89 protein-coding genes and 3 pseudogenes (2 of these 92 running past the window's edge) are annotated in these 115,343 nt (G+C 43.7%); 76 read left to right on the top strand and 16 right to left on the bottom strand.

Annotated features, from left to right (window positions below):
- The 5 genes from FS628_RS24065 to FS628_RS24045 all read left to right on the top strand — a co-directional run.
- Positions 1-160, top strand: the 3' portion of a protein-coding gene (locus tag FS628_RS24065; protein ID WP_145325499.1) for a HesB/YadR/YfhF family protein. The gene continues 128 nt to the left of window position 1, outside the view; only the last 160 of its 288 coding nucleotides appear in the window; its start codon lies beyond the left edge, outside the window; its stop codon occupies positions 158-160.
- Between the two features lie 196 nt (positions 161-356).
- Positions 357-1,721, top strand: coding sequence for an MFS transporter (locus tag FS628_RS24060; RefSeq protein WP_145325498.1), 1,365 nt, complete (start codon positions 357-359; stop codon positions 1,719-1,721).
- 70 nt (positions 1,722-1,791) lie between these two features.
- Positions 1,792-3,000, top strand: a complete 1,209-nt coding sequence (locus FS628_RS24055; RefSeq protein WP_145325497.1) for a macrolide family glycosyltransferase — start codon at positions 1,792-1,794, stop codon at positions 2,998-3,000.
- Between the two features lie 348 nt (positions 3,001-3,348).
- Positions 3,349-5,025 carry a carbohydrate-binding protein gene (locus tag FS628_RS24050; protein ID WP_145325537.1) on the top strand — a complete coding sequence of 559 codons (1,677 nt, stop codon included), beginning with the start codon at positions 3,349-3,351 and terminating at the stop codon, positions 5,023-5,025.
- A gap of 254 nt (positions 5,026-5,279) precedes the next feature.
- Complete coding sequence (locus FS628_RS24045) at positions 5,280-6,506, top strand: multidrug effflux MFS transporter (RefSeq protein WP_145325496.1); 1,227 nt, start codon at positions 5,280-5,282, stop codon at positions 6,504-6,506.
- Between the two features lie 156 nt (positions 6,507-6,662).
- Here the strand turns inward: FS628_RS24045 and FS628_RS24040 are convergent, their stop codons facing one another.
- Complete coding sequence (locus tag FS628_RS24040; RefSeq protein WP_145325536.1) at positions 6,663-7,109, bottom strand: spore coat protein; 447 nt, start codon at positions 7,107-7,109, stop codon at positions 6,663-6,665.
- Between the two features lie 242 nt (positions 7,110-7,351).
- Between FS628_RS24040 and FS628_RS24035 the strand changes: the two genes are divergently transcribed.
- Entirely contained in the window at positions 7,352-7,978 is a 627-nt protein-coding gene (locus tag FS628_RS24035) for a spore coat protein (RefSeq protein WP_145325495.1), read from the top strand.
- Between the two features lie 87 nt (positions 7,979-8,065).
- Here FS628_RS24035 and FS628_RS24030 read toward each other — a convergent pair whose 3' ends face one another.
- On the bottom strand, positions 8,066-8,245 hold the full coding sequence (locus FS628_RS24030) for an H-type small acid-soluble spore protein (RefSeq protein ID WP_145325494.1): 180 nt from the start codon (positions 8,243-8,245) through the stop codon (positions 8,066-8,068).
- A 582-nt stretch (positions 8,246-8,827) separates the two neighbouring features.
- On the opposite strand from FS628_RS24030, the gene FS628_RS24025 reads away from it, so the two are divergent.
- From FS628_RS24025 to FS628_RS24005, 5 genes are all read left to right on the top strand, one after another.
- A complete protein-coding gene (locus tag FS628_RS24025) occupies positions 8,828-11,068 on the top strand; it encodes a stalk domain-containing protein (RefSeq protein WP_145325493.1) in 2,241 nt (746 codons plus the stop codon).
- Positions 11,069-11,321: 253 nt separating this feature from the next.
- Positions 11,322-12,158 (top strand): alpha/beta fold hydrolase, encoded by an 837-nt coding sequence (locus tag FS628_RS24020; protein ID WP_145325492.1) that lies wholly within the window; start codon positions 11,322-11,324, stop codon positions 12,156-12,158.
- A gap of 228 nt (positions 12,159-12,386) precedes the next feature.
- The gene (locus FS628_RS24015; RefSeq protein WP_145325491.1) at positions 12,387-14,201 is read left to right on the top strand and encodes a family 43 glycosylhydrolase; all 1,815 of its coding nucleotides are present in this window, start codon (positions 12,387-12,389) and stop codon (positions 14,199-14,201) included.
- Positions 14,202-14,416: 215 nt separating this feature from the next.
- A complete protein-coding gene (locus tag FS628_RS24010) occupies positions 14,417-15,235 on the top strand; it encodes a MerR family transcriptional regulator (RefSeq protein ID WP_145325490.1) in 819 nt (272 codons plus the stop codon).
- Positions 15,236-15,259: 24 nt separating this feature from the next.
- Complete coding sequence (locus tag FS628_RS24005; RefSeq protein ID WP_145325489.1) at positions 15,260-16,438, top strand: MFS transporter; 1,179 nt, start codon at positions 15,260-15,262, stop codon at positions 16,436-16,438.
- Positions 16,439-16,563: 125 nt separating this feature from the next.
- On the opposite strand, the gene FS628_RS24000 is transcribed toward FS628_RS24005, so the two are convergent.
- Positions 16,564-17,448: an SDR family oxidoreductase gene (locus FS628_RS24000; protein ID WP_145325488.1), complete on the bottom strand. Its 885-nt coding sequence runs from the start codon at positions 17,446-17,448 to the stop codon at positions 16,564-16,566.
- A 143-nt stretch (positions 17,449-17,591) separates the two neighbouring features.
- On the opposite strand from FS628_RS24000, the gene FS628_RS23995 reads away from it, so the two are divergent.
- From FS628_RS23995 to FS628_RS23985, 3 genes are all read left to right on the top strand, one after another.
- Positions 17,592-17,915, top strand: a complete 324-nt coding sequence (locus tag FS628_RS23995; RefSeq protein WP_145325487.1) for a winged helix-turn-helix transcriptional regulator — start codon at positions 17,592-17,594, stop codon at positions 17,913-17,915.
- 205 nt (positions 17,916-18,120) lie between these two features.
- Positions 18,121-18,486, top strand: a complete 366-nt coding sequence (locus tag FS628_RS23990; protein WP_145325486.1) for an ArsR/SmtB family transcription factor — start codon at positions 18,121-18,123, stop codon at positions 18,484-18,486.
- Between the two features lie 29 nt (positions 18,487-18,515).
- Complete coding sequence (locus tag FS628_RS23985) at positions 18,516-19,376, top strand: aldo/keto reductase (protein ID WP_145325485.1); 861 nt, start codon at positions 18,516-18,518, stop codon at positions 19,374-19,376.
- A 30-nt stretch (positions 19,377-19,406) separates the two neighbouring features.
- On the opposite strand, the gene FS628_RS23980 is transcribed toward FS628_RS23985, so the two are convergent.
- Positions 19,407-19,883, bottom strand: coding sequence for a hypothetical protein (locus FS628_RS23980; RefSeq protein ID WP_145325484.1), 477 nt, complete (start codon positions 19,881-19,883; stop codon positions 19,407-19,409).
- 163 nt (positions 19,884-20,046) lie between these two features.
- On the opposite strand from FS628_RS23980, the gene FS628_RS23975 reads away from it, so the two are divergent.
- Both FS628_RS23975 and FS628_RS23970 read left to right on the top strand, forming a co-directional pair.
- The gene (locus tag FS628_RS23975; RefSeq protein ID WP_145325483.1) at positions 20,047-21,141 is read left to right on the top strand and encodes a stalk domain-containing protein; all 1,095 of its coding nucleotides are present in this window, start codon (positions 20,047-20,049) and stop codon (positions 21,139-21,141) included.
- Between the two features lie 87 nt (positions 21,142-21,228).
- Entirely contained in the window at positions 21,229-21,684 is a 456-nt protein-coding gene (locus tag FS628_RS23970; protein ID WP_145325482.1) for a DinB family protein, read from the top strand.
- Positions 21,685-21,877: 193 nt separating this feature from the next.
- On the opposite strand, the gene FS628_RS23965 is transcribed toward FS628_RS23970, so the two are convergent.
- Positions 21,878-22,801, bottom strand: coding sequence for an AraC family transcriptional regulator (locus FS628_RS23965; RefSeq protein WP_145325481.1), 924 nt, complete (start codon positions 22,799-22,801; stop codon positions 21,878-21,880).
- A gap of 170 nt (positions 22,802-22,971) precedes the next feature.
- On the opposite strand from FS628_RS23965, the gene FS628_RS23960 reads away from it, so the two are divergent.
- From FS628_RS23960 to FS628_RS23945, 4 genes are all read left to right on the top strand, one after another.
- A complete protein-coding gene (locus tag FS628_RS23960; RefSeq protein ID WP_145325480.1) occupies positions 22,972-23,847 on the top strand; it encodes a fumarylacetoacetate hydrolase family protein in 876 nt (291 codons plus the stop codon).
- Between the two features lie 21 nt (positions 23,848-23,868).
- Entirely contained in the window at positions 23,869-25,335 is a 1,467-nt protein-coding gene (gene gucD / locus FS628_RS23955) for an alpha-ketoglutaric semialdehyde dehydrogenase GucD (RefSeq protein ID WP_145325479.1), read from the top strand.
- 15 nt (positions 25,336-25,350) lie between these two features.
- Positions 25,351-27,327 (top strand): YjhG/YagF family D-xylonate dehydratase, encoded by a 1,977-nt coding sequence (locus FS628_RS23950; RefSeq protein WP_145325478.1) that lies wholly within the window; start codon positions 25,351-25,353, stop codon positions 27,325-27,327.
- 62 nt (positions 27,328-27,389) lie between these two features.
- Positions 27,390-28,988 carry a glycoside hydrolase family 43 protein gene (locus tag FS628_RS23945; protein WP_145325477.1) on the top strand — a complete coding sequence of 533 codons (1,599 nt, stop codon included), beginning with the start codon at positions 27,390-27,392 and terminating at the stop codon, positions 28,986-28,988.
- A 125-nt stretch (positions 28,989-29,113) separates the two neighbouring features.
- Here FS628_RS23945 and FS628_RS23940 read toward each other — a convergent pair whose 3' ends face one another.
- Positions 29,114-29,728, bottom strand: coding sequence for a TetR/AcrR family transcriptional regulator (locus FS628_RS23940; RefSeq protein ID WP_145325476.1), 615 nt, complete (start codon positions 29,726-29,728; stop codon positions 29,114-29,116).
- Between the two features lie 176 nt (positions 29,729-29,904).
- On the opposite strand from FS628_RS23940, the gene FS628_RS23935 reads away from it, so the two are divergent.
- Entirely contained in the window at positions 29,905-30,642 is a 738-nt protein-coding gene (locus tag FS628_RS23935; protein ID WP_145325475.1) for an SDR family NAD(P)-dependent oxidoreductase, read from the top strand.
- A 122-nt stretch (positions 30,643-30,764) separates the two neighbouring features.
- Here FS628_RS23935 and FS628_RS23930 read toward each other — a convergent pair whose 3' ends face one another.
- Positions 30,765-31,637, bottom strand: a complete 873-nt coding sequence (locus FS628_RS23930; RefSeq protein WP_145325474.1) for a helix-turn-helix transcriptional regulator — start codon at positions 31,635-31,637, stop codon at positions 30,765-30,767.
- A 207-nt stretch (positions 31,638-31,844) separates the two neighbouring features.
- Here FS628_RS23930 and FS628_RS23925 point away from each other — a divergent pair, with 207 nt between their 5' ends.
- The 8 genes from FS628_RS23925 to FS628_RS23890 all read left to right on the top strand — a co-directional run bounded on the left by FS628_RS23925 (position 31,845) and on the right by FS628_RS23890 (position 49,164).
- Positions 31,845-38,228 carry a rhamnogalacturonan lyase family protein gene (locus FS628_RS23925; protein ID WP_145325473.1) on the top strand — a complete coding sequence of 2,128 codons (6,384 nt, stop codon included), beginning with the start codon at positions 31,845-31,847 and terminating at the stop codon, positions 38,226-38,228.
- A 274-nt stretch (positions 38,229-38,502) separates the two neighbouring features.
- Positions 38,503-40,215, top strand: a complete 1,713-nt coding sequence (locus FS628_RS23920; protein WP_145325472.1) for a sensor histidine kinase — start codon at positions 38,503-38,505, stop codon at positions 40,213-40,215.
- Positions 40,212-41,618 (top strand): response regulator transcription factor, encoded by a 1,407-nt coding sequence (locus tag FS628_RS23915; RefSeq protein ID WP_145325471.1) that lies wholly within the window; start codon positions 40,212-40,214, stop codon positions 41,616-41,618. Before FS628_RS23920 ends, FS628_RS23915 begins: the two co-directional genes overlap by 4 nt.
- Positions 41,619-41,986: 368 nt before the next feature.
- Positions 41,987-43,723: a sugar ABC transporter substrate-binding protein gene (locus FS628_RS23910; protein ID WP_145325470.1), complete on the top strand. Its 1,737-nt coding sequence runs from the start codon at positions 41,987-41,989 to the stop codon at positions 43,721-43,723.
- Positions 43,724-43,783: 60 nt separating this feature from the next.
- On the top strand, positions 43,784-44,698 hold the full coding sequence (locus FS628_RS23905; RefSeq protein WP_145325469.1) for an ABC transporter permease: 915 nt from the start codon (positions 43,784-43,786) through the stop codon (positions 44,696-44,698).
- Positions 44,699-44,711: 13 nt separating this feature from the next.
- Positions 44,712-45,605: a carbohydrate ABC transporter permease gene (locus tag FS628_RS23900; protein ID WP_145325468.1), complete on the top strand. Its 894-nt coding sequence runs from the start codon at positions 44,712-44,714 to the stop codon at positions 45,603-45,605.
- 22 nt (positions 45,606-45,627) lie between these two features.
- Positions 45,628-47,256, top strand: coding sequence for a glycoside hydrolase family 13 protein (locus FS628_RS23895; RefSeq protein WP_145325467.1), 1,629 nt, complete (start codon positions 45,628-45,630; stop codon positions 47,254-47,256).
- A gap of 240 nt (positions 47,257-47,496) precedes the next feature.
- Positions 47,497-49,164 carry a glycoside hydrolase family 13 protein gene (locus tag FS628_RS23890; protein ID WP_145325466.1) on the top strand — a complete coding sequence of 556 codons (1,668 nt, stop codon included), beginning with the start codon at positions 47,497-47,499 and terminating at the stop codon, positions 49,162-49,164.
- A gap of 111 nt (positions 49,165-49,275) precedes the next feature.
- On the opposite strand, the gene FS628_RS23885 is transcribed toward FS628_RS23890, so the two are convergent.
- Entirely contained in the window at positions 49,276-49,557 is a 282-nt protein-coding gene (locus tag FS628_RS23885) for a GNAT family N-acetyltransferase (RefSeq protein WP_145325465.1), read from the bottom strand.
- Positions 49,550-49,801 carry a (4Fe-4S)-binding protein gene (locus FS628_RS23880; protein WP_145325464.1) on the bottom strand — a complete coding sequence of 84 codons (252 nt, stop codon included), beginning with the start codon at positions 49,799-49,801 and terminating at the stop codon, positions 49,550-49,552. The genes FS628_RS23885 and FS628_RS23880 overlap by 8 nt, the downstream gene beginning before the upstream one ends.
- Positions 49,802-50,275: 474 nt before the next feature.
- Here FS628_RS23880 and FS628_RS23870 point away from each other — a divergent pair, with 474 nt between their 5' ends.
- The 7 genes from FS628_RS23870 (at position 50,276) to FS628_RS23840 (ending at position 57,139) form a co-directional block, all read left to right on the top strand.
- Complete coding sequence (locus FS628_RS23870; protein WP_186327943.1) at positions 50,276-50,938, top strand: GntR family transcriptional regulator; 663 nt, start codon at positions 50,276-50,278, stop codon at positions 50,936-50,938.
- A gap of 74 nt (positions 50,939-51,012) precedes the next feature.
- Positions 51,013-52,350: an ABC transporter substrate-binding protein gene (locus tag FS628_RS23865; RefSeq protein ID WP_186327942.1), complete on the top strand. Its 1,338-nt coding sequence runs from the start codon at positions 51,013-51,015 to the stop codon at positions 52,348-52,350.
- Between the two features lie 23 nt (positions 52,351-52,373).
- Positions 52,374-53,270: a carbohydrate ABC transporter permease gene (locus FS628_RS23860; protein ID WP_145325461.1), complete on the top strand. Its 897-nt coding sequence runs from the start codon at positions 52,374-52,376 to the stop codon at positions 53,268-53,270.
- A gap of 83 nt (positions 53,271-53,353) precedes the next feature.
- Positions 53,354-54,139 carry a carbohydrate ABC transporter permease gene (locus tag FS628_RS23855; protein WP_222125280.1) on the top strand — a complete coding sequence of 262 codons (786 nt, stop codon included), beginning with the start codon at positions 53,354-53,356 and terminating at the stop codon, positions 54,137-54,139.
- Between the two features lie 40 nt (positions 54,140-54,179).
- Positions 54,180-55,235: a DUF6282 family protein gene (locus tag FS628_RS23850; RefSeq protein ID WP_145325459.1), complete on the top strand. Its 1,056-nt coding sequence runs from the start codon at positions 54,180-54,182 to the stop codon at positions 55,233-55,235.
- Between the two features lie 52 nt (positions 55,236-55,287).
- Positions 55,288-56,688: an allantoinase AllB gene (gene allB / locus FS628_RS23845; RefSeq protein WP_145325458.1), complete on the top strand. Its 1,401-nt coding sequence runs from the start codon at positions 55,288-55,290 to the stop codon at positions 56,686-56,688.
- Between the two features lie 46 nt (positions 56,689-56,734).
- Complete coding sequence (locus tag FS628_RS23840; RefSeq protein ID WP_145325457.1) at positions 56,735-57,139, top strand: PucR family transcriptional regulator; 405 nt, start codon at positions 56,735-56,737, stop codon at positions 57,137-57,139.
- Between the two features lie 152 nt (positions 57,140-57,291).
- On the opposite strand, the gene FS628_RS23835 is transcribed toward FS628_RS23840, so the two are convergent.
- Positions 57,292-59,031: a methyl-accepting chemotaxis protein gene (locus FS628_RS23835; protein WP_260871165.1), complete on the bottom strand. Its 1,740-nt coding sequence runs from the start codon at positions 59,029-59,031 to the stop codon at positions 57,292-57,294.
- A gap of 470 nt (positions 59,032-59,501) precedes the next feature.
- Here FS628_RS23835 and FS628_RS23830 point away from each other — a divergent pair.
- The 11 genes and pseudogenes from FS628_RS23830 to FS628_RS23785 all read left to right on the top strand — a co-directional run.
- Positions 59,502-59,734 (top strand): annotated as a pseudogene (locus FS628_RS23830) (GntR family transcriptional regulator); the annotation flags it as partial.
- Between the two features lie 723 nt (positions 59,735-60,457).
- The gene (locus FS628_RS23825; protein WP_145325455.1) at positions 60,458-61,630 is read left to right on the top strand and encodes a sensor histidine kinase; all 1,173 of its coding nucleotides are present in this window, start codon (positions 60,458-60,460) and stop codon (positions 61,628-61,630) included.
- Positions 61,617-62,261, top strand: coding sequence for a response regulator transcription factor (locus FS628_RS23820; protein WP_145325454.1), 645 nt, complete (start codon positions 61,617-61,619; stop codon positions 62,259-62,261). Before FS628_RS23825 ends, FS628_RS23820 begins: the two co-directional genes overlap by 14 nt.
- Before the next feature lie 181 nt (positions 62,262-62,442).
- Positions 62,443-63,474 carry an alpha/beta fold hydrolase gene (locus FS628_RS23815; protein ID WP_145325453.1) on the top strand — a complete coding sequence of 344 codons (1,032 nt, stop codon included), beginning with the start codon at positions 62,443-62,445 and terminating at the stop codon, positions 63,472-63,474.
- Positions 63,475-63,726: 252 nt separating this feature from the next.
- Positions 63,727-64,065 carry a hypothetical protein gene (locus tag FS628_RS23810; RefSeq protein WP_145325452.1) on the top strand — a complete coding sequence of 113 codons (339 nt, stop codon included), beginning with the start codon at positions 63,727-63,729 and terminating at the stop codon, positions 64,063-64,065.
- A 38-nt stretch (positions 64,066-64,103) separates the two neighbouring features.
- Positions 64,104-64,673 (top strand): erythromycin esterase family protein, encoded by a 570-nt coding sequence (locus tag FS628_RS23805; protein ID WP_145325451.1) that lies wholly within the window; start codon positions 64,104-64,106, stop codon positions 64,671-64,673.
- A gap of 143 nt (positions 64,674-64,816) precedes the next feature.
- On the top strand, positions 64,817-66,556 hold the full coding sequence (locus FS628_RS23800) for an ABC-F family ATP-binding cassette domain-containing protein (protein ID WP_145325450.1): 1,740 nt from the start codon (positions 64,817-64,819) through the stop codon (positions 66,554-66,556).
- 225 nt (positions 66,557-66,781) lie between these two features.
- Positions 66,782-68,365 (top strand): alkaline phosphatase family protein, encoded by a 1,584-nt coding sequence (locus FS628_RS23795; RefSeq protein ID WP_260871164.1) that lies wholly within the window; start codon positions 66,782-66,784, stop codon positions 68,363-68,365.
- A 114-nt stretch (positions 68,366-68,479) separates the two neighbouring features.
- Positions 68,480-68,710, top strand: coding sequence for an XRE family transcriptional regulator (locus tag FS628_RS23790; RefSeq protein WP_145325448.1), 231 nt, complete (start codon positions 68,480-68,482; stop codon positions 68,708-68,710).
- A gap of 72 nt (positions 68,711-68,782) precedes the next feature.
- Positions 68,783-68,977, top strand: a pseudogene (locus tag FS628_RS33485) (Crp/Fnr family transcriptional regulator); the annotation flags it as partial.
- Between the two features lie 6 nt (positions 68,978-68,983).
- Positions 68,984-69,112 carry a CPBP family glutamic-type intramembrane protease gene (locus tag FS628_RS23785; RefSeq protein ID WP_440131309.1) on the top strand — a complete coding sequence of 43 codons (129 nt, stop codon included), beginning with the start codon at positions 68,984-68,986 and terminating at the stop codon, positions 69,110-69,112.
- A gap of 382 nt (positions 69,113-69,494) precedes the next feature.
- Here FS628_RS23785 and FS628_RS23775 read toward each other — a convergent pair whose 3' ends face one another.
- Complete coding sequence (locus FS628_RS23775) at positions 69,495-70,253, bottom strand: MBL fold metallo-hydrolase (RefSeq protein WP_145325445.1); 759 nt, start codon at positions 70,251-70,253, stop codon at positions 69,495-69,497.
- A 335-nt stretch (positions 70,254-70,588) separates the two neighbouring features.
- Between FS628_RS23775 and FS628_RS23770 the strand changes: the two genes are divergently transcribed.
- Complete coding sequence (locus tag FS628_RS23770; protein ID WP_145325444.1) at positions 70,589-71,596, top strand: LLM class flavin-dependent oxidoreductase; 1,008 nt, start codon at positions 70,589-70,591, stop codon at positions 71,594-71,596.
- Between the two features lie 117 nt (positions 71,597-71,713).
- Here the strand turns inward: FS628_RS23770 and FS628_RS23765 are convergent, their stop codons facing one another.
- The gene (locus FS628_RS23765; RefSeq protein WP_145325443.1) at positions 71,714-72,133 is read right to left on the bottom strand and encodes an Lrp/AsnC family transcriptional regulator; all 420 of its coding nucleotides are present in this window, start codon (positions 72,131-72,133) and stop codon (positions 71,714-71,716) included.
- Positions 72,134-72,274: 141 nt separating this feature from the next.
- Here FS628_RS23765 and FS628_RS23760 point away from each other — a divergent pair, with 141 nt between their 5' ends.
- Positions 72,275-73,456 carry an MFS transporter gene (locus tag FS628_RS23760; RefSeq protein ID WP_145325442.1) on the top strand — a complete coding sequence of 394 codons (1,182 nt, stop codon included), beginning with the start codon at positions 72,275-72,277 and terminating at the stop codon, positions 73,454-73,456.
- Positions 73,457-73,579: 123 nt separating this feature from the next.
- Here FS628_RS23760 and FS628_RS23755 read toward each other — a convergent pair whose 3' ends face one another.
- Positions 73,580-73,897, bottom strand: a complete 318-nt coding sequence (locus FS628_RS23755; RefSeq protein WP_260871163.1) for a substrate-binding domain-containing protein — start codon at positions 73,895-73,897, stop codon at positions 73,580-73,582.
- Positions 73,898-73,947: 50 nt separating this feature from the next.
- Here FS628_RS23755 and FS628_RS23750 point away from each other — a divergent pair.
- A pseudogene (locus tag FS628_RS23750) lies at positions 73,948-74,601 on the top strand (6-phospho-beta-glucosidase); the annotation flags it as partial.
- A gap of 162 nt (positions 74,602-74,763) precedes the next feature.
- On the opposite strand, the gene FS628_RS23745 reads toward FS628_RS23750, so the two are convergent.
- Complete coding sequence (locus FS628_RS23745; RefSeq protein WP_145325440.1) at positions 74,764-75,438, bottom strand: GntR family transcriptional regulator; 675 nt, start codon at positions 75,436-75,438, stop codon at positions 74,764-74,766.
- A 225-nt stretch (positions 75,439-75,663) separates the two neighbouring features.
- On the opposite strand from FS628_RS23745, the gene ytxJ reads away from it, so the two are divergent.
- From ytxJ to FS628_RS23705, 8 genes are all read left to right on the top strand, one after another.
- The gene (gene ytxJ / locus FS628_RS23740; RefSeq protein WP_145325439.1) at positions 75,664-76,002 is read left to right on the top strand and encodes a bacillithiol system redox-active protein YtxJ; all 339 of its coding nucleotides are present in this window, start codon (positions 75,664-75,666) and stop codon (positions 76,000-76,002) included.
- Between the two features lie 41 nt (positions 76,003-76,043).
- Positions 76,044-76,508, top strand: a complete 465-nt coding sequence (locus tag FS628_RS23735; protein WP_145325438.1) for a DinB family protein — start codon at positions 76,044-76,046, stop codon at positions 76,506-76,508.
- A gap of 36 nt (positions 76,509-76,544) precedes the next feature.
- On the top strand, positions 76,545-77,036 hold the full coding sequence (locus FS628_RS23730) for an OsmC family protein (RefSeq protein WP_105598995.1): 492 nt from the start codon (positions 76,545-76,547) through the stop codon (positions 77,034-77,036).
- A gap of 40 nt (positions 77,037-77,076) precedes the next feature.
- On the top strand, positions 77,077-77,418 hold the full coding sequence (locus FS628_RS23725) for a thioredoxin family protein (RefSeq protein ID WP_145325437.1): 342 nt from the start codon (positions 77,077-77,079) through the stop codon (positions 77,416-77,418).
- A 189-nt stretch (positions 77,419-77,607) separates the two neighbouring features.
- Positions 77,608-78,006, top strand: a complete 399-nt coding sequence (locus tag FS628_RS23720) for a rhodanese-like domain-containing protein (RefSeq protein WP_145325436.1) — start codon at positions 77,608-77,610, stop codon at positions 78,004-78,006.
- 233 nt (positions 78,007-78,239) lie between these two features.
- Positions 78,240-79,082, top strand: a complete 843-nt coding sequence (gene licT, locus FS628_RS23715; RefSeq protein ID WP_145325435.1) for a BglG family transcription antiterminator LicT — start codon at positions 78,240-78,242, stop codon at positions 79,080-79,082.
- A 107-nt stretch (positions 79,083-79,189) separates the two neighbouring features.
- The gene (locus FS628_RS23710) at positions 79,190-81,121 is read left to right on the top strand and encodes a beta-glucoside-specific PTS transporter subunit IIABC (protein WP_145325434.1); all 1,932 of its coding nucleotides are present in this window, start codon (positions 79,190-79,192) and stop codon (positions 81,119-81,121) included.
- 43 nt (positions 81,122-81,164) lie between these two features.
- A complete protein-coding gene (locus tag FS628_RS23705) occupies positions 81,165-82,595 on the top strand; it encodes a 6-phospho-beta-glucosidase (RefSeq protein WP_145325433.1) in 1,431 nt (476 codons plus the stop codon).
- A 177-nt stretch (positions 82,596-82,772) separates the two neighbouring features.
- Here the strand turns inward: FS628_RS23705 and FS628_RS23700 are convergent, their stop codons facing one another.
- A complete protein-coding gene (locus FS628_RS23700) occupies positions 82,773-83,321 on the bottom strand; it encodes a cysteine hydrolase family protein (RefSeq protein WP_145325432.1) in 549 nt (182 codons plus the stop codon).
- A 378-nt stretch (positions 83,322-83,699) separates the two neighbouring features.
- On the opposite strand from FS628_RS23700, the gene FS628_RS23695 reads away from it, so the two are divergent.
- From FS628_RS23695 to asnA, 3 genes are all read left to right on the top strand, one after another.
- The gene (locus FS628_RS23695) at positions 83,700-84,899 is read left to right on the top strand and encodes an MFS transporter (RefSeq protein WP_145325431.1); all 1,200 of its coding nucleotides are present in this window, start codon (positions 83,700-83,702) and stop codon (positions 84,897-84,899) included.
- 314 nt (positions 84,900-85,213) lie between these two features.
- Complete coding sequence (locus FS628_RS23690; RefSeq protein ID WP_145325430.1) at positions 85,214-85,849, top strand: LysE family transporter; 636 nt, start codon at positions 85,214-85,216, stop codon at positions 85,847-85,849.
- Between the two features lie 134 nt (positions 85,850-85,983).
- A complete protein-coding gene (asnA, locus tag FS628_RS23685; RefSeq protein WP_145325429.1) occupies positions 85,984-86,997 on the top strand; it encodes an aspartate--ammonia ligase in 1,014 nt (337 codons plus the stop codon).
- Between the two features lie 52 nt (positions 86,998-87,049).
- On the opposite strand, the gene FS628_RS23680 is transcribed toward asnA, so the two are convergent.
- Positions 87,050-88,420, bottom strand: coding sequence for an amino acid permease (locus tag FS628_RS23680; RefSeq protein WP_260871162.1), 1,371 nt, complete (start codon positions 88,418-88,420; stop codon positions 87,050-87,052).
- A 267-nt stretch (positions 88,421-88,687) separates the two neighbouring features.
- Here FS628_RS23680 and FS628_RS23675 point away from each other — a divergent pair, with 267 nt between their 5' ends.
- The 15 genes from FS628_RS23675 to FS628_RS23605 form a co-directional block, all read left to right on the top strand.
- Complete coding sequence (locus tag FS628_RS23675; protein WP_145325427.1) at positions 88,688-89,635, top strand: ABC transporter permease; 948 nt, start codon at positions 88,688-88,690, stop codon at positions 89,633-89,635.
- Between the two features lie 13 nt (positions 89,636-89,648).
- The gene (locus FS628_RS23670) at positions 89,649-90,518 is read left to right on the top strand and encodes a carbohydrate ABC transporter permease (RefSeq protein ID WP_145325426.1); all 870 of its coding nucleotides are present in this window, start codon (positions 89,649-89,651) and stop codon (positions 90,516-90,518) included.
- 69 nt (positions 90,519-90,587) lie between these two features.
- Positions 90,588-92,174, top strand: a complete 1,587-nt coding sequence (locus FS628_RS23665) for an extracellular solute-binding protein (RefSeq protein ID WP_145325425.1) — start codon at positions 90,588-90,590, stop codon at positions 92,172-92,174.
- Positions 92,175-92,311: 137 nt separating this feature from the next.
- Positions 92,312-94,009 carry a sensor histidine kinase gene (locus FS628_RS23660; protein WP_260871161.1) on the top strand — a complete coding sequence of 566 codons (1,698 nt, stop codon included), beginning with the start codon at positions 92,312-92,314 and terminating at the stop codon, positions 94,007-94,009.
- Positions 94,009-95,631, top strand: a complete 1,623-nt coding sequence (locus FS628_RS23655; protein WP_145325423.1) for a response regulator transcription factor — start codon at positions 94,009-94,011, stop codon at positions 95,629-95,631. Before FS628_RS23660 ends, FS628_RS23655 begins: the two co-directional genes overlap by 1 nt.
- A gap of 99 nt (positions 95,632-95,730) precedes the next feature.
- Positions 95,731-97,947, top strand: a complete 2,217-nt coding sequence (locus tag FS628_RS23650) for an FAD-dependent oxidoreductase (RefSeq protein ID WP_260871160.1) — start codon at positions 95,731-95,733, stop codon at positions 97,945-97,947.
- Positions 97,948-97,964: 17 nt separating this feature from the next.
- The gene (locus tag FS628_RS23645) at positions 97,965-99,173 is read left to right on the top strand and encodes an SGNH/GDSL hydrolase family protein (protein ID WP_145325421.1); all 1,209 of its coding nucleotides are present in this window, start codon (positions 97,965-97,967) and stop codon (positions 99,171-99,173) included.
- A gap of 272 nt (positions 99,174-99,445) precedes the next feature.
- Positions 99,446-104,512 (top strand): golvesin C-terminal-like domain-containing protein, encoded by a 5,067-nt coding sequence (locus FS628_RS23640; protein ID WP_145325420.1) that lies wholly within the window; start codon positions 99,446-99,448, stop codon positions 104,510-104,512.
- A 256-nt stretch (positions 104,513-104,768) separates the two neighbouring features.
- Positions 104,769-105,071 (top strand): ArsR/SmtB family transcription factor, encoded by a 303-nt coding sequence (locus FS628_RS23635; protein ID WP_145325419.1) that lies wholly within the window; start codon positions 104,769-104,771, stop codon positions 105,069-105,071.
- 294 nt (positions 105,072-105,365) lie between these two features.
- The gene (locus FS628_RS23630) at positions 105,366-106,379 is read left to right on the top strand and encodes a zinc-dependent alcohol dehydrogenase family protein (protein WP_145325535.1); all 1,014 of its coding nucleotides are present in this window, start codon (positions 105,366-105,368) and stop codon (positions 106,377-106,379) included.
- Between the two features lie 587 nt (positions 106,380-106,966).
- Entirely contained in the window at positions 106,967-108,121 is a 1,155-nt protein-coding gene (locus tag FS628_RS23625) for a cation:proton antiporter (protein WP_145325418.1), read from the top strand.
- 39 nt (positions 108,122-108,160) lie between these two features.
- Positions 108,161-108,439, top strand: a complete 279-nt coding sequence (locus tag FS628_RS23620; protein ID WP_145325417.1) for a hypothetical protein — start codon at positions 108,161-108,163, stop codon at positions 108,437-108,439.
- Between the two features lie 466 nt (positions 108,440-108,905).
- Positions 108,906-110,492: a glycoside hydrolase family 32 protein gene (locus FS628_RS23615; RefSeq protein WP_186327941.1), complete on the top strand. Its 1,587-nt coding sequence runs from the start codon at positions 108,906-108,908 to the stop codon at positions 110,490-110,492.
- Positions 110,493-110,646: 154 nt separating this feature from the next.
- Positions 110,647-114,390, top strand: coding sequence for a GH32 C-terminal domain-containing protein (locus FS628_RS23610; RefSeq protein ID WP_145325416.1), 3,744 nt, complete (start codon positions 110,647-110,649; stop codon positions 114,388-114,390).
- Between the two features lie 344 nt (positions 114,391-114,734).
- Positions 114,735-115,343 carry the start of a beta-glucoside-specific PTS transporter subunit IIABC gene (locus tag FS628_RS23605; RefSeq protein ID WP_145325415.1) on the top strand. Its footprint extends 1,350 nt past the window's final position, so 609 of the gene's 1,959 nt are visible here — the first part of the coding sequence; it begins with the start codon at positions 114,735-114,737; its stop codon lies off the right edge, out of view.

Here is a 115,343-nt window from a genome sequence, read left to right as displayed (position 1 = left end):
CATTAATGCGAGTGCTACACCGGTCGATCCCGCATTAGTTCAATCCATCGGAGGATTTCATTTCTTTGTTGAAAAAACAGATGCCTGGATCCTGGAGGATGAACTTCTCCAAATTGACTGTAATGAAAATGGCATTTTTTCAAGCAAAATCTCCTATTGAACATGGGAATTATATTCTAGACTACGACTCCACTTTTTAAACATTTAACTTTACAAAGTAGAACACTTCATGTATATTCAGGAAGTGAAAAGGTTTATTTTACCATAATAACCATCAAATTACGGAGGTGTAGACGACAAATAACAATCAGATTGGAATATTTGATGCTCAGTACAGGGCGCCTACAATTGGGATTATGCTGGTTCTGGCAACCGTAGCTTTCGAAGGACTGGCTATCACGACGATTGCCGCGAAAATGGCACAAAGTTTAGAGGGCATTCATTTATACGGTTGGATCTTCAGCTCATTTTTGTTATCTCAGCTTATTGGAACCTTGGTTATGGGTCAGCAGATTGACAAGCGCGGCGTTTTTACATCCATGCTGATATCTTTTAGTGTTTTTGTGTTAGGAACTGTGGTCTCCGCTATCTCTTTCGATATGCATATGCTTATTGCAGGAAGAGCCTTACAAGGTTTTGGAGCGGGGGCCCTGATCACATGCATTTATACCTGTGTGACGTTACATTATCCAGATACACTTCGTACTCAAATCCTGGCCGCATTCTCCATGGCATTTGTCCTGCCGACCTTAATCGGACCTTATGCAGCAGGCCTTATTGCTTCATACATCTCGTGGCGATATGTTTTCTGGATCGTTTTACCCTTGATTGGAATAGCTTTGAGTCTCACATTCCGTTCTTTCCGTAATTTGCAGCTTCAGCAAGATCTGACAGGTCCAGCGCGAGCAACCGACTCAAAGATTATGTATGCGATTCTGCTTGCCGTTGGAACGGGTTTGTTACTCACAGGACTTGGTATGATTACCGATTGGAAAGGCATAGTACTCACTTTGGGTGGATTAGTCGTCATGATTCCACCAATGCGTAAATTGCTGCCTGTGGGCACTTTTTCGGTAAAGAAAGGATTGCCTGCTACTTTGGTTTCGAGAGGGCTATATGTTGCTTGTTATTTTACAACGGAAAGTTTTGTGATCTTGGCACTAACCGAAGTGAAGGGGTTATCAGCTGACCTTGCTGGCCTCATTGTAGCAGCAGGTTCTCTGAGCTGGTCCGCCGCAGCGTGGTTGCAAGCCAAGCTTGATGCACGAGATCAAGGTCGTGCCCGAAAGGGTAGGGTCATGACGGGCATTGGGATTATGATCGTTGGAACTGTACTTGTGATCCTGGCTCTTATTTTGACGGACGGTGGGATTATACTCATCCTTCTCTCACAAATGATTACAGGGTTCGGTGTTGGATTGGCCAACCCTACAACGGCAGCCATTGCTTTACAACATGCCTTGCCCAGGAAAGAGGGAGAAATGTCCGCGAATCTGCAATTTGTGGATTCCTTCTATATGGGAGTAAGCATTGGAGTTGGTGGCGCTCTGATTGCTTTGTCCGAAACATTACAGTGGGGCATATCGACAGGTATTTTGATCGTGTTAACACTGCAATTACTATGGGTCTTGTTAAGTTTCTTGGCATCACTACGAATTACCAAACTCGTTCATCAAGAACATCATCCAATCAGCCAAGTGAAGGATAACATCTCCATGTAACGGATGACGACCGCGTCGTTAAATACATCATGAAGAACGGGGGGACTAATTGCATTGGGAGGTGGATAAGATGGCACGTGTATTAGTAGTCATTACTCCAGCTGAAGGACATGTGAATCCGTCGTTAGGATTAGTTACTCAGTTGATAGACAATGGTGAGGAAGTCATCTATGTGTGCACGGAGGATTACCGTTCCCGCATTGAACAAACCGGTGCCCAGATACTTACCTATCCGTTTCCACAAGATGCCTTCTCTCATGATCCGGTGTTGAAACCTCAGGAGTACACTCATTCTTATCAGTTCATTTATATGATGGTAAGCGGTATTATTCGGAGGATCATCCCCAATGTGCTGCAAGTAGTAGAGGATCAAAAGTTCGATTATATGATCTTTGATTCCCTGATGGGATGGGGAGGGACTATTCTTGGAGAAAAATTGGGAATTCCTGCGGTGTGTTCGATTGCCTCCTTTGCTTTTGTAGAGCCTCTGGGGTCTGGATCAGATCTGAATAAGACGGTGACAGCGGAGCTTTATGAGGCTACGATGAAGATAACAACGGAGTTAGCCGAGGAGCTTCAAGTGAGTATTCCAGCCATGGAAGAGATTCCGGCACATGCAGGTCAGTTAAAGCTCGTGTACACCAGCCGTTATTTTCAGCCAAAGGCAGACAAGCTGGATGATCGTTTTATTTTCACGGGTCCTTCGATCATACCGCGCCAAGATGCTCCAACCTTCTCGTTCGAGTTGCTTCGTGAACGTCATCCGCATACGGTGTACATTGCCATGGGAACCATCTTGAATAAAAATTTGGATTTCTACCAGCTGTGCTTTGAAGCACTGGGAGATCTGCCATTAAACGTTGTTCTATCTTCAGGTAAATACACGGATATGGAACCGCTGGCGGATCAAATTCCTTCTAATTTCATCGTGAGGCCATACATTGCACAGTTAGATATGCTACAACATACAGATGTTTTTATTACTCATGCCGGAATGAACAGCACGAGTGAGGCTCTCTATTATAACGTTCCGCTGGTAATGATTCCATTAACATCGGATCAGCCTCTTGTCGCCGATCGGGTACAGGAATTGGGCGCGGGTATTACTTTGAATAAACATGACCTCAGTGCAACTGATTTGAGAGAGGCGGTAATACAAGTACTACACAATTCGCTTTATAAAAGGCGGGCTTACCTCATTGGTGAATCTTTAAGGCAGGCTGGCGGTTACAAGCGGGCCGCCGATATCATTATGAGTCACATGGCTCCAGCGAAATGAGGAATCAATCTTTTCCGAATGTGGCTTACCAATAGAAATGCGCATAACAATAAGAAAAGAATAACGGACAAGAACATCGTCTCATTCAAAGTCGCTTAAATGCGGCTTTTTTTGAGTACCCGTATCTCTTAAAAAAAGATAAATATCAACAATAACCTATAATATATCAGGTTTTATTCCCCAACATAATATAGTAACATTTACAAATATATACTTTATTTATCACCTGATGCACTTTGAGAGGACGTGATATGTTAACTTTTATCCACTGTTGAAGTAGTTGAGAATGTTGAATACGCTTTCATTCGTGAAATCCATTTGAGGAGGATGAAGATATTGAAATTCAAAATGACACTTAAAAAATCAGTCCATGTTTTACTGGCATGTTTAACGGCTCTACCTCTGATGTTAACCCCGACACATGTGTCGGCTGCTAGTGACGCGAACATTAATTTATCCTCCGAAAAACAGCTCATCAAGGGTTTTGGGGGCATTAACCACCCAGCCTGGATCGGTGACTTGACGGCAGCTCAGCGTGAAACTGCCTTTGGTAACGGACAGAATCAGCTGGGCTTTTCCATTCTGAGAATCTATGTCGATGAGAATAGAAACAACTGGTACAGAGAGGTCGCTACTGCGAAAAGAGCGATTGAGCAAGGTGCACTTGTATTCGCTTCACCCTGGAATCCTCCCAGTGACATGGTCGAAACGTTTAATCATAACGGACAGACGAATGCCAAACGCCTGAAATACGATAAATATGCCGCGTACGCGCAGCATCTGAATGATTTCGTCACTTACATGAAGAACAATGGTGTAGACCTGTATGCGATCTCTGTACAAAATGAACCCGATTATGCCCATGACTGGACCTGGTGGACACCACAGGAGATCCTTCGCTTCATGAAAGAGAATGCTGGCTCCATTCAGAATACAAAGGTTATGGCACCTGAATCGTTCCAATATTTAAAAAACATATCTGACCCGATCCTGAATGATCCTCAGGCACTCGCCAACATGGACATTCTGGGAGCACATACGTATGGAACCCAGTTCAAAGATTTTGCATACCCGCTCTTTAAGCAAAAAGGGGCCGGCAAAGAACTGTGGATGACCGAAGTGTATTACCCGAACAGTGATAACAACTCAGCGGATCGCTGGCCAGAGGCGCTGGATGTGTCCTATCACATGCACAACGCTATGGTTGAAGGTGATTTCCAGGCATATGTATGGTGGTACATTCGCAGACAGTACGGTCCAATGAGAGAAGATGGTACCATTAGTAAACGTGGATATAACATGGCTCATTTCTCCAAATTTGTACGTCCAGGCTATCTCAGAGTGGATGCAACCAAAAATCCGGATACCAACACATTTGTTTCGGCCTACAAAGGGGATAACAAAGTGGTCATTGTGGCGATTAATCGCGGCACATCGGCTACAAGCCAAAGATTCGTTCTGCAGAACGGCAACGCTTCTACCGTATCCTCCTGGGTCACGGATAGTAGTCGAAACCTGGCAAGTGGAACACCGATTAACGTGTCAGGTGGAGCATTTACGGCACAGCTCCCAGCTCAAAGCGTAACCACGTTTGTAGCCAATGTAACCGGTAGCAGTGGTGGAAATCCAGGAAATGGAACCACATATGAGGCAGAGAATGGTACCACACTTACCGATGCGGGCATTGAAACAATCTATCCAGGATACACAGGCTCCGGATACGTTAACTTTAACGCTATGACCGGTTCGGCCATTCAATGGAATGCCATCAACAACGCTACAACAGGTACCAAAAACGTAAAGTTTCGTTACGCCCAGGAAAGTGGAACACGTAACCTCGACATATTTGTCAACGGAACCAAAATCATCAGTAACGAGCCCTTCCCGGCAACTGGAAGCTGGTCAACATGGAGTGAAAAGACCATTCAGGTTCCCATGAACACAGGAACCAATACGATTAAAGTGGTCACAACCGGTACAGAAGGACCAAATGTAGATAACATAACGGTTACTGCAGCACAATAAGCGCGCTGTTCTCATTTAGTTAAGCAATATATGAATAACCCCCGTTTCAGATACGCTTGTCGGTATCTGAAGCGGGGGTTATTCATTTTGACTTGACTTATAGTTAACTCTACCTCTTATACTCAGAATAGAGGTAGAATGAGAACCATTACGTAAAAGTTCATAACAGGGAGAAGGGAGAAGGAATGTGCTGATTCCATACAGCAAGATTTACGATATGACATTATATAAAAGGAATTGGAGATTTATTTAACATGACGAAGAGCACGAATTGGAATGTCTTTGGATTGGCCATACTACTGGGTTTATTTTCGACATTAGGTCCATTTACGATTGATATGTATTTACCGGCTTTTCCTGAGATTGCAAAAAATCTGAATACAACTGCATCACTTGTACAATTTAGTCTTACTGCTTGTTTGCTAGGACTCGGTGTAGGTCAACTCGTTATGGGTCCTTTGAGTGATGCTTATGGTAGACGTAAACCATTGTTGATCTGCATGGCAGCCTATATTATTTGTTCCTTGGCATGTGCCTTTGCTCCGAATATCGGACTATTGATTTTGTTTCGGTTCACTCAAGGATTTGCAGCATCAGCTGGGATTGTCATTTCTCGTGCGATAGCTAGAGATCTATACAGTGGACATGAACTTACTAAATTCTTCTCGCTGCTCTTGCTCGTGGGAAATTTGGGACCTTTGGCTGCACCCATCGCGGGAAGTGGAATTCTTTCATTCACGACATGGATTGGCGTGTTTGTCTCCCTTTCATTTCTGGGGATTTTCTTATTAATCATGACAAAGTGGGGGTTAAAAGAGACTCACCCCGTCGAAAGACGTATGGTTCCCGACTTCAAACAGCAGTTGGGGAATTACAGAATGCTTCTGCGTGACCGCACATTTGTTGGCTATATGCTGGCACAAGGAATCATGACGGCTGGGGTCTTTGCTTATGTAGCAGGTACACCTTTTATTTACCAAAATATATATGGAGTCACACCGACTGTATTTGCCATATTGTTTGCTTCGAACGGAATCAGTTTGATCATCGGTTCTCAAATCGTGGGTCGTTTGGCCAAACGCATACCTGAGCAGACCCTTCTATTATCTGGACTATGGCTTGCTTTAATAGCAAGCGTTGCTGCTTTGCTCGTAACTCTGGCTCATGGCCCACTTTTTGCTTTAGTCATTCCATTGTTCTTCTTTGTTTGCTCGATCGGCATTACATCAACAGCGGCATTCCCGCTTGCCATGGAGAGTCAAGCGAAGATGGCTGGAAGTGCAGCGGCACTCCTTGGAGTCGTTCCATTTCTTCTGGGTGCACTGGTTGCTCCTCTGGTCGGTATCGCAGGTGAGGATACTGCCGTCCCATTAGGACTCACTTTATTAATGACCAGTGTCATCGCGATTGTTACTTATTTTCTGTTTGTTAAAAAAAACTCACATCAACCAAAACATGCCCAGACTGATCTTAACTTTTAGATTAAAAGTAGCAAAAGGTCGATTCCAGATTGGAATCGGCTTTTTTGGCATTATGAAGTATACCAAATGTGTTTTTGTAGGGACACAGGGTGTGACATGAGCTAGTTAAATATAAAACAACAGGCCTTCGATGAATCGAAGCCTGTTGTTTTTGAATTACAGAGATATCGCTTTATTCGCCATAGCAACGTCGTTGGCGAGGAGTTTAGGAAGATCATAGGAGGGATACAGCCCCCGCTCTAGCATAAAATAAAACACTTTACCATGTAGTTGGATAGCACCATTTAGTTGTTTCTGCAATGTTTCACGTAGTTGAGGAGTGGCGGTTTCTGTAATGGCGATAGCATAGTTGCGAACTGATGTTTTGGCAAAACCCAGCAGCTGTCCAGCGTAAAATGCAGTCATATCCATTTCATTCCCACTGTTTCTGGTTCCTTCCGGCGCCAGTGGATAATATTGAAGAAGCTCCTTCAAATTTTGTTCAATACCATTAATGGCTTCCATATAGAGTGTGTGGAGGTCCTGGTTCTTTACGTCATTCAATACTAATTTAAAATGTGTTAACTGATTGCTCTGAAAGGCTGTCAATTCGTGAAGTTCCATCGTTTCGTGCCAAGCGAGATGATGGTTTTGTCGATTTGGTTCGTAAGTATACACATGAATCCCTCCTAAAGTTATGTGTTAGCCTATGCATGGCGCCTATAAAAGGTACTGTGAAAGAGACGTATTCAAAAAAATAAAAATTACTCTGAATATATTGGGTCCATGAAATTCATAATAACCACAGACTGCGGATAGAGAAAGCCACCATTTGCAGGAAACAATTAATAGGAGGAAATACAAAAATGCAACTGCAAAACCATCAAAACATTGAAACAGGTACTGTTCCACCTCAACTGAACCATGGCGGGCATGAAATGTTTGATGTCCATGAAGTATTGGCAGGAGCGATCAATACCATGAATACGTATACCATGATGAGTGAACACGTAAAAGATCCGGAGCTTCGGGATATTTTACAACGTCAGAAGCAATTTATGACGGATGAATATAACATTACATTGGAATGTTTTAAAACCGGTCAGGATCCTTCCAAACCGACTCAAAGTTATAAAATGAATCAGGGTAACGATTTTACTTATGGCATGAAACCAAGCCAACCGAAAAAGCCAATGCAAACTGCAGGTGAGATATGCGACCAAAGCATCTCCCTTAGTATGTTAAATGCAGTAAAATCGGGGGCTGTAATGAAAACAACAGCAGCATTGGAAACAACGAATCCTGTTGTACGCCGTGTGCTTGCGGATTCCTTGCCAAACTGTATTGAAATGGCCTATGAGATCTCCATTTATCAAAATAAGAATGGCTTCTACCAAGTACCACAGCTTGCCCAGCAAGATATGCAGCAAATGCAAAATGGATATGCTCCTGCACCGCTTCAGCCGCAAATCCCTGGTAACCTTCCCCACTAAAAATGAAGCGCCGTATCTCATTTCGAGATACGGCGTTTTATTTATTACCATTTTGAAACAGGTCTGCAATGAAAGCTGTCATCTATACTAAGGATGTTCAGTCAAACTGGACAAAGGAACTGTCATTTCCTGCTCCGAGTCTCCGACCGGATAGATTCGGGCCGTTTCATCCTCATTGACATGCTGGATAAAGATAGGGGTATCCTGATAAGTTACTTTTTTCATAATGGTCGATTCAGATATTTCGATCGCTCTTTGTTTGTTCATAACGTTCTCCTTATTCCGAATGGTCATTTGATTGATCAACAAGACGGTGAGGGGCTTTTTTTGTTTCTCGGTCGAGTTTGAATGTTTTTGCGATACGTTGTTAAAAACCTCTGCATCACTACAATGCACCAAACCGTGCAAGTTTATGCATAGTTTGAAGACAAAGGTTAGTGGAGTAAGCATTTCCCGACAGTACATGTTATTATTCTTGTTGAAAAGAATATAGCATTTACATCATTCAAAGATTACGAGGCGGTTTACTTCTAGGGAGTTTAATATATTTGTAGTTGACGGGAGTTTGATCAATTCAACCCATTGTATAAGGAACAATATGTTTATGCCTCAATTAATAAACCAGCCAAGAAGGTTACCATTATGGGTTTTGTTAGAATATTTGTATCCGAAGTCGCCCCTTTAGCGACTTTTTACTGTACGTAACTTTAGTTTATATCATTCGAAATAGCTGCACCAAATCCATAATTTACAATTCAATTAGAAACTTTTTCCTAAATCTAGCGTCTAATCATATGAGTTTTGAGGGGATAAAAATGACTAGAGAGCAGAAGGAGCCAAAGACAAAGCATGAATATGAAGAAGAAATTATCCATTTTTACCGCTTTAGCTGTTTTTCAAGCATTTGCAGTCGGTTCCGTGAGTGCGCAGACAGCACCGCAAAGTGACACAGCGTCTGTAAACACCGCTAACGTAGAATCGGTTGAGGTGCTAAAAGAAGAGCAGCCGATTGCAGAACGTGAAGTGAAAAAGGAGAGCACTGAGTCAACACCTAAAACAGATATTGAGAAACCTGCGAATGATGGGGAAGAGACCACTGCAAACGAAACGGGTACAAAACCTGTGGTCCAAGAGGGAGCCTCTGAGGAGGTTGAAACACCAGCTACGCCTGCTCAAGTAGAGCAACCATCCATTGATGGGAAGTCTGCCGCAGGTTCAGGCGGAAACCTGACGTTGTACATGAATAGCAACAAAATGGAGCAGGATGGGAACACATATCTAGCCGGCCAGCCAATGACTGTAAAAAACGGCGTATCCTATGTTGCGATCCGTGCACTGGTAGACCGTGTGGGATATGGGGTCAAATACGATAACAAAACCAAAGAAACCATCATCATCAGTGGAGATCAAGAGCTTCGATTCACAACCAACAGCACAGTCTATACCGTAAATGGAGAGACCAGAACGATGAAAGGCCCTGCGTATCAGCAAAAAAATACGTTCATGGTGCCGTTAACATCCATTACTCAAGCTCTGAACATTACTTATAAAGTGAATCAGCCAGCTAAGACGGTTGTGCTGAATCTAAATACGAAACCTGTTGCAAGCTTTACCATTTCCCAAAAGGAAATTTTTGCGGGCGATAAGGTGGACTATGTGACTTCTTACAGTTCTCCTAATGGACTGGATATCCTGGACGAACGCTGGACAGGTCGTCAGGAATCATTTGATCAAGCGGGTACATATACGATTTCATATCAGGTACAGGATTCCAACGGCCAATGGAGCGATCCCTATTCCATTACGATTGAAGTTATGAGTCCTAATCTTCCTCCTGTAGCCATGTTCGCCACGGATAAAGAACAATATCAAATGGGTGAAAAAATAACATACACAGACCAAAGTACAGATGATGAAGATAATATCGTTAAAGCGGTATGGGAGAACAATTCACTTGCGTTCTTTGAATCGGGTCCAAAAACGGTGACACTTACAGTTACTGACAATCACGGCGCTACAAACACGTACTCCAAAGTCATCACCATAACCAATGAGTCATTATATTCATTTACTGACTTCAATTTACTCTTCACGCCGGTAGGACAGAAATTTACTTTTAACGGCGGCGAAGTGACTACGATGGAAAAAGTGCCTTATACGTACATGGATGAGCCAAGTCTGTTGATCCGCAGCAACAGTCCGGAAACGGTGAATACGGAAGGTATCGTATATAAAGAATCATCATCCGGGCAGACCCGTTTCATGATTCACCACGTGAACAATACAGGCAAAAGAGTGAAAATGTATGTGATTGCAACCAATAACAACCCGAATCCGGCCGTATTCGAACAACAGAATATGGGCTTTGCGGGACCTACACCATATGCTACCGTAGCTGGTAAATTGTCTATCGATAAATGGTTCAAGTCGATTCAGACCGGAGCGGACCAAAAGAAAGAGTATCTTCAACCCGGAGAAAGCAAACTGATTTTGACCGAACTCAATAAAACTCCGATGAAAGAAGGACAAGTCATCTCGCTCTATTCGGATGCTTATAGTGATTATTCCCTGGACTATAACGTTATCCTGGTGGAAGAAAATAAAGATCCGTTCGAGTCTTTACCATTGCTGCCTGTGCTTGATCGTGACGGAGTGCACAACCGTGGTACGTATCCAAATGCAACACGTAACATAACGTATGATCAGCAAGTGGGAACGAAACCAGCCCGTCTGCCGCTTGGTGATAATGCCAGCGATCCCAATCTGGTTGGAACGGATCCTATGGCTTACATAGACGCATCCAATGCGGGTAATTTCGGTGTATTGTACAAAATCACGCTGACCAATGTCGCTCCGCGTACGCTTATCTCATTTAACCCTCGTGGAGGGAAGTACTCCGGAGTAGCTCTGGTGAACAATCAGTTGGTATCGATTGCTGAAGGCAACGTTGCGGTTACCAATTCAAGTGAACAAAGCGTTCTATATCGCACAGGATCATTTGGAGAGAGTGTGACGATTCTTTTCTCTGCCGCGCCAGGAAGTAACCTGCCTGTCAATCTGCTCTTTACACCACTCCCATCGGAGAAGTAGTGTAGTTGTTTCTTATCAGATGGAGCGGGGAATAAATGATTAGGAAGCATGTTAATCATCGAAAGAAGGGACTCCTTATGGAGTCCCTTTTTGTTTATACATTGTAGATTGTGTTTTAATTATTATAATTGATAGTTCCAGTCAGATTGCAGTTCTCTATTTATTTCATGGATATGATTGACAATAATAGATTGTATATGTAGCATTTGATTGGTAACTAGTAAAAAAACATAACTAAACGGAGGGATTTTCCATGGCTAAAGTAAACGTAGGCGAAGAGAATGCACAACCAATTCAACTGTATTACGAAGATCATGGCGAGGGGCAACCGATCATCCTGATTCATGGTTGGCCATTGAGTGGACGATCCTGGGAGAAGCAAGTACCTGCCCTGATAGAAGCTGGATACCGGGTTATTACGTATGATCGTCGTGGTTTTGGTCAGTCTTCCCAGCCTTGGGATGGTTACGACTATGATACATTTGCTTCAGATTTACATAAATTGATTTTACACCTCGATTTACGTGATGCTACACTTGTCGGTTTCTCCATGGGAGGCGGTGAAGTGGCCCGCTATATCGGAACTTATGGAACGGAAAGAGTCTCCAAAGCTGTATTTGCCGGAGCTGTGCCTCCATACCTTTATATATCCGAAGATAATCCACAGGGAGGATTGGACGATGCAACCATTGAAGAATTCCAAAATGGGGTTAAGGGAGATCGTCTAGCGTTCCTGGATGGATTTACGAATAACTTTTTCGCCGCAGGAGATCGTACAGATCTGGTAAGCGAACCGTTCCGTCTATATAACCGGGATATTGCTGCTCTGGCATCCCCTAAAGGTACCCTGGATTGCATTGCTGCCTTTGCTCTTACGGATTTCCGTCAGGATCTGGAGAAGTTCAATATTCCAACGTTGGTTATTCATGGCGATTCTGACGCCATTGTGCCGCTTGAAGTCAGTGGGCAACGTACACATGAATCCATCCCTGGCAGCCAACTTGTGGTCGTAGAAGGCGGACCACATGGCTTTAATGCCACACACCCCGAAGAATTTAATGCAGCATTAATCGATTTTTTGAAGAACTAAGCTTCGAATAAAGAAGAATATCGAAAAGGTCGCTATCCAATCCAGGATAAGCGACCTTTTTATTATATACTCAGATCTTGAGCCGCAGTACTTGGTGCCACAGCTTCATTGTTTGTACAAAAATATACTCATTCCGCAGTTTTTGAAGTATGATACAACATAAGTATAACGCTTTCATTTTGATATCATGGCTACATAGTCAATTTCATTTTCAGGAGGCTCTTAAAATTGTTCAAAACAAATACAAATTATGATGGGTATCTCTTTGTACATTTTATTGGCGAACAGCCGGACGGTGAGCAAGTTTACTTCTCCTATAGTGAGGATGGCCTTCACTGGAAGGACCTCAATAAAGGTATGCCTGTACTGATTTCGAACCTTGGGGAAAAGGGAGTAAGGGACCCGTTTCTGATACGTTCGGTCAAGGAAGATAAATTTTATCTGATCGCTACGGATCTCCGCATTGCAAGCGGCAAAGGATGGACTCATGCCGTTGAAGCGGGGAGCCGTGATGTGATTGTGTGGGAGTCCAGTGATCTTGTAAACTGGTCTTCTCCTTGGAACGTTACTCTCGGAGTTGAGGGTGCAGGTTGTGTCTGGGCACCCGAAGCAGTGTATGACGAAGCAACAGACGAATTTCTCGTATTCTGGGCTTCTGCGACTCAGGAGCCTCAAGAACCTGAACGAAAGCAAAAAATATATAGCGCTCGTACAAAAGATTTTCGTACGTTTTCCGCATCTCAAAAGTATATTGAGCGGGATAACCATATTATCGACACAACGATTCTTTCAGCTGACGGCAATTACTATCGATACTCCAAGGATGAAACAACCAAAAACATCCGGGTCGAAAAGGGAGCTTCACTCGACAAAGATGCGTTCGTTCCACTTCACTCTCCAGCGCTCGAGGCTGTGGCAGGTGTTGAGGGACCTCAAATATTTAAATTTAATGATCGCGAGCAATGGTGCCTGATTGTCGATCGTTTTGCAGAGGGGAAAGGTTACCTTCCTCTGGTGACTACAGATCTGGACAGTGGAGAATTCCATATTGTACCTGATGGGGAAATTGATATGGGAACGACCCAAAAGAGGCATGGTAGCGTCCTGCCAATCACGGCCGAGGAATGCAATCGGTTGCTGGCGGCTTTCGGAGACAGTCATCAGGTGCTTCCTGGACAATATGCCGATCCTGATGTCGCAAAGTTTGAAGACCGTTACTACATGTATCCGACAACAGATGGATTCGAGGGGTGGTCAGGAACCCAATTCAACGTATTTTCTTCTGTGGACCTGAAGCATTGGCATGACGAAGGCGTCATACTTGATCTGGGGACAGACGATGTGGTATGGGCAAGCGGTAATGCCTGGGCACCGGCGATAGCCAGCCGAAACGGGAAATTCTATTTTTATTTCTGCGGCAAAATGCTGAATGGGGAGAGCGCAATCGGCGTTGCTGTAGCGACTACACCGATCGGTCCATTCCTTGCCGAACCGCAACCATTAATCACGATGGAGCAGTTGAAACGTCTGGACATCACCATGGGACAGGGTATTGATCCTTCCATCTATGTCGAAGATGACGGGAGAACATACCTGTTATTTGGCAACGGACATGCAGCAATTGTTGAGCTTGAAGATGATATGACAAGTGTAGTAGAGGAAACGATGAGCAATCTGGCAGGCTTGCATGACTTCCGCGAGGCCGTAACCGTTCTAAAGCATGGTGGACGATATCACTTTACGTGGTCCTGTGATGATACGGGCAGTGAGGATTATCATGTAAATTATGGTACGTCAGATCAGCTATATGGTCCTATCACCTATCAATATCCGATCCTGAGTAAAAATGTCGAGAAGCGTATGCTGGGCACAGGTCATCACTGTATTTTTCTTGAACATGAAACCGGTCAATACCGGATTGCCTATCACCGGTTTGTAACACCATTGTCCAGATTTTCCTCTGGAAAGGGCTATCACCGCGAAATATGTATAGATCCGCTATATTTCGGAACGGATGGGCTGTTGCAGCCGGTAATTCTATAACTTCAAGGATGCCACGATAAGTGGCATTTTTTTGTTCAAAAAAATGAACGTTTCATTCAGAAACGCTTCTTTGACTTACCTATAACATCAACATAGAGTGATGACAAGGAAGGTAGTTGATTTAGCTATACGAATGAGAAGCATGCACGCCCTTGACTCTCCCCTGCACGGGAAACTGTATACTCGAATTATGTTAATAGATTGGAGATGAGCTTTTGTTCAAAATCAGTGCGTTTTCCAGGCTAAGTAGGGTCTCATTAAAAACACTGCGTTATTATGACCAGATCGGCATACTTAAGCCGAAAATGGTGGATTCCGATACGAACTACCGTTACTATTCAGCAGATCAGCTTCTGGAGCTCAACCGAATTTTTATTTATAAAGAGTTGGGGTTTACATTGCCACAGATCACACAGCTTCTACAGGAAGATATTACATTAGAGAATATTCAAGGCATGTTTAAGCTGAAAAGAAGCGAAATCCAGCAGATTATCGATACGGAACAAGCCAAACTTATCCGGATTGAGAAGCGCATACAGCTTATAGAGGAAGAGGGGCAAGTCGAAACAGGGCAAGAGATCCGAATCAAATCGGAAGGTGCTCAGCAGTTTCTTTTTCAGGTGGGCTGTGGGAAAGAGGAAGATATCCCGTATTTATTTCGTCAGTTTGATCAGTCATTAACAAAGGAAATTCGCCAATTGATTCAAGGTCCACAGGTTGTTTTGTGGAAAGAAATTGCCGGTCAAGAGGAGGAGTTCGAGTTTGAAATTGGTTACTTCTTAACCTGTGAGCTACGATCACCTCCCGAACCATTTCAACTGCGGACTCTTCCTGCTGAGCCCATGATGGCCACCATAGCTTACCGTTCCAATGCTACCTTTGCCTGCAAATCCTGTGTTCATCTAGCGACATGGATTGAGAAAAATAATTATCAGATCAAGGAGAACGAAGCTGGCAGGGAATTATATCTACCCTTAACTCAAGAACAAGATGCACAATTCATAGAAATACAAATCCCAATACTAAATAGATAACTGAAGAAGACGGAGTGGAGTAAATTGAAAAATAAATGGATCATCTATGTCCTCGCATTGGCTGTTTTTCTGATTGGAACCATTGAATACATTATTACAGGTGTCATTGAAATGATCGCCGCAGACTTGAGCGTATCTACTTCAGATGTTGGTTTACTAGTGACTGTATTCGCTCTGGCGGCAGCCATTATCGCTCCAATTCTCATTGCATTTACAATAAATATGGATCGCAAGAAATTACTGTTGTCCACCCTCAGTGTGTTTATTGCCAGCAACGGACTTATGCTTTTAGACCTTTCTTACGAAACATTACTATGGGTGCGAATTATTCAAGGAGCTAGCGGAGGCATGGCTACCGTAGTAGCGATGGCCGTATCGACAAGACTCGTTAAAAAAGAAAGAAGGGGCAATGCCATTGGCATCATCTTGATGGGACTAAGCAGTTCGCTAGTGCTTGGTGTCCCATTGGGCACATTTTTAAGTGAGATGTTTGGATGGAGAGTTCTATTTGTATTCATCGGATTGATAAGTATTCTTCCATTACTTATCATCTACAAAAAGGTTCCGGCAATCAAAGAGGAAGAAAAGGTCACCCTCAGAATGCAGCTCTCCATTTTAAAAAATCCAGCTATTCTGACGGCCTTGCTTATTACTTTATTGTATATCGGCGGCTATTCTACACTGTTCACTTACATTACGCCTTTCTTGCAAGCTACATCCTCTCTTACCATGACCGAGATCAGCGGTGTTCTGTTTCTCGCGGGAATTTGCAGCTTCGTCGGATCAAAAGTTGGCGGACAATTGGCAGATGCTAAGGGATCCAAGTTTACTATTTGTCTCGGACTTCTGTTACAAGGGGCAACTCTTCTTTTGTTCGCTCTAGCTGGAGTTAATCTCATGGTTTTAATCCTGGTTTTAATGATTTTTATGTTAGCAACGTGGAGCATATCCCCGGCCCAGCAACTATATCTGGTTACTCTGGCACCTCGTAATCCGGACATTGCCCTTAGTGTAAACACGTCGTTCATCCAATTTGGTTTTGCACTGGGTTCTGGATTAGGCGGGCTTGTCATCAGTCGTACATCTGTCTTGTATTTAAATTGGTTAGGTTTTGGAGCTGTAAGCATCGCTTTGCTTCTTGCCCTACTTCTATTCAGAAGGATGAGCAGTAGGACTGAAAACCCTATGGTTACTGTTGAATAGGTAGGTGGACTGGTTAAGTTACACAGGACATCTATCTGGCGTTCAAGTCCTAATTAGAAAGAGGGAATGTACGAGTCGTACATTCCCTGAAAAATAAAGCATTATTATCACTAGTGTGATGTTGCTTAAGAACCAAACATTGTTTTTATATGCGGTTGTTGCAACCAATCTTTCAGCGAAGTCAATTGGAGATCTGGAACAATGACACGATCATTCACATCATAATAGTTCAAGGAATCAATATTGGCTCCGATCCAACGATAGAAGCCCGCAATTCCAGCTGCTTGATTTGCTCCCATTACTGGCGTAAGCGCTGCTTCAAAATCATCATAGTTCAGGGTATGAAAATTCACATTTTGTCCCAATGCTTGTGTAAAACGTTCACCCAGCTCTACACCGGTGAGTGCTTCAGGCCCCGGAGCCAGTATCACTTGTCCTGCCAGCTCAGGATGGTTTAACGCATAAACATGATATTGTGCTGCATCCTCGGAGCTGATCCATGGGATCGGTTTATCCGCTGGCACTGGGTAGAAAAGCATCCCATTATGGATGAGACCCGGAATCAAGAAGTTTTCCATATAGAGTGTGGGTTTCACCAGTATATTTGGAACACCGCTATGTCGTACATACTCGATCATTTCGCGTTTAACATCCAATGTTTGAGTGTCGGTTGGCTGTTCTGGTAAAAAGCCGTTCGAGTTCACAACGATCAATTTCACGTTCGCTTGTCGGGCAGCTTCCACAGCATTCGTAATCTGTTGCTTCAATAATACTGTGTCATACTCGATTGGCATGTTCAAGAAGACCTTATCGACACCGCTGTTAACATCATTGAGCGTTTCTAGTACAGACAGATCACCAACAAATGCCTCTATACCTTGTTCTTTCAAGGCCGTTACGTTTTTCTCATGACGTGTAATGGTGCGAACCGCTACTCCTTTGGAAGTTAACAATCTTGCTACCGCTCCGCCTTGTACTCCTGACGCTCCATATACTAATATCGTTTCCATATGTACAAAACTCCTTATAGTTAATTTCATTTGTTCAGTATTGAACTAAATGTTATATTTATATTAACTAACTCACAAACTTTATGTAAGTACGCACATTCGAGATACCAGGTATCTCCCGTGATACTTTTGGAGGCAAACTTATGAAGCTCGAACCACTGGAAAATTGTAGTCCTTGTCCGGTCGAATATGCAGTTAATGCGATCGGCGGGAAGTGGAAAATTCTGATTTTGTACCACTTATTGAATAAAAATACTGTGCGCTTCAATGAATTGCAAAAATTGCTCTCCACAGTGACGCATCGTACACTAACACGTCAATTGCGTGAGCTTGAGGAAGGCGGGTTAGTACACCGCGTTGCTTATGCTGAGATGCCACCTCGTGTTGAATACTCGTTAACGGATAAAGGAAATAGTCTCTCCCCGATTTTGTTGCAATTGCAAGACTGGGGTCTACAGCATATGTAAGCACCTTAAACACGAGGGCAAACAACAATTAAAGCCCCGTTAATAGCGACGTATGAACAGGTTAGCCAGTAATGACTGGCGGCCTTTTTTGTCGTTTTACATAGCTGTATATCATATGGGAGAAACTGGTTCTCGATTTTCTTTCCCGATATGCAACCGAATCCAAGATTGTGATAGGCTGTAACTGCAAGAATTAAACGATTATATGGAAGGGGACATCTACCTGGATCAGGAACTCGCGGCTACGATTGCTATCGAATTCAAGAACAATCAGAAGGTGTTAAACGCGATTGGAGACGAGACCCGGCAAGCCATCCTCATCGCCTTAATTCAAGGACCGCAAAAAACCGGCATGCGCGTAGGCGAGATCAGAATGAAAACACACCTATCCCGACCGACCGTATCCCATCATCTGAAAATATTAAAAGAATCGCAGATTATAAGTGTGCGTAAAGAAGGGACTCTCAACTATTACAGTCTGGACTCTGGAAGCAAACTGAAATTGTTGAAAAATCTAGTGGACGAAATAGAGAAAGTGTTTGCGCAATGTGAAGAACAAGCAACAGAATAACGATTAGGAAACAGGGAGGGGCGTTGCGATTGAATCGGACAGTCGAAGCGGCAAATGGAGTCGACATTCCTCAACTTGGGTTCGGCCTATATAAAATCAAAGACGGAGAAGCTTTCGAGAGGACTGTCGAATATGCTATTCGAATTGGTTATCGCCATTTCGACACAGCCAAAATTTACGGAAATGAGGCAGCGCTAGGCCGAGTCATTCAGAAAAGTGGCATTGCCCGGGAGGAATTCTTCATTACCTCCAAAGCGTGGACGACAGATCTCGGGTACCATGCGACGAAAAAGGCGTTCGAACAGACTTGCCGGAAGCTGAACGTAACGTATCTCGATATGTATATGATTCATTTCGCCGGTCCTCATTACGTGAACGCCTGGAAGGCGATGGAAGAATTATACGACGAAGGTAGAATTAAAGTCATAGGTGTAGCCAATTTCGAGATCCGGCATCTGGAGCATCTCAAGAAGAATTCCCGAATTTCGCCGATGGTTAATCAGATCGAAACCCATCCGGAATTCCCACAACACGAATTACATGATTATATGCTTCGGCATCGGATCTTACATGAAGCTTGGGGACCGTTGGGGCAGGGAAACAAGGCGCTGCTGGAGCATCCGGAGCTGGCCGCAATTGCACTTCGCCATCAGAAGTCGGTTGCGCAAGTCATTTTGCGCTGGCATCTGCAACGCGGAATTATGGTCATCCCCAAATCAACGAACCCTCAACGGATTAAAGAGAATATCGAAATATTCGACTTTGAACTGAATGAGGAGGACGTGGAACATATACGGCGGTTGGACACAGGTAAGAGATATTCCTTAAGCCCGAATGGCTTCATGATCAACCCAATTTATATAAATTTGATGAAACTGTTTATTCGCTGATAACCCTGTTAAAATAAAGGGACATCCCGATCAACCTATAGACAATAACAATAGTTTTCCAATCTTCAATAAAGCTTTCAGCTGCGCCCAGCAGATAATGATTGAAATGACCATAACGATTACAAAGAACAGAAAAACAAAAATTTTCATTATGATCAAACGTTTTCCGTCCGGATGTTTGGAAGCTCTGCTGGAAGAGTTATCTTTAGACTTAATCATAGCTCGTATACCGACTATGCAGGCAGTAGCCAGGATTATAAAAAGCATTAAAGTAGCCATTCGTTCAGCAGTGAAAGCGATGAGATTTGATCCTCCCGGACCAGAACCCGTGCGCAAAAACCAATGGCAGAAGGCAACGACAGAAAGAGATGACAGGAACAAGATAAATATACTCTTCCACATCCAGTCGAACAGCTTGAAGAAAGGACCGGGTGGATTGCTTTTCTGTTCCCGGCGAACCCGACGCTCGGCGTTTCTTCGATCGATTACTGCTCGTTTGGATTTCATGGATGTCTAACCTCCTGCAGTTTCATTGTTCTTTCTCGTAACATTAAGAATATCACAGTACTGACAATCAAGTCCCATGTTGATTTGAAACCTTTTGGTTAAAAACTGCGTTTAAGAAGCTAGAAGGTAATGAACTTGGATCCAGAAAGGATGTAAGAAAAAAATGTATAGAAACAAGAAGAAAAATAAGTTAATTATAAGTGCAATTATGACAGCATTACTGGCATCGCCCATGGCATACTTCATATCCGAAGGCCATCCGGTAGCCGCTGCTGCTTCCGTTTCCAAATATAAAGTTACCGCACAACCGTTCAGTATTGAAGGAAAGAAATCAAGCATTGGTACGATTAATAAAAACGGATCGACCTATATTGCTCTTAGAAACCTAAATACAGCCCTGGGGTTAACCACCAATTTCAATAAGACTAATCAACTCGTTGAAGTGTCGGGAAATGGACGATCGCTTAAAATTAATCTCTCTAACAATACTATTCATTTGAACGGACAACCGGTCTTTGGACCTCAAGTCATTCTCCAGAACAATACAACTTATTTGCCACTTCGCTTCCTACTGGAGCGGATGGGCTATGTAATTTCATATCAGAATAGTACAAAGCAGGTCGGTATTCAATCGATTAAGGAAAACGACTTGCAGGTTCAAGCGGAAGAGATCGGTGCCGACGGAGATGGCAAATCATTGCTCGTCTACTATCCGGTAATTAAAGGCTATGCAAGAGAGAAAGTACAGGATAAGATCAACGCCTTTTTGAAGCAGGAGACCGACAAGCACATTGCGGCCGGGTCGAAGGAAATGGATACAATCGTAAAAACGAATAATCAATTACTAATCAAAAATCCAAAGGCTGAAATTCGGCAACCGAGCCTCGATGGCAGATTTACAGTCATGTATAACGAGAATGGAAAATTGAGCCTATATGTGGATTATGATCTTTATATGGGGGGAGCGCACGGAATTACGACGAGGGTTCCTTACACGTTCGATCTCGTAACAGGTGATCAGATTGCGTTAAAGGAAGCGGCAGGTAACACCGATTATGTCTCTATCATTAACAGCCAAATCACAGATCACATCAATCATCGCGGATTGGAGTTGTCCACTCCATTTAAGACGATCGAAGCTGATCGAGATTATTACCTAACCCATGAAGGTATCGTTATCTATTTCACGGAATATGAATATACTTCCTTCGCTGAGGGAATGCCAGAGTTTATTATTCCTTATTCCGAGTTCAAATGACGGAAACTGTGGCTTCAAACTCTAAAGTCTATCGGAGCATGATGACAAGTCGTGTAGTGACAGTGAGACGATAAGGGGGAAAGTGAAATGAATACGATCAAGCGCATGATGGACCATCTGTACTGGGCAAACGAACGTATTTTAGACGCGCTCGAGGAGTCCAAGACAGAGAACAAGGAGCTTCTGAAGCTGGTTCGACATGTTGCGGTTGCGGAACGCGTCTGGCTGTCCCGATTGCAAGGCAAGGGTAGCGCGCAATATTCATTGTGGGAAGAAACAGAAGACTTGACGGCGATCCGGGAGATGTTCGAAGAAAACATCGAGCAATATCGCGTCTATATGGACGGGCTCGAGGAATTCAAATTGGATGAGATCATTGACTATGCAAACCAGAGCGGGGTTCCGTTCCGAACTTCCATCCGGGACATTCTCTCGCAAGTCATCTTACATGGGCAGTATCACCGGGGACAGATTAACCTGGCACTTCGAATCGAATCGGCGGAGCCTGTCCAAGTCGATTACATCACCTTCGCACGACTCTAAAGGGCGTGGAAAATCATCAACATTGCTGTGCCAAGTAATAACAAAATAGTCGCAGAAATAGCCGCCAACTTGGCGGCTTTTTTGTTCGAAATTCAAAAATCTTTTACAACTACGTCGGCGTGGTAAATCTTGACGGTAATATGCTAGACGCCATGGACCAGCGCAACATTATTACCGCTTATACAAAGAATACTCATCGGTATGAACCATCAGGATGATCGGCTGCCGCAGTCTGCTGGGAATGGCTGCGAAATTCGCTCGGTGCGGTGCCTGTCCACCGCTTAAACTGACGGCTAAAATGGGCATTGGTCTTATACCCCAGCATCATCGCAATATGGTCAATGTTCAGGTCTGTTTGCTTAAGCAGACGCTGGGCTTCGTTCAAAAGGGTTTCGGATAAAAACTTGCGTGGGGCCATTCCGTATACCTGCCGAAAAATCCGATTGACCTGTGACGGGCTAATGTTCAGGGACTTGGCGATATCCTGGATCCAGGTTCGCTCGCTTTCCTGTATTTCCCCATGAAGATGGATATATCTTACTGAATCCTCAATATGTTCGGCAATTTGATGAGCGATGGCTTCTTTTCTAGATAAGGTAATGGATGCATTCTGAGATAACTGGCCGACCAGGGACCCGAGCAGTTCGAATACGGCGGCATGAACCTTCATCTGTTTGGAAGAAGACAGTGAGACGGACAAGTGCTCTGTAGCAAGGGCATACAGTGTAGACAGTGAAGAGGAAAGCCCCTGAGCTAAATCCGAATCAGCCGGATAATAAATGTCCTTGCAGCGGTTGAGTTCTCTGCAAAAGGAGGTATCGTGTATGCTGAAATGAACGGAAAAGTAAGTGAAGCCCTGCGGTCCGGCACTGGTACAGGAATGGGTTACTCCAGGGCGGATGAACAAAAGATCGCCAACGGACTGACTGTACACTTGTCCGTTAACCACCATGTTCATCTGACCCTCCATCATCCAGTGGATTTCATACATCGAATGCTCATGGGACGGATAAGTCCAGTTCGAATCTACTTTTCTTGCGTGTAACCCTAATAATTGAAAAGACATGCGAACATCGGGCAGACGGCCTAAATACATAGCTTCCGAAAGTTTGGTCACAGGAACCTCCTCATCATGTTCTGTATTCCAAATACTGATAGATTCATCTTAACAGAAAAACAATGCGTGAAAAGGGTAACTCGTCGGACGGATTAGCACATCGTCATGAATCATTGCTAATGATATGGTAGAATTATCAACCCGATGGGGAAGAATGGGGGCAAGCTTGAATGAGAATTATTCGATTTCTGGACGGACAACAGAAGTGGCTGGCAGCAATTACAGATGATGAAAGAGTCTATCGTTTGCCACAGGCAGATTTTATGACGTTGATCTATCAAGCTAGGGAGCAGGGAATATCTCCCGTTCAATTAGTTGAAAGCGCTTTTAAGAAAACGAACGAGTTGACCGACGATTGGACTTCCCTGCACCTGATCACGCCAGTGGAAGCTCCGGAGGTATGGGCTGCGGGTGTTACTTATCAGCGGAGCCGGGAAGCTCGGAATTATGAAGCTACAGATGGAAAGCTGGATGCGGAGACTTTTTACGATAAAGTCTATGATGCAGAGAGACCGGAGATCTTTTTTAAATCCACAGCAGCCCGGACCGTCGGACCAAATGAGGCTGTCACACTTCGCAGCGATTCCACTTGGCAGATCCCCGAGCCTGAGCTGGGGTTGGTGCTTGCAGCTGATGGCAGCATTGTGGGGTACATCGTTGGCAATGATATGAGCTGCCGCGATATCGAGGGGGAAAACCCGCTGTATCTTCCACAAGCAAAAATATGGCGTAATTCTTGCTCCATTGGTCCTGCTATTCGACTCGCGGATACCGTACAGAATCCTTATGAATTCAGTATTGTCTGTCAGATCTATCGCGATGGAGAAATGATCGTTAAGAGTGAAGCGAGTACGAGTGAATTGAACCGAAAGCTGGATGAGCTGGTCTCCTTCCTGGCAAGGGACAACGATTTGTTCGACGGGACGGTACTTTTGACGGGAACAAGCATCGTGCCACCCAATGATTTTACACTTGAACCCGGGGACCGTATAGAAATATCCATTAGCGATATCGGGACACTCATCAATCCTGTCATATCAAACTAGTATATAAGGAGGATGAATGCTATGACCGTATTTCAGGTAGAGCAGACATACAGGAATTATATTAACGGAGAATGGGCGCAGGCTGCGTCAGGAGAAACCGAACCCAGCATAAATCCGGCGAATCGGAATGAGGTAGTGGGGTATGTACCTTCCTCCGGCGTAGAAGATCTGAACCGTGCTGTCGCGGCGGCCAAGGCAGCAGCGAAAGATTGGCGGAGGTTAACTGGAGCGGAACGCGGTAACTATCTATTTCAAGCAGCGAACGTGCTGGAACGTCGGGCAGACGAGGTTGCGGAGGCGATGACAAGAGAAATGGGCAAAACACTTCCTGAAGCCAAAGGAGAGACGATGCGCGGAGTCGCCATCTTAAGGTATTACGCGGGAGAAGGCATGCGAAAAACTGGGGATGTCATTCCTTCGACGGACAGCGAAGCGCTGATGTTTACGACCCGTGTACCGCTTGGCGTCGTGGGTGTTATTGCTCCGTGGAATTTCCCTGTAGCGATTCCGATTTGGAAGACGGCCCCGGCCTTGATTTACGGCAATACGGTTGTATTGAAGCCAGCTCAGGAAACTGCAGTCACTGCGGCTAAAATAATGGAGTGTTTTGAAGAGGCGGGTATTCCGACAGGCGTTCTCAACCTGGTATGTGGCAGAGGCTCGGTGATCGGATCTGCACTTGCTGAGCATCCGGATGTGGGCGGGATTACATTCACAGGTTCCAATGAAGTTGGAAAGCGGGTCGGCGCCGCAGCACTGGGACGAGGGGCCAAGTATCAACTTGAAATGGGCGGAAAAAATCCGATCATCATCGCGGCAGATGCTAATCTGGATTTAGCTGTCGAGGCTACCATCAGCGGTGGTTTGAAATCTACGGGCCAAAAATGTACGGCTACCAGCCGGGTTATTATTGAACGTAAAGTATATGAGGCCTTTAAAGAAAAGCTCCTTTCGCAAATTCAGGAAATTCGGCTGGGCGACGGCATGTCTCCGGGAAGCTGGATGGGTCCCTGTGCGAGCGAAGGACAGCTCAAGACCGTACTCAGCTATATTCAAAAAGGACAGGATGAAGGTGCCGTTCTGCTGGCTGGCGGAAAAAGAGCAGATGGTCCAGGACTTGAAGAGGGATTTTATGTCCAACCGACCGTATTTGAAGGTGTCGAATCCAATATGTCCATAGCCAGAGAAGAAATCTTCGGCCCAGTTCTTGCTTTGATTCCGGTGGATTCTCTGGAAGAAGCTATAGAGGCGGCTAATGATAGCGATTATGGCTTGAGTGCTTCCATCTATACACAAAATGTCGGAGCTATGCTGTCTTTCATCCGGGATATGGATGCCGGATTGGTCAGAATCAATGCTGAAACCGCCGGGGTAGAGTTGCAGGCTCCGTTCGGTGGAATGAAGATGTCAAGCTCGCATTCCAGGGAACAGGGGCAAGCGGCCATCGATTTTTTCACGGACATCAAAACGGTCTTCGTGAAGTCATAAACGTAGGAGGCTATCATGTACGAACAGATTATGTCGATTATGGGTGAGCAAGAGTCCAACTGCTTCGATATCATAGCACAGGCTCCAGGGGCAGCAGGGAGTCTGCCCTTAACCGATGAATTGTTGCGGAATGCTCCAAGTGGCGACTTGTTCGGCATGTCCCAGAATGTCGGAATGGGCTGGAAGCCAGGGGATTTGAATGGTAAACAGTATCTGATCTTAAGTACACAGGGCGGTATCCGCAATGAGGATGGCAGTCCGGCAGCTCTCGGTTACCACACGGGCCACTGGGAAGTCGGTCTGTTGATGAAAGCTGCCGCAGAAGAACTATCCAGCCGCGGAGGGATCCCGTTTGCCGGATATGTGAGTGACCCGTGTGACGGCAGATCACAGGGAACGACTGGCATGTTCGACTCTCTCCCGTACCGGAATGATGCCGCTATGGTGTTTCGCAGACTGATTCGCTCGCTGCCAACGCGTAAAGGCGTGATTGGTGTTGCAACGTGTGACAAAGGTCTGCCTGCGATGATGCTTGCACTCGCAGGCATGCCGCAGCTGCCGGGTGTGATCGTGCCCGGTGGTGTTACACTTCCGCCGATCGATGGAGAGGACGCGGGGAAAATTCAGACCATCGGCGCAAGGTACGTCAGCGGAGAACTCTCTCTGGAAATGGCATCAGATTTAGGATGCCGGGCTTGTGCTACACCGGGGGGAGGCTGTCAGTTTCTGGGTACTGCGGCAACAGCCCAAGTCGTTGCAGAGGCGATGGGTATGACGGTACCGCATGCCGCGCTTGCACCTTCCGGGCAGCCTATCTGGATTGAAATGGCACGCCAATCCTCACGCGCACTGATCAAGATGGAGTCTCAGGGGATGAGGATGGCTGATATCGTCACAGATGCAGCCATTCGTAATGCCATGACCGTTCATGCCGCATTTGGCGGATCTACCAATCTGCTTCTTCACATACCGGCTATTGCTCATGCAGCCGGCTTAACCGTGCCCACGGTACAGGACTGGATACAGGTCAACAAAAATGTTCCGAGACTGGTTAGTGCCCTGCCGAACGGACCCATCTTCTACCCGACCATTCGGGTTTTTCAGGCCGGAGGCGTCCCAGAGGTCATGCTCCACCTCAGACAGCTTGGCCTGCTGGATGAGTCTGTACCCACAGTGACCGGTACGTCATTAGGTCAAGTACTTGATTGGTGGGAATCGTCGGAACGCCGTCACCTTATGCGCAAGCAATTGAAAGAGAAGGACGGTATTGATCCGGACAGTGTCATCATGAGCGTAGAGCACTCGCAGCGTCTCGGGATTTCCTCGACCGTTACATTTCCAACCGGGAATATCGCTCCGGAAGGCTCTGTAATCAAATCCACATCCATTGATCCTGCGGTGCTGGATGAGCATGGCGTGTATCGACATCGTGGCAGGGCAAAGGTGTTTACAACCGAACGTGAGGCGATCCGTGCGATTAAAACAGGCGCTGTGCTGGCCGGTGACGTTGTAGTCCTGCTCGGGCGTGGACCCTCAGGAACCGGGATGGAAGAAACGTATCAGCTTACGTCTGCACTCAAGCATTTGCCTTTTGGCAAATATGTGTCCCTCATTACGGATGCCCGCTTCTCTGGTGTTTCCACCGGAGCGTGTATTGGCCATGTTGGCCCCGAAGCACTAGCAGGCGGGCCGATCGGCAAGCTTCGGAACGGAGATTGGATTGACATCGTCGTGGATCGGGGCACGCTGGATGGTAGCATAAACTTCGTCGGAGAAGGGGAGATGGTAGTTTCACCGGAAGAAGGTGCTCTCATCCTGGCACAAAGACCCTTCCATCCGGACATGCGACCTGACGAAGCGCTACCGGATGATACCAAGCTGTGGGCTGCGCTGCAATCCGTCAGCGGTGGGACTTGGAGAGGGAATGTATATGATGTAGAGCGGATCATAACTGCCCTGGAAGCCGGCAAAAAAGCGCTGGGCTGGTACTGATATCTACCTTTCGTGTATCTGTTGTTGTACAGATCATTACTTTCATACCGGAGGTTTCTTCCATGAATAAGATCAAGAAAATGATCACCAATCCCATCCTTCCCGGTTTCCATCCCGATCCGTCCATATGCCGAGCGGGGGAGGATTATTATATCGCCACTTCCACCTTTGAATGGTTCCCTGGTGTACGGATTCACCATTCCCGGGATCTGGTTCATTGGCGGCCAATCGCTTCTCCGCTGACTGGTGTAACGCAGTTGAACATGGAGGGCAACATTAATTCCGGAGGCGTATGGGCACCCTGTCTTAGTTACGACAACGGTGTGTTTTACCTGATCTACACCGATGTCAAAAGCCGGGTAGGCGCTTTTAAAGATACCCACAATTACCTTGTCACAGCAACGGATATCGAGGGCCCTTGGTCCGATCCGGTGCATCTGAACAGCAGCGGCTTTGATCCTTCCTTATTTCATGATGAAGACGGGCGCAAGTGGCTGGTCAATATGATATGGGATCATCGTAAGGGCAAAAATCGGTTTTCGGGCATTGTTCTCCAGGAATATTCCATCCAGGAACATAAGCTGATCGGACCTACCGTTAACATATTTAAGGGAACAGAATTAGGACTGACGGAAGCGCCGCATCTGTATAAACACAAGGACTATTATTATTTAATAACGGCAGAAGGGGGAACCGGTTATGAGCACGCAGTTACGGCAGCACGTTCCCGTACGTTACAAGGTCCTTATGAGGTCGATCCAGCCAATCCGATCCTTACTTCATATGGCAGGACGGATTTAGCTCTGCAAAAAGCGGGTCACGGCAGTCTCGTCGAAACGCACACTGGCGAGTGGTATATGGCTCATCTGGTCGGAAGGCCCATTAATCAAAAATATTGCATACTTGGACGCGAAACTGCTCTTCAACCGTGTATTTGGAGCGAGGAAGGCTGGCTGAAGCTTGCCAGCGGTGACCGATATCCAGAGGTTCAGGTGTCTGCACCGAAGATCCCGTCACATCCATTTGAACCGATAGCGGAAATGGACCACTTTGATCAATTTGAGCTTCGAAATGATTGGAATACACTTCGTATACCACCCGATCCAACTTGGCTCAGCCTAACGGAACGTCCCGGTTACTTGCGCTTGCGCGGAATGGAGTCGATGAGTTCAACACACAGGCAAAGCATGGTTGGTCGGAGACTACAGGCTTTTAAATGTGAAGCCGAGACTTGTCTGGATTTTGCGCCGGACCACTCACAACAAATGGCAGGATTGATTCTGTATTATGACACCCAAGACTATCTCTATATAAGAGTAACTTATCATGAAGAGAAGGGACCTTGCTTGGGGATATTGCAATCCAGGTATGGGATATACGACGAACTGCTGCAGGAGGATATCCCGTTACAATCAGTAAATAAAATTAGGTTAAAGGTTGAGATCGATCACGATCGTGCTTGCTTTTATTATTCAATCCAAGATGATCCAGCCTGGTATCCCGCAGGCGGGTGGATTGATATCACACATCTGTCAGATGAATCTCCAGAATATATACGGTTCACGGGAACCTATATCGGTCTTTGTGTGCAGGATCTTGCCGGGACCTGGAAACATGCGGATTTTGATTACTTTGTGTATCAAGAAAACTCTGGTAGCTAAATGCTTTGAAGCTGACTTCTATACTCAGGGGTCAGCTTTTTTAATGTTCATTGATATCCGTCAGAGTTGATCTCATATGCCTAATAGTCTCATTCATATGTAACTGGCGCTACTATTACTCGAGGTTATGAATCAAACTTGTTACCCACATAATGAAAAGAGTGAATATGTGTTTTTGTGAGTTCGATCACGTTTTTGATAAATGACTCGCGTGACTCACGATATCCGCTTAATATCCAATTGTTCAACAGTCCAAAAAAGCCGTATGCGGTATAGTACTTAAAATAGTCCATGTTAACTGGGGAGTTGTTGATTGTCTCGAAGACAAATTGCTCCTGATAGATTTTGAGTATGGTTTGTGGAAAGCCTGTATGTAGACCGGGTAACGTATCATCGTATTGAATCAACTCGAAGAAGTCACGGTGCTCGTAGATATAATCCACGATTTGAAAAGAATCAGCATCCAGCTTGTTTGTTGAAACCTTTTGACCGTGCCAATAGGGTTTGCCTACTGCGCCCCTCAATCCTTCGAGTGTCATACTCAACAACTCTTCGGCGAGAATATATTTATCCTGGTAGTGTAAATAAAACGTGCTTCGATTATAACCGGCCTGATCAACGATGTCTTTGACAGACACACCATGGAAGCCTTTTTTCTTAATAAGCTGAATCAGAGCAGTTTTTAGGTGCTCTTTGGTTCGGTTACGATGTTGAGATGTCACAGTAAGTTCATTATTCATTCAAAAAAACTCCTATAAATATAGACATAGTTTTATAAAGTGTCTACGAGGTAGACACTTGGTCACATCTTAATGATTGGATTGTTACAATTTTAAGCATAGAATTAGTTTTGTAAACATCATATAGCACTATTTATATAGGCGCTATTCAAAATATTATACTGGGGGATTTATTCATGGGCAAACTTCAAGATAAAGTTGCAGTCATCACAGGAGGAGCATCCGGGATTGGTGCAGCGACAGCTCGCTTATTCGTTTCCGAAGGAGCTAAAGTGGTCTTGGTGGATCTGAATGAAGAAAAAGGCAAGGCGTTTGAGCAGGAACTGAAAGCGCTTAAAGCAGAGGTTCTCTTTATTAAAGCAAACATAACGAGTGAAGAAGAGGTTACTGAGATTTTTAAACAAACCGTAGAAGCATTCGGTCAAGTGGATATCGTATTCAACAATGCAGGAATCGGACGTGTTCATCCGACGCATGAGCTTGATTATGCCGAATGGCGCAATACAGTCAATGTTGATCTGGACGGCGTATTCTTGGTTGCACGTGAATCGATTCGCGAAATGCTCAAAATTGGCGGAGGTACAATCGTCAACACGGCTTCCATGTACGGATGGGTTGGTTCACCTGGTTCTGCAGCCTACAATGCAGCTAAAGGCGGCGTCGTGAATCTGACTCGTTCGCTGGCGTTGGAATATGCTGAGCATAATATTCGGGTAAACTCCCTTTGCCCAGGCTTCATCGATACACCAATTATTCCAGAAGAGAGCAAGCAAGCGCTTTCTGCGGCAACACCAATGAAACGTCTTGGTCAAGCAGAAGAGATGGCAAAAGCCGTTCTGTTCCTAGCTAGTGACGATTCTTCATATATGACAGGAAATAGTCTGATCGTAGACGGAGGATATACCGCTCAATAAGTGTAGCAGTTGTCGAAGTAGAAGAACATAGTCCCATTGAAAGTCGCTATTATAGCGGCTTTTTTTATTTTACAGCACAAAAGCAGTTCCTGAGCCAAGGAACTAGCAAATAGCGAGTTTGGCTATTCATAATAGATGGCCTCATAAGGAAACTCTAACTTATTCATGCGATATTCTTTGGGCGACATGGACATATATTGCCGAAAAACTTTGCCGAAATAGCTGGGACTCTCAAAACCGCATTGTTGACCAATTTGGGAAATCGGAAGTTCCGTCGTGCGGAGTAGTCGGATTGCAACTTCAATCCGTCTGTCTTTGAGATAGGCTAGCGGTGATGTTTTCTCTGATTTCTGAAATAATCTGCACAAGTAGTGTTTATTGATATCGCAATGGCTGGCGAGCAGATCCAACGTCAATGGAGATGCATAATTCTCTCGGATGAACTTTTTACATTTCTCGATCGTTGTTATGGATAGGGCACCGATATCTTTCTCCGCATCCCGACTCGTCTGTACCAGGATAAGCAACCACCGATAGACTTGCATGGACAAGCGATACTTGTCCGTAACTTTCTCTTGATGAATCAAATGGATAATTTGCCATAACTCTTGAATCAAGGGAGAGTCCGCGTTTCGCAGAATGACATGCCCCTCATTATCATGGATCATATCCCAAATTCGGTTGGCTTCATCCCCGCGAATGTTGATCCATATAAATTCCCATGGCTCGTTGTTCTCTTGTTTATAGTAATAGCAATGTTCTCCAGAGATTTTGACAAGTAGGGCATGCCCCTTTGGTAAAGGAATCGTTTGATTTTCAATATCTAGATAACCCTGACCATTAAGTGTGTATTGAAAAACGACGTGCCCCGGGTCCGGTCTATTATCACTGGGACAACGATATTCCTCGCTAGAAACGATCTGCCATCCAATAGAGTCCAGTGTCATGATTGATGTATCGTCATTACGAAAAGCATAAGAAACCGTATGAACCATCTTTCATCTCCTTCCTAAAAAAGTCAATTATATTATATAATACGTCACATTTTTTAGATTGTCTGTCTTTTTTTAGACCTGTAAGATAAATGTAAGCGGTAACATAAAGAGGAGGTGGCTGTAAATTGTGTTCATATGACAACAAGCTGGGCAGGATCGAATTGATGATTCTAAAAATGAATTTTTAGATAAGGAGGAGTTAATCGAATGATCCGAAGAACTGTTTCCATCCAGAAATCGATGTTTGTATCTTTTTTAGCACTCCTTATGGTTATTTCACTGGCTGTCCCTCCGGCGCCGATACGTGCAGAGTCATCAAGCAGCCAGCCGGGTCGCCAAGCTGAGTATCTTAACCGGGGTTTGGTTGCGGTTCTTGTAGACAACGGCGTTTTTTTAAGCTGGAGGTATTTAAACAATGACCCTGATAATATCGCTTTTAATATATATAAAAACGGAACCAAAGTGAACGCATCGCCCATAAGCGATGTGACGAACTATGTGGACACCACTGGTTTCGACAGCTCGCAATATCAGATTTCCACCGTTATTGCAGGGAAGGAGCAGATGCAGCCGGAGGTTGTATCGGTCTGGCATAACGATTATCTGCCTATCCCGCTCGATAAACCGGCTGATGGCCGAACCAAGGACGGCGGAACATACTCCTATTATGCTGGTGATGCTTCCGTAGCTGACTTGGACGGGGATGGCGAATATGAAATTGTCTTCCTGTGGAGTCCAAGCAATTCCAAGGACAATTCGCAGGCCGGTTATACCGGCAATGTGTATATTGATGCCATCAAACTGGACGGCACGAAACTGTGGAGGATCGATCTGGGCGTAAACATTCGCGCCGGAGCGCATTATACGCAGTTAATGGTGTATGACCTGGATGGCAACGGAAAGGCCGAAGTTGTTGTCAAGACAGCAGACGGCACGAAGGACGGCCAAGGCACGATCATTGGTGACGGCACGAAGGATTATCGCAACGAAGGTGGATACATACTGTCAGGGCCGGAATATCTCACGTTGTTTGATGGTGAGACCGGAGCAGCCGTATCCACCGTGGACTATGATCCACCAAGAGGCAACGTCAGCGATTGGGGTGACGGCTACGGCAACCGTGTAGACCGGTTCCTTGGCGCGATTGCTTATCTGGACGGTACGAAGCCAAGTGTCGTGATGAGCCGGGGTTATTATACCCGCACAGTGCTTGTTGCTTATGATTATGTTGGCGGGGAACTCGTCAAGCGCTGGACGTTCGACACGAACCAAGCAGGATCACAATATCAATCACAGGGCAACCATAATCTAAGTGTGCTGGATGCCGATAACGACGGCAAGGACGAGATCATGTTTGGCGCCTTGGCTATAGACGATGACAGCAGCTTGATGTACAGCACCGGACTCGGCCACGGCGACGCCATTCACGCCGGCCAGCTCGATCCGAACCGGGAGGGCTACCAGGTCGTAAGCGTGCATGAGCATTCGGATGCGGCATACGGACTGGAGATGCGCGATGCGGCAACAGGTGAAATTATATGGGGGGAGAAAACAGGCTTCGACACCGGTCGCGGGATGTCGGCGGACATTGATCCGAACTATCCGGGTTACGAATCATGGGCCACGACCGTTACCAACGGGCAAAGTGTACCTGTAACCAATACCTATTCAGCAGCCGGAGAGGCTATCTACACTGTGGACGAAGGGCCCAAAACCGCCAATTTCGCCATCTGGTGGGATGGAGATCTTCAGCGGGAGCTGTTGGATCATGAATGGGACAACAGTACAGCCAAAGGAACCCCGCTTATTTTTAAATGGGATTACGAGAACAAAAAGCTGAATGAAATCTTCCGGGCGACCGGTACGTTAACGAACAACCATACCAAAGGTAATCCGGCACTTCAGGCGGACATTCTGGGCGACTGGCGTGAGGAGCTTCTGCTGCGGAGCGAAGATAGTTCGGAGTATCGTCTCTACACGACGACCATTCCTTCAGACTACCGCATCCCTACGCTGATGCAGGACCCTGTGTATCGACTTGGCGTAGCGTGGCAAAATGTAGCCTACAACCAGCCGCCTCATACCGGCTTTTATCTTGGAGCGGAAGCTACAGCATTCCCTAAAGCCGATCTGACGCTGACCCGTGAAGCAGAAATGCTGGAGCCGGTCTACCGCTTTAATTTCGGTACAGAGACTGCGTCGGGAAGTACGAACATACAGGATACGCTCTACGCACAAGATCCAGGATACGGGTTCACGGATACGAACGGTATTACGGTAGGGGCAAACCAGGTTTCGGCCGCGGCAGGCACGACATTTGCCGTTGATCTGCCCAATGCGAACTATAAGGTGACGCTACGATTGGGCAATGATGCGAATGACTCGAACGTTGGGGTCAAATCCGAATTCGTCCAAAAGCTCGCCGTAACCAATGTGACAGCAGGAGCACCGCTGGAGTATTCCTATGATATTGCTGTAGTGGATGGACAACTTGATCTTCTCTTTACGGGAACAGCCATAGACATCCAAGACGTCATCATCGAGAAATATCCGGAGAAAGTGGCCGGTGCGGCAACGACGATCTATATGGCTGGTGATTCAACCATGCAATCTTACAGTGAAATGCAGGCTCCTCAAGAAGGATGGGGCCAGCAGTTTGGACGGTATTTCTCCAATGGGGCAGTGATCGTGAACGATGCGATCGGTGGCCGAAGCAGCAAATCCTTTATGGTAGACGGTCGTCTGGATACAATCCTGCAACGAATTAAGCCGGGGGACTTCTTCTTCATTTCCTTTGGTCATAACGACGCCAGTGCAGGGATACCGGACCGTTACGCATCACCGGAGGACTATAAGACTTACTTAGCTCGTTATGTAAACGGTGCCAAACAGCGTGGCGCTACACCTGTATTGCTCACTCCGGTTGGACGCAGAGATTTCAATACAGTGACTCAGGAATTCAATGTCAGCTTCCCGGCATACGTTCAGGCCGCCAAAGAAGTGGCGGAAGAGCAGGACGTGCCGCTGATTGATCTCAGCAAGTTGAGTATTGCGTACTACGACAAAATTGGTAATACAGCTTCGGAAAAAGTGTTCCTATATGCTAATCCGGGTGAATATCCAAAATACCCGAATGGAATCAACGATAATACCCATTTCAGCAGTTATGGTGCGCAGAAGATTGCCGGACTCGTTGCTGGTGCGGTCAAAGACATGGAGCTGAGCATCTCATCGCTGGTCATCGACCCGGATATTTCCGAACCCGAGCCCGAGCCGGAAATCCAGCTATATGAGGAGGATTTTGAAGGCGACGCTGCCGGTTATCAGTATGCGATGGTCAATGCCACAGGTATTGGAGGAACCATGACGGGAACCGTTGTTGAACAGTCCGGAAATAAGGTGCTGTCCGTCGCGGGGTCAGGTTCAGGCAATCGGGCCAAAGTATTCCGTCTGTTTGATGCCGTAAACGGCGATCAGGTAAACGTGAACTTTGACTGGCAATCCGGTAATGTGAGTGCCTATCCGTCAGAAGGCCATCTCACGATTCAGGATTCCAACGAAAATGCCCTTTTCACACTATATACCAAAACCGGAAGCACCAAAATTCATTATTATGTCGGTGCATATAATCCGGACTACGGCACAGGAGATACGGCCATACCCGAAGGAGGAACGGCTACAGAGATTTCCAAGAACCAGTGGGTCAATGTGGATGCAACTGTTAATTTTGCCAAGAAAACATTGGATCTGACACTAACGAATCTGGCGGATCCGACAGTTACACAAACGATTGCAGATCTCTCGCTGAGTTCCGGCGTATATGCAGACAACGTCAGAGCCATGCGGTTCCTGGGGACGAGAAAAGGCGGTGGAGGCACGCTGAACTGGACTACTCAGATCGACAACGTGCGGATTGAAGGCACTCAGCTTCCTTCGGAGGGCGGAGATCAGACTGCCTTAATCGCTCTGTATGATGAGATCAAAGCACTGGATCTGTCCGAATATACAGAAGCATCGAAAACAGTGGTGAATCGGGCACTGTCAGCAGCCGAAGCCATATTCAATACGGAAGCCACCCAGGCTCAAGTTGACCATGCGTTTAACATGTTAACTGTTGCGAAGGATTCATTGACAAGTGAATCAGGCGAAGAGATTAACGAATATAATTTTGACTTTGGTTCTGGCGGCGCAGCCGACGGATACATCAAAGTAGATGCCAAAAGAGCGTACATTGAAGGCAACGAGTACGGCTTTGCCGATACTGCGCTGACCAAAGATGAGAACCGGGAAACCGGGGATTTGCTCAAAGAGGATTTCACACGGGTAAACGGGACTTCCTTCCTGGTGGAGATGGAACCGGCCAATTACCGAGTAACGATGACCATCGGGGATGCGGAGGAATCAACCAGCGCAAATGTCGTTGTAGAACAGATGACAAAGCTGCCGCTTACAAGCATTGCCAAGGGCGAATTCAAAGAAATCACGTATGACATTGCCCTGATCGATGGGGTATTTAACTTCAACTTTACCGGAAATGCACCAAAGATCAATGCGCTGAAGCTTGAGCGCCTGCCAGATCACAGCGCAAGCGATAAACCGGTTATTTATTTGGCCAGTGATTCCACTGTGGCCAATTACGCGGAGAACTATCGTCCGCAAGCAGGCTGGGGCGAAACTTTGGGTGGATATTTTGATCCAAATGAAGTCAGTATTGATAACCGGGCAGTTGGAGGTTTGAGCAGCAAGACCTTCCTGGTGGGCGGATATCTCAACGATATTTTACTCGACATTCATGAAGGCGATTATCTGTTCATGCAGTGGTCTCATAACGATTCCACGCCGTCCCGTCCGGAGCGTTATCTTACGCCCGAGCAGTTTAAGGTATATTTGAAAGAATACATTGACGGTGCTCTGCAGAGAGGTGCGATTCCAGTTCTGGTCACGCCAGTGAACCGCCGTGACTTTACCGGAGAGGTGCTGAACAAGAGCTTCCCGGAATACGTACAGGCGATGAAAGAAACGGCGCAGGAAACGGAAACGCTCATCATCGATCTGAACCAAGCCAGTTGGGAGCATTTCCAGGAGCTTGGCACAGAAGGAACCAAATCAATATTCATGTGGGTAGGCACAACGGAAGACAATACACATTTGCAGATGAATGGTGCAATCAAGGTGTCTGAACTCGTGGCACGCCTTGTGAAGGAATTGAATATTCCGCTATCTGATTTGGTTACGTTGGAAGGGGAATCTCCAGAGCAGGAAGCCCCGCACACTACGGCAACTGTGGAAGGAGAATCGCAGAACGACTGGTATACTTCTCCAGTACAAGTAACCTTCACAGCAAGCGATGAAGATTCCGAAATTGAAGGGACCTATTTTCAAATCAATGGTGGCGATACGGTGAGTGGCACACAGTTGACCCTAACTGAAGAAGGTACACATACCATCACCTACTGGAGTGTCGATGTTGACGGTAACAAAGAGAGCGAACAGTCGTTGTCCATATCCATTGATCTCGTACCTCCAACCATTGAAATTCATGGTCAAACCGAATATACCATTGATCAGCACGTGGAAATTGGCTATATAGCCTCCGATTCGGTATCCGGTGTGGAAGCACCAGAGGGTGTGCTCCTGGACACTCCGGCATATACACTGGAGCCCGGCCTGAACAAGGTTACGGCAACCGTTTCCGACTTGGCTGGCTGGGAACAGACGGTAGAATATAGTTTTGGGGTTATTGCTACATTCGACAGCCTGATCCATCTGACCCATGCATTCGCGGATGAATCGATCGATCCTAATGCTGGTGTTCTAGCTGATCAGCTTGCGAACACGTTACAGCAGGCACAACTGGCAGCGAACAATCTTGAAGGAGCGAAGGCACGTCAACTGCTCACATCCTACGGTAATGATGTTCAGGCTGCTAGAGGAACTGTATTCACGGATGAGCAGACAAATGTGCTGCTTAAGTGGGAAGAATGGCTTAACAAAGCAACTCCGCTAGCGAATGGGGCCCCTGGGACTCCAGTGCTATCTGACAATAACGGTTATGACACAGGGCTCAAAGATGGCGACTACACGGTCACGATGAATCTGTGGTGGGGCAATAATGGCAATCAGTTCAAACTGTATGAGAATGGTGAATTGATCAAGGATATATCTCTGGTCGATCAATCCCCATCCGGACAGTCTGTTAAAGTGGATATTACTGGACAGAAAAATGGTACCTATATCTATACCGGGGAATTGATTAATGCACTCGGTACGACCATAAGTGTACCGCTGACAGTCATCGTCACAGATGCTTCCCCAGGGCAAGCCGTTCTGTCGAATGACAACTGGGACGGTGACGGCAACTTTAATGTCACCATGAATCTGTGGTGGGGAACAAATGCAACCGAATACGAACTTTACGAAAATGGTGTATTGATCGACACACAATCGCTTCAATCTAATACGCCTAGTGCACAGTCTGCAGTTACCGCAATCTCTGGAAGGGCACCTGGAATCTACGAGTATGAAGCGGTACTTCGCAATTCCTCAGGGGAAACCAGATCATACAAATTAAATGTAACGGTACGTAAGTAGACTGAGATGTTTGAGCATTCCATTAACAAGAAGTGATTACAACTGAATTAAGTTACGCATATAAAAGTGCTATTCCTCATCATCTTGAGGAGTAGCACTTTTTATTGCGCTCCGTATGAAAGCGTTTGACTTATTTGAATATCAATCTATAATGATGAAAGGAAATTGGACTTGGACAGGATACAGACAGCGTGTCCGCTTGAATGTATATTCAGAGCAAGCTTCCATACGCAGGAGGCTTGCTGTTTTATTTTCAGAAGGAGAATAGGTCCCCATGACACTTAAAAAAAGAATATTTTTACTGTTCTTTCTCAGTGCGTTTATCCCCTTTATCAGTATATTTGCGATTTCTTACTATACGATCGACTCCATTTTCGCAAATAAGATCGATGATGGCATCCGTAGCAATTTACAGCAGGTGACATCCTCATTGGAGAACTCAATCACCAATCTGAATCACGTTACGCAGCAATTATCTTACAGGGGTACTTTAGGCAAAAGAATGGATGAATTCTTGAACCCGTCCTCCGATATCTTCGAACTGATTGAGGCCAGGGACGAAATAAAGAATGAGTTAAGCGTTGTCACCTTCACCAATCCTAATATCGGATTGACCCTATATTACTTTCAAAAAGAAGGTACTACGCAGTTCGGCAACTTTCCAATCAAGGATCGTTTATCTCCCGAGTCTTTGCCTGTGCTCTTCCAAACCTATGGCATTAAGTACTATGGCCCTCATATGAGTATGAACCGATTTGATGATCAACTCGTTCTGTCTGCTATGCGAAAAGTACAACTTTCCGGGAGGAACGACGTGTTCATTTACGTAGAATCAGGCTTTCGCCTTACACAGGATATCTTGGGCTACAATCAATACAACGGCGCATTATCTCATCTCATCCTGGATGGTAAAGGCAACATTGTGTACAGCGAAATACCGGAAGCCATGAAGGTAGGAGAGAATTTCACCAGCTTAACGGCCGATCCTGCCAAGGACGGAATATCCCGCGGGTATCACTGGTTCAAGGAGGATTCCTCACAGAAATGGAGTGTCGTATCGGTCATTTCACAGTCTCAATATCAACAGGAGAAAAACCAGTGGTTGCTTCAAATTTTGCTTGTCGCTTTATTTTTCCTCGGCTTTACCGTGTTTCTCGCTTGGCTCCTGTGGAAGATGGTCTACAAACCACTCGGTCTGTTCCATTCGGAGATCAATGGGATGTCCAAGAATCCACAAATGACAGGGAGCCGAGCGCGCACTCAGATTCCCGAATTCGATTTTCTGTTGGGTGAATTTTCGAATATGCAGCATCAAATCGGTGACCTCTTCAGGGAAGTGCAGCAGAAAGAGAAGATTCGTGCAGATCTGGAAGTGGAGAAACTGCTCTATCAGATCAACCCGCACTTCCTGATGAATACGCTGGATACGGTGCACTGGCTGGCGGTCATGAACGGACAAGGGGAGATCGACAAGCTGGTACAGTCGTTGAACAAGCTGCTCTATTACAATTTGGGCAAATTAGGACAAGTGTCCACAATGGAAGAGGAGATTGATGCGTTAAGGCAGTATCTGATTTTGCAGCAAATTCGATATGACTTTGAATTTGACGTCCGCATTACTGCAGATGAACAAGTGCTTCAAATTCCTGTGCCCCGCTTTATTCTGCAACCGCTGGTTGAAAATTCGTTATATCATGGATTGAGTGACGAAGGTTTTATTCAAATTGAAGTGACATGCACAGCAACATTGAACATTATGATACAAGATAATGGTGCAGGCATGACCGAGGAAACCATTCATAATCTGCTGAACAATCGTGAAGCTGAACAACAAAAAGTAGGGATGGGCATCGGACTCAATTACGTTCACCGCATGTTGAAGGCACAGTACGGAGATGAAGCACAACTGGTGATCGAGAGTGAATTGGGAACAGGGACAAGCATACTGCTCGTATTGCCTATTAAAGGAGAAGATATCTCGGCATGATTAAGGTATTGATTGTAGATGATGATAAGCTGGTACGTAAAGGCATTAGCTCTGCGATGCCATGGAACGAGTTCAACATGGAAGTCGTAGGTGAAGCAAGCAACGGGGCGAAAGCGCTGGATTTCTTAAAATCACAACCGGTCGATCTGATGCTGACGGATCTTGCGATGCCCGTCATGTCAGGGATCGAATTGATGCGAGCTGCGAGGCAGCTCTATCCGGAACTTCATATCGTCGTGTTGACACTGCATCAGGATTTCGATTATATCCAGGAAGCGCTGAGGCTCGGAGCCATCGACTATATAGCCAAAGTGCAGCTGGAGAAAGAGCAATTCGAACATGTTCTGCATCGGATACATACCCGAATTAGCGGGTTGTCGAGCACGAAAACAAAGATGCCTTCACAGAATGAAATCAACGTCCAGTATTCAAGTGTCTATGCACTAGTTTCACAGGATCGCAAATCAGAACACAAATGGCCAATAGAGCTAACTGTGCATGGTAATCAGATCCAATGGGAGGTTGAGCGAAATAGCTGGATGTGGGTAGCACCCCAAAACGAAGAGGATCAACTATTCCTGCAATTAAAGGAATCCCTGAATCAAGTTCCCCAAAGTACGTTGTTGGTTTTATCTGATGTACAAGAGCGAACATGGTCGCAAATCAAAAACTGGATTATGAATTATACAGAGACGTCTTTATTCTATGCGTACAACCCCAATAACCAAGTCATTGCCGTTTCGATGAATGAGGAAGATACATTTTCAAAAGAACCGCAGGATGAAGACATTGACCGGATTAAACAAAGTTGGTTCCAAACCCCATGGACCCACCATGACAGCTACTACAACCAACTTATGGACCAGTTCAACTCATTACGATTACATAAAGGTCAGTTGATGGGATTGCTGTACTCGATCGTGATGGAGTGGAACCACCTTTTTGCCCAAACTACCCTTGGAAGGATCTCGATGATCCATTCTTTCGAGTCCTGGTACGAGGTTGAAGAATGGATTAAACAGACTGCTGCAAGCATTCGAAAGGCCGATGAACAGATTTCGTATTCACAGGAAATCATCGATGCCGTGAAAAAAGCGGTGATGATCGTGCAGCAGGATTTGGAACAGGCCTACACAGCTTCAGCTCTATCCCAACAACTCAACATCAGCCGAAGCTATTTCAGTCAATGTTTCAAAGATCTGATGGGGAAAACCTTTAATGAGTACTCCCGCTTCATCCGGGTAGAGAAATCCAAAGAGTACTTGCTCAATACGAATAACACGATTTTCTGGATTGCGGAGCGAGTAGGTTATACAGATGAAAAATATTTCAGCCGGATTTTTCGCGAACTGACAGGCCTTCTGCCAAGTGAGTATCGGCAGTTAGGTAGAGGAAATAAATAGCGGACATCTTCCCGAGGTCTCTTCCATCCAAGAAGTCGCCGTATTCCCAAATGATCCGTTGTAGGCCGTCATATAAAGGATTCAAGAGACATTTTATCGATTGTTGATCAATTAAGGCTGCCAGCTTCCTGGTTTAGGAGCTGACGGCTTTTGTTTTTGATCAAGCATAAGGGCAGATAGATGAATGTAAGTCAGTAGGTAGGATATATGATCACAAGCTAACCAATGCTTCATGACACCGGTTGAAAACCGGATACATTTCTCTATCCAAACGACAGTACAATCCCTATCTCGATCGGTCTTCACTTCATTTTATAATGAAAGCGCAAACAAATATTGAACATCAGAATAAAGGGGAATCGAATGAGATGAGAACTAATTGGTCTATGAAAAGCAACCGGTTGACGAAGCGTCTCGCCGTGCTGTCCATGTCTGCCTTGATGGTTGCAGCCCTAGCGGCATGTGGAGACTCTTCCAACCCTCCTACTGCAGAGGAAGCAGGCAAATATGAGGTAACGCCGGGAGATCCGTTCAGTGCCTATAAAGACGAAATCACCGTAACCATGGGACGAGTAACCACAGCCAACCCGAAACTGCCGGCTGGAGATACCTATGAGAATAATGCGTATACCCGGCTGGTCAAAGACGCGTTTAACGCCAAGATTACAGATCAATTTGAAGCCAATGGCGAAGATTATAGCCGTCAAGTTTCGCTCGCCATCGCATCCGGGGAATTGCCTGACATGATGCGCGTCGATTCCAAAGACGAACTGAAAGAACTGGTTGATAATGACCTGATTGAGGATCTGACAGGCATTTACGATCAATATGCCACGGATAATATCAAGCAGATGTACGATTCCTATGATGGACGTGCATTAGACAATGCGACGATTGACGGACGTTTGATGGGCCTCCCGGCGACTTCTCTGGATTCCGCACCAACGATGGTTTGGGTCCGTCAAGATTGGCTGGATCTGCTGGGGATTCAACTGGATGCAGACGGAGACGGTGCCCTTTCACTGGATGAAGTGGAGAAAACAGCACTGGAATTCCTGAAAAGAGATCCTGGCCAATCCGGAAACCCGGTAGGTATTCCATTTGTGAACACGATGAATACAACAGATTATAATGGCTCTGCTTATACGATGCTGGGTGTGGCCTCAACCGAGGGAGCCTTCCCGCAATATTGGATGAATGGTGAAGACGGCAAAATCGTGTATGGTTCCACGACAGAAGAAACGAAGAAAATGCTGGGCACCATGGCGGATTGGTTCAAGAATGGCATTATAGACCCGCAATTTGGAACCCGCACGTTTGATGATATTACCGCACTCTACGCCAATGGCCAAAGCGGTATCGCCTTTGGACCGTGGCATATCCCTGACTGGGGACTGATTAGCGCGAAGCAGATGGATAAAAATGCGAAATTCTCGGCTTATACGTTGGAGGATGCAAACGGCAAGGTCAACGTGGCGCATGCCAATCCATCCAATCAGTTTATTGTGGTAAGAAAAGGATATGAACACCCTGAACTGGCCGTTAAGATTGTAAACCTGTTCTACGATAAACTTGCCAATGATAAAGATGTTGCAACAACCATGCCGGAAGCTGCCAAGTATCAGGAGACTGGGGTAGACGGTTCCACGAGACCTTTTAATATCGAAGTCAATTCGGCTACATCGCTGCTGGATGATTACTCTGATGTTGTACGCGGCATTAAAGGAGAAATTACCCTGGATGAGGTTCGAACAACCGAATCGAAGAACAATATTGGAAGCATCAAAACCTATTTGAGTGACATGGATACGGATGATGTGACTGCTTGGTCAAAATATCATTCGCGGATCAACGGAGTTGGACTGATCGACAAACTAACTGAGGAAAACAAATTTGTCTGGATGACACCTGCTTTCTCTGGCACTACACCAAGTATGAAACAGACATGGGCTAATCTGACGAAGTTGGAACAGGAATCGTTTATCAAAATCGTAACGGGTTCAGAACCACTCGATTACTTCGATACATTCGTCAGTAACTGGAAGAAACAAGGTGGTGATCAAGTCATTCAGGAAATTGAAGATGAGATCGCATCGAAACAATAATATCCATGAACAGTGGCAGGGCTGCGATACGCAGCCTTTCTTCAGGAAAGGGGTTCATCCATGAAACAGGGGAATTTGAAAGCAAGAGGGCGACTCGGCCCAGGTGCGATGTACCATATGATGATGCTGCCTGGCATTTTGTTTTTGCTTGTATTCAGCTATGTTCCAATGGTCGGCATCATTACGGCGTTTCAGGACTATATACCGGCCAAGGGCATGTTCGGCTCCGAATTTGTTGGCCTGAAGCATTTTATGTATATGTTCAAGCTGCCGGATATCGCGCAGGTCGTCAGCAATACGTTGGTAATTGCGATTGGCAAAATTTTGCTCGGAACGATGATGGCTATCATTTTTTCCGTTTTATTAAATGAAATTCGTATCAAATACGTTAAAAAATCCGTGCAGACGATTGTTTATCTGCCACACTTTCTATCCTGGGTTGTACTGGCATCCGTCGTTGTCAACATGTTCAGTCTGGATGGCATTGTGAATCAAATGTTGGCGTTCTTTGGCTTGGAAAATATTAATTTCCTTGGCAGCAACACCTGGTTCCAGCCACTGATTATTGGTACAGATGTATGGAAAGAGTTTGGTTACAGTTCTATCGTCTATTTGGCTGCGATTACGTCCATTGATCCCGGTCTGTATGAAGCCGCAGGAATGGATGGAGCTAGTTGGTGGAGAAAAGTGTGGCATATTACATTGCCAGGCATGCTGCCTATTATTCTGCTCATGGGCGTAATGAGCCTGACCAACATTTTGAGCGCCGGTTTCGATCAAGTCTATAATCTGTATAACCCGGTTGTCTATGAGTCGGGCGACATTCTGGATACCTATGTTTATCGGATCGGTCTCGTTGGGCGACAGTATAGCTTCGGTACAGCTGTTGGTTTGTTCAAGTCCGTAATCGGTATTGTCTTGCTCTTGTCTGCCAACCAGTTGGCCAAAAAATATACGGACAGAAAAATATTCTAAGGAGGCCAAACCTGTGTCCTATTCTGCAAACTTTAAAGATCGAATTGGCCGGTTTGTCATCTATGTCATCGTCATCATGCTGGCATTGGTCTGCCTTCTTCCGTTATGGAATATCGTCGCCATTTCATTCAGCAGCAGCGAGGCGGTATCCGCGAATGCTGTAGGCCTCGTTCCGGTCAATTTTACAACAGCAGCCTATACCAAAATTATTGATGATGCACAGTTCTGGCGTTCCTTTGGCATATCTGTTCTACGTGTCGCGCTTACCCTTGTGCTTAACATGATTCTGATTATTTTGATGGCTTATCCGCTATCCAAATCGAAAAGGGAATTTAAAGGCAGAAACATTTATATGAATATCATGATTTTTGCCATGTTGTTTAGTGGAGGCATGATTCCGAGTTACCTGCTGATCAAAAACCTGGACATGCTGAATACGATATGGGCACTGGTTCTGCCAGGAGCTGTTCCCATATTCAGTGTCATCCTTGTGATGAATTTCTTCTCTGCTGTACCTAGAGCGCTTGAAGAAGCAGCGTTTATCGATGGAGCGAATCCCCTTCAGGTCTTGTTCAAAGTGTATGTCCCTGTGTCCATTCCTGCGCTGGCGACAGTCGCCTTATTCAGTATCGTGGGTACATGGAATGATTTCTTCAGTGGTTTGATCTATATGACCAAAGTCAGCAATTATCCGCTAATGACCTATATTCAGTCCCTTAACGTGAATATTGCCGATTTGCTTCAAGCCGGCACGAATTCCAGCGAACTCAGCAACCTGACTGAAATTTCGAACAAAAACCTGAACGCAGCTAAAATCGTAGTCGCTGTTATCCCGCTATTGCTGATTTATCCGCTGCTGCAAAAATACTTTGTGACTGGCATTGTCGTAGGATCGGTCAAAGAATAGCATCAGAAAGGTTGAATGGAACATGGAAAATAAAAAATGGTGGAAAGAAACCGTTGTATATCAAATATATCCACGCAGCTTTCAAGATCGTAACGGTGATGGAATCGGTGACTTGGAAGGCATTGTGTCCCGATTGGAGTATTTGCAGGAACTCGGCATCGGTGCGATCTGGTTATCACCCGTTTGCAAGTCTCCTCAAGATGATTTTGGGTATGATATTTCAGATTATCAGGACATCGATCCGATGTTTGGGTCTTTGGAAGATATGGAAACATTAATTCAGGAGGCCGGGAAACGAGACATTCGAATCATTATGGACTTGGTGTTGAACCATACCTCGGATGAACACCCCTGGTTTCAAGAAGCCAAAAAAGGCAAAGACAATCCGTACCATGACTATTATGTCTGGAGAGATGGCGTGGAAGGAACGCTTCCGAACGACTTGGGGTCCACCTTTGGTGGTTCAGCCTGGGAATGGGTGCCTGAGATCGGGCAATATTATTTGCATCTATTTTCCGTAAAGCAGCCCGATCTCAACTGGGAAAACCCAAAAGTCCGGCAGGAGATATACAACATGATCAATTGGTGGATTGACAAGGGTATTGGTGGTTTTCGACTTGACGTGATCGACTTAATCGGCAAAGAACCGGATTTGAAGATTACGGGAAACGGGCCTAATCTGCATAAATATATCAGGGAACTGAGCAAGGAGACGTTTCAAAAAGCGGAAGGCCTGCTAACCGTTGGAGAAACATGGGGTGCCACTCCAGAAATCGCCAAACTGTACAGCAACCCGGACGGAAGCGAGTTCTCAATGGTTTTCCAATTTGAACATATCGGCTTGGACGAACAAGAAGGTAAAGGAAAGTGGGATCTTAAACCTTTGGATGTGATGGCATTAAAAACAGTGCTGTCCAAGTGGCAAACGGAGCTCAAGGGCGATGCCTGGAACAGTCTGTTCTGGAACAACCATGACTTGCCACGTATCGTATCACGTTGGGGAAATGATGGAGAATTCAGAGTTGAATCGGCTAAAATGTTGGCGACCCTTCTTCATGGCATGCAAGGTACGCCTTACATATATCAGGGTGAAGAGCTGGGTATGACGAATGTTCAATATTCGATCGAGGATTATCGGGATATTGAATTGCTCAACTTTTATAAGGAAAGAATGGGGAAAGGTTATCCTGAACAAAGCGTGATGGAGTCGATCTACGCCAAGGGACGTGATAATGCACGCACACCTATGCAATGGGATGCTTCCGATAACGCGGGTTTTACACGAGGGGAACCTTGGATTAAGGTGAATCCAAATTATACGCATATCCATGCTGAGGAAAGTTTGAGTAACCCTGAATCCATATTCCATTATTACCGGAAGTTAATCCAACTGAGAAAAGATCATGAAGTCATCGTATATGGAGATTATGAGCTGGTCTTTCCAGAGAATCAAGACGTGTTTGCTTATACCCGATCGTTGTATGGTACGACAATTCTTGTCATATGCAATTTCCAGGGATATACGACTGAACTTCCGCTTCAGGAGCAATTGACAGAGCCAAATCAGCTGTTGATATCCAATTATACAGGTGAAATGTCAGAGAGCGAATTGCGTCCATACGAAGCAAGAATGTACCTTATCAAGGCTTAGAAACATAATACTATAAATAAAGTCTATATAATCCGCGAAAAACAGACACACGTTAACGGAGAGGCAGAACCAATCTGGAGAAGCGAAGCGCTCGCCTTTATCACCGGATTTTTCCCTTGAAAAAGGGGAATCAAAAAATCTGGGGATAACAGCGATCGGAAGATGGTACTGTTCTCGTAGTGGCCTGTGTGATTGATTCGTGCGGTTTATAAAGTGGTCGAGAAAGAAGGATTGTATTCAATGAAAAGAGTATGGTGGAAAGAAGCAGTAGCTTATCAAATCTATCCGAGAAGCTTCATGGATTCCAACGGGGATGGCATTGGCGACATTAAGGGGATCATTTCAAAACTGGATTATATTCAAGATCTCGGCATTGATCTGATCTGGATCTGCCCGATGTATAAGTCACCCAACGACGATAATGGTTATGACATCAGCGATTACTGTTCCATTATGGATGAATTCGGTACGATGGCGGACTTCGATCAATTACTGCATGAAGTGCATCACCGGGGCATGAAAATCATCATGGACTTGGTGATCAATCATACAAGCGACGAACACCCATGGTTTATTGAATCCAGAGCTTCGCTGGATAACCCCAAACGGGATTGGTACATCTGGAGAGATGGGAAGAACGAAGATGAACCGAACAACTGGGAGAGCATCTTTGGCGGTTCTGCTTGGGAATATGATGACGTCTCCGGACAGTACTATCTCCATCTGTTCTCCAAAAAACAACCGGATTTGAATTGGGTAAATCAGGAAGTTCGGAAATCCATTTATGAAATGATGAATTGGTGGCTGGATAAAGGTATTGATGGTTTCCGTGTCGATGCAATCAGCCATATTCACAAAGAAGAGGGCCTCTTGGACATGCCAATCCGAGAAGGCGTCAAATACATCTCTTCTTTTGAAAAGCATATGAATGTCAAAGGAATCCAGAATTATCTGCAAGAAATGAAAGAGAATACATTATCCAAATATGACGTCGTGACTGTTGGGGAAGCGAATGGAGTTAAGGTAGAAGACCAAGAAGATCTGCTGGATTGGATATGTGAAGTCAGAGGGAAATTTAATATGGTCTTTCAATTCGAACACCTGGACCTTTGGAAAAACAGCACAGACAGGCAACTGGATGTTCCAAAATTGAAAAACGTCTTGACCAAGTGGCAAAAATCACTGGAAGGCGTCGGCTGGAATGCTTTGTTTATTGAAAATCACGATCAACCCCGAAAAGTTTCATCTTGGGGAAATGATACGGAGTATTGGTATGAAAGTGCCACAGCACTTGGAGCCATGTACTTTTTCATGCAAGGCACACCTTTCATATATCAGGGGCAAGAGATAGGCATGACAAACGTGGCTTACCCTTCCATAGAGGATTATAACGATATTGCCGATTGGAATTTATATCAGATCAAACGCGAAGAGGGGATGTCACATGAGGAAATCATGAACATCATATGGGCTTCGAGTCGCGATAATTCCAGAACGCCGATGCAGTGGTCTACGGCCAAAGAGGCCGGGTTTACCACCGGTACGCCATGGCTAAAGGTAAATGACAATTACGTCAATATTAATGTTGAGAGTCAACTTCAGGAACCACGTTCCGTACTTCACTTTTACAAACAAATGATTCAGCTGCGAAAAGAACACAATACGCTGACTTATGGGATCTATGAGCTCCTTATGCCGGATCATCCGAGTGTATTTGCATATACACGTACACTGGCAGACCAACAGGTGCTGGTAGTAATCAATCTTACTGAACACATCGTGGAGCTTGGGGAAGATGAGCTTGGCCTCAACTTCTCAGAGGTCTGGCTAACCAACTATGAGAATGGCATGCTGCCAATGATGTTGCGACCGTTTGAAACTGTCGTTGGTTTAAGCGAAAAAGTATAATCGCGAAGGGTAACGGAAGTACGATTGACAGATAGGAGAAGAGCCTGAGGGGGACGAAGAAATCTCGTAACCTCAGGCTCTTTTCTCTTTTATTGGCATCATTATTAGTTATTATTGATGTAGAACATCCGCGTATTCGGAAATACGTTCAAAACGCCCCTTGGCAAACGGGCACAAAGGTAAAATCTTAATACCGTTTTCCCGCGCGTATTCGACCATCGCTTTGATAAGTTTATCGCCAAGCCCTTGTCCTCGGTAAGCATTTTCCACCAAAGTGTGATCAATAATGTAAAGCTCCGGACTTGAGATTACATACGTCATCACCGCAGCAATGTCACCGTTATCTTGAATAAGGAATCTTTTATTATCAGGTTCATGTTCTACGTTATGCATGTTCATCCTCTTTCTTTGTTGAATATTCACCGTCCAGAAGCTTATACGTCAATGCTCCACTTGGACATGTGTCAATATGCCGGGCAATGGCCTCCGAAGTGTCGCCATCGGGATCAACCCAAGGGCGCTTGCTTAAATCAAAAACAGCAGGGAGGCCCTTTACGCAAATACCGGAATGAATGCAGACATCCGAATTAAACATGACCTCGATCTCTTTACCGTAGTATAACTTTTGTTTACTCATAATTCCTCACATCTTTCACTGTTGAGTTTGTTACAGATTAGATCCATTCTTTGAAAGCTGTCAGAATTCTTACATAGACATATGGCAAGCAGTATCTGCTCGGCTCTCGATGTCCGAATTATAATGAGGAATCGTTGATAAGTCAACGTGCCGAATCTCCTAATACTTTGGCGCAAGGCCGTGGGATGCATAATCGTCACATATAGTAAGTGAAGCATAAACAGATCTTCATCTAATGTCTTTATTCATTTATAGATAGCCACTTTGATAAAGATATCGCATTTCAATGTAAGGTTTCATCCGGTTTTGGGAGTTATAAATTAAGAAACAGTAATAAAAATAGTTTTATTGTGCATTTTTCCGAAATAACGTTATATATATTGACGTTACATAAGACTAAAACTATCATAATACTCAATTAAGATATCATTCTTGATTAGTATGTATCCCTAGAGAGATGGAGTGATGCCGGATATGACCAAAGGGAAGGAGAGGGAAATCTACCAGGACATCAAACTAGCAATCACACAGCACAAGCTTCTGCCTAACTCACAACTGGTGGAGGATGCACTGGCGGAGGCTTTTGAGGTTAGCCGCACTCCAATAAGAAATGTGCTGAGAAGGCTTGCGATGGAGAAGCTGGTCACGGTTATTCCTTACCGGGGGGCTTTTGTCTCTTGTCCTAGCGTTGATGAAGCAAGAGAGGTCTTTGAAATGCGCAGGGTCATCGAAACTTCAATGGTCCGGAAGCTGTGCACGACCGTGAAGCCCGAGCAATTATCCCCGCTGGAGGTTCTGATCCGGGAGGAGCATCAGGCTAGCCATGATGGCGATGTCGTTGGTGCATTGGATGTCACGGTAGATATACACCTTAAGCTGGCAGAACTATCGGATAACTATTACTACTATCATTTTCTGGAGGAGTTGATCTCGCTCACCTCGGTAATCATTGCCCTGTACGGGACAAATCAGAGCTTCTGCCACGATCATGTAGACTTGCTAGCTGCTATTCTGCAGCAAGATGGGGAACTGGCGGCCCGGATTATGACAGAACATCTCTGGCAAATCGAACGTTCTCTGAATTTCACAGAAACGGCGCCCAATGTCCTAAATTTTAAAGAGATCTTTCAGAAGTGATTTTTTTTGGATAGGATTGTATCCAATTTCGGATTCTAAACAACCTGAAAATGCATCCAAAGGAGTGGAGAGATTTGAACAAACGGTCGTTCATGTTGGGACTATTGGTGATAGCATCGTCTGTGCTAAGTGCTTGCGGAAGCGGAGATAACGAGGAGGCAACGGCTGAAAGTGGCAAAAACGTTACGATATCGCTTCTGCACAGGTATCAGGAGTCCAATATCGGCAAAAGTCCAGAGGACACCGCAGTACTCGATGGATTGAAGCGTTTCATGGAAGATTATCCGAATGTCGAGATCATAGAAGAGCAGCTTCAGAACGAGGACTATTCTATCAAAGCTCAGGCACTGGCAGCAGCCGATGATATGCCTGATGTCTTTATCGTGCCTGGCTCATGGATGACCAATTTTGTGGACAACGAAATCGTACTGCCTTTGAATGAAGAATTGGACAAGCGGCCAGAGTGGCGAGATGGTTACCGTTCAGGAACACTGGATGCCGGAACCCGCGAAGGTCAAGTTTATGGGATACCCATTGCAGCAGGGCCTACGCATCTTATCTATTATAATGCCGATCTGTTCGGTAGCATCGGCTATGACCAATTCCCATCGACCTGGCCGGATCTGATGGATGCCGGAGAAAAGCTGGCTGACAAAGGCATTAACCTGTTCTCATACGGAGACAAGTCCAAAGGTTATGCCATGTCCAGCTGGATCAGTGCATTGACCGATCGGATCAACGGTCCGCAATGGACGGAGTCCATTCTAAACGGTAGCGGCGCTCAATTTACCGACGACGGTTTCGTACATGGAATCAGCATGATGCGTGAGCTGGCGAAAGCCGGTTATCTGAACAAGGATCTGAATTCTGTGGATACCGACACCATGGTTAATTATTATTTTGAAGGACGCTCAGCGGCATTTGTCAGCGGGATCTGGTCAGCGATGAACATCGTGAACAATGCCCCCGAAGGGATTGCGGCTGGAACACGAGTTGCCGTCTTTCCTGGCGTTGTGGGCGGGCTTGGCAATCCGCTCAGTTCTTCTGGAGGCGCCGGTGTCTATTATAGCGTTAACTCCGGCGTAGAAGCCGGAGAAAAGTTAGACGCCATCATGACGATGTTAGAGTATATGACCGGTTCGGATAGCGCCAAGCTAATGGCAGAAGTCGGAGGCTTTCCAGCCTATGATCCCGGAGATTTCGATACAGGGAAGTTGCATCCGGTAGCACTGGCTGCTTACGAGGCCAGCGCGGCGGCTGACGCGACTAAAATCTTTGACCTCTGGTTTGATGCTTCGATCGTAGAAGTGCTAAATACGGGGATTCAAGGGGTAATGGCCGGTTCCAGAACACCAGAGCAGCTGGCTGAGGAAACCCAACAAGCCTATGAGACTTTTTTAAATAATCCATAAACTATTATTGGAGGAGTGAGAACATGGGCAAGGCGCTGCGACCGAAAGGATGGGTGCTTCTGGCATATCTGCTTCCGGGTCTCATTATCTATTCATTTGTCGTGTTGGTTCCCATATTTGCCGCTTTCCGAGACAGCTTCTACTCCTGGACGGGGGGCCCAAAAAAAACGTATATCGGCATTGAAAACTACAAGGAAATTCTGCAGGACAATGTGTTCTGGCATTCATTTCTGAATAATGTGCTGATGACAGCTTATGGCTTGATTGGACAAGTAGGGTTCGGCTTTGTTTTCGCCCTGCTGCTGATGTCCAAGATGGTAAAACTCAAAGGGCTGCATCGGACGATGAGTTATTTCCCCTCCACACTTGCCCCGATAATCATCGCATTTCTATGGATGCTCATATACAACTATAATTACGGTTTACTAAATGCAGGATTGACCAAGCTTGGTCTTGATGTATTGGTGCAATCTTGGCTGGATCTGACGGGCCCAATCGTTCTGCTGGCCTCAATACCTCTGTCCTGGCAAAATATCGGGTTCTTTACACTGCTAATGCTGGCCGGACTGTCATCCATTAACAAAGAAGTTCTGGAGGTTGCTGAGCTGGACGGGGCTACAGGTGTCCGAAAAGCCTGGTATATCATTATTCCCCTAGCCAAGCCGACCCTTGTCGTTGCCTCTCTGCTCTGTATTGCCAACAACATGCGCGGCTTCGAGCATATCTACGCATTGACCGGAGGCGGTCCGGGTAACTCATCCTCCGTGATGGCTCTGTATGCATACGAAACCTCTTTCCTTCGTTTCCGGTATGGATACGGATCTGCACTAGCCATTGCGATTATTGCGCTGACCATGCTCTTGATCCTGCTTTCCACGCTGGCACTTCAGCGCCGGGATTCCAAGGGAGGTGCATACTAATGGAGTTGCAACTGGAACTACAAACGCAGCGGAGCACGCGACGGTTCCTTCCCAGTCCGGCAAAGTTGGCAGTGAATGCCCTAATGCTTCTTTTTACAGCCAGCTGCATATTGCCTCTGCTCTGGATCGGTTATTCCTCACTAAAGACGCAAGCAGAATTCGCCAACAACATTCTTAGTCTGCCCAGCGCACCACAGTTCGGAAATTATTTGGAAGCAATCAAACTGGCCAATATGCTTCAGTTGTCATGGAACAGCGCGAGGGTGACCCTCTTGTCAGTCATCGGCATTACAGCAATTTCATATGTAACAGGCTACATCACGGCCCGCATCGACTTCAAGGGAAAGAAAGTGATGATCTTTTATTACCTCTTCGGTATGCTGGTTCCAATTCATGCACTACTTGTTCCTCTTTATCTCCTGTTTAAAAATTTTGGCTTAGCAGATCAATGGTATACACTAATTATTCCTTATATTGCCTTTAACCTATCTCTACCAATCATGCTGATCAGCAGCTACGTGGCTGGCATTCCAAAAGAAATTGAAGAAGCGGCAGCGATCGACGGCCTCAGTTTCAGCGGAACGATGTACCGTATCATGCTTCCAATTGCCATACCGGTGCTGACCACGGTCGCCATTCTTCAATTTTTTTCCTGCTGGAACGAATTTTCGTTTGCACTGGTGCTGCTCAATGACGAGTCGCTGCGCACGGTTCCGCTCGGGATGTCCTATTTCAAATCACAGCACAGCACTAACTATCCTCAATTGATGGCCGGAATGATTCTGTCGATGCTGCCTGTCACGATTATCTATTTTGTGTTCAGTTCACGGATTATTGCCGGGGTCATGGCCGGAGCTGTTAAAGGATAATTATAATCTACCCAAATTCATAGCCAATGGAGGAATTACTATGCTAACTTTCGATCACAATCAAGAACAACCGCAGAAGCGGACACCGGACTGTTCCAAATGGAATGAATCGTTTTACCGCAGATCAATGGAACTGCCGGATGAACTGCTAATTGGAGCCATTGATAGTCATGTCCATGCCGGTCCGGTATTGAACTCAAACCCGGGGCATCTGGACCCGATCCAGGTAGCACAGGAAGCTGCAGCCGCAGGCATGAAGAGCATTGTATATTATGATGTATTTGGCTGGGCTTCAGGGATGGCTTGGGTAGTGAACCGTCATGTACCAGGCATTCACACGTATGGAGGTTATTTGATGAATTCCTGTCATGGGGGGATGAATCCTCGTTCCGTCAAAACCGCACTGCATATGGAAGAGGGTTGTCGCTTCATCAGCTTCGGATCACATTGTACACGTTATTCAGCTGAGAGGGAATCGACACTGATCGATGGTAAGTTGGTTCCGTTCAAGGATGCCTTTCCACGGTTTGCCGAGAAGGAGTTGAGTGTGGCAACGTCGATCCCGCTGGAAGGCCCCGTTCCCGAAGAGCTGGATGAAATCTTAAGCATGGTAGCAGAACATCCGGAGGTATATCTGAATACCGGCCATGTATCCGTGCCCGAAGCCTTCCGACTGCTGGACCTTGCGGAACAATACGGTATTGCCAAGGTGCTGATCGCTCATCCTGTACGCGGACAAATGACGATTGAAGAGCAGAAATCCGCTGCGGCCAGGGGTGCTTTTCTGGAGGCCTGCCTTGTCGATTGGCTGTATCCTGATGTTCCCCGAACCCATTACTATGTAGAAAGGGAATATATGGACATGGGAGCTGAGCTCGGCCGGTACTCAAACGCGACGAAATGGATGAAAACCATCCGTGAAGTGGGAATTGATCAGTTCGTCCTCGGAACGGACTATGGCATCCGCGCGGCACCAACCCCTGTACAAGGCATGAGAACAATGATTGCCAGCATGCTCGATTATCAATTCTCCCCGGATGATATTTACCGGATGGTTGCGACAAACCCAGCAAGGCTGATTGGCATCCATTCTTAGGAAGAGCTCGTGTATTGCGGTTACCTTAAGTATGGACAAGGAGGAGTGGAGCATGAAATCCGCAATACCTTATGATTTAGTCATTGCAGGCGGAATGATCGTTACTGAAGCAGCTGTAGAACGGAAGGATATCGGAATTATCCATGGATCGATAGCTGAAATCTCAGATAATATCGATCCGGTGGGGGCCACAGTCATTGATGCGCGTGGACTGACAGTCATGCCTGGCGTAATTGACACACATGTACACTTTAATGAGCCAGGGCTGGAAGCCTGGGAAGGCTTCCAAACGGGTTCGGCTGCTCTTGCTGCCGGAGGAGGAACTTTCTTCCTGGATATGCCACTTAACGCCATTCCTCCTACGGTTACGGTTAGTGCACTTCAGCGAAAAAGAGAACGTGCGTCAGGTAGAACTTATGCTGACTACGGCTTCTGGGGCGGATTGATGCCCGGTTATCTTAAAGAGTTGCCACTTCTGGCAAACGCCGGAGTGATCGGTTTCAAGGCCTTCATGTCTTCTCCGGGTGATAAAGACAAGGATGGGTTTCGCAGGTCGGACGATGATACCCTCAGAGAAGGGATGCGAATTATCGCAGAGACGGGCAAGGTACTGGCGCTCCATGCAGAGCATGAGCCTACCGTAACCCGGCTCACTCGTGAAGCCCGAAGCCTGGGGCGGTTCGGCCCGGAGAGCTATACAGCCTCACGTCCAATAGAGGCTGAGGTGGATGCAGTGGAAACTGCCTTGCGGTATGCAGCTGAGAGCGGATGTCGGTTACATTTTGTCCATATCAGCACTGAGGCTGCTGCAGGACGAATCCGTGAAGCCCGGAAAGTGGGAGTTAATGTGACCCTAGAGACCTGTCCGCACTATCTCTGCCTGACTGACAAAGACTTTGCAGTCATGGGTGCAGTGGCGAAATGCGCGCCTCCACTACGTGATGCGGAAGAACAGGATCAGCTATGGGTTAGGTTAAAGGAAGGCTGGTTTGATTTTCTGTCTTCGGATCATTCGCCCTGCCCAGCAAGCATGAAGACAGGGAATGACCTGTTTGAAGCCTGGGGCGGCATTGCCGGTGTACAAAGCACATTGGAGTTGATGTTGGACGAAGGTTACCTGAAAAGGGGGATTCCGCTTCCGTTACTGGCTCGCCTGTTGTCAGCGGCCCCCGCTGAACGATTCGGGCTGGCTCCTGTGAAGGGACGCATTGCAGTGAGCTATGATGCCGATCTAGTTCTGGTTGACCTTAATGCCTCCTATACACTTCAAGCATCAGACCTCTATCAGAAGCATCGTCATTCACCGTACATTGGTCGTAGCTTTGGCTGTAAAGTTAAGATGACACTGTTGCGGGGCAGGTTGATGTATAGTGAAGGATCGCCACTTCTTAATCAAGGTAACGGCAGGGAATTCAGGAGCGCATGTCCTGGAGCTATGAATATAAGCAGCTAGTCATGCTGTTCGAAAAGAGCACGTCCTATTTCAGGGAGGGGAAGCAATGACTGCAAAAGCTGACAAATTGTCCGCCGTTCAAGAAGATCTCCTCAAACTTGTCCAAGGTATTCCACGAGAACAAATGCAACAATACGTCGACCGCTATCTTGGCAGCCTGCTCGCCGAAGAAGGCTATGACCCTGAGCTGCTACAGACGCTGGAAACGTATGCGTCATGTAATGGCCACATGAATGAAATGTCCTCCAGGTTGTATATTCATCGGAATACAGCGGCTTACCGACTGGAGAAGCTGGAACGGCTCATAGGCATTCCACTAAAAGAACCCGAAAACCTGATGCTGCTAAATCTGGTTTTCCTGTTCCGCAGATTGCTAGAAGCAGAGGAGGCCAAGATGTCCGACAATTGTCTCCTAGCTCTCGACTACCGAAATCGGTATCTGACATTTTAATTCCGAACGAAAAAAGCCTGCTCTCAGAGGCAGGCTTTCTATTTTATGATCGTCGTTAACGGACTCACATGACCAAGGAGAAAGGAAGCTATGCGCCTTACTTCATGGTTCGTGCCGGCCGTCTGATTCGACAGGTAACGAGGGCTTTATTATTATGGACCTGATTTACGGACTTCGACTTGAAATTGATCGGAATATGATTTGAGGTCCCCTGCAAGACCAGCGAGCTCCCCGGAGATGTTCGACAATTCGCTCGCCGATCGTTGCTGTTCCACAGCACTAGCCGTGACTTCTTCGGCCATGGCTGAAGTTTCCTCGGTTGCGGAAGCAATATAACTGAGGTTCTGTTCCAACTCCTGACGAATAGAGTGCATATCCATCGTCCGGCTGTCTAAACTCTGAGCCAACTCATGCACTTCGGTCGATAAGCGGCTAACCTGTCTAAATGCCTGGAGGCAATCAGCGATCTGTTCCTCCTGTTCCTTAACTGCTACCATATTCGCATCAAAATGACTGCCCATACGATGTATCTCTTGAACAAATGAACTCAGGATCTCATCAATCTCCTGGATCGAACGTTCGGATTGTTGAGCGAGCTGTCCCATTTCACCAGCAACGACTGCAAAGCCTTTACCCGCTTCTCCAGCTCGGGCTGCTTCAATTGAAGCATTCAGGGATAGTATTTGAGTTTGTTTTAAAATGTTGTGAATTTGACCGCTAATAGAGGAAGCGAGTTCGGATTGAGTCGTCAGAGACCTGGAAATATCCTGTTGATGCTCAACTCGCTTGGCATTCTCTCGGCCCTTCTCAAGCAGAACCTCATGTTCACGTGTAACTTGTACTTGAACAGAAGATAGCTGCTCTGAAGTATGAGTAAACTGTTTCACATATGAACCTACTTCATCCATTATTTTGCCGAGATTCTCTGAATGCTGGACGGAGTGTTCTGTCTCTTCAGCCTGTTTCATTGAACCTATGGCAATTTCCTCAATCGCTCTGGAAAGTTCTTCGCTCTGACGCTGGTTCGTCTGAGCGGTTTCCGAAATATCTTTGGATGACTGCTGCAACGTATTTGATCCTTGCTGTATTCCCATCAGTATGTTCGTCAATTGGGCAACCATGATGTTAATCAAATCACTGATGTCACCGAGTTGATCATTGGTCATATGTGTGGATACGACTTTGAGATTCCCATCAGCAACCTGCTCGAGACTTGACTTAATATCGCGTACTTGTCTAAGAATGCCTCTTACTACGAATAGCATCATGACCAAAGAAAGAATCAGTACAACCACAAAAATCGGGATTATGGTCCGATAAGCATTATTCACGGATGTTGTGGAGACTTGATTCACTGCTCCAGCAGAAATATCAATGCCCAGATAGCCAATAACAACGCCTTGCGAATCCTTGATTGGTGTAAAGGAGGACAAAAGCTGTCCCCAGGTTGGATCGTCTACAATGCCTGTTGTGACGACTTCACCGCGTAACAAACGTTCCTGAATCTGGGGATTGAATTCCATTGCAGTCCCGTAAGGGCTATATTCCTTATCGTCCCAATTCGCTCCATCCACGGTGTAGATCCAACCGTCCGAAGTTTTGTTATACATATAAACATACAAGGCTCCCGATTGAAGCCTAACTTTAACGAGTTCGTCCCTAAGACTTTTATATTCGTCGCTCTCCTCTGAAGCAGTAGAAGATAATGTCTTAATTAATTCCGATTCCTGACCTAGTTGAGAGGCGGTATTCACAGCCAGCTGCTGATTGTTATGCTGCATGGTCATTAATGATGCATTTTCACTGGAGTCGATGGTGGTCCACATGATTAGACCGCCCATGGCCAGTAGCGGAACCAGAATAATCAAATACAGTTTGAACCTTAAATCCATCTTTTTTTTGTAAGTCTGTCTCAAATCCTGTTCCCCCTTAGAAGTGTTAAACATTATGGTTATTCATATAACCCATACTATTTATCGTAAAATTGAAGAGGGAAATGAAGACTGATTCTAGATTTATATTTATATTTACATATACGCAGATTATAAACTAACGTGTAAAAGTGAGAACATATCAAAATGGCGAGCTTTTCCCGGAATTTAATCAGGGGAGAGGTCGCCGGTACCGGAGCCACGAATAGCCCCGTGTTGTGTGTGTGGTATCTGACCATTATATGTAGTGAATCAAACAGGAAGCACGCATTTATCCTAATATAGGGTTAATAGAAGCCGCTATTGTAGCGGCTTTTTTCTTTTTCATTATTTGACATCTGTATTTTTTACAGGGAGACCGTATTTAAAGTAAAAGCTAGGAGGAGAAAGGAAAACCTTTACTAAAAAATAATCTAATTGGAGTAACTTACATGGAGATTATCATAAGCAGCAATACAAGTAAGCCCATCTACGAACAAATAACATCACAGATCAAAGCGATGATTATGAGCGGTGAATTAAAGACTGGAGACCCCATTCCATCGATGCGCTCCATGGCTAAATCTATCCATGTCAGTGTGATTACTGTTCAAAAGGCTTGCAAAGGGACGGTTTTATAGAGACCACCGTAGGACGGGGAAGCTTTGTATCGGCGCAAAAAAAATACCCAAATGCAGTGATTGACCCTGCGACAATTGATGATATTATGCTGTTGTATATAAAGGGGGAGAGGAAATGAAAGGACTTATTCTTAAAGATTTAACTTGATGGAGAAAAAAGTATTGCCGGAATAATCCTTTCTTATGTAGTTACTGCTCTTGCGATTGCGGGATTAAGAAAATGGCTAGGCTACTATATGAATATAGAAGAAAATCTGCTTTTAGTATATGGAATAGTAGCTGCACTTAGTGTTGTAGTATATACACTCTCATGGATCATATGCCCAAGATGGCTAAGCCGTAAAGAATTATGATGCATAACATGATTGAATACTCTGCCCAGTATGCGATCAAAAACAAGAATTAAAATGAGGGAAGATACAGCGGTGAAATTTCAATTTATCTAAGAGCCAGACGTAAAGTGCAGAGCCGATGACCGCGAGCAGAGTCGCAGTTATCGGCTTTTTTTGCATTCGTTCAAAACATACTGCTCTATGATTGGAGGAATTTAAATAATGATAATGGATCAGGGAAAAGCCTAAGCGAAACACTGAAGGTACGGCACCGCTCATTTTTTTGACCACTTGTAAAAGAACTGTATTTTTCTTACGAAATAATCTAAGATTTATTTTAGGTAGTGATAACACTTGGTGAGTAGGGAGTGGAAAAATATTTTTGTGGAGTCAGAGCAGTCATCTTTCAATGATTCTCGTTATCTAGGAGCTAGAATGAAAAAAATCATTGCTTTCATGGACTGGAGTATATTCTCGCTTCGTTTTTATCATTACTTGTTGCTTGCCATTCTAATTCTGACTGTACCCGAAGACTCGGCTCACGTTCAATTGGAGATCATCTGGCTTTTGGCGGCCTTCCTTGTCCCGATCTTATTTTGGTTTCCACAACTGCGGTTGAACAATCTGTGGTTTTGTATTACCGAGGTCATTCTTGGCGGCTCATATTATGTGAATATGACTATCCATTCTGAATTCATCTCCTCGCCTGATTACTTGCTTCCCAGCCTAACCATGGGCTACTTATTGACCAGAAAGACATTTTGGATTATCCCTACTGTTTTTTTGATACCTTTCGTCTTCCTGTTCAATCAAGGATACATCTTGAACCAGAGCATGAGTATGGGGTTCGACAACTTGTTATTTTGCTTTATTGGTATATGGGTAAGCTTCATAGCTAATGCTTATCGTCAGAAAAATGCCTTGGCGGTTGAAGTTGAACATCAGAACAGGTTGTTGAGCCATTATGCCGCTCAGGTCGAGAAATTAACGTTAATGGAAGAACGCAGCCGTATGTCCAAGGAACTCCATGATACACTTGGGCATTCCTTTATTTCTCTGATCATGAGTCTGGATGCGGCCATTGCTCTATTGGATCATAAGCCTGCTGAGGTGAAAGATAGACTTATTCGCTTGAGAGCGTTAGCCGAGAGAAATCTCGACGAAATGAGAGATGTTGTTCACGAAATGGGAGAAGACGATAATAGCCTCTTTAAGCAGATTAGCGTACTTGCTGATAGCTTTGCCGAGCACACTGGAACGAATGTTACATTGAATCTGCCTATGACAGAACATGCAATGCTTCTTAAAGCGCGACAAGCTATTCTGCGCATGATTCAGGAATCGTTTACGAATGCGCTAAAACACGGAAAAGCGTCTAAGCTGAATTTGGAGCTTTCCTTTGTTGAGGAAGCCTTACATATCGTTATTCGAAATAATGGTAAGCCATTGGACAAATTGGAATACGGCTTTGGCTTAACCACGATGAAGCAACGGATTCAGGAAATTGGAGGTAAGCTTACCCTCTCATCCTCATCTGGAGCCACGTCGTTCACCGAGGTGAGATGCGAAATTCCGTTAAATGGAGTGATGTTACATGCAGAAGATTAGAATATTAATTGTCGACGATCAAGAGCTTATTCTGGAGAGTCTGCATATTGTCCTGTCTCTTGAAGAAGATTTTGAAATTGTCGGATTAGCCAAAAATGGGGAAGAAGCCATTGAAGGCAGTAAACAATTTCAGCCTGATATCGTGCTAATGGATATTAATATGCCCGTTATGGATGGCGTTGCTGCAACGTCACGAATTAAGCAACAGCTTCCGGCGATTAAGATCATCATGCTGACCTCATATAAGGAAGTGGATTATGTTTTGACGGCATTAAGCCATGGAGCAGAGGGGTATCTACTCAAAGCGATCCGTCCCAAGGAGCTGGCTGCAGGAATACGTGTGGTTCATACAGGAGGTACATTGATTTCTCAGGAAATGGCGGCCAAAATGATAAAAAATATACCCCCGTCTGCTGCTCCAAAGAGCAATGAGTACGGATTGAGCGCACGTGAAATTGAAGTGCTTCACAAGTTGGCATCTGGCTTGCGCAATCAAGATATTGCTGAAGCTTTGTTTCTTAGTGAAGGGACCGTTAAAAACTATATTTCTTCCATCTATTCCAAATTGGATGTGAAAGGAAGGAGGGAGGCAACTCGCAAAGCCAGAGATTCAGGAATGATGGAAGAATAAACAGGTAGAATGTTACTGATGTTCATAAAAAATCGGCAACTCATTGGAGTTGCCGATTTTTTATGTCATAGGTTCAATTCATGACTAAATCGCACTATGTGTATATGACTTTTAAAGTCTAAATTTATAACAAGCGGAACAATCACTTCGGAAGATTGAAGCGCAGAGAGGGGTAATTCGGATGAAAAAAATGAAGAAATTATTTATTGGGATCGGTATTGCTGTTTTAATACTTTCAATGGTGGTTCTTTACTTTCCAACATGGACTCCGAACATAAAAGGGGAAAATAGTATTAGTGTACTGGAACAAGTAGAGATCAATGGAACAGGTCATGAAATCATGATCCGCGGTCAAAATGTAGAGAATCCGGTCATTCTGTATGTACACGGTGGGCCGAGCGCATCTGAAATTCCGCACGCCAAGCAATATCAGGATGTATTGGAATCCAGATTTACCATCGTGAACTATGATCAAAGAGCAAGCGGAAAGTCTTATCATTTTTTTGAGGATTACTCCAATTTATCAACGGACTTGTTGGTTGATGATATACTGGCCATCACGGATTATATCTCTGAACGCCTTGGCAAGGAAAAGGTGATCCTGATCGGCCATTCCTTCGGTACTTACATTGGTTCTTTGGCTGCCCATAAAGCACCGGAGAAATATGAAGCCTACATCGGAATTGGTCAGGTAGGAGATACTAAGCAGAGTGAGATAGACGGTTGGAATTATGTAATGAAACAAGCTCAGCTTGCAGGTAATGATGATGACATAGCAAGACTGAATCAGGTTTCTGAAGCCATTAATCAAGGGCAGACATTTACACCGAGAGACATTGTTACACGATACAATGGTGCTGCGAGATTGATGGATAACCCTGATGACAGTTTTCTTGGAATGGCGTTCAGCAGTGAATACAACATGTTCGATGTCATACGTTATAATAAAGGAATGACTTATTCACAAGGAATTCTAATTGGTGAAGTGATGAGTCGTCCATTGCCTTCCTTAATTAAGAAGCTGGATCTGCCATTTTATTTTGTAATGGGAGATTATGACTTTATGACTTCGTCCCATGCTGCCAAACAGTTTTTTGACGGAATTAAAGCTAACAAGAAAGAATTTATTTCTTATAAAGAATCGGCTCACTACCCACACTATGAAGAAAAGGAAAGATTCTTCAATTGGATGACAGATACGTTCACTCAATAACATTTGTTAGAAATTAAAAAGAGAAGCGTGCGTAAATAAAAAGTGATCCGCTGCTGTTTTCAACTAGCGGACTGACAATAGGAATCGTTGCAGAAATGCTGACGATTTTTTTTGTATACATTTACAGAGCGTTATAGAGCTAAAGCCCATAGTACTTGATATATTCTTAAACAAATCTTAAACGCAACGTGCATTGGTTTTAAACTCCAGATGTTAAGCTGATATACATAAAAACAGAGGAGTGTCAGCCTAATGAATCAGTTGGTTAGAAAAGTGTTATTGTCTACAGTGGTGTGCAGTTTCAGTGTGATGTCCATTGGTCCGGTGGCATATATGTCTGGATCAACTTTAGTAGACCAGAAGAATACGATATCTTCAGAATTAATTTGGAAAGAAAGCGTTCGCTCAAATGCAAATACGATCACATCCATTAACGCAGAGAAAAATGATCAGTACTCTGATTTGATGTTTCTAAAGCCTATTTTAACGGATAAAAGAATCGTTAGCTTGGGAGAAGCATCGCATGGAACATCAGAATACAATTCAATGAAAGTAAGGCTCGTAAAACTCAGAATGAGCAACTCAACCTGATATCTCTGGTAGATCGTGTCTTACAAAATAGGTTAGACATGCTGGATAACTATCATCCTCATATTGTAAATCTGCTAGCAGGAGTAGACCCCGAGAAGCATCTGAAATTAGGAAGTTATGAACGAGATCGCGTGATGGCGGATAATGTAGAATGGCTTGCAGAAACCGTTTATCCTGAGGAAAAAATGATATTATGGGGACACAATTATCATATACGTAAGAATAATTCCACAATGATCACAGAGCATAACGGCTACGATTATGATAATAACCCATATCCAACCATGGGTGAGATGCTTCCATACTCACTCAAGCAAGCTGGTTATGTTATAGGTTTGTATGCATATGAAGGAAGCGCACATAAAAACAATGGAGAGGAAGAGCAAGTCCTGCCTCATGAAAAAGGTAGTCTTGAAGATATTGCAGGAACTGAAATGGGCCCAGCCCGGTTCATCAATATGAAAGACAAGGCGTTAAGTCCAACAACGGAGTGGATGTATACACCTCGAATTGCCAAAGCATGGGGAGTTTTAGACGAGAAGATGATCCCTCGCGATCAGTATGATGGAATATTACTTATTCATAAAATCCATCCCTCTAATCACTAGGAAAGAGCGTACTCAAATTTCAAAGTGAGGGTAAGGGCTAAAAATCGATTGTACTTGGTGGTAAACAGTGTTACTCTAAAAGTCTGTGTTCGACAATATATTCAATACTAGCCACCAATTTAGTTGTAAAGAAAGGTAACACTATGATAAAAGTTGAAAACTTATCCTTCTCATTTCCACAAAAGGAACTATATAAAAACATTTCATTTACGTTTGAAGAGGCACAACATTGTGCTTTTATCGGAACAAGCGGAAGTGGAAAAAGTACATTGATCGATATCCTGATGGATCCGGAACGATATTTGTTCGAGGGCAAGTTAGAGATAGACCCCGATTGCAGAATCGGGTATGTGAGTCAGTTTTTGCAAGTAGACAAAACAAAAGAAATGACCGTTTTTGAATATATCGCAGAAGAATTCATCAAGATACAAGATGAAATTACAGCAATTTATGCGGAGATGGCCACCACATCGGATATGGATTCCTTGATGGAAAAGCTACAATTGGCTTTGGATGCCTTCGAGGCGATGGATGGGGATAATTTCGAAAAAAACATCAATAAACAGTTAAACCTTGCCAACCTCATGAAGCTCAAAGATCTTAGTATATCCGCCATAAGCGGCGGGGAATTCAAACTTATTCAAGTGATGAAGGAAATGCTGAATCGTCCAGACTTCATGATTATGGACGAACCCGATGTATTTCTAGACTTTGAAAACCTGAACGCGCTTAAAAAGTTGATTAACACACACAAGGGAATGCTGCTCGTTGTTACGCACAACCGATATCTGTTGAACCATTGTTTCAACAAAATCATACACCTAGAAAACACAGAGCTCCAAGAGTTTGACGGGCGATATATCGATTACAACTTCTCACTGCTTCAGTCTAAGATCGAACTGCAAGAAATCGCAGTTGCTGAAGCTGAAGAAATTGAGAGATACGATCACATCATCGACAATCTTAGAGAGATCGCCACATATAATTCGGAAGCCTCCAGAGGCAGAGCGTTAAAAGCCAGAGTCAAGTTTCAAGAGAGATTGGAAGCACGTCGAATAAAAGAACCCTTTGTCGATATCAAACAGCCGAATATCCGTTTTGGAATCGATAAGGAAATGGAAGACACCGTTGTGGTTAACGTCAATAACTATAGCGTTTCCTTTGACGAGTTGCTTTTGGAAAATGTGAACTTTGAGATCAAATCAACAGATAAAGTAGCCCTGATCGGTCCAAACGGTACCGGGAAAACGACTTTACTCCGAGAAATTTTTAAAAATAATCAGGATTCCATTGAAATCAATCCTGATGTTAAGGTAGCTTATTTATCTCAAGTTCAAGGCGAAATGTTAAAGGATTCGAATACCATCCTAAATGAATTCATAGATTCCGGGTTTCAAACGTATGATGAAATTAGATCGTATCTTCCAAACTATGGCTTTGAAGGAGAAATCCTTGATCAAAAGATTGAATCGTTATCTGGCGGAGAAAAAAACATGCTTCAATTGGCTAAAGTTTCTGCCAGTCAAGCCAACGTATTGCTCCTGGATGAACCGACAAGCCATTTAGACATCTATACACAAATCGCATTGGAGAAAGCCATTGAAGACTACAAAGGTGCGATTATCATGATTTCTCATGATTTCTATTCGGTTGTAAATGGTATGGATTATGTTTTAATTATCGAGGACAAAACGATTAGTAAAATGAGTATAGAAGAATTTAGACAGATGATTTATGCGAGTCATTTTGATGAAAACTATCTAGAAAATGAACAAAAGAAAAAAGCAGTTGAAATGAAAATAGAATTGGCTCTGAAAGATACTAATTTTGAACTTGCAAAAGGTTTGGTTGATGAGCTAGAAAAGCTAATTAAGTTGCTTTAAAACTAAAGGGCTAAAGTGAATTAGTTCGTTTTCAAGAAGATTTTCCCATTAAAGTCGCTATTTTTAGCGGCTTTTTTTGTTACTCGGATAGTTACCGACTTGATTATTCCGGAATGCAAAATGGTGATGAGTTCCCTTGGTAAAAAAAACCTCGAATATCTCCAAGGTTTTCGATGAACAATTTACATAAACGGGGTGAACTGGATGAGGAAAAAAGGGAAACAAATGTTAGCTTCGATCTTATTAATGATCATGCTTATCGGATGCCAGAACTCGAAACCGAAAGAACAGGATTTGATGCGGATAAACTCCACGAATGGAGAAAATGCAAAGAAAGTCATCTTCCTGATGGTGGACTCTTTGATGTATCAAGCGATCGACCAAGGGATCAGTAAACAGGAACTTCCCGCATTTAAATTCCTGATCGAACACGGGCAATATTACAAAAATTTGGTCAGTTCTTTTCCCACGATGTCCGTCACAATCGACAGCTCGCTGATTACTGGTGCGTATTCAGACATTCACCGTGTGCCGGGCCTAACTTGGTATTCTGCGGACAACAAGAAAGTGATCAATTACGGAACCGGACCTATGGAAGTGCTAAAACTCGGAGTTAGTCCAGTTATGACTGATGCATTATTCCATTTGAATGAAAGTCATTTGAACAAGGATATTCCCACGATTTATGAGGAATTGGCTCAGCAAGGGTTAAAGTCTGGTTCGATCAACGGGCTGATATACAGAGGGGCGTCCGCTCATAAATTGTCGATACCTGATTGGATGCAAGCTACTACTTCCTTACCAAAAGAAATTCAGGTTAAAGGGCCAGACTTCCTATCCCTGGGTGCATTGTCTAATCCGTTTCAAGGTATCAAAAACTTGCCGGATGGCCTAACGAATCGGATGGGTATCAATAATGATTTTGCTATTGAAGCTGTGAAATATTTGATTCGATCCAATAAACTACCGGATTTTTTGTTTGTCTATTTGCCGGATTTAGACCGGGAGTTACATAAAGAAGGACCTGCGGGGCTTCATGGGGTCAAAGAGTTAGATCAACAACTTCAATCTGTTTTGGAGTCATTCGGGTCTCCAGAGAAAGCCTTGCATCATGCCAACTTTATCATTGCAGGCGACAGCGGCATGACCCGGATTCTGCCTGCCGAACAGAATCCGGTCATAGATTTGCCTTCCTTGCTTGGAGATGCCAAAATCTTGCGTCCTGGTGAAGCTGTGTCGAAGGAGACTGAGATCATTCTTGCCGTCAATGAAACGATGGCCTATGTGTATTCATTAAATGTAGATCGTTCCTTGAGAGATACGGCCAACCTTTTAATGAAAGACCCACGCATCGATTTCATCTCTTGGAAAGAAAAGGATTGGAATTACGCCATGCAAGGATCAACAGCCAATCAGATCAAATTTAAAGCAGGAGGCAACCTGACAGATCCATACGGTCAATCATGGACAGTCGAACAGGACGAAGAGGTCTTGGATCTAAACTTAAATATGGCTACACACTCCTTGAGTTACGATCAGTATCCCGATGTTCTGAAACGATTGTCAAGCGCGCTCCACTCACATCAAGGCGAATTTTTGGTTATCACCGCAAAACCAGGGTATGAATTCACTAGCGGCAGCTCACCAAAGCATAAGGGAGGAGGAGGTCACGGTTCCATCCGTAAAATGGAATCTCTTGTTCCCTTGATTATCAGTGGTACAGATCAAAAGCCTGAGTATTTACGTATGGTCGATTTAAAAGCTTATCTGCTAAACCTTTTGACTAGAAAAAATCAAGGAATACAGTAGGTAAAAGAGTAGGAGATTCAAATCAATTTGCCTTATGAATGAAAATGGACTGGTCAGTGATGAATAACCAACGTTTAAGGTTAAATATGATGTTACGATGGAGGTTATCGCTTCTTGAAATTTGAACTAGGACGCTGCTTATTGAATGAAAGATTGATTGAAAACGGAAAGTCAGCAGAATGGCTAGCAAAAGAATTACTTTTTAAACCGGAACGCATTTTCGACTTCATTGAAAACAAAAGAGTGATGCCCCTCAAAATTGCCATATCGATCGCCGATTCCATCGGTTGTGATGTTCGTACCTTGTATGAACTAATTCCGGAAAAGACTAACAGGAAAATGTAACTGAGTATTGAAGTTGAAGCTCTGAGGTGTCACCAAGCCATGGTAACCGGATCGAAATCCGTGTTTACTGTGGAAGCGTTAGAGGATTCAATCGTCATCGTGATCCCATACGATGCGTTGAATCAATTGATGGACCGGAGCCATATGTGAGGAACGGTTCTGTCAGAAAAGCCGTGTAACGACTTTACATACGGAAAGAAGAACGAGAGAGAACTGTTATGCATGTCTGCGTTGGAACGATACCAAGCTTTTTTATCAAAGTACCCAATAACATTGCCCGTGAATTTTATTAGTGGAATAGTGCTTGCATGGACCTATGAACGTAAGGAATCGGTCGTGCCAGCTATGTTCGTTCACGGTGTCTTTAATACAATTGCTGTGTTGTTAACTGCGCTGAGTTAAAATGATTAATATAGTCTATATACACGATAAGCGCTAATTAGCCTCTGCAAAGTGGTAGGCGGAGGAACAGAATCTAGTTAAAATATTGTAATTCATGTGAAAAAGAGGTGTGAAACAGCTATGAAGAATAGAAACATAACAGGTATTGTAGTGGCCATAATTTATTGTATTATTCTTTATGTTTTTTTAACTGATTCCGCCCCTGGTGAAGCTCCAAATAATCCGCTATGGGTTTATATATTGATTCCACTAGGAGCTGTTGTGATTACGTCTCTATTTGATTATGTAATTAAGTTCGATTTCTTCAGAAAAAAAAAGTAGTAAATCCCCAATAAACCCCGGGCTTCGATAGCTGGGGTGTATTGAGGATTTCACGGAACTTTTAAATAGTATAAGAGTCTCCGTCTTCAGGTACAAACACGTTATCTGAAATACCTTTTTCATCCACAAAATTTTTCAATTCTTCTCTGGACAGTCCCCAGTGATTTACAGCTTCCATGTGCACAGAAATAATTTTAGCGTTAGGGGCCGCTTTGCAGACTTCATAAATATCATCTTTCCCCATAACAAGTGAGCCCATTTGAATGAATTGATTGTCCCCGCCATTAACAACAATGACATCCGGTTTGTACGTAGTTAGTACTCTATGAATAGCTTCATACCATACTGTATCGCCAGCTACGTACAAGGTTTTCTCACTGGAATGCTTAAAAACAACTCCGCAAACTAATCCAGCCATTTTCAAGATTTCTCCTCTTCCGTGTTCGCCTGGAGTCTTTATCAGCCGGATACCATTGAATTCAGTGTCTTCCTGAAGTACCTCAACATTAGTGAAACCATCTTTTTGCACAAGATCAGCATCTTCTTGATTTTGAACGAACATTTTAATGTCTTTAGGTATGACTTTCTTGGCTACATCATCATAGTGGTCCAAATGAAGGTGAGTAAGAATAACCGCGTCTAGATTATTTAATAGGCTTTCAGTAGGTACCGGAAGATCGACCAATGGATTGCGGTCTTCTCTTATAGAATTAGGAAATGGAGGATATGCTCCTTTTTCAGCTAAGAATGGATCAACTAAAAATTTGTATCCTGCATATTCAATCACAATTGTTGCATTTCGAATTTGTTGTATCTTCATTGTTTTATAGCTCCCTTTTCTAGATATTTCTTTTATAGTCTACACACTTAATTCAGACGAATACATAAAATAATTCAAGTGTTTTTGATGTTTTAGTTTATTTATGAAAGCATGTTTGACCGTTAGATATTCTTCTACGGTGACTATGCAAAATCTATTTTTATATAAAACTTTCATCTTTAAAGCAAAAGCGCGAAATTACTTTATTTTCTCTATGTAACAATGGATTGAGAAAGTATACATTTATTTGGTATGCAATCGAGAGAGGTCTACATTCAACATAAAAGATTATCATTCCTCACAATTTTGCAAAAATAGTACTTTGAGGTGAAATCATGAAAAAATTTGATATATCTGTCTTGTCCGTTGCTCCATTAAGACAAGGCGAAACAATGAAAGAAGGAATAGAATCCGCAGTATCTTTAGCTAAGGCTGCAGATCGAATGGGTTATAAACGTATTTGGTTTGCAGAACACCATAATCACGATGCATATGCAAGTGCAGCTGTCGTCTCAATTGTACAGCACATATTATCAAACACAGAGGAAATTCGTGTGGGTTCAGGTGGGGTTATGTTACCTAATCACTCACCTCTAGTTGTAGCTGAGCAGTTCGGTACACTTGAAACGTTGTACCCGGGTCGAGTAGATTTAGCATTAGGGCGTGCACCTGGCACGGATCAAAAAACTGCTGAAGTGATTCGACGGTCCAACCACAATGGTGTATTTTTCTTCGAACGAGAAGTAAAAGAAGTCTTGCAATATGTAGGAGACGAGAGCGTTCAAGGGGAGATACGTGCTTATCCAGGTATTGGAACCAACGTGCCAATTTTTGTATTAGGTTCATCCATAGGTTCAGCTAAAATCGCAGCAAATCTTGGTTTACCTTATGTATTTGGGGCACAGTTTTCACCTCACGATATGAGGGAAGCACTGGATATTTATCGTGAGAACTTCAAACCATCTGCCGATCTGCAGGAACCATATGTGATGGCTTGTATCTGTGTGATCGCAGCGGATTCAGTGGAGGAGGCTACACTAATTTCTGCGAGCCATCTGCAAGTATATATTGATATCTATACAAATAATTTAAGTCAGCTTGTTCCGCCAACTGAAAAATTCCTTCAATCATTGTCCCAAGCTGAATTGGACATTATATATCATCGACTAGGGTATACCATTCTGGGCGATGCGGACACTCTTCGGCGAGATTTAATTAAATTTCAGCAGACATATCAAGTAGATGAACTCTTTGTGATATCAAATATATACGAATCTGAGAAGGAAATTCATTCTTATGAGATTTTAAAAAGCGTTGTTGATGAATTATTTGATCAGAAGTGACTTAAAGAAAGTTAGTTCCGTCATCTTTGAAATGAAAATAATTCCATTAAAGAAGCGGGTCTTAATGAATCTCGCTTCTTTCTGGAATGATCACATAATTTAATAATAATCAAAGCTTCAAATATCCATTTTATTAATAACAGTGGAGAGTTTGTAATTGGCATGTTTATTTAAATCAACTAGAAAATCATTTAAGTATTCATTGGACGGAAACCTGCACTCCAAAATATAACATCCCTCTCCACTAATCCTATAGTTATTTATTATATAGTTCATTTGTGTCTTTATAAAAGAGAGATAAAATTGATGGTTTGTTTCTTTTGTGAATATTGTAATAAATGCATGTATATAGCAGCTCAATTTAGCTTGATTAACTTTAATGGTATATCCCTCAATGACTCCATTGTCTTCTAGTTTTGCTACCCTAGACGCAGTAGCTTGTCCAGTCATATGAATTTTTGTGCCAAGTTCTTTCATCGTAACTCGACTGTTATTGGATAATTCATCTAATATTCGACGATCAGTATTATCTAACATTTGAATTCCTTTCTTTAATGAATTGAGGATCAGATATCTTTAATTTCATTCTATCCCCTATGCAACAAGTATAGTCTGATTCAGTACAATACACCACGCACAAATATGTAAGATACTTATAAATAATCAAGGAGAATCATCATGAGCCAGTTAAATACAAGACTGTGGACAAGAGAGTTCATTTCTCTTTCAGCTATAAATTTCTTTATAACTTTAATTTTCTTTTTATTAAATTCGACAATTACGTTGTATGCCATTAATGAGTTTAATGCAACATCCAGCCAAGCAGGGATTATTGCAGGTGTTTTCATTATCGGATCATTAATAGGTCGGTTATTAACAGGACGACTGGTAAAATCAAAAAAAATATTGATAACTGGACTGCTTATGTTTATTTTAACAACATTACTTTACCTCATTCATTACAATATTTCTTTTCTCATTTTAAGTCGATTGATAAATGGATTCACGGTAGGGATGGCACAAACTGTTGTAGGCACAGTTGTCGTTATGACTCTTCCAGCATCTCGAAAAGGTGAAGGAATTAGTTATTTTGCAATTAGTACGGCATTAGCGACTGGTTTAGGTCCATTTATCGGTATGTATATGAGTCAGAATGTAAGTTTCAATATGATTTATTATTTATGTTTCTTGCTGGGACTTATTAATTTTGTGATTGCAATTTTCATAAATATTCCTTTGCCTAATAACAGTGAAGCGAAAAAAAGAACGGGAATAAATCTTGTTGACTTTATAGAACTGAAAGTGTTACCCATAGCAATCATTGCATTTCTGATGAGTTTCTGTTTTTCTGGTATAATCTCGTATTTAAATGTCTATGCTTTGGAATTGAACTTAGTAGATTCGGCAAGTTTTTTCTTTATGGTGTATACCGTTTTTGTCCTGATATCGAGACCATTTACTGGACGGATCGTGGACAAAAAAGGAGCAAACTTAGTTATGTATCCCGCTTTTGTCCTTTTCGGGGCAGGTTTACTCCTTTTAGGATCGGTTACCAGTGGCGTTACTTTGTTGCTGGCAGCAGCACTGGTCGCTCTAGGTTTTGGTAACATTTCTTCTATATCTCAAGCGGTATCTATCCGTTTAGCCGAACCTCACCGAGTTGGTTTAGCAACTGCCACTTTCTTTATTTTTATAGATTTAGGGAACGGATTTGGGCCATCTGTTATCGGTTTGATCATTCCATATGCAGGATATGATGGTTTGTACGTATTTCTAGGCCTGCTTGTTTTGGCAACACTTGTTTTTTATTATTTCTTATATGGTAGAAAAGAAAGTGCACTTCGAAACAACTCTCTATAACAGAACGATAACAGGTAGTTATGAAATAGAGAAATTTAATTTCGGCCGTTTCCCCATACTGTATTAGGGGACGGTCGTTTCCAGTATTTTCGAGTCCAAGAAGTTTGAAATTCTTGAAATCACCTAAGTCGTATGCCTTTCAATCAAAGTGTACTCCAGAGCAACCAACGTTTTGTCAGTTGAATGAAGCATGTTCTGTAGAATTAAAAATGCATTCTCTGCCTGCTGATCCACAGGATAGTGAATCGTTGTCAGATCCATTAAATTTGCAACCTCGGTGTTATCAAATCCGATGATCCCAACGTCCCCTGGAACCGAAAATTTATTCCTCCGTAGTTCAGTAATAAATCCGGCTGCAACCTCATCATTAGCACAAAAAATAGCATCAGGTCTGTTTGTTTGTGCAATCCACCATTTTGCAAGTTCTTCTCCGTCTCGCACATAAACTTTATCCTGAAAATTCGGGAAGTCCACCGTCAATTTATATTTGAATGTACGGACCGGAAGCCAAAGCGGATAAAATGGTTGAGAATATCAAAAATATGCGATTTTTGCACGAACAGGTTCTCCAACTGGAAATGCTTCCTTGTCCATACCACCGTTACTACTACATGACGGATGCCATGATCCAGGAAGAGCTGGAAGAAGTAAACACAGTAGGTAGTCGTGGTCAAGTCGTTAAACAGTTGGAAGAAAGCCTTTTTGAACTTTACAGGAATCCGACGCTGGATTACAAACCGAAAGAGCTGGAAAAAAGAGGTGGTGCGCATTATAGTGATGCTGCATGTGAGATCATCAATTCCATTTATAACGATAAAGGGACTCGAATGGTTGTAAGCACTCGGAACAACGGGGCAATCAGTGATCTGCCGCCTGAGAGTGCGATTGAAATTACAAGCATGATTACTTCTCACGGTGCAGAACCTTTACATTTCGGCTCATTCCCTTCCGCACAACGAGGATTGTTACAAGTAATGAAAGCAATGGAAGAACTCACTATAGAAGCCGCTGTGACAGGCGATTATGCTACGGCATTACAAGCATTTACCATGAATCCGCTTGTTCAAAGTGGCGACACAGCAAAGGCCTTGCTGGATGAGTTGCTTGAAGCCCACCGAGCTTATTTACCACAGTTTCATCAATAAAGTAAAAATGGTTAACAAGATCACGAATATTCATCAGCATTAGTCACCTGATTACACAGAATATCCCTGAATTCAACGGGTTGGATTAATTCGTACCGAATTCAAGGATATTCTGATTAATTGCTTACATAAAAAAGTAAATCCAATCGTATACGTTTGCTCTTATTGCAATAACATGTCGAATAACAGAGTCACATCTTGGGACGAGCTTACAGATATTATTTTTGTTTCTGAAGATCCAGCTTTCTTTTTTACAACTTCCGTCATTTCGTTCACGGTAACTACCACATCCGCTTTTTGTATAGCTTGAAAAAGCTCCTCGTCTGGTGATGAAATATCAATCGATTGAATGTCTGCCGATGAACGACGCTGGATTTCCTCCAGATAAAACAGGCAGGCCATAGTTTTGCATTCAATGAAAAGGTAACGCTTCTTCTTCTCGTGTTTGGCTCCAAATAATTGTGTATATGCAAATCCTGACAACATGACATTTTCTATATTGAAACCTTGTTCAAATGCGTCTTTTACGGTCTTCTCCACGAATGAAAAATAAGGATTTTGCTGCTTGAATTCCTTTATCCGGTCTTCATTAGCTATTCGAGTTCCTCGTCCTTTTTGCATGATCAGCAGTCCTTCTTCTTTGAGCTGTGAATATATCCACTGTATCGTGTTTCTATTAACAGAGAGCTGCTCCGCTAATTCATTCGTTGAAGGCAAAGCATCATCCGCTTTCAGAAAGTCTTTACTGATCAGCCATTTAATTTGTTCTTTAATTTGCACATTAATAGGCAGTGGAGATTGGGGATCTGTTTTGAAGGGCAAACGAGAATGTTCCATATAACCATCCAACTTTCTGGGTTAACTAGTGTTCTAGATAAGCTCAATATTAAAACAATCGTTCACAAAAATCAATGAAGGGCGTAAAACAATAGGAATAATGCTTTTATATGAGAACAGATCATCTTGACAAATATAAATCATTCGAATAACATTATCCTAGTTAACCAATTAACTATGTAACTAGACATCAAGAAATGATTATTCTACTAAGGAGTGATTTTGTTGAACTGGAAAGAGATATCGACACTGGACCAATGGAAAGAAGTATTGGAACAGTCGGATCAACGCGGAAAGATAATACTTAAGCATAGCACTACATGCCCAGTGAGTGCGAATGCACTAGCGGAATACGAACAGTACATCAAAGAGAGCCACACTGAAGACATTGATTTTTATCTTGTTAAGGTCTTTGAATCGCGACATGTTTCTAATCAAATTACTCAGGATCTTGATGTTAAACATGAATCTCCTCAAATTATCTATGTTAATAACAAAGAGAAATTTTGGACTGCCTCTCATTGGTCGATTACAAAAGAACACATAGCTGCTGTTTTGAACTAATAACTACTACTTTATAAACCTAAAATGAGGGATGGTATACAATGAATTATTCACACTTTGCCAAACAGTTAGATATCACTCGCGGAAATTTATACAAAGTATTGGAATCGGTATCCGAAACTAGCGCCGACAAACAACCCGTCGGATTCAGTAACACTATACGTTGGAATGTTGGGCACATTCTTACAGTAGCTGAAATGTTTATTTTCAACAATCTCCAAACTTCTGGCCTACCTAAGGAATATACCAGCTTGTTCGCTCCCGGTACCAAACCCTCTGACTGGACAGGTGAGCCCATCCCGTTGTCAACATTACTTGCGCAGTTGCAGGATCAGGTTGTACGCATCAAACAACACGTAGAGATTTATTCTGATGAAACCCTGCCAGAACCATTGAAATTGGGACCTGTTCTCCAATTGAATAGCATGGGGGAAGTGTGTAACTTAGCCCTGTATCACGAAGCGATGCATACGGGATTCATCCATGCCTTAAAGCGCATCGTCTAAGGGAAACTGACTGGATAATAAAAGGAGCGGATCGACATGGCCGATATGAAATCTAATTTGAACACTGCATGGTATAAAGACACTAAAGGTAGCGGTAGACTAAAGGCAGATTATCTTAAAACGAATATCGCGATTCCCGAGTCTTCGGGAGGGAGTGGGGAAGGAGCCAATCCTAAAGAATTGTTGGTTTCCTCTGCCACTACTTGTTACATCATGACACTCGTGTATATGTTGGAACAGAAGCAATTGTCAGTTACTGGAATAGTGATGAACACAGAGGCTGTAAATTCCAAAGAAGAAGGATTTCGAATTGTCCATCTTCCTCAAGTTATTTTGTCCGCGAATTCCACTGAAGAGCAGATTCAGTCTGTGCGCAAAATCATGATTAGCGCAGAGCAAGTGTGTGAAGTAGGAAATCTGCTCAAAAAAGCAGGTGTTCAGATTGAAGTAGAAGGCAAAGTAGAGATTGAATCTGGTACAGATGTAGTAAGTCAATACATTGAGGAAAATCAACTAAACTGGGATTGACGTTCATTCATAATGCAGGTTCGTCAGTGAGGATACAGATATGAAAGAAATGATGGAATTAGCTTCGCTAGATATGGTGGAACGGTTTGTTAGTGAACATGAATTAAGTTTTTTATATGTATCTCAAACGAATTGCAGTGTTTGTCATGCATTGCTCCCTAAGATCAGAATGCTATTAGAAGAATATCCTAAGATTCAATTGGGGCATATCGACATTCACAATGTAGAGAGCATAGCAGAGAAATATATGATTTTCACAGCTCCGATCATGTTGCTGATCATAGAACAGAAGGAATATGTCAGAGCAGATCGATTTGTTCGCTTTAACGAGCTTAAGCATAAACTGGATCAGATATACGAATTGTACACCCAGTCCATGTAAACCCAATGAATCGGAACTCTTGGGAACAACACCGGGCAAAAGTCACACTTACTTGAGCTGGCACCAATCAAATTTGGAGCCAGCTTGATTCATTTCCCGTTGATTACTTGTGCCGACTGTGCACTCGAATAGGAGATACGCCTGGCAGTTTTCAGGACTTGCAATTTTGTTGAGAAAGGATTATTTTCGATGACATTTATCTATATCTTATTGGGGCTGGTGTGTATATGGGGATTGACTCAACTGTGGGCATTACGTTCACTTACTTATATTAATATCCAGGACATGGGCCTCAATTATGAATGCTGGGAAAAGGTGAAGATCTTGGATGTTAGGGATGCAAGCGAGTATTGGAGTGGTCATATTCCGGGTACAATAAATATCTCGGTTGGCAGACTACCAGTATTGTGGAGCAAACATATTGAACAAAATGATGAGGTGTTCATCTTGTCCCGTAGTTGGATTCAGCGAAATAAAGCCGCCAGAATTCTGGCGCGTCGGGGCTTTCGCCAGTTGTACGCCGTTAGAGGTTGTTATCTTTCGAGTAATAAAGGAAAACTGGCATCAACGTATCCATGTATGCAATGAAGCGTTTCTTTACTGGCTGCGCACCAGATTCTAGGCAGAGGCAAGTAGTTGAACAAATTAAAACGGTTATTGCTAAATCTTTCGGCCGCGGCTATAATGAGAATGCGAGTTAAGGATAGTGATTGTTTAATTACAAGCTAGACCTGCTTGCACATCGTGAATTTGCGCTATATTTAGCGTTTATTTTGAGATGTGCGGGTGGGTCTTTTTATTTGTATTAAGGGGGGAATGCGATGATTATTCTTAAAATCCTTAACAACAATGTCGCGGTTACCCACGACAAATTGGGACAGGAAGTCATTGTCATGGGTAAAGGAATTGCTTACCAGAAGAGAATAGGCGAGGCCCTTGACGAGCAAAGCATTGATAAAATTTACTCCCTTTCTACCAAGGAGGCATTTATCAAATTTCAGGAACTTCTGACGGAAATCCCTTTAGATTACTTCGATGTTGCGGATAGAATCATAAATTTTGCAAAAATGACGTTAGGCAAAAAACTGAATGATAGTGTATACATTTCTCTCAGTGACCATATTTTTTCTACTGTAAACCGTTTCAAAGACGGTATCTCCCTTAAGAATGCTCTGCTTTGGGATATTAAACGGTTTTACGCAGATGAGTTTAAGGTTGGTTTGAAGGCGCTTCAATTCATTAAGGAGTCTTTTGATATTCAGTTTCCGGAAGACGAGGCTGGTTTCCTTGCTTTGCACATAGTCAACGCGGAGGATCGCCAAGAAAGTCAGGATATCTACAGAGTGACTAAAATCATTCAAGAAATTAGCGACATTGTCAGATATTATTTTCAAATTGAATTCGATGAGCAATCCTTAGCATTCTATAGATTTATTACGCATCTGAAATTTTTTGCTCAAAGATTAATCAGTGGAAACTTACATGAGAATGAAAGCGACCAAGATCTTCTGGATGTGATAAAAGAAAAACATCAGAATGCATATCGTTGTGTGGGGAAAATCGAAACCTACATCAAAAACAACTACAATTACAGCCTTACGGGTGAAGAAAAGCTGTATTTGACGGTCCACATTCAACGTGTGGTGTATAAGACAAGATCATAACGTAACCATGAAAGGAGGTGAGGGTTTAAAAGCAAGCCAGGATGGTGACATTAAGTTGGCCAAACCCTTCACTATGCTGTTTCAGCTAGAATATGGAGGAGAACATAATGGGAAAATATCAACAGTTAGCAGAAGAGATTGTGAGTCAAGTAGGGGGATCAGATAACATTAGTGACCTCACTCATTGTGTTACAAGGTTAAGATTTCATCTGAAGAACGATTCCATACCCGATGATGAAGTTATGAAAAAGCTGGACGGGGTAGTAACAGTCGTACGTTCAGGTGGGCAATATCAAGTCGTTATTGGAAATCATGTTTCTGAAGTTTATTCGGAGGTCAACTCACTAGTTAAACGGAATCCAGACAATACGAGTTCTTCAAACGAAAAAGTTGTTAAAAAGAAAAAGCCGCTGGACGCTTTCATTGATGTAATATCAAGTTTGTTTCAACCTATTCTCGGCATTCTGTTAGCTGCGGGGATGCTAAAAGGCTTCAATACGTTGTTCAGCACACTTAACCTCTATACAACGGATAGCGGGGCATATATCATCATTAATGCCATGGGGGATGCTTTGTTTATGTTCCTTCCTGTATTTTTGGGATATACATCTGCTAACAAGTTTAAAGTACAACCTTTTATCGGCATACTCATTGGATTAGCTATGTGTTATCCCGCTATTCAGTTGGATGCCTTGGCAGGTTCTAGAGAGCCGCTTTACACACTATTCAGCGGATCTGCCTTCAGTTCTCCAGTTTATCTGGATGTGTTCGGCGTTCCATTGATCAGCATGAACTACACATCCACTGTTCTGCCAATCATCATCGTTGTTTACTTTGCATCTAAAGTTCAACGTACGCTGGATAAGATTGTTCCGAGTGCGATTAAATTTTTCATGATCCCGATGGTCACGGTGCTGATTTCCTTATCCTTGGGCTTCCTATTGATCGGACCTGTTGCGAGTTATGCGTCTGAATTAATTGCTCAAGGCATACTGGTGGTACGAGACGCAAGTCCATTATTTGCAGGATTCCTTTTGGGGCTCTCATGGCAAGTACTTGTCGTGTTCGGACTGCATTGGGGACTCATCCCTTTATATATTAACAACATTACGAGCATGGGATATGACACTATCATGGCCTCCGTCTTTGCAACTTCATTTGCGCAGTTGGCCATTGTGCTTGCAATTATCGTGAAAACCAAGGATAAAAAGCTTAAGGCTCTAGGCTTCCCTTCGGCCATTTCTGCATTGTTTGGCATCACTGAACCGGTCGTTTACGGTATTATCCTGCCACGCAAGAAGCTGTTTATTATGAGCTGTATCGTTTCGGGCGTTGCCGGCGGATTTTATGGAATGTACAACCTTAGAGAGTTTACTTTCGGTGGATTTGGTGTATTTGAGTTTTTGACTATGTTCGACCCTAATGAACCAGGCACGTCTAATATTATGATTGCCATCGTTGGTGTAGTGTTTGCCATGATTGTCTCATTTGCATTAACACTCGTCATGTTCAAGGATGATAAGACGGAAGCTGACTCTGCTACATTGTCTGTAGATCCACCTAAATCAGTGTCTAAGATTGGAAAAAAACATACGATGCTCAGTCCGATGAACGGGGAGATCATTCCGATTAAAGACGTTCAGGATGAGGCTTTCTCCCAAGAACTATTAGGTCGAGGGATTGGAATTCGTCCTTCTACAGGCGAACTGTTTGCCCCCTTTGCCGGAAAAATCGTTACGCTCTTCCCGACTAAACATGCCGTTGGAATAATTTCGGATGAAGGAATGGAAGTATTGATTCACATCGGTTTTAACACCGTTCGATTGAAAGGAAAGCATTTTGAAAGTTTCGTGCAAGAAGGGGACATTGTGCATCAAGGGCAGAAACTGGTCGAATTTAACATTGCCGAGATCGAGAAAGAAGGATATTCCTTAGTAACGCCAATGATTGTTACAAACACGGAGAATTATCTGGAAATCGTCGAGACCAAAGAAAATAAAGTGAACGCAGGCGATGTGCTGCTGACAGGCTTGTTGTAAGAGAATAATTATATATCTCATAAAAAAGAAGGAGACGATAAATGTGGGATTTAAAGATGGGTTCTTATGGGGAGGGGCAACCTCGGCTAACCAATCAGAGGGAGCTTACAATGCGGACGGCAGAGGGCTAGCAAACGTTGATTTGAGCCCGACTGGCGACGTGCGAGAAAGTGTACTTATGGGACAAACTAAAATGTTTGACTTTGACGAGAATTATTACTATCCCGCTAAAGAAGCCATTGATATGTATCACCATTTTAAAGAAGATATTGCCTTGTTTGCCGAAATGGGTTTCAAGGTATATCGCTTGTCGATTGCTTGGAGCCGTATTTTCCCCAAAGGAGATGAGACAGAGCCTAATGAGGCTGGGCTTCAATTCTACGAAGACTTGTTCAAAGAGTGCCAAAAGTATAATATTGAACCCCTCGTCACCATTACTCACTTTGATGTTCCAATGCATTTGGTCAAGGAGTATGGTTCATGGCGGAACAGAAAAATGGTTCATTTCTATGAAAGACTGTGTAAGGTGATATTTAATCGTTACAAAGGGTTGGTTAAATATTGGATTACTTTTAATGAAATTAACATGGTCTTAGAAGCACCATTTTTAGCAGCTGGGCTGTTCATTGAAGAACACGAAGACGCGGAAGCTGTAAAGTTCACAGCCAGTCACCATGAACTGGTAGCCAGTGCGTTGGCCACCAAAATTGCCCATGAAGTTGATCCGGAAAATATGGTAGGTTGTATGCTTGCTGCCAATGCTCCGTATCCTAGAACATGCCACCCACAGGATATATGGAAAGCGAAGCAGGTTGAGAACCAAAGCTACTTCTTCATTGACGTTCAGGTACGAGGTGAGTATCCTGCCTATACACTCAAAGATCTTGAACGCAAAAATATAGTTCTCCCATTCGAAAAAGGAGACCAGGAATTACTAAAACAACACACCGTTGATTTTATCGGATTCTCGTACTATTCTTCCAGTGTGGTTAGCGCAGATCCTACACAAACGGATACGATTGGAGGCAATTTGTTCCCAAGCTTGCCTAACCCCTACTTGAAAGCTAGTGACTGGGGCTGGCAAATTGATCCACTCGGTTTGCGGATTACGATGAACAACATTTATGATCGATATCAAAAACCTTTATTCATTGTAGAAAATGGTCTCGGTGCTGCCGATATAGCGGATGAGAGCGGATATGTTGAAGATGACTATCGAATTGCTTATCTAAGCGAGCATATTCAGGCGATGAGAGATGCTGTCGACTACGATGGCGTTGATTTGCTTGGGTATACTGTCTGGGGACCGATTGATATTGTGAGTGCAAGTACCGGCGAAATGAAAAAAAGATATGGATTCATTTATGTTGACCGGGACGACGACGGTCAAGGAACATTAAAACGCTCCAAGAAAAAATCATTCGAATGGTACAAGAAAGTTATTGAGTCAAATGGTCAGAATCTGGATGTCTAATTCATAATAAGGTCGATATAAACAAAGGTCACTCCCACTTTGCTTGACAGAGTGGAAGTGACCTTATGTTTTCTACTTTTATTATTTTACAATAAATTGATTATGCAACTGGTTTCGAAGTTTTTCACCTTCAACTTTAATCTGAACTATTGTGTTCTGTAATATCGTGTTAATTTCTTATTGCGATGTGAAATCTTCAGTCGATTTCACATCGCAATACATGCCATTAAGTGCGCCGACAAAGGCATAATGGACCTGTTCAGCTGATACGACCTTATTTTGATAAGATAACTCTCTCGTTGCACATGCATCTTCAATAAGTGTTGTTTCATATCCGAGATCTACCGCAGCTCTAACGGTTGCATCAATACACATATGTGTCATCATACCTACAACCACTACTTTGGTTATTTCTTTCTCTTTGAGTTTGCTTTGTAATTCGGTCTGTAAAAAGCTATTAGGGAAGTGTTTTGTAATAATACTTTCATTTTCTAATGGCCGAACAGCTTCATGTATTTCAACTCCTTCCGAATCAGGAAGAAAGAAGCCTATTGCTGGGTCACTTGCGATATGCTGAACATGGAAAATGTTATCCTTATGGTTTTGTCTGAACCAATCAAGCACTTTTGCTGCATTAGATGCTGCTTTTTCAGGATTGCTTAATTCCATCTTTCCATTGGGGAAATAGTCATTTTGAATATCTACAATAATTAGAGCTGTGCTCATTGTTCTCCACCTCGTATAGAATATTTTATTACACTACAATCATAAATCGAATTTTATTTTTATTCGATAAGTTAACGAAACACTTTTATCCAAAAAGAATTCATGATGAAAGGAAGGACATTTAATAAGCCAGAGCAACAAGACAACAATTACAATTACTATGAAGTACGTTCATGTTTGGAGAAAGAGGGTTTCATTGTGGACGAAGCCTCGAGTGGAGGGCAAGCCATGGTGGCGAATGAGATATTAAACACTTTCAACAATCAATTAAAATGCCCAAAACACTTTGCCACATCTATGTAAAAATGGACTGAAAGCTTATAGACTATATCTTATGATGAAATGAGATATGAATTTAGTCGTAAGAGGAGTCTTCAGATGAAAAAGCCAATAAAAGATCAAAAAATGGTAATGGTAATTTTACTAAGTAATATTTTCACAGCATTTCTCGGGATTGGATTAATTGTTCCTGTTATGCCTTCTTTCAAAGACATGTTGGATTTATCCGGAAGTACAATGGGCTATCTAGTTGCAGTTTACGCCTTGTCCCAGTTAATTATTTCGCCTTTTGCGGGTAGATGGGTTGATCGGTTTGGAAGAAAAAGAATGATCGTTATCGGGTTACTGGTATTTAGCTTATCAGAATTGATTTTTGGATTAGGAACACATGTTTCAATACTTTATTTTTCCAGAGTACTGGGAGGAATAAGTGCTGCCTTTATCATGCCTGCTGTAACGGCATACGTGGCTGATATTACTACTACAGAGGACAGACCAAAGGCGATGGGATACGTCTCCGCTGCGATCAGCACCGGATTTATTATTGGGCCAGGTGTGGGTGGATTTATTGCCGATTACGGAATTAGGATGCCATTCTTCTTTGCCGCTGCTATGGCACTCCTAGCCGCTATTTCCTCTTCAATTATATTAAAAGAGCCTCTGTCACATGAAGAGATGCAACAACTATCGTTAAACACAAAGGGTTCTAGCTTCGTTAAGGATTTAAGGAAATCAATTCAACCAATCTACTTAATAGCCTTTATTATGGTCTTTGTCCTTGCTTTCGGATTATCTGCCTACGAAACGGTTTTCAGCTTGTTTTCGGATGAGAAATTCGGCTTTACTCCCAAGGATATCGCAAGTATCATCACCATAAGTTCCATTGTAGCGGTAATTATTCAAATTTTATTGTTCGGAAAATTAGTAAATAAATTAGGCGAAAAAATGGTGATTCAGGTCTGCCTAATCATGGGTTCTGTTTTAGCGTTCATATCTACTATTGTCACGAGCTTCATAGCCGTTTTGATTGTAACTTGTTTTATTTTTTTAGCGTTTGATTTGTTACGACCTGCGCTAACTACCTTCTTATCTAAAACTGCTGGTAAACAGCAAGGTTTCGTAGCAGGAATGAACTCCACTTACACCAGCTTGGGGAATTTTTTTGGCCCAGCATTGGGTGGAATTCTATTTGATGTAAATATTCATTACCCTTACCTTTTTGCAGGAATAGTTCTGATCATCGGTTTAGGGCTTACGGTATTCTGGAAAGGAACATCCAGTCAAGCCTCACTCCGATAAGAATAATCTCACAGGAAACTTACTATAGCGCATTCCCTGTGAGATTAAAGTACTATCCCAACTTATTCTAGAGTGCGGTTACTTAAGGGGATCTTTCACGTCGAAATTCGGGATATCAGATATCTCTCGTGATACTATTGGAGGAAAACACATGGAGATCGAACCCAGGAATGGGTTTCTTTTTTTGTCTCAGTTCTAACTGTTCGAAAGAAACCAATTAAAAATCCTTTCTAAAATTTTATTTTGTTATTTTAACTTCATAGGCATCATAAAATGTGAAATAAACTGGACGAGCGAGTAGGAGTGAGGAAGTCTTGAGTGTTCAACTTCTAATCAGTTATATTTTCCTTGGTTTGACGCTTGCTGCTCCTATTGGGCCGGTCAATTCAGCCCGATTGGACAAGGGCCTCAAAAATGGCTTTTGGCATGCCTGGATGGTTGGAGTAGGTTCCATGATTGCCGATGCCACCTTTATGCTGTTGATTTATCTAGGTTTGGTTCAGTTCCTCAACATCCCCATGGTACAAATTCTCCTCTGGCTCGTTGGCGGCTTCATATTAACCTATACTGGAATTGAAAGCATCCTGCAGATCAACAAACTGAAGCTGCATCTGAAGAACAATCAAAAAGATTCCCTCTTTCACTGCTTCATGCTTGGATTTTTCATGTCCCTCACTAGCCCGATGTCCATCATTTTTTGGTTAGGGATCTATGGATCCATTCTGGCCAAAACGGCAGTGTCATATGGGACAAGTCATTTGCTGATTTACAGCAGCATGATCTTTATTGGACTGACACTCTGGGATTTGCTGGTGGCGGGTTCAACCACAGGTATGCGGCGTTATCTCAATCAAAAAAGTCTCTCCATCATATCGGTTGTATCCGGTTTGTCTCTGGTTGGTTTCGGGGTATATTTTGCTATTCAAGGACTGCGTGCGTTGCTCTCTTAGAGGATGGGCGTACACCCAAATGCAGCAATGCCGGATTGGGACAACGCGACACAGCAATGATAGGCACATAGACTGCTCTCATCAGTTATGCAGGGAACTGTATGATAATCAAACTGAAGGGACGATGTACTATAATGCTGCGAACGATTGTTGTGCCAACCAAGTACAAACCGATACTGAATCTAAGGGAAACTGCTGAGGCCATACATTTTGCAAAAAAGAAATTTCAGGAACGATTAGAACAGCAGTTAAATCTGATACAGGTACCCTCACCGGTTCTGTTGCAGGAAGGTACAGGAATTAATGATAATCTGAACGGAAGAGAGCGTACCGTTTCTTTCGATGCCTTGGATCTGGAAGAGGGGCAGATTGAAGTTGTTCAATCATTGGCCAAGTGGAAACGGATGGCTCTGAAGACGTATGGATTTCAGGTGGGTGAAGGATTATACACCGATATGAATGCAATCAGACGGGATGAGTGGATGGATAATCTACATTCCATCTATGTGGATCAATGGGACTGGGAGAAGGTCATTGCTGAAGATAAACGTAACCTGGCGACTCTGAAGGAAGAAGTACGCAAGATCTATCGTTCAATTCAAGTCACAGAGCAGGAACTCTGTACTCAATACCCATGCCTTGAACCCATTCTGCCGGATCAGATCTTCTTTATTACAACGCAAGAGTTAGAAAACCAATATCCCGATCTCACCCCAAAAGAGCGTGAAAATGAGATTACTCGCCAATACGGTGCTGTTTTTATCATGCAGGTAGGTGGGCTGCTGAATTCAGGAATTGTTCATGACGGCCGCTCTCCGGACTATGATGATTGGACTCTAAACGGAGATATTTTATTATGGTATCCTGTGCTGGAGCAGGCTCTGGAAGTCTCATCCATGGGAATCCGTGTCGATGCCGCTGCACTTGAAAAGCAATTGGATCTCAGTCAAGCAAATGAACGGGCTGCTCTTAAATTTCATCAATCTGTCTTAAATGGTGAACTTCCCTTCACGATTGGAGGCGGGATTGGTCAATCCAGACTGTGTATGTTTCTGCTGCGAAAAGCTCATGTGGGTGAGGTGCAGGCTTCGGTGTGGAACCATAGAACGTGGCGGGAATGCGAGGAGGGCAATATCCCTCTGTTATAGATATCGATTGAACAGGAAAGGATATCCCATCAAGGATATCCTCTTTTTGTTGTTACGTGGAGACCTTATGTTTTTTCCACCATCTTGTCATGATCCAGGTGACCATAGCAATAACAAAAATCATGATTAGACTTACTAAAAAACCCACTCGGATGTCCGGTTTGATTAACGTGCCGCTAACGGCTCCTAATAATAGAATCAATCCTGATATGCCAAGTATCACATCTCGGGTACGGATGCGAAGTATTTTGAACGCCGCAATAATGATAAAGGACCAGTTATACATCTGTAATATTCCTGCTGCGGTAGTGATGTATTCATAGATCTTCCCCGGAAGCAGCAAGGCTGTCACAATAGACGCGCTTAGTCCAACCGCAGCCAGTGCAAGAGAAGCTAAGGGGAGTTGTTTGAATTTCAACTTCACCTTGAATAACTTAGGCGCGTCTCCATCCTTGGACATGGTCACCAAAAGGTTCACAACAGCAAATAACGAAGCACTCATGGCTGAAAAGCCGGCCAAGATGATAGCTCCATTGAATACATGGGGAAAGAAAGCCAAATGATACGACGATAGAGCTGTGACAAACGGGCTTTCCTTTTCATTCATCTTGGTATAGTGCACCATGAATACCGCCATGCCGATGGATAACATGTAAAGGATTGAAAGACCTGTCAGCATGACCTTCCCAGCTTTGGGGGCATCCTTTTTATCCTGTAACTGAATGGACATGAGCCCAATGGTCTCTACACCGCCATATGCGTAAAACGCATAGAGAAGAGATGACCAAAAGGCAGGGAACTTTCCGGGAAACAGTTCCGCTGCTGAACTTGGCATGCCAGGCCGTCCGTTGCTTCCCCCATGAATCCAGCCAAAGAGTGCAGCTGCAGCCAGCAGAATAAACATGACAATGGCTGCCGTTTTAACCACAGCGAGAACATTCTCAATTTTGTCAAACCACTGTGTCCCGAGCAAGACGACAAAAATGGACAGCACGGCGTAACCAGCCGCGAAAATCCAGAGCGGAACATTTGGAAACCAAAATCGAGAGAGAATGGACAAGGCTGTCAACTGGCTTCCCATGATTAAAATTTTGGTACTCCAATAATTCCACCCGCAACCAAAGCGGGCCCAACGGCCGAAGGCTTTACCGGCATAATAACAGAACGAACCTTCCTGAGGATCCGCTGTGGTCATTTTTGCCAGGAAATGAAACACAATATAGGTACCCAATGCTGCAATCAAAAAGGACAGCACCATGGAAGGTCCGGTCTGCTTGATGCCTATTCCCGAACCAAGAAAGTATCCGGTACCAATCGTACAACCTATGCCAAGCAGGGATAGCTGCCACCATTTTAACTGCCCCTTCTCCTTACCTTCAGATGAAGCGGAGGCATCTTGTGCAGCGCAACTTAAATCCGTCAATATAGGACCACCTCTCCTTCTCAAATAAGGTGGTCCTTTAGAGAATAAAATATGTAACATGCATAGAAAACTTGTGTCATGAGTGAATCTTAGGCAGGATGCTAATAAAAATTACCGCTACATAATGAATAGTTAAGACAATTGGGATTTACTGTGACGATCCATAGTCCAATTACGATAGATCTTATAAGAAATTCGTGAGATTTCAGAATTTTATCCGATAGGAGGATGCTATTATACAACTACAAATAAAGATGAGGTGATGATATGCAAGCGAAATTGACAGCGGACGCCATTCTCCTCTCCAAAAAGCGGAAGTCATGGATAAGGACGATACAAAAGTACAAAGTGATGTATGCTCTCTTATTACCAGCCTTAATTTACTTTGCGGTATTCAAATACATTCCTATGGCGGGAATCATGATTGCTTTTAAAAACTACAACCTGGCTCTGGGACTATGGGATAGCCCATGGGTGGGATTCAAAAATTTTACGGATTTTATGAACGGCGTTTATTTCTGGGACATCATGAAAAATACGATCATCATATCGTTGTATAAGCTATTGTTCGGTTTCTCCGCGCCCATCGTACTTGCTTTACTCCTCAATGAAGTTTATAGCCAATGGTTTAAGAAAATCGTACAGACAATCACTTATTTACCTCATTTTCTGTCATGGGTCATTGTGTATGGAATTATGGTAGCATTACTAGCCCCAGGGGATGGTCTCTTTAACATGATTTTGAAGGATTTTGGTGTTGAACCCATCTCTTTTCTAACGGAACCTGCCTGGGGCAGAATGCTGATCATTTTATCTGAAGTATGGAAGGATATTGGATGGGGGGCGATTTTGTACCTTGCCGCCTTGGCAGGAATAGATCCAAGCTTATATGAAGCGGCTCGAATAGATGGCGCTTCCAAATGGAGACAGCTCTGGCATATCACGTTACCCGGGATTCGAGGCGTTATTATTCTGATGCTTATCCTCAAATTAAGCCATATCCTCGATGCGGGTTTTGACCAAATATTCATGTTTGCCAATACCTTTAACCAGGAGAAAATCGACATTATCGACACATGGGTATACCGGGAAGGGTTGGAACGTCTCAAGATTGGCTTGGCTACTGCTGTAGGGTTATTTAAAGCTGTCATCGGATTTGCTTTAGTATTGGCAGCGAATAAGCTCGCCAAAAAATTCGATGGGCAAATTTGGTGAGGTGGTCTTTAGAATGATCCATTTGACAATCGGGGAAAAAGTCTGGCAAACCGTCGTTTATGTAATTCTTATTTTTTTATCCCTACTTTGCGTGCTACCCTTTCTATATGTGGTTGCTGTCTCCGTAACCCCAGAATCGGAAGTACTGAGAAGAGGGATTGTGATTATACCAGAATCTTTTACATTTCTGGCCTATAAAGAAGTATTCATTTCTCATGGGATCTGGCAGGCGTATAAAATTACGTTGTTTCGAACAATTGTAGGCACTGCGTTAAATGTGTTTTTTACGGTGATTGCGGCCTACCCGTTATCCAAAAAATATTTGCCCGGAAGAAGTCCGTTTTTACTCTTCATTGTGTTTACCATGATGTTCAGTGGGGGATTGATTCCGACTTATTTGTTAATCCGCTCTCTGGGATTGCTGAATAGCCCATGGGTATTGATTATTCCAAATCTCATTAGTGCATTTAATCTCGTGATCATTAAAGGCTTTTTTGAACAATTGCCTGGTGAAATCGAGGAATCAGCGAGGGTAGACGGTGCCAGTGAGCTTCAGACGTTATGGCGGATCATTTTACCCCTGTCCTTACCCGTCCTGTCCACCATTTCCTTATTTTACGCAGTCGGGCATTGGAACAGTTATTTTGATGCCATTGTATATATCAATGATTCCAATTACATGCCACTTCAAGTTATTTTGCGCAACATCCTGCTTAACATCGCAACTCAAAGCGCTGATTCGCTCGCCAATTCCGGAGCTGTCAGTACGTTCGCTGTGCAAATGGCTACAGTTGTCGTGACTACGGTCCCGATATTGATCGTTTATCCGTTTTTGCAAAAGCATTTTACCAAAGGTGTGCTCCTGGGATCCGTTAAAGGTTAAAAGGTGTTCCAAACTAACTAACTTATTACGGGGAAACCGTGATAATATACAAGCAAAGGAGAGGTCAATATGCAGCGTAAGAAGATTTCATTTGCTATTTTGTCGGCAATCTTTGGACTGGGAACGCTATTGTCAGGATGCGGGGGAAATGAAGAAGTTACATCGACAGCTTCGGGTAATTCGCAAGGTCAGTCCAGCCAGTTTGCAACCAAAATGAAAATCTCAATGTTTAACCAAGGTACATTCAATGCTGCTGCTCCAGTACCTCCACGTGATGAAGATGTTCAACGCCAAATGTTGGAGGAAGAGATGAATATTGACCTGGAAATGATGATTCCTCAAGCAGGGCAAGCAACAACCAAACTGAATACGCTCATAGCAGGCGGCGATATTCCAGATCTGATCTTCTTAAAGAGCCGGGCTGATCTCGCACAATATTTTGATCAAGGTGTTCTTGCGGATTTGACACCGTATATGGACCAATTCCCTGAACTACAGAAACGGTTTGGCACCGACTCCTGGGAGGCGATGTCCTATCAAGGAAAAACCATTGGAGTTCCAGGCTATGATAATGTAAACGGTATCAGTCGAAGCTTCTTCATCCGTAACGATTGGCTGAAAAAGCTGAATATGGAAGTGCCAACGACACCTGATGAGTTGTTCGAAGTTATGAAAGCCTTTACAGAGAAAGATCCGGACGGGAATGGCAAAAACGATACGTACGGATTCATCGGCGGTATGAATAAAGAAGGTAGTCTGCAAACCTACGGCTTCGATAGCTTGATGTGGATGTTTGGTGTTAATCCCCCTTCGGCCGTTGAAGTGAAAGATAATGAACCGGTATTTCTATTTATCGATCCCAAAATGAAAGAGGCACTTGCTTACATTAATAAAATGATGGCAGCCAAGGTGGTTGACCCAGACTGGGTGACGATGAATTCGCCTGATCTGTTGGACCAAAAGATGTTTAAGGGTAAAGTCGGATTCATGATCAGAGATGCTCGCAGACTGGAGCCGGATTATCAACAGAAAATGAAAGAAATTAGTGGAGAGGTACCTGAATGGATCGTTATACCTCCGATGAAAGGTCCTTACGGGGATCAAATTGTAGAGAGAAAATCGTTCCAGGGCAATTCATGGGCCATATCCGCAAAAGCGGACGAGGACAAAATCATTCGGATCTTGTCCATGCTGAATTATCTCTTTACGGATGAAGAAGCCTATCCGAACTTTGCATACGGAATCAAAGGCATCCATTGGGATGTCGTAGACGGCAAGATCAAAAATAAAACCTCCGAGTTATCGAAGGAAATGAAAGAAAAGTACCTGTGGGTCGATCATTATAGAATGCCGCGCCGTGGTGATGATGCGGAGTACTTCAGCTTCCAGAATCCGAAGACGGCGGAAGCTTTCAAGGACAATCAGCAATATGTGGGGCCAACGCTGCCCGGAAATTTATTGACCCCTGACCCCAGCGATACCTTGGATGCTGACCGCACACGTTTCATTAATGAAAGTTTAGTTAAATTCATGACGGGCAAAGAGCCTCTTTCCAACTGGGACAATTTCCTACAGACGCTGGATACCAAGTTTGACATGCAGAAATATAAGGATACCGCAATCAAACAATTTAAAGAAGCCGGCCTTATCAAGTAAAATAAATAAACGAAGAGAGTGGCTATTCGTAGCCCCTCTCTTTATTAGCATATGCTATTCTTAGTTTAAAATGGAACTAAAAAGGAAGATGATCGATGCGAAGAAGAATCAGCTTGCCTTTAAAATTATTTTTTATCGTGTTTGCATTTGTATTAAGCTGCATCATCTTGATAAGCCAATTATCTTATCGCTATGTCCAAAAGGAAATAAGAACCAATGACATTTTTTACACCAATCAAATACTAGACAAGGTTGACCAGTATTTCACCGTTAATTTTTCCTCCTTCCAGACGATTCTCTTCTCAGTTGAAACATCAGTGAAAGCCAACATTAACAATACCGAAGTGATTAAAAAGCAATTAAGGGAGCTGTATGAACTCAACAGTATTTATGTCAGTAATATTTATTTGATCAAAAGCGATTTATCCATTCTGGGCGGAAGTACACCTACCCGAATATTCGATGAACCTTTATCTGAAAGAGAACCTTTGTTTGATGCAGCTGACAAGAACAGAAGGACGACCTTTGTTAGTGATCCTTACAAATCCAAGTATTCCGGCTGGACCGTTACAATGGTTCGGTATCTGAACGGCGCTCCGTTCCCTATGGCCATTGCGGTTGATTTGGATCTAAATGCCATTGAAGAAACCTTGTTCAAGATTAATAAACAAGAACAAATGAATCTGGCTCTGATCACCGCGTCGGGTAAGATCATTGCTGGATTTTCTGATCATAAAGGACTACTGAATATTCAAGACCATACGTTTTCGATAGGAGAGACATCAGCAGAACAAATCCTGGATACGACAGAAACAAGCCTTCAACTGCATACCAAGGATGGCATTCCGGTCTCCCTTTTAAAAAAGCCAACGGAGAAATTTAACTGGACCATGATTTCACTCAACGATGAATCACGCTTGAAAGCAGCTTTATCCCGATTGGAAACCTATTATATCGAACTTCTGGGTGCAGGTCTTATCTTAAGTTTGTTCATTTCTTTTTTAATTGCCAAATATATCAGAAATCCGCTCTATGCGCTCAAAACAAAAATGAAACGGGTGGAACAGGGTAATCTCACAACGACAATAACGATTAATCGAAACGATGAATTTGGAGATCTTTCACGAGCTTTCGATCGTATGCTGCAGCAGATTGTAGAGCTGATTCGGCGAGCGGAACTTCATAATGAACTTGAGCGGAAGCTGGAAATCCAAGTGCTGCAGTCTCAAATTAACCCTCATTTTCTGTATAACACGCTTGGTTCTATTAGCAATGTCATACGTCTCGGACAAATAGAGAAAGTAGATGTGGTGATCGGGTCGCTCATTTCATTATTGGAATATGGGATAAACGATGCCTCAGAGAAGGTTTCCCTGCGCCAGGAATTACGAAATGTAGCCGACTATATCGAGATCCAGAACATTCGGTATAACCGAAACTTCCACTTGATTGAACATATCGAATCAGAATTAATGGATTTTCCGGTTTTTCGAATGCTGCTGCAACCTCTTGTCGAGAATAGTATCTTCCATGGCTATAACGGAGGGGGAATTGAGGGCCCTATTACGATTCATGCGTACAAGGAGAACAGTATCGTCATCATAGAAGTCGTTGATCAAGGCGAGGGAATACCCGCTGATAAAATAAAGTCTATTTTAACTTCAGAACCGAGTGAAATGGAAGTGAAAAGGAAAAGAATCGGGCTAAATAATATTCATGGTCGAATAAGACTTCACTACGGAGATCAATTCGGGCTCCACATCATCAGCATCCCTAAGGAAATAACCCGTGTACGCGCCTTATTCCCGGCAGAATTGCAAAAAGGAGATGCATAGTGGTGAGAGAATATACCTGCTTCATTGTTGACGATGAAGACCTGATCATTCAAAGATTGGAATTGTTTTTTAATGAGCTCTCTCATAGGGATAAGCGATATGTTCTAGTGGGAAAAGCAAATAATGGGCTGAATGGGATCGAGGAGATCATAAAACTTAAACCGGATATCGTCATATCCGATATCGTTATGCCGCGAATGGATGGAATCTCCATGATTGAGCAGCTCAAGGCGGAGCTACCTCATACCCAATACATACTTCTGACCGCCTATTCATCCTTTGAATACGCCCAACGAGCAATTCAAGCCAACGTATTAGAGTACATCGTAAAGGTTCCCCTGAGGGAAGCGGATTTGGTTCGAGCTTTGGATAAGGCAGCCGGAATTTTAAATGAGTTGAAGAAAAAAGAAGCAGAATTTCAATCGTTAAACGTATCGGTGCTTGAAAATAAATATAGAGTGCGCAAGCAATTTTTTAATGAACTGATCAGAGGTGAAATTCCTTCTCATCGAGCATCTGATTTTGCCAATCGCATGCAGTTTCATTTCTTTCAAGCGAACTATTGCTGCTTCATTGTTGAGATGAATACGTATGGAAGTTTCCGAAACGAATACTCCGCCGTTGATCAAAACATCTTGAAATACGCGATTACAAATATCATCGAAGAAACGGTGATGAATGGAGGCAGCGGCGTAGCTGCGGATCTGTCTGATCATCGTTTTATTGGCTTTCTATCCTGGGAAAACAACCGCAGTGATATGGAAACGGAATATGCTTGCCAATCATTGGGAGGGCAGATCGTCTCTTATTTGCATCAATATTTGAATCAAAGGGTATCTGTCGCTTTTGGAGGTCCACATCGAGGCTGGGAATCGATCAAACAAGCGTACACGGAAGCAAAACATGTGAGTGAGGATTTCTATTACCATACAGAGAAAGTCGTAAAAACACCCATGCATCGGTTCCAGTACCACAATGACAAAAAAGCAGACTTTCAGCAGAAACTGGCTGATTTTCTGATATGGGTGAACAGGAAGATTACCAAAGAAGAGTTGGAGAATGCACTCGCCAATCTGAACCAATTTGTTACAGACCATAAAATCCACAAGTCCATCATGGTGCCAATGATTAGAGACTTGTACAGAGACATTACCATGAAGTTTAAACCGGGCAACAAGCTGTACACAGAAGCAGAAGAATTCCCCATGGAATTTATGGCATTTCAGGAACAGCTCGCCTATATTGGCGACTTCACATTCGAATACGTACACGCGGGCCAACTTTTACATCGTGCAGAAATCATGAGTGCTATGCATTTTATAGAGAAAAACCTGAAACAGCGTTTAACGCTGGAGGCTATTGCCGAGGAAGTGAATTTAGCACCATCGTATTTTAGCAGCTTATTCAAGAAAACAATGAACGAAGGCGTGATTAGCTATATCAATCGTAAAAAAATTCACCTTGCTCTCGAGCTGTTAAATGTACGGGATTATTCTTTATTGGAATTGTGCGAGGAAGTAGGCATCGTGAATGAAGGTTACTTTTGCAAACTATTTAAAGAATATACGGGGGATACACCTAAGCAATACCGGATAAAAATGACTCGCTATGAATCCAGATAAGGATGCTAAAAATGTATGATTTTTTCGCAAAATCCTGTAAAAAAAAAGAGACCAAAACCATTACCATGATAGAAGCATCTAATCATGGGGGTTATCCAAATGGAGCTTATAAAAGCAGATGTAACCGTCGTAGGCGGAGGTATTGCCGGGATATGTGCTGCCATTGCCGCCGCACGCCAAGGACTGCAGGTTTCACTTATTAATGATCGGCCGGTTCTTGGGGGAAATGCGAGCAGCGAGGTCAGGGTTCATATCAACGGGTCGGCATATCTCGGAAACAGTCCATCCTACTATGCTCGCGAGGGCGGGTTGGTAGAAGAACTCAAGCTGAAGATCTTTCATTATAATCCGTTATACAACAAGAAGCTTATGCTTTCGCTTTCGGACACGGTCTTGCTCGACATGGTTTATGATGAACCCAACATTTCTCTATTCCTGAATACATGCGTGCATGAAACGGGCATGGAGAACGGCAGAATTCAATGGGTAGAGGGCCTTCAACTAGCTTCGGAAAGAAAATTTCGTTTTGAAAGCCGAACCTACATCGATTGCTCCGGCGATGGAATTGTGGGATATCAAGCAGGTGCTCACTTCCGATGGGGAAGAGAGGCGAAGCATGAATACAAGGAGGAGCTCGCTCCAGAAGTGGCGGATCATTACACCATGGGTGATACGATTCTGTTTCAAGCCCGTGACGTAGACTATTCCGTTCCTTACAAAAGGCCTGGCTTTGCGTATGATATTACGAAGTTGGCCTTTTTCGATAGTATCCGAAAAGGATTAAACCATCGGTCTTTTCCAAGGAAAATCAACGGGCTTGGCGGATTGTGGTGGCTGGAGTACGGCGGACATATGGACATTATTAAGAATAATGAAGATATCGCATTGGAACTGCGGAAATTGGTGTACGGGATATGGGATTATATCAAAAATAGCGGCGAGTTTGATGATGTAGACAATCTTATCCTGGATTATGTATGCCCGATTCCGGGAAAGCGCGAGTCAAGACGGTTTATAGGGGAACACATGCTGTCTCAGAACGATCTTACAGCAAAGCCTCATTTCGAAGATGCTGTATCCGTCGGAGGCTGGTACATGGATCTGCATGCGAATAAAGGCATCTACGATGAGGGGCCGGCTACCGCGTGGAATTTTGTGCCGGGATTGTATAATATCCCATTCCGTAGCTTATTTTCACGCAATATTCCTAATCTCATGTTTGCTGGCCGCAATATAAGTGCTACCCATGTAGCATTCGGGTCTACAAGGGTTATGGCAACCTGTGGTTGTATGGGGCAGGCGGTAGGAACAGCAGCTGCGTTATGCGCAAAATACGAGACAGACCCTGCGGCCATCGTCAAAGCCCATATGAGCGAGCTTCAAGCGCAGTTGCTTCGAGATGGGCAAACGATTGTAGGACTTCAAGAGCCGTTGGATCCTTATTACGCTGACGGATTAACGATTCGCGCCTCGTCTCAGAGAAGCTACAATAATCTTCAACCAACCGAAGAGATCTCCCTGGACAAAGCGTTATGTTTGGTCTTGCCGATTCAGACATCCGTGGCTGAAAGCGTGCAGATCAAAATTAAAAATAGATCCAAGCAATCGGAAACGTTGCAAGTGAAGCTGTTTGGCGGGGAACGGAAGGAAAACTATATTCCCACCAGTGAACTGAAAGATTACTGCTTGCTTATCTCAGCGGGTCACGATGACTGGATTACACTGGACCTCAGCTGCAAGAAGCCGGCTGACGACAAAATCTACATTGTATTGGAAGGTACGGCGAGCCTTGCCGTATACGGCAATGAAGAGAAAATAACAGGGGCGGTCAGCTTTCATTATAGGCCAGAAGTGCCGTCCAGGTTAAAGAAGCTTAATAAGAGCATTTGCTTCAAGGATCTAATACCATCCCAGGAGATGTTCAATCCCGCTAACGTCGTCAACGGCTTCTCCAGACCTTATGGTCTGCCGAACGTCTGGATTTCTGAACGTACGGAAGGCCAGGAATGGTTGGAATTTGGTTTTGCAAGCCCCAAGAATCTGGATGAAATCCACCTTGTTTTTAATTCGCAGCTGAACTTGGAGCATTTCGACGATCTGATCGAGCCACTGATCCAAGATTATAATGTGACCTTAACCTTGGCAGACGGAACCGAGAGTGAAATTAAAGTCCGCGGGAATTATCTTTCGTTGAACAAACATCAGGTACACGCAAACGGTGTAACCCGAATTCGGTTTAATTTTTATGCAACCTATGGTTCGCCTTATTTTGAAGTGTTTGCTGTAAAATGTTTTGCTCCTAAAAACGCTAAGTGAGGTCAGGTGAAATCGCGATGAAGGAATTTTCCCCACGAAGAGGGCTGCCTAATGTCATTCAGAAGTTGGAAAATGGAGAAACCGTGACCATCGTTTATTTTGGCGGAAGTAACACGCGTTCTGAAGGATACAGAGTCATGACGGCGGATTGGCTGCGAGGACAATATCCCAATGCTGATATTCGCTCTGTGAACGCAGGCATTGATGGGACAGGATCGGACCTCGGTTGCGCCCGAGTGGAGACAGATGTACTGCATCATCAGCCTGATTTCGTGTTTGTTGAATTTGTCGGTAACGATGGCGGAGTTCCCGAATCCAAGGCGCGGATCGAAGGCATTGTGCGACAGATCCGCAAGCGCAGCCGGTTTACCGATATCCTGTTCGTATATACGGTTAAGGAGCGGGATGTGCCTTTATTTCAATCCGGCGAATACCAGAAGGGCGCTCTTATGCAAGAGGAAGTCGCCGACTATTACGGCATTCCTTCGATTCATCTGGGCGTAGCGGTCAGTCAATTGGTTTCGGAGGGAAAGCTCATTTTCACCTCAAGGGCAAACGTGTCCATTCCCGGAGCCGTTATTTTTACGCATGATTCGATCCATCCCACTATTCCCGAAGGACACCAGATCTACACGGATACCATCACCCGGTCGTTTGAGAAAATGAGCGAACTTCGAGATCTTGTGGGAAAAGTCGAACATCACTTGCCGCAGGACCCTTTGGTTCCCGCCAATCCTTGGGAGTATGCGACCATGCTGCCGCTGGATCGTCTTACTCTTTTTTCGGCAGGATGGTCTTACATGACCCCAGATAATTTTGCTTTAGTACGCGAGTACGATTGGTTGTTCCCCGGTCTATGGCGGGCAGTCGATCCCGGAGAGGCGATCACGGTGGAGTTCGAGGGAACCCACATCGGGTTATTCGATATCGGGGGGCCGGATTCAGGCAGATTGAAGGTGTCGGTGGATGGAGGGGAACCCTTTCTTATCGATCGATTCACACCCTATAACGATCATAATCGAAATCAGTATGTTTTCTTGCCGGAGCTACCGAATGGGAAACATACGGTTCGTTTCGAAATCGATCACGAGAAGACAGACAAAGCAGCCGTGTTTGAAGCAAGCGGCAATGAAAGAAGTATGGAACATGTTCGGCAGCATCCAGCTTGGTATGATCAAACGGTCATTCAGCTTGGGAAGTTGCTATTGGTGCAGCCGCCATTATAATTGATGTGTTATGTTCTCTTGGGAGACCTACATCCTATCTGACTGCAATGGAGCAATCAATGAGGATGTAGGTTTCTTTTTACTTAAAATCGTATAAGAAACGCTTAAAATAAAAGAAATTTCACGGTGATATGACATGCTATGATACAAACGACGAAGCGGGATTAGCTAGAAGGCCTAAGGGTTAGGCTAATTGCTTCTTTACGCTCATTCGAGCAAAGGGCAATATCATTATGAAAGCGTTGTCATTAAAAGGAGAGGCTGTGAATTGTATGGTCAAAAGGAAGCTGTTTTTCTTCATCGTTTTCATGTTGACGATCGTAGTTCCTTTCAGCCTGATCGGAATAAGGGCCGCTTATGCGGAGACCTTACCTTATCAGACCATTATCATCGATGACGGGAGCATCACGATCAATGATGTTGTGACACCTGATGCGGGTAACGAGAACAACGGATATTCGGCTCCGAATTGGACCACGAGCACAGGGGTAAAGGGGTATGATCTTTCCAGCTCCAAATATACGAGTACTGTGGGCAAAACGATAACATGGAATCCACGTTTGGAAGCAGGAACGGCGAAAGTTTCGTTCTATAAGGTGGATTGGGCGGATAAGGCAGATAGTAATGTAAAAATCGAAATTGTTCATAATGGAACGACGGATGTAGTCTTTATGGATCTAAGACCTTCATCTGGTGATCCAGCGGGATGGGTTGATTTGGGAGAGTACTATTTTTCCGGAGTTGGTGAAGAATTCGTTCGATTGACTCGGTCTACCAGTACGACGAACACGATCCTTACGCGCGCTGATGCGGTCAAGTTCGAAGGGAATATAAGGCAGAAAGAGCCGCATAAGACGATCATCATCGATGATGGAAGCCTCACAATAGATAATGTCGTCACGGTTGATTCCGGCAACGCTAATAACGGATTCTCCGCTCCTTATTGGAGCACAAGTGCGGGAGTGAAGGGTTACAATAATTCCAGCTCCAAATATACAGACGCCGTAAATAGAAGCATCACATGGAATCCACGCTTGGAAGCAGGGAAGGCGAGAATATCGTTCTATAAGCTGGATTGGGCAGATAAAGCAGATAGTAATGTAAAAATTGAGATTGTTCATAACGGGATTACGGATGTGAAGTTTATGGACCTTAGACCTTCGTCAGGTCCATCGGTCGGATGGGTTGATTTGGGGGAGTATGAGTTCAGTGGTGATGATAGCGAATTTGTCAGGCTGACTCGAACCCAACCTACGACGGGTACAATTATTACTCGGGCCGATGCAGTCAAGTTCGAAGGAAATATCCGGCAGCAGGCACCGCCGTTGCCCCCGCTGCGGAGCCGCACATTAGCCAATCTCAGTTACACGGAAAAAGGTAGCATCGAAAATGATAACTATAAGGCAACCTTCTATGAGGCAGCATGGGATGGGGGCAAATCCATCGTTCGTGACATGTTCTACAAGAACACGGACACGGGAAACTGGATGCCGATAAATACTGTGGCGGAAAGACTTGAGGAACAATGGGTTTTATTGGATGGGAATGCGGGGAGCCGAACCAATTACTACGACACGATGAACAAACGCTGGATTACATTTGACGGGATCACTTTTCCCGACAACCACACGGCGGTATTAACGGATTCCTCGCATGTGAGTGATTACGATTTTGAAGTGAACTGGTCCATGGCAGGGGATAAACCAGATGTTTCTTTTGCTTTTACATCTCGCCGCGACGGCAACTATGTGATTGGATATCAGTCCTTCACAACAGAGGTAGTCTCCGGCATCAATGAAGTGTTAAATGGATTCAGGTCGCATGCCAAAATGGTAGGTACCGTAGAATCAACAAGTTTGAGGGAACTGAGCGCTCCGATGAGTCTGGTTGAGAAGAATGATGGTTCAGGGAATCCTTTGACGTATGGGGTATTTGTACCTTCGGAAGAGCTTCCGGTTGAATTTGAACCAACGGGAGGCGTTACGAAACAACGGCTCGGCATGAGCCTTGTTAACAACGAAGGCAGCGTGCAGCCCATCCTGTATGCGCCACAATTAGGGAATTATTCGCAAATGACCGCAGAAAGCACATATCAATTTCATATGGGGCTAATCGCTCAAAAGAGCAATCTGTATGAATCCTACACGGATATTCTTCGCAATGAATACGGCTATTCCGCATACCGGAAAAATGTATCCGATCAGTCGCTTACTGACGCAATGTTCAATATGATCGATTTGCTTAAGATTGAGCCGCAAGGGGACGACTCTGTTGATTATGTCCCGTCACCCAGCGGGTGGTGGAGCCGTGCCAAGGGTTTCATTGATATCGAAAACGAGGATAGCGTTCGAACCAGCTCAAATGCGGTTCTTCTGGGGGCTTACTATCTGACCGGGGATGACCAGCTTTACGATACGAGAGCATTGCCGTCCGTCCAGTATGGCGTATCGCGAAATGGGATTGGTTGGTCGCCGACGCAGAAGAAAGTATACGGCGTGCCTTCGTTATGGAAAATGGCTACCCTGCCATTCGATGTTTCAAGCGTAGCCGCTGTCAATCAGATGATGGCCACTTCGGCAGGAATTGGGGCGCTGGCACAGGAAGAGTACCTCGTACGTGATCCTGACCAGAAAGATCGGGGCCCTGTCATTCAGCCTCTGATGATGTATCGTATGACAGGAGATGCCCAGTATTTACAGGCTGCGAAGGATGCGGCCGACAGTTATATCACGCAACATATCGATACGCCAGCATCCGTCGATGTGAGTAAAAATGAGTTCATTTATTATTATAGCAAGCTGTGGATGGAGATCTTGGAGCTGTACGAAGAAACTCAGGACCCCAAATACTTGAATGCTGCCTATAAGGAAGCCAAACGGTATGCAACCATGTTTGTTGCTCGTCCGGTTCCTGAAGGAAACGTTACGATTCCGCAGCCTGAGACGTATAATTACGCGGAGTCGTTCCATTGGCCGGAAAGCGGTAAATTTCAATATCCTCGGATCAAGCTCCCGGAAGATGTACCCGGAGGCGTACCAGCGGATCATTGGCTTGTTTCACCGAGCGGATTGACGTTTGAAGCGGGAAGTACAACTGGCTATTATCGCATGAATGCGCAGGAAGCTCCATTCATGCTGAGGTTGTCACTCTATACAGGGGATAAACTGCTGCAGGATATTGCTCATAATGCGGTCATTGGTCGATATTCCAGTTATCCAGGTTATTACTATAAAGGCTTCGCCGTTAGCCAACTTGAACAGGATTTTCCTCTGGAAGGCCCTAGCGGGGCAACATCCATCTATTATCACCATATACCGGGGCAGCTCGGGCAAACGATGGATTATTTGATCAGCGAACAATCATTGAAATCGAACGGCAGTATTATGTTTCCTTCCGTATTTGAAACGAATTTTTTATGGTTCAAATATCATCTTTATGGGAATAAACCAGGTCAATTTTATGGTAATTCCGACGTTTGGCTGTGGATGCCCAAGGGGATTATTAAGACCAATCATCCTCAATTGAACTGGATAACGGGTGAGAGCGGGGATAAATTCTACATTGGGCTGAGCAACGCATCGTCAGATGAAGTACAGACTCCCATAGAATTGAATGAACAAATCATTGGATTCAACCCGGCACAAGATTATACCGTAACGATCATCCGCGACAATGGTACACCAGAGCAAACCGTTATGCGTGGCGGAACCATTGAAGCGACGGTTTCAGCAAAGGGAATTACCGCTATTATTGTAGAAGGACTCAACATAGATGTACCGCTGCACCAGATCAGAACTGCAGATACATCGGATGCAAGTTATTTCTTTGATATCCACAGTCCAATCGATGCGGTTAAAGGCATGCTGATCGTTAAGCCCGACGAAACGGTTTATGATGCTTATGTGCAAGCCAAAACGACGAAACCTGCGACAATCCATTATTCCTTGGATGGCGGGGCTACCTATACGACGATTCCAGATACGATATACCCGATGGAATGGTCGATACGGGTGAACGATTTATCCCAAACCTTCACGTATTACTTGGAATCAGAGGGGAAACAGACCCGCAAGCGGACACTCTATCTACCGGATCAGGTAACGGAAACGCCAGTCCAACCCGATGATGGGCAGGATGGTTCATCTATCATTGTGGATAATACGGAAGCGGAGACAGAAGGCGTCTGGATAAGGGATACAACGGCGAACGACTATTACTACGATAACTATGTATATGCGAAATCGACGGCCGGCACAGCGACAAGCAAGATGAGATGGCGGCCTGAGCTGCCAGAAAGTGTCACATACAGTGTGTATTACAAGCTTCCACAAATAACCGCTGCAAGTGAAAATTGGGCAACAAATGCCTCATTTACCGTTTATTATAGCGGGGGCTCCGAGACGGTTACCGTTGATGAGACAACAGCGAATGGCACTTGGGTGCACCTGGGGGATTATCCTTTTGCTGCAGGCGATAGCGGGTTCGTGGAACTAACCAACAAGGCCAACAAATCAAGGGTCGTTGCCGATGCGATCATGTGGGTGGACCCGAACCGGATACCACAATTAGAATCTGCTGTGATCTTGTCCGATCGGAACGAACTGCAGATGACTCAAACCGCGCAATTGAGCGTAACCGGTTATTTGGATAACGGTTTAATTGGTGATCTTACACAGGCCAATGTGCAGTATTTCGTTGATCGTACGGATGTGGCTGAAGTGGACAGCAGCGGGTTGTTGACCCTTCTACATCTCGATGGGGAAACGGATCACATTGAGGTATGGGCTACTGTAACGATTGATGGAGTAACCTTAACAACCCCGCCTTTGAACATAACGATTAAGGACCTAACGGTTATCGTGGACAGTACAGATACAACGGGGTTATACACGACAGAAGGATCTTGGAGCCAAAGCAATTTAGCCGGATACAAAATTGGGGTTAAGTCCCGTTACACTACAGTTCAAGGATCATCAGCAACGTGGAAAGGCCAGTTTCCAGAGGGGAAATATACGGTCTCGATCTACAAGCTCGTCCATACGACGGCGAACGATAATCATGTCAAAGTGGAAGTGAAGCATAAGACGGGTACCGAGGTCACCTATATCGATGCAACGGTCGGCCCATCCGGTTGGGTTGATCTAGGGACGTTCGACTTTACGGGAGACGGCAGCGAGTATGTTCGTTTAACCAGGGAGACTCCAACAACTGTAGATCCGCCAACGCTTCCTGCCGATATGATCTATACGAGGGTTGACGCAGTGAAGTTCGAACGGCATTCCGTTGCTCCTGAGCTGCCTGCAGATGAAGAGCCAGGTACACCGACACTTTCTGAATAGTTCCCGACACTTAATATTAATAGAGACAAGAGCCACGCATTCTGTGGCTCTTTCGTTTGGACGAGAGAAAACTCTCGTCATGTATGGTTATTGAATTCCGGAAGGGGTGCCAGAAGTAATTGAAACCGATATTGTTAGCACAGCAGAAACTGCAATGCCCAACAAAGCATTCAACAACATGTCGTTAAGGTGAATAATTCCACTTGGTACACAACAACATATTGACAATTTACAATATGACTATATAATAAGCTACATGGAACAAATTGAAGTCTTCAAAGCATTGTCTAACGAAGCACGTCTTCAGATATTAGATTGGCTGAAAGATCCTAAAGCTAATTTTTCTCCCCAAGAAGGGATTGATTTAGTTGATGTGGGGGTTTGCGTAAGTCAAATAACAAAAAAATTAAAGATGAATCAATCTACAGCCTCTCAATATCTGTCGATGTTGCAGCGAGCCGGTTTAATTAGTGCCACTCGTTTAGGAAAGTGGACGTATTACAAAAGAAATGAAGATGCTATTGATCAAATTGGTTTATTCTTAAAAAAGAATACCTAAAAGAAAACTGAATTCTGAGGAATTCAGTATTTCTTCGGAGTACATTTTGACAATTTGCAAAGTGTACATTTTTTTTAAAATAACATATTGATATTTTGCAATATTTTAATGTATATCCATTTTAAAAGGGGGTGAAATACCCAGAATAGCTAAAATCAATTGGTATAAATCATGTAATATTAGTTCTTAAAACAATAGACGGCCATTGAGGAAGTCATTGAACAATTAGGGGAAGAGTTTTTAACTTCATTCCCTTCAAATAAACTAATGATTAGAGAGGAAAGATAAAAAATGATGAAAGCATGGCAAAAACAAGGTGTAGGTCTCGAAAATTTAAAATTGGTTGACTTAGAAATTCCCACGCCAGGCCCCAAACAAATTTTAGTTAAAGTGAAAGCAGTCTCGCTAAATTTCCGTGATAAATCAATCATGGACGGTGATTACTTACCTGACTTGATGAGTAAGCCATTTGTACCCGTGTCTGATGCTGCCGGGGTTGTGGTAAGCGTAGGATCTGAAGTAACTCGATTTAAAGATGGCGACAGAGTTGTATCTCATCTATATACCAAGTGGATTGATGGTGCACCAAGTCAAGACTATGCTCCCACTGCTATTGGCGGACCAAACAACGGTGGACTTGCTGAATATATGCTTTTGGATGAGGATGCAGCGGTAATGTCCCCATCAAATATGACGGACGAAGAAGCTTCTACACTTCCTATTGCAGCCCTGACAGTTTGGTTTTCTTTAGTGGAGTATGGAAAGATTAAAGCGGGCGACACGGTTCTAGTTCAGGGGACGGGTGGTGTATCTATTTTCGCTATCCAGATGGCTTCCGCACTAGGAGCTAAAGTCATTGTTACAACAAGCAGTGATGAGAAAGGCGAACGTGTACGTAAACTTGGAGCTAAAAAAATTATTAACTATGTGAAAACACCGGATTGGGAGAAAGAAGTGTTAAAACTTACGAACGGTGAAGGTGCACAACATATTATTGAAGTTGTTGGCGGGAGCAGTATTAATCGTTCTATTGATGCGGTAGCCCTGCAAGGTCATATTTATATTGTAGGATTCCTAGAGAGCATGACAGCAGAAGTGAATTTGTTCTCTTTGTTAGCTAAACAAGCTCACGTACAGGGAATCTATGTAGGACATCGTAAATCTTTTGATGAAATGAATAAGGCATTTAATGAATTAAATACTAATCCAGTGATCGACACGGTTTATTCCTTTGATGAAGCCATTAAAGCTTATGAGCACTTGGGACGTGGAGCTTTTGGTAAGATTGTAATTAAAGTCTCTGAATAACGCTGTATTTCGTTCAGTTGAACTTTGATTTGACTAACGTTAACTCAACCTCAATTAATCAGTTTCACCTAGTTCGACAATTGTGGTTGAAAGGTTACACTAAAGGGAAAATTTAACATTGTTAAAAGAGGAGGCAGCCGACCAATATGATCGGCTGTCTTTGTTCAACTCACGGGCACGTCATTTAGCACTGCTCTACACATTCTTATAATAGAAAGCGTGATTGCTGGGTATTTTAAACCTAAAGTTTTGTACGACGCTAAAGACAGTCGAAACGAAGGGATGCATGGTCATGGAATCAAATACATATCGCATTTGTAAAATGAAATCCTTTGTCCCGGCTTTTTTTCGATATAAGTTCGTGTCTCGAGCCAAGATTCTTCATCACGCTTGAAACGACCATATTTGTGTTTTTAAGAATTATATTCTTTAGTGCATATAGGGGGATTAATATTATGGTTTAAGTAACTTATACGCGTAAATAGACACCTTAAAATTCGTATTGATATTGAGTTTTCTATCATTTATATTGATTAATAATTATTGTTCGAACGATGATGCACTTCAATATAGAAGGGGAGACGAAATTGGAATTTATTTTGTACTTAGTAATTATTATATTTTCCACCAAATTGGCAGGAGATTTGTCTGTTCGTTTAGGACAACCTTCTGTTCTGGGTAAATTAATTGTAGGGATTATTTTGGGACCAGCTGTTTTGGGATGGATAGATAGTAACGAGTTCATCCATTATGTGTCTGAAATTGGTGTTCTGTTACTCATGTTCATAGCAGGTCTTGAAACGGATTTGGAACAACTGAAGAAAAACTGGAAGTCCTCATTTGCGGTTGCTGTAGGGGGAATTATTCTTCCATTCCTAGGTGGATACGGCGTTGCCGAATTATTTGGTTTTGGCACGTCTTATGCTTTATTTATGGGGGTCGTATTTAGTGCAACCTCAGTAAGTATCACAGTGCAAGTTTTGAAAGATATGAATCGCCTCAACTCCCGTGAAGGCACGACGATATTAGGAGCGGCGGTAGTTGATGATGTACTCGTCGTGATTCTGTTAGCTGTCATGATGAGTTTTTTGGGAACAGGTGAAGAAGTTTCGTTAGGGCTCTTGATCGGCAAAAAACTTATATTCTTTGTTGTTGTTTTAGTAGCTGGTTGGTTAGTGGTTCCTAAGATGTTGAAGTTGTTATCGCGCCTTAAAGTGACCGAACCTATTATTTCACTAGCCTTAATTATTTGTTTTGGTTTTGCTTACTTTGCAGATTTAATGGGGATGGCTGGAATTATTGGTGCATTTGCAGCTGGGATTGCTGTATCTCAAACGCCGTTTAAACATACTGTAGAAACAAAAATTGAGCCCATTGCCTATTCCATATTTGTACCTGTGTTTTTTGTAAGCATTGGTCTTAATGTATCTTTTGAAGGAGTGGGGCAACAGATCGGCTTTGTCGTCATTTTAACGATTACAGCAATTCTGACCAAGCTACTGGGTGGTGCACTAGGTGCTCGTTTAACAGGATTTAATAAACGGACGTCCATGGCCATAGGGGCTGGAATGGTCTCCAGGGGAGAGGTCGCTTTAATTATTGCCTCTACAGGTTTGCAAGCAGGACTACTCTTACCCCAGTATTTCACCTCAGTTATTATTATGGTCATTTTCACTACGCTCGTTGCGCCACCTTTGTTAAAGATTCTATTTGGAGTTCCGGAGAAAGAACTGAGTCATTAGATTACTTAAGGGAGCTGAATTTAAACAGGAGGGACGTACATGGTTGCGAAAACGTATCTTTTCTCATACTCACCTGAAAAAAGTGGGTGGACAGAGCGCTGTGTTCAATCTCACTTAGATATGCTCTACGATATAAAATATGTCCATTCTAAAATGGTTCTTATTAAAACGGACGATGATATTGATTTATTGGAGAAATATCTCGCAGAATGTTTTACAAAGAAAGATAGTTATTTCTTAATGGAAATTACAGATCAGTCTATTCGCTTTCAAAAGCCAGAATCAAAATATATTTATCGCTGGCTGGAGGATGTTTAGGAGGATCTACTGCAAACAATATGATAGAGTTAATCCAGATGTATAAAGCCGTATTCTTCACGAGTCATCCTCGTGAAGAATACGGCTATTCATTTTGCATATTAATCAGCGAATATGATTGCTAACAAGATTTCCTATGCTCATTGCATTGCTGTGAATATGATCGCTAGATAACGCAGGCTCGCTAATCTAGATCAACGCTTACAGATTATATTTTTAATGTACATTTGTAAACAAATTGATTATCCAATATAGACGAAAGAGTATATAAACTTAATAATAAGCTGATATTTCCAATTAATTTATAGAAAAATGTGCAAATGTAAAGTTAGTGAGTTAATAAACATTAAAATATGTGCATAAAATAGAAAAACACTTTGACAAATGCACTCTATAGGATTATTTTGTTAATAGAGATGAGTGTTATAACTCTTCTATGCAATTATCTTCCAAAATCAGATGGAGAGTGATTAATATTAAAGAATTACATTTATCAGGAGATATGAGCAGTAGAAAAGAATCAGAGGTTATTTTTTATGAGAATAGATACAGGCCCCAGTTACATTATTCGCCTAAGAAAAATTGGATGAACGACCCCAACGGTATGGTTTACTATGAAGGAGAATATCACCTTTTCTACCAACATACGCCTCATGATACTAAACCTGATTTTGGCAGCATGCATTGGGGGCATGCGGTAAGCAAGGATTTAGTGCATTGGGAGGAACTTCCTCCGGCGATTCTTCCTGGTGAAGATGGAGCGATCTTCTCGGGAAGTGCGGTAGTCGACCAAAACAATACAAGTGGATTTTTCAACGAAAACGGATCAGGATTGGTTGCCATATATACTAATGATGGCAACAATGCTCAGCACGGAAAACCGCAGGTGCAAAGCATTGCTTATAGCAGGGATAAGGGACGAACCTGGACAAAATATGAAGGTAACCCTGTATTATTCCCAACGAAAACGCTAGATTTCCGTGATCCGAAGGTATTTTGGCATGAAGAATCCTCAATGTGGGTAATGGTTCTTGCTGTAAAGGACCGTGTCGAATTTTACATCTCACCGAATCTTAAGGAATGGTCTTATGCAAGCGAATTCGGTTCCGACATTGCTGGTATTCACCGAGGAGTATTTGAGTGTCCTGAGGTATTTCAAATTCATGTAGATGAGGAACCTGATGTAACTAAGTGGATTCTGATCCTAAGCGTCGGGGATCGGAATGGTGTGAATCCAAAGGATCCAGAACCACCGGCTGGCGGTTCCGGTATGATGTACTTCATAGGAAACTTTGATGGCAGGTCATTCATACCAGATGATACGTTGGAATCTAAAGATGCTATCAGATGGATAGATTATGGATCTGACTTTTACGCGGCTGTTACATGGGACGGTATTCCGAAAGAAGACGGGCGAAAGATTTGGGTCGGCTGGATGAACAACTGGCGTTATGCCTCCACTCTTCCTTCAAAGGAATGGCGCGGCCACATGTCCATCCCCCGAGAGATTCAGCTTAAGACATATCCGGAAGGAATTCGTTTAATTCAAGTACCTATAGATGAGCTAACTCAACTTAGAAGACCGATTATGTCTCTGCAAGATTTGACGATCAAGCCAGGTATCAACGTCTTATCTGATATTTCTACTGTAAAGGCCGAGATTATTGCGGAATTTGAAATCGGTACTGCAGAAGAATTTGGGTTCAAGGTAAGAACATCTGCCAATCAGGAGACGATCATCGGATACAGTATCTTGAAAGAGGAGTTGTTTGTTGATCGGACAAAGTCGAACGACACGGATTTCCATCCTGACTTTGCTGCAAAACACAATGCCCCCATGAAGCCAGAGCATGAACGAATACAATTGAGCATTTACGTTGATTGGTCCAGTGTCGAGGTCTTCGGCAATAAAGGAAAAGTAATCGTTTCAGACATGATTTTCCCCGACTTGGAAAGTAGAGGATTAGAACTCTATACTCTGGGCGGAGAACTAAAGGTTATTTCGCTTCAAATCAATGATCTTGTAAGCATTTGGGAAAATGAGTGCGTTTAGAGTAAAGGCAAAGCCGTGGATTATCATATATCTCATTCCACTCCAGCTCGCTCACCTTAACGTGAAGGAAGTTCCTACGTGGGCTTCTTTCGCACTCCTACCTATGATTTTGTCCTTAGTTGCTTCACCAACTCATTAGAAAAGAGGGTAAGCTATGAAAGATAAATCTAAATTCGCAATATGTCTTCTGATGGCAATGGGACTAGCTATGACTTCAAACGGTATTTTCACATCTACATCAGCTGCGGCTAGTACTGTGCTCGCTGATCAGGAAACAAATAAACAGGCAAAGGAGGAGCTTGATATTTTTGAAAGCGCAACCAAATCCAACGCTAATGTTACAGGCTGGCAAGTGAAGGGAAAAGGGGTATTAAAGGAGACTTCAGAAGGGATCTTACTGACTTCACAACCTAAAGAAAATGTAATGGCCATCTCAGAGACGGTGTCCGATGATTTTATCTATGAAGCCGATGTCATGATCAGGGATACGAAGGCAGACGCAACATTGTTGTTTCGTTCTAATGAGGATGGCTTTAGCTCGTACATGCTCCAAATCATTCCGGACGCAGGTCTGATTCGGTTAAGAGATGCAAGGAATGGAGATGGGAAATTAAAGGAGGAGCGTAAAGTTTCTGTAGAAATGGGTCAGATCTATCATCTCAAAGTGAAGACAGTGGGTTCCTCTCTAAAAGTATATTGGGGTAATCAATATAAACCATTGATTGATGTTCACGACAACTCGTATCAAAGTGGGAAACTTGGACTCCATGTATGGGATGGATCCGCCTTGTTTTCGAACATCATGGTGAGCGATCTGAATGGTAATCTGGGTACGGTAGTTGCAAGTAAGGGAAGCTGGCAGCCTGATATTAGCGGCAAAAGAGGGACGATAGCGCATGAGAACAAAGCACAACAAATCTATACTAAACAGGCAGCTGATATGGTGTATGAAGGGAATATTATCCTTCTTCCTAATTCTATTGCAGCTCTTGCATTTCGTTCTTCCACCGATGGATCTGAAGGATATGAAGCTACTCTTACGAAGGAAGGAGATCAGGTCCGTGTAAGTTTGACGAATACAAATGGAACAACAATTGCGAGTTCCCTACGTACTTATTCGAGTCAGATCGGAGCCAATCATCATGTGGAAATCAAGGCAAAGGGAGATCGAATTCAGGTCTTCCTGGATGGATACACTCCGGCCGCGATTGACGTGAAAGATTCAACTTACACGAATGGAAATATCGGAATCATCGTCAAACAGGGGACGGCTTACTTCCAGGATACTTATGTGACGGAACTGAGCCAATATTATAATGAGATATATCGTCCACAGTATCACTACACGCCAATTCGTGGTTCAGCTAGTGATCCGAATGGACTTGTATACTTCGAAGGAGAATATCATCTCTTCCATCAGGATGGAGGAACATGGGCGCATGCTGTAAGTAAAGATATGTTGAACTGGAAACGGCTTCCGATTGCACTTCCGTGGAATGATCACGGACATGTCTGGTCTGGATCGGCTGTTGCGGATATGACGAATGCATCTGGTCTATTCGGAGATTCAGGAGGCAAGGGCCTTATTGCATACTACACTTCCTTTAATCCGGATAGCCCGAATGGGAACCAGCGTATAGGTCTGGCTTACAGCAAAGACCAAGGTCGTACTTGGGAATATTCGAAGGAGCGCCCGATCGTGATCGAGAACCCAGGAAAGACCGGAGAAGACGCTGGAAATTGGGATTTCCGCGATCCGAAAGTGATCCATGATGATGAGAATAATCGATGGGTTATGGTTGTTTCCGGAGGAGATCATATTCGTTTCTATACTTCAACGAATTTACTTGACTGGACATTGACAGATAATTGGGGATACGGGGTTTACGTCCGCGGAGGAGTATGGGAATGCCCTGATTTGTTCCAGCTTCCGGTAGACGGAACGTCACAGAAGAAGTGGGTTATGATGATCAGTACAGGAGCGAATCCAAAAACAGGCGGATCAGATGCCGAGTATTTCATCGGTGATTTAACAGCTGATGGTAAATTCGTGAACGATAATCCGGCGGGTAAGGTGCTAAGAACAGATTTTGGTAAAGAATTTTACGCTTCGATGTCTTTCGCTAACATGCCTGATCATCGCACAGTGATGATGGCATGGATGACGAATTGGGATTATCCGTTCGCTTTCCCAACATCGAATTGGAAAGGTGAACTAACCATTCCGAGAGAAGTATCATTGGTAACGGCTGAAGATGGAATTCGGATGGTGCAAAGTCCAATTAAAGAATTGGAATCCCTGCGTAAACCTTTGTACTCTGCTTCTAACAAATCGGTGAGTCCTTCTTCCGGGAATCTGCTAAAAGGTATTATTTCAGGTGCTTACGAAATTGAAGCTGAAATTGAAATTCCTGAAGCCAGCACAGTGACCGAGTTTGGCTTTAACATTCGTGAGGGTGCAAATCAGAAGACGGTCGTGGGTTATAAGGCAAGCGATAGTCGTATGTTTGTGGAGCGAACTGCATCCGGTGAAACGGATTTTTCTAACCTCTTCAGTAAGAAACATGAAGCACCTATGCAAATGGAAAATAAACGGATCAAGATGCGTATTCTTGTGGATGAGTCTTCCGTTGAAGCCTTTGGTAACGACGGCAAAGCCGTCTTTTCGGATGTTATATTTCCGGATCCTGCTAGTAGAGCGATGAGTTTTTACGTGAAAGGCGGGAATGTGAATGTTGTTTCCCTGAAAGTGCATCAACTTCAATCTGTCTGGAATGAGGACATTCCTTCGAAAGCTCAAATAAAGATGGATACGAGGGTTCGGGAACTGGGGGTAGGGGAGTCGGATACACTGCAGGCGATGGTCGAATATGGACCAGGTTTAGGCGTTCAACCGCTTAAGTGGGAGTCCAGTAATAAAGAAGTAATAGCCATAGACATGGTAGACAAATCACACGCAGTAATTAAGGCGAAAAAAGAAGGGGAGGGCACGATCACCGTATCTACTCCGAATGGCAAAACTTCCACTAGTGTGCTCGTTAAAGTAACCGATGGCGAGTTCCGGACAAACCTGAGTGGTTGGACTAAAGATCTGTCTGCTGCTTCATGGTTAGTTAGTGAAAATGGTATTCGGGGTAAATATTTTAGCGATGCGAATTATATTGCCAAAGAGAAGGCTGGGAATTTTACGTATGAAGCAGACATGATGCTCGGTGAAACAGGAGGGGCAGGTTCTATTTTGTTCAGGGCTAGCGAGGATGGTCGCAGTGGTTACTATCTGAATCTAGACCCTAACATGAAGGCAATCCGTCTGTTCTATAAAATCAACGGAGGATTTGAAGAACGGCAGGTTCTTGCGAAAGTACCAACTTTCATTCAGCCAGGTCAAACGTATAAGGTGAAAATAGAAGCGAACGGTCCGCATATTGTAGTTTATGTGGATAGTCAAAAAGTCATAGATATCATGGATGGTACTTTTGCAGAAGGCCACTTTGGACTCAATGTATTTGGCGGCTCCGCATCTTATCAGAACGTCAATGTGAGCAACGGTGAACCTGCAAACATCACCAAGTCCAGCCTTATAAATGCCGCAACACAGAAATCCATTTATACACTTAACCTTGTCAATGGGGAGCCCGTTACCTTGCAGGATTCAAGTGCAGCTTCCACCCAAAAGTGGGTACTTGTTCCGACAGGCGACGAAGCAGGTTCGTATTCGATTCGTACTACAGCCGGTCAGACGCTTGATCTGGATATAGGGCAAAAGAAACTTCAGCTGTATCATTACTTAGGATACAACAACCAGCGTTGGATCCTTCACCAGAACGAAGACGGATCAGTTCATATTACTTCAGCTCATCATCAAAAAGCATTAGAAGTATCGGAAGATGGGACCTAACTCTTCCTGAGTGAACTGAATCCATCTCTTGATCGACAAAAATGGATATTAGCGAAATAATCAAAATATACCCCATGAGATTATGCAGCTGCGTGATGATTTAATGAAATTTTTAAGTCTAAATGTAGAAAAATGACGAATAAAGTGATTGCTAACTGACTTATTGTGTGATATTATGGGTCCAGTAAACGTTTACATCAATAATGAATTGAATATTAGCAGTGTTTGGCTGTTACTGGTAAAGCAGGCATGACCAAAATGATTTTGCATTTTCCTTATGTGAGTAGGAGAAGGCATATCGTTTTGGTCTTTTTTATATCCAAATTCAGAAATGGGGAAAAGGTATGGATTATCGTAAGTTGGGACAAGAGATTACGGAATTGGTTGGAAAGAAGGATAATATCGCTCGGCTTACACACTGTGCAACCCGACTTCGGTTCGAATTGCACGACATCTCCAAAGCGGAGACAGAAAAAATCAAAGCACTTCCAGGTGTGATTACCGTTGTGAACAACGGTGGACAATACCAGGTTGTCGTGGGTAATGAGGTGCAGCAAGTCTATCGCGTTATCACTAAGCAGATGGGTTCAGCAACTGGAAATGGGGACTCCACATCGGATTCTAGAAAGAATAACGGACCCAAACAAAAACAGAGCTGGATTTCCAGATTCATCAGCGTGATCTCGACGACATTTACTCCGGTAATACCGGCAATCATTGGCGCGGGTATGATCAAAGCGATATTAGCTGTACTTGTACTGACAGGTCTCGTAACGACGGAAAGCCAAAACTATTATATCCTTAACACCATTGCGGATGCGGCGTTTTATTTCATGCCCATTCTGCTGGCTTACGGAGCTTCCATTAAATTTGAGACAAGCCCAATTCTGGCGATGACGGTTGCCGGTGTGTTATTACACCCCGGTTGGAGCGCCCTTATGGCGGAAGGAAAA

The organism is Paenibacillus xylanexedens, from assembly GCF_007676705.1.
Classification (GTDB): domain Bacteria; phylum Bacillota; class Bacilli; order Paenibacillales; family Paenibacillaceae; genus Paenibacillus; species Paenibacillus xylanexedens_C.
The sequence above is the reverse complement of the archived record's forward strand: the minus strand, read 5'-3'. Positions and strand labels throughout refer to the sequence as shown.

Bases quoted from the DNA above. Each gene is read 5' to 3' on its own strand.
- FS628_RS24060 (WP_145325498.1), top strand. From the start codon at position 357: ATGCTGGTTCTGGCAACCGTAGCTTTCGAAGGACTGGCTATCACGACG.
- FS628_RS24055 (WP_145325497.1), top strand. From the start codon at position 1,792: ATGGCACGTGTATTAGTAGTCATTACTCCAGCTGAAGGACATGTGAAT.
- FS628_RS24050 (WP_145325537.1), top strand. From the start codon at position 3,349: ATGACACTTAAAAAATCAGTCCATGTTTTACTGGCATGTTTAACGGCT.
- FS628_RS24045 (WP_145325496.1), top strand. From the start codon at position 5,280: ATGACGAAGAGCACGAATTGGAATGTCTTTGGATTGGCCATACTACTG.
- FS628_RS24040 (WP_145325536.1), bottom strand. From the start codon at position 7,109: ATGGAACTTCACGAATTGACAGCCTTTCAGAGCAATCAGTTAACACAT.
- FS628_RS24035 (WP_145325495.1), top strand. From the start codon at position 7,352: ATGCAACTGCAAAACCATCAAAACATTGAAACAGGTACTGTTCCACCT.
- FS628_RS24030 (WP_145325494.1), bottom strand. From the start codon at position 8,245: ATGAACAAACAAAGAGCGATCGAAATATCTGAATCGACCATTATGAAA.
- FS628_RS24025 (WP_145325493.1), top strand. From the start codon at position 8,828: ATGAATATGAAGAAGAAATTATCCATTTTTACCGCTTTAGCTGTTTTT.
- FS628_RS24020 (WP_145325492.1), top strand. From the start codon at position 11,322: ATGGCTAAAGTAAACGTAGGCGAAGAGAATGCACAACCAATTCAACTG.
- FS628_RS24000 (WP_145325488.1), bottom strand. From the start codon at position 17,448: ATGGAAACGATATTAGTATATGGAGCGTCAGGAGTACAAGGCGGAGCG.
- FS628_RS23995 (WP_145325487.1), top strand. From the start codon at position 17,592: ATGAAGCTCGAACCACTGGAAAATTGTAGTCCTTGTCCGGTCGAATAT.
- FS628_RS23990 (WP_145325486.1), top strand. From the start codon at position 18,121: ATGGAAGGGGACATCTACCTGGATCAGGAACTCGCGGCTACGATTGCT.
- FS628_RS23980 (WP_145325484.1), bottom strand. From the start codon at position 19,883: ATGAAATCCAAACGAGCAGTAATCGATCGAAGAAACGCCGAGCGTCGG.
- FS628_RS23975 (WP_145325483.1), top strand. From the start codon at position 20,047: ATGTATAGAAACAAGAAGAAAAATAAGTTAATTATAAGTGCAATTATG.
- FS628_RS23970 (WP_145325482.1), top strand. From the start codon at position 21,229: ATGAATACGATCAAGCGCATGATGGACCATCTGTACTGGGCAAACGAA.
- FS628_RS23960 (WP_145325480.1), top strand. From the start codon at position 22,972: ATGAGAATTATTCGATTTCTGGACGGACAACAGAAGTGGCTGGCAGCA.
- gucD (WP_145325479.1), top strand. From the start codon at position 23,869: ATGACCGTATTTCAGGTAGAGCAGACATACAGGAATTATATTAACGGA.
- FS628_RS23950 (WP_145325478.1), top strand. From the start codon at position 25,351: ATGTACGAACAGATTATGTCGATTATGGGTGAGCAAGAGTCCAACTGC.
- FS628_RS23945 (WP_145325477.1), top strand. From the start codon at position 27,390: ATGAATAAGATCAAGAAAATGATCACCAATCCCATCCTTCCCGGTTTC.
- FS628_RS23940 (WP_145325476.1), bottom strand. From the start codon at position 29,728: ATGAATAATGAACTTACTGTGACATCTCAACATCGTAACCGAACCAAA.
- FS628_RS23935 (WP_145325475.1), top strand. From the start codon at position 29,905: ATGGGCAAACTTCAAGATAAAGTTGCAGTCATCACAGGAGGAGCATCC.
- FS628_RS23930 (WP_145325474.1), bottom strand. From the start codon at position 31,637: ATGGTTCATACGGTTTCTTATGCTTTTCGTAATGACGATACATCAATC.
- FS628_RS23925 (WP_145325473.1), top strand. From the start codon at position 31,845: ATGATCCGAAGAACTGTTTCCATCCAGAAATCGATGTTTGTATCTTTT.
- FS628_RS23920 (WP_145325472.1), top strand. From the start codon at position 38,503: ATGACACTTAAAAAAAGAATATTTTTACTGTTCTTTCTCAGTGCGTTT.
- FS628_RS23915 (WP_145325471.1), top strand. From the start codon at position 40,212: ATGATTAAGGTATTGATTGTAGATGATGATAAGCTGGTACGTAAAGGC.
- FS628_RS23910 (WP_145325470.1), top strand. From the start codon at position 41,987: ATGAGAACTAATTGGTCTATGAAAAGCAACCGGTTGACGAAGCGTCTC.
- FS628_RS23905 (WP_145325469.1), top strand. From the start codon at position 43,784: ATGAAACAGGGGAATTTGAAAGCAAGAGGGCGACTCGGCCCAGGTGCG.
- FS628_RS23895 (WP_145325467.1), top strand. From the start codon at position 45,628: ATGGAAAATAAAAAATGGTGGAAAGAAACCGTTGTATATCAAATATAT.
- FS628_RS23890 (WP_145325466.1), top strand. From the start codon at position 47,497: ATGAAAAGAGTATGGTGGAAAGAAGCAGTAGCTTATCAAATCTATCCG.
- FS628_RS23885 (WP_145325465.1), bottom strand. From the start codon at position 49,557: ATGCATAACGTAGAACATGAACCTGATAATAAAAGATTCCTTATTCAA.
- FS628_RS23880 (WP_145325464.1), bottom strand. From the start codon at position 49,801: ATGAGTAAACAAAAGTTATACTACGGTAAAGAGATCGAGGTCATGTTT.
- FS628_RS23870 (WP_186327943.1), top strand. From the start codon at position 50,276: ATGACCAAAGGGAAGGAGAGGGAAATCTACCAGGACATCAAACTAGCA.
- FS628_RS23860 (WP_145325461.1), top strand. From the start codon at position 52,374: ATGGGCAAGGCGCTGCGACCGAAAGGATGGGTGCTTCTGGCATATCTG.
- FS628_RS23855 (WP_222125280.1), top strand. From the start codon at position 53,354: ATGCTTCTTTTTACAGCCAGCTGCATATTGCCTCTGCTCTGGATCGGT.
- FS628_RS23850 (WP_145325459.1), top strand. From the start codon at position 54,180: ATGCTAACTTTCGATCACAATCAAGAACAACCGCAGAAGCGGACACCG.
- allB (WP_145325458.1), top strand. From the start codon at position 55,288: ATGAAATCCGCAATACCTTATGATTTAGTCATTGCAGGCGGAATGATC.
- FS628_RS23840 (WP_145325457.1), top strand. From the start codon at position 56,735: ATGACTGCAAAAGCTGACAAATTGTCCGCCGTTCAAGAAGATCTCCTC.
- FS628_RS23835 (WP_260871165.1), bottom strand. From the start codon at position 59,031: ATGGATTTAAGGTTCAAACTGTATTTGATTATTCTGGTTCCGCTACTG.
- FS628_RS23825 (WP_145325455.1), top strand. From the start codon at position 60,458: ATGAAAAAAATCATTGCTTTCATGGACTGGAGTATATTCTCGCTTCGT.
- FS628_RS23820 (WP_145325454.1), top strand. From the start codon at position 61,617: ATGCAGAAGATTAGAATATTAATTGTCGACGATCAAGAGCTTATTCTG.
- FS628_RS23815 (WP_145325453.1), top strand. From the start codon at position 62,443: ATGAAAAAAATGAAGAAATTATTTATTGGGATCGGTATTGCTGTTTTA.
- FS628_RS23810 (WP_145325452.1), top strand. From the start codon at position 63,727: ATGAATCAGTTGGTTAGAAAAGTGTTATTGTCTACAGTGGTGTGCAGT.
- FS628_RS23805 (WP_145325451.1), top strand. From the start codon at position 64,104: ATGCTGGATAACTATCATCCTCATATTGTAAATCTGCTAGCAGGAGTA.
- FS628_RS23800 (WP_145325450.1), top strand. From the start codon at position 64,817: ATGATAAAAGTTGAAAACTTATCCTTCTCATTTCCACAAAAGGAACTA.
- FS628_RS23795 (WP_260871164.1), top strand. From the start codon at position 66,782: ATGTTAGCTTCGATCTTATTAATGATCATGCTTATCGGATGCCAGAAC.
- FS628_RS23775 (WP_145325445.1), bottom strand. From the start codon at position 70,253: ATGAAGATACAACAAATTCGAAATGCAACAATTGTGATTGAATATGCA.
- FS628_RS23770 (WP_145325444.1), top strand. From the start codon at position 70,589: ATGAAAAAATTTGATATATCTGTCTTGTCCGTTGCTCCATTAAGACAA.
- FS628_RS23765 (WP_145325443.1), bottom strand. From the start codon at position 72,133: ATGTTAGATAATACTGATCGTCGAATATTAGATGAATTATCCAATAAC.
- FS628_RS23760 (WP_145325442.1), top strand. From the start codon at position 72,275: ATGAGCCAGTTAAATACAAGACTGTGGACAAGAGAGTTCATTTCTCTT.
- FS628_RS23745 (WP_145325440.1), bottom strand. From the start codon at position 75,438: ATGGAACATTCTCGTTTGCCCTTCAAAACAGATCCCCAATCTCCACTG.
- FS628_RS23735 (WP_145325438.1), top strand. From the start codon at position 76,044: ATGAATTATTCACACTTTGCCAAACAGTTAGATATCACTCGCGGAAAT.
- FS628_RS23730 (WP_105598995.1), top strand. From the start codon at position 76,545: ATGGCCGATATGAAATCTAATTTGAACACTGCATGGTATAAAGACACT.
- FS628_RS23725 (WP_145325437.1), top strand. From the start codon at position 77,077: ATGAAAGAAATGATGGAATTAGCTTCGCTAGATATGGTGGAACGGTTT.
- FS628_RS23720 (WP_145325436.1), top strand. From the start codon at position 77,608: ATGACATTTATCTATATCTTATTGGGGCTGGTGTGTATATGGGGATTG.
- licT (WP_145325435.1), top strand. From the start codon at position 78,240: ATGATTATTCTTAAAATCCTTAACAACAATGTCGCGGTTACCCACGAC.
- FS628_RS23710 (WP_145325434.1), top strand. From the start codon at position 79,190: ATGGGAAAATATCAACAGTTAGCAGAAGAGATTGTGAGTCAAGTAGGG.
- FS628_RS23700 (WP_145325432.1), bottom strand. From the start codon at position 83,321: ATGAGCACAGCTCTAATTATTGTAGATATTCAAAATGACTATTTCCCC.
- FS628_RS23695 (WP_145325431.1), top strand. From the start codon at position 83,700: ATGAAAAAGCCAATAAAAGATCAAAAAATGGTAATGGTAATTTTACTA.
- asnA (WP_145325429.1), top strand. From the start codon at position 85,984: ATGCTGCGAACGATTGTTGTGCCAACCAAGTACAAACCGATACTGAAT.
- FS628_RS23675 (WP_145325427.1), top strand. From the start codon at position 88,688: ATGCAAGCGAAATTGACAGCGGACGCCATTCTCCTCTCCAAAAAGCGG.
- FS628_RS23670 (WP_145325426.1), top strand. From the start codon at position 89,649: ATGATCCATTTGACAATCGGGGAAAAAGTCTGGCAAACCGTCGTTTAT.
- FS628_RS23665 (WP_145325425.1), top strand. From the start codon at position 90,588: ATGCAGCGTAAGAAGATTTCATTTGCTATTTTGTCGGCAATCTTTGGA.
- FS628_RS23650 (WP_260871160.1), top strand. From the start codon at position 95,731: ATGGAGCTTATAAAAGCAGATGTAACCGTCGTAGGCGGAGGTATTGCC.
- FS628_RS23645 (WP_145325421.1), top strand. From the start codon at position 97,965: ATGAAGGAATTTTCCCCACGAAGAGGGCTGCCTAATGTCATTCAGAAG.
- FS628_RS23640 (WP_145325420.1), top strand. From the start codon at position 99,446: ATGGTCAAAAGGAAGCTGTTTTTCTTCATCGTTTTCATGTTGACGATC.
- FS628_RS23635 (WP_145325419.1), top strand. From the start codon at position 104,769: ATGGAACAAATTGAAGTCTTCAAAGCATTGTCTAACGAAGCACGTCTT.
- FS628_RS23630 (WP_145325535.1), top strand. From the start codon at position 105,366: ATGAAAGCATGGCAAAAACAAGGTGTAGGTCTCGAAAATTTAAAATTG.
- FS628_RS23620 (WP_145325417.1), top strand. From the start codon at position 108,161: ATGGTTGCGAAAACGTATCTTTTCTCATACTCACCTGAAAAAAGTGGG.
- FS628_RS23610 (WP_145325416.1), top strand. From the start codon at position 110,647: ATGAAAGATAAATCTAAATTCGCAATATGTCTTCTGATGGCAATGGGA.